At 63.3% G+C, this 111,735-nt stretch carries 103 protein-coding genes, 2 tRNA genes, 1 pseudogene and 1 riboswitch (2 of these 107 only partly in view); of the genes and pseudogenes, 50 read left to right on the top strand and 56 right to left on the bottom strand.

From position 1 onward, the window contains the following. The 4 genes in view from AC1DZ8_RS20230 to AC1DZ8_RS20215 are tightly spaced (at most 10 nt apart) and all read right to left on the bottom strand, a layout consistent with a single transcriptional unit that may run on beyond the window. Positions 1-71, bottom strand: the start of a protein-coding gene (locus AC1DZ8_RS20230; protein ID WP_477307468.1) for a sarcosine oxidase subunit gamma. It extends 547 nt beyond the left edge of the window; only the first 71 of its 618 coding nucleotides appear in the window; the start codon lies at positions 69-71; its stop codon lies beyond the left edge, outside the window. Then, positions 64-3,060: a sarcosine oxidase subunit alpha gene (locus AC1DZ8_RS20225; RefSeq protein WP_477307466.1), complete on the bottom strand. Its 2,997-nt coding sequence runs from the start codon at positions 3,058-3,060 to the stop codon at positions 64-66. Before AC1DZ8_RS20225 ends, AC1DZ8_RS20230 begins: the two co-directional genes overlap by 8 nt. After that, the gene (locus AC1DZ8_RS20220) at positions 3,057-3,353 is read right to left on the bottom strand and encodes a sarcosine oxidase subunit delta (protein ID WP_477307464.1); all 297 of its coding nucleotides are present in this window, start codon (positions 3,351-3,353) and stop codon (positions 3,057-3,059) included. Before AC1DZ8_RS20220 ends, AC1DZ8_RS20225 begins: the two co-directional genes overlap by 4 nt. 10 nt (positions 3,354-3,363) lie before the next feature. Continuing rightward, positions 3,364-4,623 carry a sarcosine oxidase subunit beta gene (locus tag AC1DZ8_RS20215; protein WP_477307462.1) on the bottom strand — a complete coding sequence of 420 codons (1,260 nt, stop codon included), beginning with the start codon at positions 4,621-4,623 and terminating at the stop codon, positions 3,364-3,366. 206 nt (positions 4,624-4,829) lie between these two features. On the opposite strand from AC1DZ8_RS20215, the gene AC1DZ8_RS20210 reads away from it, so the two are divergent. Then, complete coding sequence (locus AC1DZ8_RS20210) at positions 4,830-7,316, top strand: mechanosensitive ion channel family protein (protein ID WP_477307460.1); 2,487 nt, start codon at positions 4,830-4,832, stop codon at positions 7,314-7,316. On the opposite strand, the gene AC1DZ8_RS20205 is transcribed toward AC1DZ8_RS20210, so the two are convergent. Next, complete coding sequence (locus AC1DZ8_RS20205; RefSeq protein ID WP_477307458.1) at positions 7,313-7,765, bottom strand: hypothetical protein; 453 nt, start codon at positions 7,763-7,765, stop codon at positions 7,313-7,315. The genes AC1DZ8_RS20210 and AC1DZ8_RS20205 overlap by 4 nt on opposite strands. A 144-nt stretch (positions 7,766-7,909) precedes the next feature. Between AC1DZ8_RS20205 and AC1DZ8_RS20200 the strand changes: the two genes are divergently transcribed. The 14 genes from AC1DZ8_RS20200 (at position 7,910) to AC1DZ8_RS20135 (ending at position 21,668) form a co-directional block, all read left to right on the top strand. Next, entirely contained in the window at positions 7,910-8,173 is a 264-nt protein-coding gene (locus AC1DZ8_RS20200) for a hypothetical protein (protein WP_112565226.1), read from the top strand. A 207-nt stretch (positions 8,174-8,380) separates the two neighbouring features. Beyond that, positions 8,381-9,814: a UbiA family prenyltransferase gene (locus AC1DZ8_RS20195; RefSeq protein ID WP_477307456.1), complete on the top strand. Its 1,434-nt coding sequence runs from the start codon at positions 8,381-8,383 to the stop codon at positions 9,812-9,814. A gap of 3 nt (positions 9,815-9,817) precedes the next feature. Continuing rightward, positions 9,818-11,170 (top strand): FAD-binding oxidoreductase, encoded by a 1,353-nt coding sequence (locus AC1DZ8_RS20190; protein ID WP_477307454.1) that lies wholly within the window; start codon positions 9,818-9,820, stop codon positions 11,168-11,170. A gap of 122 nt (positions 11,171-11,292) precedes the next feature. Further along, positions 11,293-11,727, top strand: a complete 435-nt coding sequence (locus AC1DZ8_RS20185) for an EamA family transporter (protein WP_477307452.1) — start codon at positions 11,293-11,295, stop codon at positions 11,725-11,727. Next, positions 11,724-12,731 (top strand): NAD-dependent epimerase/dehydratase family protein, encoded by a 1,008-nt coding sequence (locus AC1DZ8_RS20180; protein WP_477307451.1) that lies wholly within the window; start codon positions 11,724-11,726, stop codon positions 12,729-12,731. The genes AC1DZ8_RS20185 and AC1DZ8_RS20180 overlap by 4 nt, the downstream gene beginning before the upstream one ends. Positions 12,732-12,799: 68 nt before the next feature. Beyond that, positions 12,800-14,230 (top strand): aspartate aminotransferase family protein, encoded by a 1,431-nt coding sequence (locus AC1DZ8_RS20175; RefSeq protein WP_477307492.1) that lies wholly within the window; start codon positions 12,800-12,802, stop codon positions 14,228-14,230. Between the two features lie 15 nt (positions 14,231-14,245). After that, positions 14,246-15,481 carry a hypothetical protein gene (locus AC1DZ8_RS20170; RefSeq protein ID WP_477307450.1) on the top strand — a complete coding sequence of 412 codons (1,236 nt, stop codon included), beginning with the start codon at positions 14,246-14,248 and terminating at the stop codon, positions 15,479-15,481. After that, positions 15,478-16,236, top strand: coding sequence for an FkbM family methyltransferase (locus AC1DZ8_RS20165; RefSeq protein WP_477307448.1), 759 nt, complete (start codon positions 15,478-15,480; stop codon positions 16,234-16,236). The genes AC1DZ8_RS20170 and AC1DZ8_RS20165 overlap by 4 nt, the downstream gene beginning before the upstream one ends. A 46-nt stretch (positions 16,237-16,282) precedes the next feature. Then, positions 16,283-16,399: riboswitch (TPP riboswitch) on the top strand. A 104-nt stretch (positions 16,400-16,503) separates the two neighbouring features. After that, positions 16,504-18,339, top strand: coding sequence for a phosphomethylpyrimidine synthase ThiC (gene thiC / locus AC1DZ8_RS20160; RefSeq protein WP_477307446.1), 1,836 nt, complete (start codon positions 16,504-16,506; stop codon positions 18,337-18,339). Next, positions 18,339-19,334 carry a glycine oxidase ThiO gene (gene thiO / locus AC1DZ8_RS20155; RefSeq protein ID WP_477307444.1) on the top strand — a complete coding sequence of 332 codons (996 nt, stop codon included), beginning with the start codon at positions 18,339-18,341 and terminating at the stop codon, positions 19,332-19,334. The genes thiC and thiO overlap by 1 nt, the downstream gene beginning before the upstream one ends. Next, entirely contained in the window at positions 19,303-19,500 is a 198-nt protein-coding gene (gene thiS, locus AC1DZ8_RS20150; RefSeq protein ID WP_477307442.1) for a sulfur carrier protein ThiS, read from the top strand. Before thiO ends, thiS begins: the two co-directional genes overlap by 32 nt. 1 nt (position 19,501) lies before the next feature. Next, the gene (locus AC1DZ8_RS20145; RefSeq protein WP_477307440.1) at positions 19,502-20,275 is read left to right on the top strand and encodes a thiazole synthase; all 774 of its coding nucleotides are present in this window, start codon (positions 19,502-19,504) and stop codon (positions 20,273-20,275) included. After that, positions 20,272-20,877, top strand: coding sequence for a thiamine phosphate synthase (locus AC1DZ8_RS20140; RefSeq protein WP_477307438.1), 606 nt, complete (start codon positions 20,272-20,274; stop codon positions 20,875-20,877). The genes AC1DZ8_RS20145 and AC1DZ8_RS20140 overlap by 4 nt, the downstream gene beginning before the upstream one ends. Next, the gene (locus AC1DZ8_RS20135) at positions 20,868-21,668 is read left to right on the top strand and encodes a hydroxymethylpyrimidine/phosphomethylpyrimidine kinase (protein WP_477307437.1); all 801 of its coding nucleotides are present in this window, start codon (positions 20,868-20,870) and stop codon (positions 21,666-21,668) included. Before AC1DZ8_RS20140 ends, AC1DZ8_RS20135 begins: the two co-directional genes overlap by 10 nt. Here AC1DZ8_RS20135 and AC1DZ8_RS20130 read toward each other — a convergent pair. Then, positions 21,629-21,919, bottom strand: a pseudogene (locus AC1DZ8_RS20130) (helix-turn-helix domain-containing protein); the annotation flags it as partial. The gene AC1DZ8_RS20135 and the pseudogene AC1DZ8_RS20130 overlap by 40 nt on opposite strands. Further along, positions 21,826-22,113, bottom strand: coding sequence for a hypothetical protein (locus AC1DZ8_RS20125; protein ID WP_477307435.1), 288 nt, complete (start codon positions 22,111-22,113; stop codon positions 21,826-21,828). The gene AC1DZ8_RS20125 and the pseudogene AC1DZ8_RS20130, both read right to left, overlap by 94 nt. Before the next feature lie 164 nt (positions 22,114-22,277). On the opposite strand from AC1DZ8_RS20125, the gene AC1DZ8_RS20120 reads away from it, so the two are divergent. The 3 genes from AC1DZ8_RS20120 (at position 22,278) to AC1DZ8_RS20110 (ending at position 27,404) form a co-directional block, all read left to right on the top strand. After that, positions 22,278-24,839 (top strand): GcvT family protein, encoded by a 2,562-nt coding sequence (locus AC1DZ8_RS20120; RefSeq protein WP_477401491.1) that lies wholly within the window; start codon positions 22,278-22,280, stop codon positions 24,837-24,839. 241 nt (positions 24,840-25,080) lie between these two features. Then, a complete protein-coding gene (locus AC1DZ8_RS20115) occupies positions 25,081-26,490 on the top strand; it encodes a hypothetical protein (RefSeq protein ID WP_477307433.1) in 1,410 nt (469 codons plus the stop codon). Between the two features lie 68 nt (positions 26,491-26,558). Continuing rightward, positions 26,559-27,404, top strand: a complete 846-nt coding sequence (locus tag AC1DZ8_RS20110; protein ID WP_477307431.1) for a DUF1194 domain-containing protein — start codon at positions 26,559-26,561, stop codon at positions 27,402-27,404. Positions 27,405-27,550: 146 nt separating this feature from the next. Here the strand turns inward: AC1DZ8_RS20110 and AC1DZ8_RS20105 are convergent, their stop codons facing one another. Beyond that, positions 27,551-28,399 (bottom strand): hypothetical protein, encoded by an 849-nt coding sequence (locus AC1DZ8_RS20105; RefSeq protein WP_477307429.1) that lies wholly within the window; start codon positions 28,397-28,399, stop codon positions 27,551-27,553. An 80-nt stretch (positions 28,400-28,479) separates the two neighbouring features. Here AC1DZ8_RS20105 and AC1DZ8_RS20100 point away from each other — a divergent pair, with 80 nt between their 5' ends. Continuing rightward, positions 28,480-29,274 (top strand): class I SAM-dependent methyltransferase, encoded by a 795-nt coding sequence (locus AC1DZ8_RS20100; protein ID WP_477307427.1) that lies wholly within the window; start codon positions 28,480-28,482, stop codon positions 29,272-29,274. Between the two features lie 49 nt (positions 29,275-29,323). On the opposite strand, the gene AC1DZ8_RS20095 is transcribed toward AC1DZ8_RS20100, so the two are convergent. The 3 genes from AC1DZ8_RS20095 to AC1DZ8_RS20085 form a co-directional block, all read right to left on the bottom strand. Next, positions 29,324-30,262 (bottom strand): GlxA family transcriptional regulator, encoded by a 939-nt coding sequence (locus AC1DZ8_RS20095; protein ID WP_407941710.1) that lies wholly within the window; start codon positions 30,260-30,262, stop codon positions 29,324-29,326. Between the two features lie 349 nt (positions 30,263-30,611). Further along, the gene (locus AC1DZ8_RS20090; protein ID WP_023681787.1) at positions 30,612-30,746 is read right to left on the bottom strand and encodes a hypothetical protein; all 135 of its coding nucleotides are present in this window, start codon (positions 30,744-30,746) and stop codon (positions 30,612-30,614) included. A gap of 341 nt (positions 30,747-31,087) precedes the next feature. Then, entirely contained in the window at positions 31,088-31,273 is a 186-nt protein-coding gene (locus AC1DZ8_RS20085; protein WP_023700331.1) for a hypothetical protein, read from the bottom strand. A gap of 203 nt (positions 31,274-31,476) precedes the next feature. Here AC1DZ8_RS20085 and AC1DZ8_RS20080 point away from each other — a divergent pair, with 203 nt between their 5' ends. Continuing rightward, a complete protein-coding gene (locus AC1DZ8_RS20080) occupies positions 31,477-32,376 on the top strand; it encodes a LysR substrate-binding domain-containing protein (RefSeq protein WP_023670389.1) in 900 nt (299 codons plus the stop codon). 60 nt (positions 32,377-32,436) lie between these two features. On the opposite strand, the gene AC1DZ8_RS20075 is transcribed toward AC1DZ8_RS20080, so the two are convergent. The 9 genes from AC1DZ8_RS20075 to AC1DZ8_RS20035 all read right to left on the bottom strand — a co-directional run bounded on the left by AC1DZ8_RS20075 (position 32,437) and on the right by AC1DZ8_RS20035 (position 40,777). Continuing rightward, positions 32,437-33,402, bottom strand: a complete 966-nt coding sequence (locus AC1DZ8_RS20075; RefSeq protein ID WP_477307424.1) for an alpha/beta hydrolase — start codon at positions 33,400-33,402, stop codon at positions 32,437-32,439. Positions 33,403-33,654: 252 nt separating this feature from the next. Next, the gene (locus AC1DZ8_RS20070) at positions 33,655-33,822 is read right to left on the bottom strand and encodes a hypothetical protein (RefSeq protein ID WP_477307422.1); all 168 of its coding nucleotides are present in this window, start codon (positions 33,820-33,822) and stop codon (positions 33,655-33,657) included. Between the two features lie 186 nt (positions 33,823-34,008). Then, positions 34,009-36,138: an ASKHA domain-containing protein gene (locus tag AC1DZ8_RS20065; RefSeq protein ID WP_477307420.1), complete on the bottom strand. Its 2,130-nt coding sequence runs from the start codon at positions 36,136-36,138 to the stop codon at positions 34,009-34,011. After that, complete coding sequence (locus AC1DZ8_RS20060) at positions 36,089-37,063, bottom strand: methyltetrahydrofolate cobalamin methyltransferase (protein ID WP_477307418.1); 975 nt, start codon at positions 37,061-37,063, stop codon at positions 36,089-36,091. The genes AC1DZ8_RS20065 and AC1DZ8_RS20060 overlap by 50 nt, the downstream gene beginning before the upstream one ends. Positions 37,064-37,139: 76 nt before the next feature. Continuing rightward, positions 37,140-38,231, bottom strand: a complete 1,092-nt coding sequence (locus AC1DZ8_RS20055) for a methylenetetrahydrofolate reductase (protein WP_477307416.1) — start codon at positions 38,229-38,231, stop codon at positions 37,140-37,142. After that, a complete protein-coding gene (locus AC1DZ8_RS20050; protein WP_477307414.1) occupies positions 38,228-38,824 on the bottom strand; it encodes a methylenetetrahydrofolate reductase C-terminal domain-containing protein in 597 nt (198 codons plus the stop codon). The genes AC1DZ8_RS20055 and AC1DZ8_RS20050 overlap by 4 nt, the downstream gene beginning before the upstream one ends. Then, complete coding sequence (locus tag AC1DZ8_RS20045; protein WP_477307412.1) at positions 38,817-39,119, bottom strand: virulence factor; 303 nt, start codon at positions 39,117-39,119, stop codon at positions 38,817-38,819. Before AC1DZ8_RS20045 ends, AC1DZ8_RS20050 begins: the two co-directional genes overlap by 8 nt. Before the next feature lie 192 nt (positions 39,120-39,311). Continuing rightward, positions 39,312-40,094 (bottom strand): formyl transferase, encoded by a 783-nt coding sequence (locus tag AC1DZ8_RS20040; RefSeq protein WP_477307410.1) that lies wholly within the window; start codon positions 40,092-40,094, stop codon positions 39,312-39,314. 107 nt (positions 40,095-40,201) lie between these two features. Then, positions 40,202-40,777: a DUF4893 domain-containing protein gene (locus AC1DZ8_RS20035; RefSeq protein WP_477307409.1), complete on the bottom strand. Its 576-nt coding sequence runs from the start codon at positions 40,775-40,777 to the stop codon at positions 40,202-40,204. 135 nt (positions 40,778-40,912) lie between these two features. Here AC1DZ8_RS20035 and AC1DZ8_RS20030 point away from each other — a divergent pair, with 135 nt between their 5' ends. Then, positions 40,913-41,830 (top strand): NAD-dependent epimerase/dehydratase family protein, encoded by a 918-nt coding sequence (locus tag AC1DZ8_RS20030; protein ID WP_477307407.1) that lies wholly within the window; start codon positions 40,913-40,915, stop codon positions 41,828-41,830. A 3-nt stretch (positions 41,831-41,833) separates the two neighbouring features. On the opposite strand, the gene AC1DZ8_RS20025 is transcribed toward AC1DZ8_RS20030, so the two are convergent. Beyond that, positions 41,834-42,463, bottom strand: a complete 630-nt coding sequence (locus AC1DZ8_RS20025; RefSeq protein ID WP_477307405.1) for a DUF1638 domain-containing protein — start codon at positions 42,461-42,463, stop codon at positions 41,834-41,836. 65 nt (positions 42,464-42,528) lie between these two features. On the opposite strand from AC1DZ8_RS20025, the gene AC1DZ8_RS20020 reads away from it, so the two are divergent. Continuing rightward, the gene (locus AC1DZ8_RS20020; RefSeq protein WP_023670401.1) at positions 42,529-42,669 is read left to right on the top strand and encodes an entericidin A/B family lipoprotein; all 141 of its coding nucleotides are present in this window, start codon (positions 42,529-42,531) and stop codon (positions 42,667-42,669) included. Positions 42,670-42,758: 89 nt separating this feature from the next. On the opposite strand, the gene AC1DZ8_RS20015 is transcribed toward AC1DZ8_RS20020, so the two are convergent. Further along, the gene (locus tag AC1DZ8_RS20015; RefSeq protein ID WP_027029468.1) at positions 42,759-43,457 is read right to left on the bottom strand and encodes a corrinoid protein; all 699 of its coding nucleotides are present in this window, start codon (positions 43,455-43,457) and stop codon (positions 42,759-42,761) included. Positions 43,458-43,718: 261 nt separating this feature from the next. On the opposite strand from AC1DZ8_RS20015, the gene AC1DZ8_RS20010 reads away from it, so the two are divergent. The 7 genes from AC1DZ8_RS20010 (at position 43,719) to AC1DZ8_RS19980 (ending at position 51,680) form a co-directional block, all read left to right on the top strand. Continuing rightward, positions 43,719-45,293 carry a trimethylamine methyltransferase family protein gene (locus AC1DZ8_RS20010; RefSeq protein ID WP_477307402.1) on the top strand — a complete coding sequence of 525 codons (1,575 nt, stop codon included), beginning with the start codon at positions 43,719-43,721 and terminating at the stop codon, positions 45,291-45,293. An 89-nt stretch (positions 45,294-45,382) separates the two neighbouring features. Beyond that, positions 45,383-46,069, top strand: a complete 687-nt coding sequence (locus AC1DZ8_RS20005; RefSeq protein WP_477307400.1) for a hypothetical protein — start codon at positions 45,383-45,385, stop codon at positions 46,067-46,069. A gap of 106 nt (positions 46,070-46,175) precedes the next feature. Continuing rightward, the gene (locus AC1DZ8_RS20000; RefSeq protein ID WP_477307398.1) at positions 46,176-46,913 is read left to right on the top strand and encodes a dienelactone hydrolase family protein; all 738 of its coding nucleotides are present in this window, start codon (positions 46,176-46,178) and stop codon (positions 46,911-46,913) included. 94 nt (positions 46,914-47,007) lie between these two features. Beyond that, positions 47,008-48,186: a BaiN/RdsA family NAD(P)/FAD-dependent oxidoreductase gene (locus tag AC1DZ8_RS19995; RefSeq protein WP_477307396.1), complete on the top strand. Its 1,179-nt coding sequence runs from the start codon at positions 47,008-47,010 to the stop codon at positions 48,184-48,186. A gap of 218 nt (positions 48,187-48,404) precedes the next feature. After that, the gene (locus AC1DZ8_RS19990; RefSeq protein ID WP_112565450.1) at positions 48,405-48,965 is read left to right on the top strand and encodes an RNA polymerase sigma factor; all 561 of its coding nucleotides are present in this window, start codon (positions 48,405-48,407) and stop codon (positions 48,963-48,965) included. A gap of 2 nt (positions 48,966-48,967) precedes the next feature. Continuing rightward, a complete protein-coding gene (locus tag AC1DZ8_RS19985) occupies positions 48,968-51,151 on the top strand; it encodes a vWA domain-containing protein (protein ID WP_477307394.1) in 2,184 nt (727 codons plus the stop codon). Positions 51,152-51,488: 337 nt separating this feature from the next. Continuing rightward, positions 51,489-51,680 (top strand): hypothetical protein, encoded by a 192-nt coding sequence (locus AC1DZ8_RS19980; protein ID WP_477307393.1) that lies wholly within the window; start codon positions 51,489-51,491, stop codon positions 51,678-51,680. A 92-nt stretch (positions 51,681-51,772) separates the two neighbouring features. On the opposite strand, the gene bmt is transcribed toward AC1DZ8_RS19980, so the two are convergent. Together bmt and AC1DZ8_RS19970 are read right to left on the bottom strand one after the other, a co-directional pair. Continuing rightward, positions 51,773-52,795, bottom strand: a complete 1,023-nt coding sequence (bmt, locus tag AC1DZ8_RS19975) for a betaine--homocysteine S-methyltransferase (RefSeq protein ID WP_477307391.1) — start codon at positions 52,793-52,795, stop codon at positions 51,773-51,775. A 116-nt stretch (positions 52,796-52,911) separates the two neighbouring features. Next, on the bottom strand, positions 52,912-53,769 hold the full coding sequence (locus tag AC1DZ8_RS19970; protein WP_477307389.1) for a helix-turn-helix domain-containing protein: 858 nt from the start codon (positions 53,767-53,769) through the stop codon (positions 52,912-52,914). Positions 53,770-53,999: 230 nt separating this feature from the next. On the opposite strand from AC1DZ8_RS19970, the gene AC1DZ8_RS19965 reads away from it, so the two are divergent. Beyond that, a complete protein-coding gene (locus AC1DZ8_RS19965; protein ID WP_477307387.1) occupies positions 54,000-55,010 on the top strand; it encodes a fatty acid desaturase in 1,011 nt (336 codons plus the stop codon). 91 nt (positions 55,011-55,101) lie between these two features. Further along, entirely contained in the window at positions 55,102-55,929 is an 828-nt protein-coding gene (locus AC1DZ8_RS19960) for a PhnD/SsuA/transferrin family substrate-binding protein (protein WP_477307385.1), read from the top strand. Here AC1DZ8_RS19960 and AC1DZ8_RS19955 read toward each other — a convergent pair. The 4 genes from AC1DZ8_RS19955 to AC1DZ8_RS19940 form a co-directional block, all read right to left on the bottom strand. Continuing rightward, the gene (locus tag AC1DZ8_RS19955) at positions 55,894-57,201 is read right to left on the bottom strand and encodes a M24 family metallopeptidase (RefSeq protein ID WP_477307490.1); all 1,308 of its coding nucleotides are present in this window, start codon (positions 57,199-57,201) and stop codon (positions 55,894-55,896) included. The two genes, AC1DZ8_RS19960 and AC1DZ8_RS19955, sit on opposite strands and share 36 nt — an antisense overlap. 57 nt (positions 57,202-57,258) lie before the next feature. Beyond that, positions 57,259-58,794 (bottom strand): ArnT family glycosyltransferase, encoded by a 1,536-nt coding sequence (locus tag AC1DZ8_RS19950; RefSeq protein WP_477307383.1) that lies wholly within the window; start codon positions 58,792-58,794, stop codon positions 57,259-57,261. Positions 58,795-58,874: 80 nt separating this feature from the next. Beyond that, on the bottom strand, positions 58,875-61,445 hold the full coding sequence (locus AC1DZ8_RS19945) for a GcvT family protein (protein ID WP_477307381.1): 2,571 nt from the start codon (positions 61,443-61,445) through the stop codon (positions 58,875-58,877). A 73-nt stretch (positions 61,446-61,518) separates the two neighbouring features. Continuing rightward, complete coding sequence (locus tag AC1DZ8_RS19940; RefSeq protein WP_477307379.1) at positions 61,519-63,096, bottom strand: trimethylamine methyltransferase family protein; 1,578 nt, start codon at positions 63,094-63,096, stop codon at positions 61,519-61,521. 262 nt (positions 63,097-63,358) lie between these two features. Here AC1DZ8_RS19940 and AC1DZ8_RS19935 point away from each other — a divergent pair, with 262 nt between their 5' ends. The 5 genes from AC1DZ8_RS19935 (at position 63,359) to AC1DZ8_RS19915 (ending at position 69,583) form a co-directional block, all read left to right on the top strand. Next, the gene (locus AC1DZ8_RS19935; protein ID WP_477307377.1) at positions 63,359-64,534 is read left to right on the top strand and encodes an MFS transporter; all 1,176 of its coding nucleotides are present in this window, start codon (positions 63,359-63,361) and stop codon (positions 64,532-64,534) included. A gap of 107 nt (positions 64,535-64,641) precedes the next feature. Beyond that, positions 64,642-66,711, top strand: coding sequence for a prolyl oligopeptidase family serine peptidase (locus tag AC1DZ8_RS19930; protein ID WP_477307375.1), 2,070 nt, complete (start codon positions 64,642-64,644; stop codon positions 66,709-66,711). Between the two features lie 253 nt (positions 66,712-66,964). Beyond that, positions 66,965-68,344, top strand: a complete 1,380-nt coding sequence (locus AC1DZ8_RS19925) for an aspartate aminotransferase family protein (protein ID WP_477307373.1) — start codon at positions 66,965-66,967, stop codon at positions 68,342-68,344. Between the two features lie 144 nt (positions 68,345-68,488). After that, the gene (locus AC1DZ8_RS19920; RefSeq protein ID WP_477307371.1) at positions 68,489-68,854 is read left to right on the top strand and encodes a hypothetical protein; all 366 of its coding nucleotides are present in this window, start codon (positions 68,489-68,491) and stop codon (positions 68,852-68,854) included. 87 nt (positions 68,855-68,941) lie between these two features. Beyond that, on the top strand, positions 68,942-69,583 hold the full coding sequence (locus AC1DZ8_RS19915; protein WP_477307369.1) for a cytochrome c oxidase assembly factor Coa1 family protein: 642 nt from the start codon (positions 68,942-68,944) through the stop codon (positions 69,581-69,583). Positions 69,584-69,866: 283 nt separating this feature from the next. Here AC1DZ8_RS19915 and mmsB read toward each other — a convergent pair whose 3' ends face one another. Together mmsB and AC1DZ8_RS19905 are read right to left on the bottom strand one after the other, a co-directional pair. Next, positions 69,867-70,751, bottom strand: coding sequence for a 3-hydroxyisobutyrate dehydrogenase (gene mmsB, locus AC1DZ8_RS19910; RefSeq protein WP_477307367.1), 885 nt, complete (start codon positions 70,749-70,751; stop codon positions 69,867-69,869). Between the two features lie 23 nt (positions 70,752-70,774). Further along, positions 70,775-71,941 carry an isobutyryl-CoA dehydrogenase gene (locus AC1DZ8_RS19905; RefSeq protein ID WP_477307365.1) on the bottom strand — a complete coding sequence of 389 codons (1,167 nt, stop codon included), beginning with the start codon at positions 71,939-71,941 and terminating at the stop codon, positions 70,775-70,777. A 150-nt stretch (positions 71,942-72,091) separates the two neighbouring features. Between AC1DZ8_RS19905 and AC1DZ8_RS19900 the strand changes: the two genes are divergently transcribed. Beyond that, on the top strand, positions 72,092-72,700 hold the full coding sequence (locus tag AC1DZ8_RS19900; RefSeq protein ID WP_477307363.1) for a dimethylsulfonioproprionate lyase family protein: 609 nt from the start codon (positions 72,092-72,094) through the stop codon (positions 72,698-72,700). 3 nt (positions 72,701-72,703) lie between these two features. Further along, a complete protein-coding gene (locus AC1DZ8_RS19895; protein WP_477307361.1) occupies positions 72,704-74,179 on the top strand; it encodes a cobyric acid synthase in 1,476 nt (491 codons plus the stop codon). A gap of 16 nt (positions 74,180-74,195) precedes the next feature. Here the strand turns inward: AC1DZ8_RS19895 and AC1DZ8_RS19890 are convergent, their stop codons facing one another. The 4 genes from AC1DZ8_RS19890 to AC1DZ8_RS19875 all read right to left on the bottom strand — a co-directional run bounded on the left by AC1DZ8_RS19890 (position 74,196) and on the right by AC1DZ8_RS19875 (position 76,637). Then, entirely contained in the window at positions 74,196-74,615 is a 420-nt protein-coding gene (locus AC1DZ8_RS19890) for a VOC family protein (RefSeq protein ID WP_477307359.1), read from the bottom strand. A 72-nt stretch (positions 74,616-74,687) separates the two neighbouring features. After that, positions 74,688-75,512, bottom strand: a complete 825-nt coding sequence (locus AC1DZ8_RS19885) for a helix-turn-helix domain-containing protein (RefSeq protein WP_477307357.1) — start codon at positions 75,510-75,512, stop codon at positions 74,688-74,690. 116 nt (positions 75,513-75,628) lie between these two features. Then, on the bottom strand, positions 75,629-75,799 hold the full coding sequence (locus AC1DZ8_RS19880; protein WP_112565466.1) for a hypothetical protein: 171 nt from the start codon (positions 75,797-75,799) through the stop codon (positions 75,629-75,631). A 52-nt stretch (positions 75,800-75,851) separates the two neighbouring features. After that, on the bottom strand, positions 75,852-76,637 hold the full coding sequence (locus AC1DZ8_RS19875; protein ID WP_477307355.1) for a TSUP family transporter: 786 nt from the start codon (positions 76,635-76,637) through the stop codon (positions 75,852-75,854). 206 nt (positions 76,638-76,843) lie between these two features. Here AC1DZ8_RS19875 and AC1DZ8_RS19870 point away from each other — a divergent pair, with 206 nt between their 5' ends. Next, positions 76,844-77,269: a TerB family tellurite resistance protein gene (locus AC1DZ8_RS19870; protein ID WP_477280825.1), complete on the top strand. Its 426-nt coding sequence runs from the start codon at positions 76,844-76,846 to the stop codon at positions 77,267-77,269. Between the two features lie 18 nt (positions 77,270-77,287). Here the strand turns inward: AC1DZ8_RS19870 and AC1DZ8_RS19865 are convergent, their stop codons facing one another. From AC1DZ8_RS19865 to AC1DZ8_RS19845, 5 genes are all read right to left on the bottom strand, one after another. Continuing rightward, positions 77,288-78,910, bottom strand: coding sequence for an ABC transporter ATP-binding protein (locus tag AC1DZ8_RS19865; RefSeq protein WP_477307353.1), 1,623 nt, complete (start codon positions 78,908-78,910; stop codon positions 77,288-77,290). Then, entirely contained in the window at positions 78,907-79,776 is an 870-nt protein-coding gene (locus AC1DZ8_RS19860) for an ABC transporter permease (RefSeq protein ID WP_477307351.1), read from the bottom strand. Before AC1DZ8_RS19860 ends, AC1DZ8_RS19865 begins: the two co-directional genes overlap by 4 nt. After that, a complete protein-coding gene (locus AC1DZ8_RS19855) occupies positions 79,773-80,720 on the bottom strand; it encodes an ABC transporter permease (RefSeq protein WP_477307349.1) in 948 nt (315 codons plus the stop codon). The genes AC1DZ8_RS19860 and AC1DZ8_RS19855 overlap by 4 nt, the downstream gene beginning before the upstream one ends. After that, positions 80,717-82,195 carry an ABC transporter substrate-binding protein gene (locus AC1DZ8_RS19850; RefSeq protein ID WP_477307347.1) on the bottom strand — a complete coding sequence of 493 codons (1,479 nt, stop codon included), beginning with the start codon at positions 82,193-82,195 and terminating at the stop codon, positions 80,717-80,719. The genes AC1DZ8_RS19855 and AC1DZ8_RS19850 overlap by 4 nt, the downstream gene beginning before the upstream one ends. Positions 82,196-82,316: 121 nt before the next feature. After that, entirely contained in the window at positions 82,317-83,597 is a 1,281-nt protein-coding gene (locus AC1DZ8_RS19845; protein WP_477307345.1) for an acetylornithine deacetylase/succinyl-diaminopimelate desuccinylase family protein, read from the bottom strand. Between the two features lie 223 nt (positions 83,598-83,820). Here AC1DZ8_RS19845 and AC1DZ8_RS19840 point away from each other — a divergent pair, with 223 nt between their 5' ends. Then, on the top strand, positions 83,821-84,252 hold the full coding sequence (locus tag AC1DZ8_RS19840; protein WP_477307343.1) for a L,D-transpeptidase: 432 nt from the start codon (positions 83,821-83,823) through the stop codon (positions 84,250-84,252). A gap of 4 nt (positions 84,253-84,256) precedes the next feature. On the opposite strand, the gene AC1DZ8_RS19835 is transcribed toward AC1DZ8_RS19840, so the two are convergent. From AC1DZ8_RS19835 to AC1DZ8_RS19790, 10 genes are all read right to left on the bottom strand, one after another. Continuing rightward, positions 84,257-85,267 carry a lipid A biosynthesis lauroyl acyltransferase gene (locus AC1DZ8_RS19835; protein ID WP_477307341.1) on the bottom strand — a complete coding sequence of 337 codons (1,011 nt, stop codon included), beginning with the start codon at positions 85,265-85,267 and terminating at the stop codon, positions 84,257-84,259. A gap of 4 nt (positions 85,268-85,271) precedes the next feature. Continuing rightward, positions 85,272-86,300, bottom strand: a complete 1,029-nt coding sequence (locus AC1DZ8_RS19830; protein WP_477307339.1) for a zinc-binding dehydrogenase — start codon at positions 86,298-86,300, stop codon at positions 85,272-85,274. 37 nt (positions 86,301-86,337) lie between these two features. Beyond that, positions 86,338-87,609, bottom strand: a complete 1,272-nt coding sequence (locus AC1DZ8_RS19825; protein ID WP_477307337.1) for a beta-ketoacyl-ACP synthase — start codon at positions 87,607-87,609, stop codon at positions 86,338-86,340. Between the two features lie 42 nt (positions 87,610-87,651). After that, complete coding sequence (locus AC1DZ8_RS19820; RefSeq protein ID WP_477307335.1) at positions 87,652-88,842, bottom strand: beta-ketoacyl-ACP synthase; 1,191 nt, start codon at positions 88,840-88,842, stop codon at positions 87,652-87,654. Between the two features lie 56 nt (positions 88,843-88,898). Beyond that, positions 88,899-89,180, bottom strand: coding sequence for an acyl carrier protein (locus tag AC1DZ8_RS19815; protein WP_040981809.1), 282 nt, complete (start codon positions 89,178-89,180; stop codon positions 88,899-88,901). 177 nt (positions 89,181-89,357) lie between these two features. Beyond that, entirely contained in the window at positions 89,358-90,503 is a 1,146-nt protein-coding gene (locus AC1DZ8_RS19810; protein ID WP_477307331.1) for a slipin family protein, read from the bottom strand. A 363-nt stretch (positions 90,504-90,866) separates the two neighbouring features. Beyond that, positions 90,867-90,933: transfer RNA gene (locus tag AC1DZ8_RS19805), tRNA-Lys, on the bottom strand. A 1-nt stretch (position 90,934) separates the two neighbouring features. Next, positions 90,935-91,007 (bottom strand) — tRNA-OTHER (locus AC1DZ8_RS19800). Between the two features lie 219 nt (positions 91,008-91,226). Then, on the bottom strand, positions 91,227-91,775 hold the full coding sequence (locus tag AC1DZ8_RS19795) for a histidine phosphatase family protein (RefSeq protein WP_477280847.1): 549 nt from the start codon (positions 91,773-91,775) through the stop codon (positions 91,227-91,229). A 102-nt stretch (positions 91,776-91,877) separates the two neighbouring features. Then, entirely contained in the window at positions 91,878-94,907 is a 3,030-nt protein-coding gene (locus AC1DZ8_RS19790; protein ID WP_477307329.1) for a caspase family protein, read from the bottom strand. Between the two features lie 98 nt (positions 94,908-95,005). Between AC1DZ8_RS19790 and AC1DZ8_RS19785 the strand changes: the two genes are divergently transcribed. The 3 genes from AC1DZ8_RS19785 to AC1DZ8_RS19775 all read left to right on the top strand — a co-directional run bounded on the left by AC1DZ8_RS19785 (position 95,006) and on the right by AC1DZ8_RS19775 (position 98,736). Beyond that, entirely contained in the window at positions 95,006-95,956 is a 951-nt protein-coding gene (locus AC1DZ8_RS19785; RefSeq protein WP_477307327.1) for an AEC family transporter, read from the top strand. Positions 95,957-96,160: 204 nt separating this feature from the next. After that, positions 96,161-97,618 (top strand): NAD-dependent succinate-semialdehyde dehydrogenase, encoded by a 1,458-nt coding sequence (locus tag AC1DZ8_RS19780; RefSeq protein WP_477280853.1) that lies wholly within the window; start codon positions 96,161-96,163, stop codon positions 97,616-97,618. A gap of 92 nt (positions 97,619-97,710) precedes the next feature. Further along, positions 97,711-98,736, top strand: a complete 1,026-nt coding sequence (locus tag AC1DZ8_RS19775) for an aldose epimerase family protein (RefSeq protein ID WP_477307488.1) — start codon at positions 97,711-97,713, stop codon at positions 98,734-98,736. A gap of 7 nt (positions 98,737-98,743) precedes the next feature. Here the strand turns inward: AC1DZ8_RS19775 and AC1DZ8_RS19770 are convergent, their stop codons facing one another. Next, on the bottom strand, positions 98,744-99,664 hold the full coding sequence (locus AC1DZ8_RS19770; RefSeq protein ID WP_477307324.1) for a sugar kinase: 921 nt from the start codon (positions 99,662-99,664) through the stop codon (positions 98,744-98,746). 162 nt (positions 99,665-99,826) lie between these two features. Here AC1DZ8_RS19770 and AC1DZ8_RS19765 point away from each other — a divergent pair, with 162 nt between their 5' ends. The 3 genes from AC1DZ8_RS19765 to AC1DZ8_RS19755 are packed head-to-tail and all read left to right on the top strand — an operon-like array spanning position 99,827 to position 101,671. Then, complete coding sequence (locus AC1DZ8_RS19765) at positions 99,827-100,276, top strand: FixH family protein (RefSeq protein WP_477307322.1); 450 nt, start codon at positions 99,827-99,829, stop codon at positions 100,274-100,276. A gap of 7 nt (positions 100,277-100,283) precedes the next feature. After that, the gene (locus tag AC1DZ8_RS19760) at positions 100,284-101,483 is read left to right on the top strand and encodes a cytochrome-c peroxidase (protein WP_477307320.1); all 1,200 of its coding nucleotides are present in this window, start codon (positions 100,284-100,286) and stop codon (positions 101,481-101,483) included. A 17-nt stretch (positions 101,484-101,500) separates the two neighbouring features. Further along, on the top strand, positions 101,501-101,671 hold the full coding sequence (locus AC1DZ8_RS19755) for a hypothetical protein (protein ID WP_477307318.1): 171 nt from the start codon (positions 101,501-101,503) through the stop codon (positions 101,669-101,671). Here AC1DZ8_RS19755 and AC1DZ8_RS19750 read toward each other — a convergent pair. After that, positions 101,658-102,110, bottom strand: a complete 453-nt coding sequence (locus tag AC1DZ8_RS19750; protein ID WP_477307316.1) for an Lrp/AsnC family transcriptional regulator — start codon at positions 102,108-102,110, stop codon at positions 101,658-101,660. The genes AC1DZ8_RS19755 and AC1DZ8_RS19750 overlap by 14 nt on opposite strands. A gap of 164 nt (positions 102,111-102,274) precedes the next feature. On the opposite strand from AC1DZ8_RS19750, the gene putA reads away from it, so the two are divergent. Both putA and AC1DZ8_RS19740 read left to right on the top strand, forming a co-directional pair. Next, positions 102,275-105,883 (top strand): bifunctional proline dehydrogenase/L-glutamate gamma-semialdehyde dehydrogenase PutA, encoded by a 3,609-nt coding sequence (gene putA / locus AC1DZ8_RS19745; RefSeq protein ID WP_477307314.1) that lies wholly within the window; start codon positions 102,275-102,277, stop codon positions 105,881-105,883. Between the two features lie 85 nt (positions 105,884-105,968). Beyond that, a complete protein-coding gene (locus AC1DZ8_RS19740) occupies positions 105,969-107,027 on the top strand; it encodes a glycosyltransferase (RefSeq protein WP_477307312.1) in 1,059 nt (352 codons plus the stop codon). Positions 107,028-107,109: 82 nt separating this feature from the next. Here the strand turns inward: AC1DZ8_RS19740 and hmuQ are convergent, their stop codons facing one another. From hmuQ to AC1DZ8_RS19715, 5 genes are all read right to left on the bottom strand, one after another. After that, positions 107,110-107,424 carry a heme-degrading protein HmuQ gene (gene hmuQ, locus AC1DZ8_RS19735; RefSeq protein ID WP_023706053.1) on the bottom strand — a complete coding sequence of 105 codons (315 nt, stop codon included), beginning with the start codon at positions 107,422-107,424 and terminating at the stop codon, positions 107,110-107,112. Between the two features lie 62 nt (positions 107,425-107,486). Beyond that, positions 107,487-108,557 (bottom strand): energy transducer TonB family protein, encoded by a 1,071-nt coding sequence (locus AC1DZ8_RS19730; RefSeq protein ID WP_477401474.1) that lies wholly within the window; start codon positions 108,555-108,557, stop codon positions 107,487-107,489. Between the two features lies 1 nt (position 108,558). Further along, positions 108,559-108,999: a hypothetical protein gene (locus tag AC1DZ8_RS19725; protein ID WP_477307308.1), complete on the bottom strand. Its 441-nt coding sequence runs from the start codon at positions 108,997-108,999 to the stop codon at positions 108,559-108,561. A gap of 5 nt (positions 109,000-109,004) precedes the next feature. Further along, positions 109,005-111,140, bottom strand: coding sequence for a TonB-dependent hemoglobin/transferrin/lactoferrin family receptor (locus AC1DZ8_RS19720; protein WP_477307306.1), 2,136 nt, complete (start codon positions 111,138-111,140; stop codon positions 109,005-109,007). Further along, positions 111,098-111,421 carry a hypothetical protein gene (locus AC1DZ8_RS19715; protein ID WP_477307304.1) on the bottom strand — a complete coding sequence of 108 codons (324 nt, stop codon included), beginning with the start codon at positions 111,419-111,421 and terminating at the stop codon, positions 111,098-111,100. The genes AC1DZ8_RS19720 and AC1DZ8_RS19715 overlap by 43 nt, the downstream gene beginning before the upstream one ends. On the opposite strand from AC1DZ8_RS19715, the gene hemP reads away from it, so the two are divergent. Both hemP and AC1DZ8_RS19705 read left to right on the top strand, forming a co-directional pair. Further along, a complete protein-coding gene (gene hemP, locus AC1DZ8_RS19710) occupies positions 111,414-111,620 on the top strand; it encodes a hemin uptake protein HemP (protein ID WP_023673860.1) in 207 nt (68 codons plus the stop codon). The genes AC1DZ8_RS19715 and hemP overlap by 8 nt on opposite strands. Before the next feature lie 32 nt (positions 111,621-111,652). Further along, positions 111,653-111,735, top strand: partial view of a hemin-degrading factor gene (locus AC1DZ8_RS19705; RefSeq protein ID WP_477307302.1) — the start only. The gene runs 976 nt beyond the window's last position; only the first 83 of its 1,059 coding nucleotides appear in the window; its start codon is at positions 111,653-111,655; the stop codon falls past the right edge of the window.

Genomic DNA, 111,735 nt, shown 5'->3' with positions numbered 1-111,735 from the left:
GGATGAAACACCGGCTCGAGCGGCGAGAGGCGCTCAGGTCGTTGGCTTTCACGTGATTGGCGCTCAGCCATGCATGCGGCTCCCGTCCGGGTCGTAGAAATGGTTGGAGACGATCTCGACCGGCCCGAACCGCTTGCGCAGCGGATCGGAGACGAACGCCCGGGTCCCATGCCGCGCCTTGCCGCCCTCGACCAAAGCCAGCGCGATATGCTTGCCCAGCGCCGGCGAATAGCAGCAGGCGGTGACGTGACCGAGCGAATCGTGCGGATTGGCCTCGTCAAGCTCCGCCACGATATGGGCGCCGCCGTTGAGCGGAAGGTTGTCGAGTGAGACCAGGCCGACCAGTTGCAGCCGGTCGGGTGCGATCAGGCCTTCGCGGTCCATCATCGCCGAGCCGATGAACGGCTTCTTCTTCGACAGCATCCAGTCGAGATGCAGGTCGCGCGCCGTGGTGCGGCCGTCGATCTCGGCGCCGGTGACATGGCCCTTCTCGATGCGCATCGTGCCGAGCGCCTCCAGCCCGTAGGTGACCAGGCCGAACGGCTTGCCGGCTTCGACCAGCGCTTCCCAGACATGGGTGCCGTAGCCGGCGCCGGAATAGACCTCGAATGCCATCTCGCCGGAGAAAGACAGCCGGCAAATCATCACCGGCACGCCGGCAATCTGGCCATGCACAATGCCCATGAAGGGCAGGGTTGTGTTGTCGACAGCGGTGCCGGTGACGCAGGCCGCAAGGACGGCGCGCGCCTTCGGCCCGCCTATGGCCGCACCCGCCCATTCGTCGGTCACTGATGTGACGTGCACCTTCAGCTCCGGCCAGATGACGTCGAGGAAATATTCCAGATGCTGCATCACCTTGCCGGCATTGGCCGTGGTGGTGGTCATCAGGAAATCCTGTTCGCCGAGCCGCCAGGTGGTGCCGTCGTCGAAGGCCAGACCGTCCTCGCGCAGCATCAGTCCGTAGCGAGCCTTGCCGACGGCAAGCGTGGAAAACATGTTGGTGTAGACACGGTCGAGGAATTCCGCCGCATCCGGCCCCTGCACGGCGATCTTGCCCAGCGTCGAGACGTCGACGATGCCGGCACTTTCGCGCGTCGCCTTGGCCTCGCGGACATAGGCCTGCTCGACCGTCTCGCCTGAAAGCCCGTAGATCATTGGTCGGAACCAGAGGCCGGCCGAATACATGGTCGCGCCATTGGCGAGGTGCCAGTCATGCATCGGCGTCAGCCGCTCGGGCTTCAGATCGCCGAAACGTTCGGCGGCGAGCGAGCCGATCGACACCGCCGAATAGGGCGGGCGGAAACGCGTCGTGCCGACTTCGGGGATCGGCTTGCCCAGCGCCTCGGCCATGATGGCGAGGCCCGGCACGTTGGAATTCTTGCCCTGGTCGGTCGCCATGCCGAGCGTGGTGTAGCGCTTCAGGTGCTCGACCGAGACAAAGCCTTCGCGATGGGCCAGCCGCACGTCTTCGGCCGTCACATCATGCTGGAAGTCGACAAAGCTTTTGCCTTTCGCCTTGATCTCGAACACCGGCGCCGGATCGGGGCTGCCGGGTGCTGCCTCGACGTCCGGCAAGGCTGCAGGCGCAGTCGCTCCTCCGGCCGCGGACAGACCGGCGGCGCGGCCTTCGGCGATGGCTTCAGCGGTCGAAAAGCTGCCGTTGAAGGCGCCCGCACCGATCCAGCGCTGCTGCGCCGGCTTCGGCGGCAGGAAGGCCTGGCGGTCGGCGTTCCATCCTGCCCTGGCACCAGCCTGGCTGGCGAGATGGATGGTCGGCGACCAGCCGCCCGACATCAGCAGGCAATCGGCGTGGATGCTGCGGGCGTCACCGCTGAGCAAGCCGGAGTTCATGTCGAAGCGCTGCACCTTGAGGCCGGAGAGTGCCTTGCCGCCTTCGGTGGCGACCACGGCATGACCGGAGAGGATTTCGGCTTCGGCCTCGGTGGCGAGGCTGCGCATCTCGGCCGACAGTTCGGGGCGCACATCGATGATGGCAACAATGGCCGCGCCGGCCTTCTTCAGCGCCAATGCCGAGCGATAGGCGCTGTCATTGTTGGTGAACAGCGCGATCCTGTCGCCGGGCAGCACGCCATAGTCATTGGCGTAGCGCTCGCCGGCATGCGCCAGCATGACGCCCGGCCGGTCATTGCCGGGGAACACCAGCGGCCGCTCGAAAGAGCCGGTGGCCAGCACCACGGTTTTGGCGCGGATTGCCCAGTAGCGATGGCGCGGTTCGCCCTTGCCAGGCGTTTCCTTGTGATCGGTGACGCGCTCGAGTGCGGCCAGCGTGTTGCCGTCATAATAGCCCCACACCGTGGTGCGCGGCAAAAGGCGCACCGTGTCGTAGCCTTCTAGCTGGCTGACAGTGCGCGCCGCCCAGTCGGCGGCCGGCGCGCCGTCGATGGTCTCGCCGGACCAGTTGGCCGAGCCGCCGAAACGCGGCTCCAACTCGGCCAGGATAACGCGTGCGCCCTGGTCGGCAGCCGTCTTTGCGGCCGACAGGCCGGCCGGGCCGGAGCCGACCACCAGCACGTCGCAAAACGCATTCATGCGCTCGTAGCGCGAGGTGTCGGCGGCAATGCCGGCCTTGCCGAGACCGGCGGCGCGGCGGATGAAATGCTCGCAGAACATCCAGAAGCGGGTGCCTTTCAGCGGACCGAAGACAGGCCCCATGAAGGTCTTGTAGTAGAAGCCGGCGGCCAGGATCTTGCCGCCGAGCTGGTTGACGGCGTTGACGTCCCAGGCGAGCGAGGGAAAGCGGTTCTGGCTGACGGCCACCAGCCCGTCATAGATCTCGACCATGGTCGCAGCGACATTGGGCTCGCGCACGTCGCCGCGCAGCACCGTCACCAGCGCGTTCGGCTCCTCGACGCCGGCCGACAGCAGGCCGCGCGGGCGATGGTACTTGAACGAGCGGCCGAACAGCGTGATGCCATTGGCAAGCAAAGCCGAGGCCAGCGTGTCGCCGGCATGGCCGGTGTAGGGCGTGCCGTCGAAGGTAAAGCGGATGGTGCGCAGCCGGTCGATGCGGCCGCCGGTCTCGATGCGGCGCGGGCTCACGACTTGCCTCCGGCCTTGTGACGGGCGGCGGCATTGTGGTCGCCGTGCGCGAAACCGGTGCTGGAAATCTCATGCGTGACCGTGTTGCGCACCATTCTCAGATGGGTGCGACAACCGCCGGAGTGCTGCCAGATCTCATTGTGGTCGCCGGCCGGGTTCAGCCGGTCGTAGACATAGGCGTTCCAGGCGTCGAGGTCCTGCGAATTGGGCTGCGGGCGCTCGCGGTTGCCGTCGCCCTGATAGGTGAACTCGATGACGTCGCGCGGGCCGCAGTAGGGGCAGGTGATAAGCATTGTTTGAACCCTAATGCAGCCGGGGCGTCGCGCCCTGGCCTTTGTCGTCGATCACCAGGCCGCGATAAAAACGGTCGAGCGTGAACGGCGCGTTGAAGTCGTGCGGCTCGTCCTTGGCGATGGTGTATGCAAAGCACCAGCCCGAGGCCGGCGTCGCCTTGAAGCCGCCATAGCACCAGCCGCAGTTGAGATACATGCCGGGCAGCGGCCCGGTGGTGATGATCGGCGAACCGTCCATCGACATGTCGCAGACGCCGCCCCAGGAGCGCAGCATGCGCACGCGGGCAAGACCGGGAAACAGCGCCAGCATCTCGCTCATCACCTCGTCGACGATCGGCAGGTTGCCGCGCTGGGCGTAGCTGTTGTAGCCGTCAATGTCGCCGCCATAGACAAGGCCGCCCTTGTCGGACTGCGACATGTAGAAATGACCCAAGCCGAAGGTCAGCACCGTGTCGATGAAAGGTTTTAGCGATTCGGTGACGAAGGCCTGCAGCACATGGCTCTCGATCGGCATTCTGTCGACGCCTGCAAGCTGCATCACCCGTCCGGTGCTGCCGGCCACGGCGACCGCGACCTTCTTGCCGCGGATTTCGCCGCGCGTCGTCTGCACGCCGGTGACGCGGTCGCCGTCGCGCAGGAAGCCGGTGACCTCGCAATTCTCGATGATATCGACGCCGCGGCGGTCGGCGCCGCGCGCATAACCCCAGGCGACAGCGTCGTGGCGGGCGGTGCCGGCGCGCGGCTGCATCAGCCCGCCGACGATGGGAAAGCGCGCCGAAGCCGAAACGTCCAGTGCCGGCACCAGCCGCTTGATCTCGGCGGTGCTCATCAGCTCGGCGTCGACGCCGAGATGGCGCATGGCGTTGCCGCGCCGTGCATAGTCGTCGAACTGGGCCGGCGTGTGGGCCAGGTTCAGGCAGCCGCGCTGCGAGAACATGACGTTGTAGTTGAGGTCGTGCGACAGGTTCTCCCACATCTTCATCGAATGTTCGTAGAAGCGGGTGTTGGAGGGCAGCAGGTAGTTGGAGCGCACCGCCGTGGTGTTGCGGCCGACATTGCCGGAGCCCAGCCAGCCCTTCTCCAGCACCGCGACATTGGTGATGCCGTGTTCCTTGGCCAGATAGTAGGCCGTCGACAGGCCATGGCCGCCGCCGCCGATGATGATGACATCATAGGAGGCCTTTGGGTCGGGCTTGCGCCAGGCCGGCTTCCAGTCCTGGTTTCCCTTGAGCGCGTTCGTGAGAAGCGAAAGGGCTGAATATTCCGCCATTCTTCATGCCATCCTTGATGCGATGCGGCAGACTATAGAGCAGGCCGCCGCGGCAAAGCCAAGATTGCGCCATGGCTTTTCGACTGGCCGACTCCCGCAAGGCCGCCAACCGCCATGACCTGGCCATGACTTGCCCCTTGGGATGAGCGTCTTTATCAAGGATCGCTTTAGAAGCGGCCTTGCCGCGCGATTGAGTCGCTAGCATTATGTTTTTTCGCCTGCTCCGCCTGCTCCTGATCCTAGCGCTGGTCGTGTCCGCGCCGTCTGTCGACGCGTTGGCCCAGGCGCTGGGCCAGGGTGCTGCCGGATTGGTCACCGACCAGCAGAAGGTCATCCAGGGCCTGACGGCCAAGACCGACGATCTCGAGAAGAAATTACAGCAGGACGGCCAGGACGATGCCTCCCTCGTCGATATCCGTCTGCAACTGGAGGATCTGTCGCGGGCGGCGCTGACCAGTGCGCTGGCGTTCCGCTCGCGGCTCACCGACATTAACAATCGCATCGAAGTGCTGGGTCCGCCGCCGGCTGCGGGCCAGCCGCAGGAGCCCGACATCGTGACCGGCGAGCGCCAGGCGCTGGCATCGGAAAAGGCCGAGATCAACGCGGTCGTCGCCAGCGCTCAGAACCTGTCGATCCGAATCAGCGGGCTGATCGACAAGATCGGCAATATGCGCAGCGAGCAGTTCCGCAACTTTTTGACCAAGCGCTACGCACTGTCCGAGGCGCTGAGCTCGCAGGTGTTCTCCGACGCAAGGGACGAATACACCAACCTTTTCAGGGCGGTATCGTCGTGGCTGAGCTTTGCCTTCAAGTTCAAGTTCCAGGCGATGCTGGCCGCGACGTTCATGTCGCTGGGGCTGGCGGCGGTGCTTCTCGTGGGGGGACGCCGCCTGTTCGGGCGCATCTTCGAAGCCGATCCTTCGGTCGAGGATCCGACTTATCTCAGCCGCCTGTCGGTGGCTTTCTGGTCGACCTTGCTGCCGACGCTGGCGGTCAGCGCCTTCCTCGCCTCGACGGTCTTTCTCTACAATTATTACAATGTGCTGCGCGGCGACATCGGCGTCTTCCTAAATGCGTTGGCCGCCGTCATCGCCATAGTGTTCTGCGTCAACCGCCTGACCAATGCTGCGCTGGAGCCACGGATGCCGAACTGGCGCCTGATCCAGGTCGAGACCGGCCCGGCGCGCTGGCTGGTGCGGCTGACGACGGCCATGGCGGTCGTCATCGGCGTCAACAACTTCCTGTCGATCGTCAACGACAAGATGGGCTCGCCCTTGTCGCTGACGATCGCCAGAAGTTTTGTCGCCACTGTCATCGTCGGCGTCATCCTGATCCTGATGGCGTTGCTGAGGCCGTACAAGCGAGCCGACGGAAGCTGGCGCCCGTGGCCGGTCTGGCTGCGCTATACCTGTGTCGCGCTCGGTCTGTTCACCATCATGGCGGCCTTGTTCGGCTATATCGGCCTCGCCATCTTCGTCTCGCTGCAGGTCGTGGTCACCGGCACCATCCTGCTCACCGCCTATATCGGCTTCCTGTCGGCGCGCGAGATCGGCGAGGAAGGCGGTTTCGCCGGCACCTCGATCGGGCGCTGGCTAAAGACCAACTCCAGCTATGAGGATACTGCGCTAGACCAACTCGGCCTGGTGGTCAGCGTCGCCATCAATCTGATGATCGTGCTCGTGTTCCTGCCGCTGATCCTGTTGATGTGGGGGTTCCAGCCCGGCGACATCCAGGCCTGGGGCTACAAGCTGGCGACAGGCATCACCATCGGCTCGGTGACGATTTCGGTCACCGGCATCCTCAGCGGCATCGTCGTCTTCATCATAGGCTATTTCCTGACCCGCTGGTTCCAGGGTTGGCTCGACGGCTCGGTGATGGCGCGCGGCAAGGTCGATACCGGCGTGCGCAACTCGATCCGGCTGGCAGTCGGTTACGCCGGCGTCGCCATCGCCGGCCTCGTCGGCATCTCGGCGGCGGGCATAGATCTTTCCAACCTGGCGCTGGTTGCCGGCGCACTTTCGCTGGGTATCGGTTTTGGCCTGCAGAATGTCGTGTCCAATTTCGTGTCCGGCCTGATCCTGCTCGCCGAGCGGCCATTCAAGGTCGGTGACTGGATCGTCGCAGGCGACACCTCAGGCACGGTCAAGAAGATCAGTGTGCGCGCCACAGAGATCGAGACCTTCCAGCGGCAATCGGTGATCCTGCCCAATTCGAACCTGATCAACAACGCCGTCGGCAACTGGACGCACCGCAACAAGCTCGGCCGTGTGGAGATCAAGGTCGGCGTCGCTTATGGCAGCGACGTCAAGCGAGTGCACGCCATCCTCCTGGAGATCGCACGCAGCCATCCGCTGGTGCTGAAGAACCCGGAACCGTTCGTGCTGTTCACCAATTTCGGGCCGGCAGCACTCGAGTTCGAGATCCGCGTGTTCCTGGCCGATGTGCTGAACGGGGCCATCGTGCAGAACGATATCCGCTTTGCCGTGCTCGATGCTTTCGAGAGCGAGCATATCGAGATCCCCTCGACGCCGCGCGCCGAGGTCAAGGTCAAGCAGACCGCGGCATGGCCGCTCGACGACGACAAGATCGAAGTCGAATTCGCCGAGAAGGAGCAGGCGCAGGCCGAAGCGGCGGCCGAGAAGGCGCGCCTGGCCAAATCGGGACGCAAGGCGCGCAAGCCCGATCCCAGCTAGGGCCGGTTCCAGTCAAGGCTGCGGTCCAGCTGATCGAGCCTGTCGGCGGGGTAAGTTCGCGACAGGTGATATCGGTTCTGCTCGTCGCTGTATCCGAGGAGCTTTCCCTGCAGCCATTCCAGCTGCGGGCACCAGGCGCCGCGGTGCAAAAGCTCGATAAGCAGGCAAAACGCCTCTACCCGCCACTCTTCGCCCAGGCAGGCATAGAAATAGTAGTCGATGTCGAGCTCGGTTCCGTTCGGTCCCTTTGCCTGGAAGGTCCTGACGTGTTCGGAGAGCGTTCCATTTGCAACATGTGTTGCGAAATCCTGGTTGGCCAGGACGTCGGACTTTTCATCTCCGTCGACGCGCTCGTGGGCGAACATTGCGAAGGGCTTTTCCCCGGCAAGCATCATCGCCAGCTCACGGTTGGTGTGCAGCGGGTAGGGGTAAGGCTCTTTGCTGTTCATCAGTCCATGCGCTCCCAAACCAATTGCGGCATGAATGCGGCATTCAGTTGCGGTTCAGCTTGCATCTCATATAAGCTCACATGCAAAGGCGATAATGCCTTGCGAAATGCAACAGAGGCGGTGTGGAAACACCGATATTGCAAAATGTGGAAGTCGCTCGTCGTCGCCATCGCTCTTACCGCAGCGAATGGCTCGGCCTTTGCCGCCAGCGCGGTCAACAAGGACGCTGAGACCCGTACGCTGATCGTGACGGAAGGCGGCGGCAAGACGGAGCTGGCGCTGGCCGCCGGCGAGACCGTGGAATTCTGCCCCAACGGCTGTTTCGTCACCTTGCCGAATGGTGACCTCGAGGCCCTGACCGGCTCGGAAACGGTCGAGATTTCGGGCGGCGTCGCCCGCATCAAGTAACATTAGCGGGTAGCTCTTGTAGAGGCCGGGCAATGCCCGGCCTTTTATTGTTGGTGGTAGCAATTGCTTAACAATGACGCGGGAAATATCGTCGCGTCTACCGGCTGCAACCAGGCGTTTTAACGTTCACTACGCCGTTCCGCCGCTATACCCTTGCGAAGACGCCGAAACACGGCGCGACGGGTTTATGAGCAGGACAGGACAGACATGGATGCGCGGTCGGACAAGAACGCAATCCCGCTTGCGGTCGACCTCGACGGCACGCTGATTGCGACCGATCTTCTGTGGGAAGGTCTGTTCATCCTTCTCAAGAAGAATCCGCTCTATATCTTCCTGGTTCCGTTCTGGCTGGCCGCCGGCCCGGCGCGGCTGAAGCAAGCCATTGCCGACCGCATCGACATCGATCCGGCCTCGCTGCCCTATCGCGAAGCGTTGCTGCAACGCCTGCGGGCCGAGCATGCCGATGGCCGCAAGATCGTGCTGGCGACAGGTACGCCACGCAAGTTCGCCGAGACGATCGCCGCCCATCTGGGCATATTCGACTATGTGCTGGCGACCGACGGTCCACACAACATGACCTCGGGCCGCAAGCGCGACGCGCTCATTGCCGCCTATGGCGATGGCGGTTTCGACTATGCCGGCAACAGCCGTCACGATCTCAAGGTTTTCGAAGCCGCGCGCGACGCCATCGTCGTGGCGCCTGACCGCCATGCGAAGCGCTGGCAGGCCGCCAATAGCGCCGAAGTGCTGCCGGCGCCGAAAAGGACATTGAAGACATTCGTCAGGATGCTGCGGTTGCATCAGTGGCTGAAGAATTCGCTGATCGCGGTGCCGATGGTGCTGTCGCACGAATACTTCAACACCAACATGATCTGGCAATGCCTGCTGGCGTTCGTCTCCTTCAGCGCGGTGGCTTCGGCCATCTACATCCTCAACGATTTCTTTGACCTTGCGCTCGACCGCAAGCACCCGACCAAATGTAACCGGCCATTCGCCAGCGGCGCGCTGTCGATCCCCTTCGGCCTCGGCGCAATGGCCGCGCTGTTGGCGATCGGCATCGCCGCCGGACTTCTGCTGCCGATCGAGTTCCTGGGTGTGCTCGCCGGCTACATTGTAGTGACCACGGCCTATTCGCTGTCATTCAAGCGCATGCTTCTGGTCGACGTGCTGACGCTGGCCGGCCTCTACACGGTGCGCGTGCTGGCGGGCGCTGCGGCGACCGGCGTCGAGGTCTCATTCTGGCTGCTCGCCTTCTCGATTTTCTTCTTCCTGTCGCTGGCGCTGGTGAAGCGCTATGTCGAACTGCGCACCACAGCCATTCCGGTGGGCGAGCGCATTGCCGGCCGTGGCTACCGCATCGAAGACCAGGACATCGTCGCCCAGGCGGGAATGGCGTCGGCCTTCTCCTCGGCGCTGGTGCTGGCGCTTTACATGGACAGCGCCGCCGTGCGCGAACTCTATCCGCATCCCTGGCTGGTCTGGCCGCTGGCGCCGATCGTGCTGTATTTGACCATGCGCGTCTGGATCCTGGCGCGTCGCGACGAGATGAACGACGATCCGGTCGTCTTCATCATCCGCGACTGGCGCAGCCAGATCATCGTGGTTATCGGCGCAGCACTGCTGGTCGCCGGAGGCTGGTAGGGCATGGTGGGCGAACGGTTCCAGAGCTTCGGCCGCGCCACGGCTGCCGCAAAGCGGACCGTCGCGGCTGACACGGCTATTGGGTTGATGAAGGGCGGCAAGGCGAAGGCAGACAGCTTGCTCGCCTATGGCAACGGTCGCTCCTACGGTGATTCCTGCCAGAACGAAGCGGGCGCGGTCGTCGACATGCGGCCGCTGAACCGTATCGGCGCCTTCAATGCCGAAACCGGCGTGCTCGAAGCGGAAGCCGGCGTGTTGCTGTGCGACATCATTGCGCACGCCGCACCCTACGGTTTCTTTCCGGCGGTGGTTCCGGGCACCCAGTTCGTCACCCTTGGCGGCGCCATCGCCAACGACGTTCACGGCAAGAACCATCATCGGCGCGGCACCTTTGGCTGCCATGTCGAATCGCTGACGCTGCTGCGTTCGGACGGGCGGACCTACACCTGCTCGGCAGTGGACAATGCCCGGCTGTTTGCGGCGACGATCGGCGGCATGGGGCTCACCGGCCTGATCCTGTCGGCCTCGATCCGGCTGATGCGGGTGCCTTCGCTCGACATGGTCGAGACGGCGACGCGGTTTGCCGATCTCAGTGAATTCTTCGAACTGGCCGAGGCCGCCGACCAGGCCAATGAATATGCCGTCGCCTGGATCGACCAGCTTGCCGGCGGCCATGGCCGCGGGCGCGGCCTGTTGCTGTCGGGCAATCACGCCGAGCATGGCTCGCATGCCGCGTCTCGTGCCGGCTCCCGCCTTTCGGTGCCGGTCCAGCCGCCGTTCAACGTGCTCAACCGGCCGTTCCTGACTGCCTTCAACGCCGCCTACCGGTGGAACAAAGGGCGCTCGGCGGCGCCGCGCCAAACCGGCTATCAGGGCTTCTTCTTTCCGCTAGACGGTGTCAGTGACTGGAACCGGCTCTATGGCCCAAAAGGTCTCTACCAGCACCAGAGCGTGGTGCCGGAAAATGCCGCGCGCCAGGCTGTGCCGGCGCTGCTCGACGCGGCGCGGCGGGCAGGGCAGGGCTCCTTCCTCACCGTGCTGAAGCGCTTCGGTTCGATCCGCTCGCCGGGTCTGCTGTCCTTTCCGCGGCCCGGCTTCACGCTGACGCTCGATTTCCCCAATCGCGGCGGCAAGACACTGGCACTGCTTGGCGAGCTCGACCGCATCACGGTCGCCGCCGGCGGGGCGGTCAATCCCTACAAGGATGCGCGCATGAGCGCCGAGACTTTCGCCGCCTCCTTCCCGGATTGGCAGCGGCTGGAAGCGTTGCGCGACCCGGCGTTCATGTCCAGTTTTTGGCTGCGGACGGCGAAAAAACTGGAGATGCCAAGGGGGCGCGTCGAGGCAGCGGAATAGGTACAATTTGAATAAATCGTGGCAATAGACCGAAAGTTCGATGGTTTACTCAAACATTGTCGTGACTTCACGAAATGTTTGCAGATTAGCGGTAGGACCGTCGCGAGCGGCGGGTGGAAAATATGAAATATATCGTCTTCATTCTGTTCACAGTCATGACCAATGCCGCGGCGCAGCTGATGCTGAAGCAAGGCATGATGTCGCTTGGCCCGATTTCGTTCGAAGGCACCAACCCGCTTCTGAAGCTCCTGCATATCGTCTTCAGCCCATGGGTGTTCCTCGGCCTTTGCACCTTCGTCATTTCGATGGCCTCGCACCTCTATGTGCTGTCCAAGGTCGAGCTCAGCTTTGCCTATCCGTTCCTCAGCCTTGCCTATGTCGCGGTGGCGATCTTCGCCTACTTCATCTTCCGCGAGGACCTCAACGCCTGGCGCATTTCCGGCATCGCCTTCATCTGCGTCGGCACGGTGCTGATCGCGCAAAGCGGGCGCGGGCATGAGGACCAGACGGCTTCCATCAGCTCCGACAAGATCAGCAACAGCGAGACCGTTCGATGAGACATATAATTTTCGGCGGTGACGGCTTCGTCGGCCGTCATCTTGCCCCGAAGCTTGTGGCCGACGGTGAAGAGGTTGTCGTTGCCGACATCGTCAAGAGCGACCTGCCGCACTACCGTTCGGTCCGCTTCGTCACCTGCGATGTGACCGATCCGGCCTCGGTGGCCAAAGTCGGATTGAAGACCGACGACATGGTCTACAATCTGTCGGCCAAGATGCTGTCGCCGATCCAGGTGCGCGCCAAGCGCCACGACTTCTTCTTCCCGGTGAATTTCCACGGCACCGAACACATCATGCAGGCGATGGACAAAGCCGGCACACCCAAGCTCGTCCACTACACCACCGACATGATCTACGGCCACACGGTGACCCAGCCGATGACCGAGGAGCACCCGGTCGCGCCGCTCGGCGAATATGGCTGGTCGAAGCAGAAGACCGAGGAGCTCGCCGCCGAATGGCGCAAGCGCGGCATGTCGATCTCGCTGTTTCGGCCGCGCCTGATCATCGGCCCCGGCCGGCTCGGCATATTGGAAAAACTGTTCAAGCTGATCGACTGGAATTTTCCGGTGCCAATGATCGGCTCGGGCAAGAACCCCTATCAGTTCATCTCGGTGTTCGACTGCGCCGAGGCCGCCCGCGCGGCCTGGAAGGTCGGCGTGCCCAACGAGGCCTATAATCTGGGCTCGCTCAATCCGCCGCCGGTGAAGAAATTGCTCGGCGACCTGATCAAGCATGCCGAGTCGAAGTCGCTCTTGATCCCGACGCCGGGCTGGGCGGTCAAACGCACGCTCGACCTGCTCGATCTCATGAACATGCCGATCATGGATCCGGAACAATATCTGATCGCCGATGAGGAGTGCGTTCTCGACGTGTCGAAGGCCGAGCGCCAGCTCGGCTGGGTGCCGCAATATCGCGACGAGGACATGCTGATCGCCGCCTACAACGAATACCGCGCCAAGAAGGACGGCCTTGCCGTCACCGCCAATCATGTCCCTGCCGAATAAGATGGGACGACCAGGAGAACTCCGAGATGACCGTCATGGCCAAGCCTGAGCAGACGAACGCGCGCACCATGGTCAGTGCGCCGGCGCTATCGCCCGCCACTATTGCCAAGCCCGAACTGATCAGCGTCGAGCAGGCGAAGTCGATGGATGTCGCGCGCATGACCGACCTGTTCAAGGCGCATCTCAACCCGGGCCAGCTGCACTTCATGAAGCTGCTCGGCTTTCACAAGATCAAGATCGAACGCGCCGAAGGCATGTTCTACATCGACCAGAACGGCCGCAAGATCCTCGACTTCTTCGGCGGTTTCGGTTCGCTGGCCTTCGGCCACAACCATCCGCGCATCCTGGAAGCGCGGAAAAAGTTCCAGGAGGAAAAGCGCCAGGAAATCGCCATCGCCTTCATGTCGCAATATGCGGCAGCGCTTGCGCACAACATCGCCAAATGCTCGCCCGGCGATCTCGACATGGTGTTTCTGGGCTCGTCCGGCTCGGAGGCCATGGAGGCGGCGGTGAAGCTCGCCGAGCGCGCCGCCGGCCCGAAGCGCCCGAAAATCGTCTATGCCGAGAATTCCTTTCACGGCAAGACCAAGGGTGTGCTGGGTATCACCGACGGCCAGCTCTACCGCGCCGATTTCAAGATGGCCGACAATACGGTGCGCATTCCGTTCGCCGACATCGAGGCGGTTGAGAGGCTATTCCGCTCCGATCCTGAGGTCGGCGTCATCGTGCTTGAAACCATCCAGGGTGGCGGCGGCATCATCCAAGCGCCCGCCGAATACTGGCAGAAGCTGCGTGCGCTGTGCGACCAGTATGGCGTGCTGTGGGTGGCCGACGAAGTGCAGTGCGGCTACGGCCGTTCGGGCCGCTTCTATGCCTTCGAACACTACGGTGTGGTGCCGGATGTGACGGCGCTGGCCAAGTCGCTTGGCGCCGGCAAGGCGGCGGTCGGCGCGATGATCGCGCGGCGCGAGGTCTATATGAAGGCCTATGGCACGCCGAAGACGGCGATGATCCACGCCATGGCCACCTTCGGCGGCATGGGCGAGGCCTGCGTCACCGCGATCGAAGGCATCAACGTGCTCTATGACGAGGGGCTGATCGACAACGCCGCCTCGACCGGCGAGTACCTGCTGCAGCGGCTGCAGGCGCTGAAGGAAAAATATCCGAAGATCATCAAGGACGCGCGCGGCAAAGGCTTCATGGTCGGGCTCGAGTTCCACGACTTCTCGCAGACCTTGCCGATGGTGCTGCGGCCGATCGTCAGCGTGCTCGACGACAAGCTGAAGGGCTCGTTGTCGGGCTTCGTCGGCGCGCTGTTGTTGCGCGACTATGACGTGCTCGTCGCCTTCACCGAATACAACCGCAACGTCATCCGCCTCGAGCCGCCGCTGATCTGCCAGCGCGAGCATGTCGACCGTTTCGTCGATGCCTTCGACAGCCTGCTGTCGCGCGGCATCGTGTCGATCGTGAAGGATTTCGTCAAAAGCCAAGTCCGCTAAGTCCCGAGCCTGATGATGCTGAGCAAGCCTCCCGCCGCGCAAAACACACTCGACCGGCTGACCGCGGCCGCTCTGGCGTGGGGCGAGGGGACTTATGCGCGATGGGCGGCGCCGATCGGCGCGATCGCGTTTTCGCTCTACATCCTGGTCACGGCCTTTACCGCCTGGACGATGCCCGACGCCAACTGGGACATGCTGCCCTATCTCGCCATTGCCGAGGAGGGCACTTATCCCGATGCGCAGGCGCTGCATGACTATGCCTACAGCACGGTCCAGGCCGGCGTGTCGGCGGCCGACTACAAGGCGCTGACCGACGATGGCGGTGGCTTTCGCAGCCATATGGCTGAAGATGCCGCCGACTTCCATTCGCTGCTCGGCATGTACCGGATCAAGTTCCTCTACGCCGAGATCCTGTCGACGATGGGCGCGGTGATGTCGCCGGTCGAGGCGATGCGGGTGCTGCAGGTGGTCTCGGTGCTGCTGTTCGGTGCGATCGTGCTTTTGTGGCTGCGAACCGAAGGCGCGCTCGCGCTGGCGCCGGTGGTCGGCGCGGTGCTGATCATGGCCGATTTCGGCGATGCGGCACGCGCCTCGACGCCGGATCTGTTGTGTTCCGCGCTGTTCCTCGGCGGGCTGCTTGCCTATGTGCGTGGCCGCGAAGTGGCAACCGCGGTCCTGCTCTTCCTCGCCTTCATGGCGCGGCCGGACAATATTGTTTTCCTTGCCATCTTCGCCGTGCTGCTGGTGGTTTTCCGGCAGCGGGCATGGGGCGCGCTGGCCGGCTTTGCCGCGTCCTTTGTCGCCTATTTCGCCATCTCGCACTGGGCGCAGCATCCCGGCTGGTGGCCGCATCTGTGGTTCTCCAGCATCGAGCAGCACTACAATATGGATGGCTTCGAGCCGCCGTTTTCGGTCGCCGCCTATCTCAAGGCGTTTGCCGCGTCCTTCCTTCGCGCCATTGAGCTCAACAGCTGGGTCGGCGTTTCGGTGCTGGCTCTGGCCGGGTGGTTTGCGCTCAGCCGCGCCGGCTTCCGGCTCGATCGCCGCGCCGGCATCCTGCTGGCAGCACTTGTGCTTGGCGTGCTGGCGAAATTCACCGTCTTTCCGATCCACGACACCCGCATCTATTTCCCCAACCTTTTGCCGCCCTTCCTGCTGCTGGTGGGTCCGGTCATGGCGCTGTGGGCGTCGGCAAACCTGAATGGAAGGCGGCCCATCGCCTTGCACGCCCTTCCCGGAGATAAGCCATGAGTTCTGTATCCGGTCTGGCGCGCATTGCCCTTTCACTCGGTCTGCCCGCCGGCCTACTCGATCGCGGGCCGGCGCTGCATGGCACGAAATTCCTGGCCAAGGCGGCGCTGAAGGCGCGCTTCAGCGGTGGCGGGCAACCGTTCCAGATGGTCAATGTCGGCGCCTGCGACGGCGCGCTGTTCGACGACGTCACGCCGTGGCTGCATCGCATTCCGCGGGCGCGGGCCGTGCTGGTCGAGCCGATCCCGTACAATCAGAAGCGGCTGCGCGCCAACTATCCCGACACGACCCGATTCATCATCGAGCCGGTTGCGGTGACCAAAACCAAGGGCACGATCACCGTCCACACTTTCGATGCAGCAGCGCTCGAGGCCGGCACGCTGCCGATCGAGTTCATCGGCTGCTCGTCGGTCACCGACACCAATTTGATGTCGGGCAAGAACGCCTGGGGCGAGGCAGACGCCAATTTCAACAAGTTCGCGCCGCACCTCAGGGATATCGAGGTGCCGTCGGAAACGTTGCAGACCCTGCTCGACCGCAACGGCGTCACGCATATCGACGCCTTCCTGGTCGATTGCGAGGGTGCGGACTGGATCGTCTTCGAACAGCTCGACCTCAAGCGCTATCGTCCCGGCATGATCAAGGTCGAGGTCGGCGCACTGCCGGCAGCCGAGATCGGCCAGGTCGTGGTCAAGCTGAAGACCGCAGGCTACCAGGTCGGCTTCCAGGCCGAGGATATCTGGGCTTTCGCCTGAGCCGGCAGAGTCGCTTGACAAAACCACGTTAGCCCGTTCAACTTGACGCATTCACCAGGGGGGTCCCGACAAGGGGCTGAGATACTGCTGGCTTTCGCAGCGCAGTGACCCGTTGAACCTGATCCAGTTCATACTGGCGTAGGGACGGTGCAAGCGCTTTGCGGGATTCCATGCCCGAGGTCCTGTTTCGAACAGGGCGGCCAAGGCGTCTTTTCATCCTTCCGGCACAGAACTGGGTCTCCAATGCACGAGCAAAGGAGCCTCACAATGAATGCCTTTACCCCCGCCGTTTCGACGGGACCGCTGCCTGCCTCCCGCAAGATCCACAAGCCCGGTATCCTCCATCCGCACATCGCGGTGCCGATGCGCGAAATCTCTGTTCATCCGACGGCCGGCGAGCCGCCCGTCACCGTCTACGATCCATCCGGGCCCTATACGGATACGGCTGTCGAAACCAGCATCGAAAAGGGCCTTGCCCGACTTCGGCACGAATGGGTCACGGCGCGTGGCGATGTCGAAGCCTATGACGGCCGCCATGTGCGGCCGGAAGACAACGGATTTGCCGCCGGCGAGCGCCTGACGCCGGAATTTCCGGTTCGCAACCGGCCGCTCAAAGCCACGGCAGGCAAGGCGGTGACCCAGCTTGCCTATGCGCGCGCCGGCATCATCACGCCTGAGATGGAATTCGTTGCCATCCGCGAGAATCTCGGCCGCGAGATGCTGCGCGGCCAGTTGCAGCGCGACGGCGAAAGTTTTGGCGCTGATATCCCCGACTTCGTCACCCCGGAGTTCGTGCGCGACGAGGTGGCGCGCGGACGGGCTATCATTCCCGCCAATATCAACCATCCCGAAAGCGAGCCGATGATCATCGGCCGCAATTTCCTGGTGAAGATCAACGCCAATATCGGCAACTCGGCGGTCACCTCCTCGATGGCCGAAGAGGTGGAGAAGATGGTGTGGGCGATCCGCTGGGGCGCCGACACGGTGATGGACCTTTCGACAGGGCGCAACATTCACAACATCCGCGAATGGATCGTTCGCAATGCGCCGGTGCCGATCGGCACGGTGCCGCTCTATCAGGCGCTCGAAAAGGTCGGCGGCATCGCTGAAGACCTGACCTGGGAGGTTTATCGCGACACGCTGATCGAGCAGGCCGAGCAGGGCGTCGACTATTTTACCATCCATGCCGGCGTGCGGTTGCACTACATCCCGCTCACCGTGAACCGGGTCACCGGCATCGTTTCGCGCGGCGGTTCGATCATGGCCAAATGGTGCCTGCACCATCACCGGGAAAGCTTCCTCTATGAGCACTTCGCGGAGATCTGCGACATCTGCCGGGCCTATGATGTGTCCTTCTCGCTCGGCGATGGCCTTCGTCCGGGCTCGATCGCCGACGCCAACGATGCCGCGCAATTCGCCGAACTGGAAACGCTCGGCGAACTGACGCAGATCGCCTGGGCCAAGGACTGCCAGGTGATGATCGAAGGCCCCGGCCACGTGCCGATGCACAAGATCAAGCAGAACATGGACAAGCAGCTCGCCGTCTGCGGCGAGGCGCCGTTCTACACGCTGGGGCCGCTGACGACCGACATCGCGCCGGGCTACGACCACATCACCTCCGGCATCGGCGCGGCGATGATCGGTTGGTTCGGCACCGCCATGCTCTGCTACGTGACGCCGAAGGAACATCTCGGCCTGCCGGACCGCAACGACGTCAAGACGGGGGTGATCACCTACAAGATCGCGGCCCATGCCGCCGATCTGGCCAAGGGCCATCCGGCGGCGAAGCTCAGGGACGATGCCCTTTCCCGGGCCCGGTTCGAGTTCCGCTGGGAGGACCAGTTCAACCTGTCGCTCGATCCCGAAACCGCGCGATCCTTCCACGACGAGACCTTGCCCAAGGAGGCGCACAAGCTGGCGCATTTCTGCTCCATGTGCGGGCCGAAATTCTGCTCCATGCGCATTTCCCATGACATCCGGGCCGAGGCGCAGAAGGAAGGCATGGCCGCCATGGCAGCGAAATATCGCGCCGGAGGCGACCTCTATATGCCTGCCGACGAGATCGGCTCACCGGCAACGCCGGCAGAGGCGCCGGCGCCGTGATGAGGGTGCTGGTCAAAGGGGCCGGCGTCGCCGGCCTCACCGCCGCCTTTGAGTTCGCCAGGCGCGGCGCGAGCGTGGTCGTTGCGGAGGCAAGGCAAAGCCTTGGCAGCAATGCATCGTGGTTTGCCGGCGGCATGCTGGCGCCCTGGTGCGAGCGTGAAAGCGCCGAGCAGCCGGTTTTGGACCTTGGACGCGGCGCGGCCGACTGGTGGGAGGCGGCAACACCTGGCCGGGTAACACGGGCCGGGACTCTGGTCATCGCGTCGCCGCGCGATGCTGGCGAACTCGACCGGTTTGCCAGCCGTACGTCAGGGTACCGGCGTGTCGATGAAGACGAAATAGCACTTCTGGAGCCGGATCTCGCCGGCCGCTTTCGCCGCGGACTTTTCTTCCCCGGCGAGGCCCATCTCGACCCACGCCAGGCCATGGCGGCGCTGTATGAAAAGCTAATAGCCATGGGCTCCGAATTCCGCTTCGGCACCGATGGCGATCTGCTTTCCGGTTTCGATCGCCAGATCGACTGCAAGGGAATGGCGGCGGTCAATGACGGGCTGCGCGGCGTTCGCGGCGAGATGCTGATCCTGCGTACACCGGACGTCTCGCTGTCGCGACCGGTCCGGCTGCTTCATCCTCGCTTTCCGCTCTATCTGGTTCCACGCGGCGACCAGTGTTTCATGGTCGGCGCGACGATGATCGAAAGCCGGTCCGAAGACCCGGTTTCAGTCCGTTCGACGATAGAGTTGCTCGGTGCCGCCTGCGCCCTGCATCCGGCGTTCGGCGAGGCCGGCATCATCGAGACCGGTACCGGTATTCGTCCAGCCTTCTCAGACAATCTTCCGCGTGTCGAGGTTTTTGGAAGCACGGTCGCGATCAATGGACTTTTTCGCCATGGCTTCCTTCTCGCGCCCGCCATGGCGCGGCTGGCGGCCGAACGCGTCTTCAATGACGACAAGGAGCGTGCGCATGAAACTGACCGTCAACGGCGAAGTGCTTGAGTTCGCCACCACAACGCTGGCCGGCCTGCTCGCCGCGCTCGACTATGAAGGCGACTGGCTGGCGACCGCAGTCAACAGCGAAATCGTCCACAAAGCCAATCGGGCAGAGTTCCGGTTGAGCGACGGCGACCGGATCGAAATTCTTTCACCGATGCAAGGAGGCTAGAATGTTCGAGCTTCTCGGAACAACACTATCTTCCCGGCTGCTTCTCGGCACCGCGCAATATCCTTCGCCCGCCATCCTTGCCGAGGCGGTCAAGGCATCGGGCACGTCGGTGGTGACCGTCTCCTTGCGGCGCGAGATGGCAGGCGGCAGGGCTGGTGAGAAATTCTGGTCCCTGATCGGCTCGCTCGGCGTGAAAGTCCTGCCAAATACGGCCGGCTGCCATTCCGTCAAGGAAGCCGTCACAACGGCCAGGATGGCGCGCGAGGTCTTCGGCACCTCCTGGATCAAGCTCGAAGTGATCGGCAACCACGACACGCTGCAGCCTGATGTGTTCGGCCTGGTCGAGGCCGCGCGCATCCTGTGCGACGACGGTTTTGCGGTGTTCCCCTATACGACCGATGACCTTGTGGTCGCCGAGCGTCTGCTCGAGGCGGGCTGCAAGGTGCTGATGCCGTGGTGCGCGCCGATCGGCTCCGCCCTTGGTCCAATCAACATCACGGCGCTGCGCTCGATGCGCGCGCATTTCCCTGATGTTCCGTTGATCGTGGATGCGGGGCTTGGACGGCCGTCGCATGCGGCAACCGTGATGGAGCTCGGTTTTGACGCAGTGCTTTTGAACACGGCGGTTGCCAAGGCAGCCGACCCGGTTGGCATGGCGCGCGCCTTCGGCAAGGCGATCGAAGCCGGCCGCGAAGCTTTCGGTTCGGGACTGCTCGAGCCGCGCAATGTCGCCATGCCATCGACGCCGACCTTCGGCAGGGCGGTTTTCTCATGAAGCTCGATCCCTTCTACCTGATCGTCGACAGCACCGCCTGGATCGAGCGGCTGATACCGCTCGGCGTCAGGTTGGTGCAGCTTCGCATCAAGGACATGGATGAGGGCCTACTGCGCGCGGAAATCCGCAAGGCCAAAGCCTTGTGCGCCCGACACAGCTGCCAACTCATCATCAACGACCACTGGCGCCTGGCAATCGAGGAAGGTTGCGCCTTTGTCCATCTTGGCCAGGAGGATCTGCAGTCCGCCGACCTCGCACAGATACGGGCGGCAGGCACAAGGCTCGGACTGAGCACGCATGATCATGCCGAACTGCAAACGGCGATGGCCGCCAAACCCGATTACATTGCGCTCGGCCCCGTCTATCCAACCATCCTGAAGAAGATGAAATGGGCGCCGCAAGGGCTCGAACGGATCGGCGAATGGAAGAGCCGGGTCGCGCCCACCCCATTGGTCGCCATCGGTGGCCTCAATCCTGACCGGCTCGGCGGCGTTTTCGATGCCGGCGCCGACAGCGCCGCGGTGGTCACGGACATTACGTTCAATCCCGATCCTGAAGCGCGCGCCAGGGAATGGATCGAAAAGACGAACCCATGGCGTTGAGGCAGGATCGGCATGTGCTCGTCGTCGGCGGATCGGATTCCAGCGGCGGCGCCGGACTTGCGCGCGATATAGGGACGGTCTCGTCCGTCGGTCTGCGCAGCTGCCTTGCCGTCACCGCGGTAACGGTGCAGACGCACGACGCAGTCAGCGACATCATTCATCTGCAACCCGGTCTGGTCGCCGATCAAATGCGGGCGGCGTTGCAAGCCAATAAAGTTGCGGCCATCAAGATCGGCATGCTGGCAACCGCGCCGATTGCCGTTGCCGTCGCCGCCGTGCTGCGTGAAAATCCATCGATACCGGCAGTGCTGGATCCGGTGATGGCTTCCACTTCAGGCCGGGCGCTTCTGGCCGCCGATGCCGTCCCTCTCATGAAGCGCGATCTGATGCCGCTTTGTCGCCTGGTCACACCAAATCTGCTCGAACTGGCGCTGCTTGTTGGCGCGGAACCGGCAACCGATGAGGACGGCCTGCTGAGACAGGGCCGGGAATTGCTGGCCGCCACCGGCGTTCAGGCTCTGCTGATCAAGGGCGGGCACGCGAAGGGGGACAGGTCGACTGACATCCTGCTGGTTCCGGGCAGGGAACCGGTCCGCTTCGACACGCCGCGCCTTGCCGTAACGATGCGTGGGACAGGATGCATGCTGGCCAGCGCCATCGCGGCGCATCTGGCGAAGGCGACGGCGCTTGAAGACAGCGTGCGCGACGGCAAGCAGCTGGTCTTCCAAGAGCTTCTCAAGACTGGTGTCGCTCAGGCGTCGCCGGCCGGCCCGCGCCGTTCGGCCATATAGCGGCCGGGCGAGGTGCCGAGCCCCTTCCTGAACATCGTCACGAAACTGCTGGCGCTTTCATAGCCGAGGTCGAGCGCCACGCTCTGGATCGAAGCGCCCGTGGCCATGCGTTGCAGCGCCAGCATGATCGTCAGCTGCTGGCGCCAGCGGCCGAAGCTCATTCCAGTCTCACGCGCAAGAATGCGCGCCAGCGTTCGTTCGCTGAGCCCGGCGTGGCTCGCCCATGTCTCCATCGTGCCGCGATCGGCCGGTTCTGGAGGCGATCGGCCTCGGCGACGCTACCCTGGTCGAGCGTGTCGCTGGCGAAGCACATCTTGGCGCGGTTGCCACCCAAACATCCTCCCTTGCCGCCGGCGGTGCGCATTTCGTGCTGACCGGCAAGGCGCAGTCGATCCAGCATGTGAGCCGCGCTGAAAACAGCTGGCGTCGGCTCGTCGCGGATCAAAGCCAAGGCCTATTGGGCGCCGGGCAAGACCGGGCTGGACTGAGCCGGCCAGGACATTCTGCCCCATGGTCGCACGGCCTTTTGCCAATGTCGCAAACAGGCTTCAATAGCCCTACCGGTCCGCCCTATAGTCCGCCCGCTTTATTCCTTTGGAGTCGCGGGCAATGGCAGAGTTTCCGAAACAGGCGAAGGTCGTTATCGTCGGCCTGGGTGGTATTGTCGGCGCATCGATCGCCCATCATCTGATCGAACGCGGCTGGACCGACATTGTCGGTATCGACAAGTCGGGCATCCCGACCGATATCGGCTCGACCGCGCACGCCTCCGACTTCTGCTACACGACCAGCCATGATTTCCTGTCCTGCTGGACGACACTCTATTCCATCGATTTCTACGAGAAGATGGGCCACTACGCCCGTATCGGCGGCCTTGAAGTGGCGCGCGTCGGCGACGACAGCCGCATGGATGAGATCAAGCGCAAGATCGCCTCGGCCAAGTCCTTCGGTACCCGCGCCCGGCTGATCGAGCCGGCTGAGATCAAGGAAAAGTTCCCGCTGATCGAAGAGTCCATGGTGCAGGGCGGCCTGTGGGATCCGGATGCAGGCCTGGTCATCCCGCGTTCCCAAACGGTCGCCGGTAAGCTGGTCGACCAGGCGGAAGCGTCGGGCAAGTTGAAATCCTTCGCCAATACACCGGCCAAATCCCTCATTGTCGAGGATGGCCGCATCAAGGGTGTCGTCACCGACCGCGGCACCATCATGGCCGACTATGTCATCGTCTGCGCCGGCATCTGGGGCCGGCTGATCGCAGAAATGGTGGGCGAAGACCTGCCCGTGATGCCCATCGACCATCCGCTGACCTTCTTCGGCCCCTACAATGAGTTTGCCGGCACCGGCAAGGAGATCGGCTGGCCGCTGCTGCGCGACCAGGGCAATTCCGCCTATATGCGCGACACCGGCGACCCCAAGACCGCCGAGGGCGGCCAGATCGAATGGGGCTATTACGAGGAAAACAATCCGCGCCTTTGCCATCCGCGCGATTTGCTGGAGAAGGACCAGGCGCGGCTGTCGCCGTCGCAGCGCGATCTCGACATGGAACAAATCCTGGCGCCGCTCGAGCGCGCCATGGAGCTGACGCCGATCCTGGGCGAGCTCGGTTATAACGAAAGCCATTCCTTCAACGGCCTCTTGCAGGTCACCGCCGATGGCGGCCCGTCGATGGGCGAGAGCCAGAAGGTGCGGGGCCTCTGGTATGCCGTCGCCATCTGGGTCAAGGACGGCCCCGGCATGGGCAAGCTGATCGCCGACTGGATGACCGACGGCCGCACGGAGATCGACCACCACGCCATCGACTATGCACGCTTCTATCCGCACCAGACGAAAGAGCAGTTCATCTGGGATCGCTGCACCGAGACGGCGATGAAGGTTTACAATCCCGCGGTGCATCCGCGCGAGCCGTTTTCCAAGGGCCGCAACATAAGGCGCTCGCCGTTCTGGGAGCGCGAGAAAGAACTCGGCGGCTACTTCATGGAACTGGGCGGCTGGGAGCGCGCGCATGGCTATGCCGCCAACGAGCATCTGCTGGAGAAGTATGGCAACCGGGTTCCCGTGCGTGAGAACGAGTGGGACAACCGCCATTTCTGGCGCGTGTCCAATGCCGAGCATCTGGCGATGAGCGAGGATTGCGGCATCGTCAACCTGTCGCATTTCTCCATGTACGACATCGAAGGACCCGATCATGTCGCGCTGCTGGAATGGCTGTGCGCGGCCAAGATCGGCGGCGACAACAACATCGGCAAAGGCATCTACACCCACTTCCTCGACGAGGAAGGCATGGTGCGCGCCGACTTCACCGTCATCCGCATGGCCGATCGCTGCCGTCTGATCGACGGCGCCGATGCCGGCCCGCGCGACTTCCGCTACATGCAGCGCACCGCGCAGGACAAAGGCTTCGATGTCACCGTCACCGACGTGACGGAAAAATACGTCACCATCGGCATCTGGGGTCCGAACGCGCGCGCCACGCTGCAGAAGGTGGTCGAGAATCCTGAGGGGCTTTCGATCGAGAATTTCCCGTTCGCGGCGATCAAGCCGGTCGGGATCGGCGGCAAGGATGTCACCGCCTTCCGCATCTCCTATGTCGGCGAGCAGGGCTGGGAATTGCATATGCGCTACGAGGACGGCCTCGCCGTCTGGGACGCGCTGCGCTCGACCGGCGTCATGCCGTTCGGCGTCGAGACCTATGCCAACACGCGTCGTATGGAAAAGAGCCTGCGGCTGCAGAATGCCGATCTGTTGACCGAGTACAATCTGCTGGAAGCCGATCTTGCCCGTCCGAAGGTCAAAGAGAACGATTTCTGCGGCAAGGCCAAGCATGTCGAATACCGCGCCCGCGAACACCAGCCGGCCATCCTGTGCACGCTGGTGATGACCGAGAACGTCGATAAGAAGGGTGTTGCCCGCTATCCCGTCGGCACGATGCCGGTGATGGATCCGAAGACGGGCGAGACGCTGGTCGACGACCTCGGCCGCCGTTCCTTCACGACGTCGATGGCCTATGGCCCGACCATCGGCAAGAACATCGGCCTTGCCTATCTGCCCTGGGCCTTTGCACAGGAAGGCCGCAAACTCAACGTGGAGTATTTTGGCGAGAGCTATCCGGTCGAAGTGGCGGCCGTGGGCTACAAGCCGCTCTACGATCCGGAGAATCTGAAGCCGAGGAGTTGAGCCCTGATCTGAAGCCACAAACAACCGATATACGCCATATTAAGATTGCAGCGGGTCCGGCGATTGTCGCCGGACCCGCTGCCGTTTTTCTCGGCGACTCCGGTGGTCCGATCAATTTTGGTTGAATTCTCGCGGCGTCTTTCTTGACTTGAAATATGTTGTATTCCTTTAAATAGAGAGTAGGATTTTGTCAAAATCCGCTCGCTTTTGGGCGCGGATATTTGCTCGGGGGATCGCAATCATGCAATGGTTGACCGCGTTGCTGGCTTTTGCCACGACGATGCTGATATTCTCGATCATTGTCTCTACGTTGGTGGAGATGATCCATCGCATCTTTGGTCTGCGGAGTAAGGGTTTGCGGCTGATGCTGCAAAACCTCTACGACCGAGTTATCGAGCCGAGGTTGCAAGTCGCTGACAAGCTCAAGGCGGCAGACGCCAAGCCCGTAGCCGCAGACGAGACCTCAGGTACCACGAAAGACAAGGCAAAAGAGAAGACGGCGGCGAACAAATTCGCCGACATCATCATGGAAAACCGGGCTCTTCCGCCGGAGGGGTCCGATCCGAAGCGCGGGGTGTTCAGCAAGTTTCTGCACTGGCTGGTCGAGTCATCGATGATGACGGATATCCCGGTCGAAGTGTTCACACAAAAACTTGCCGACAATCGTATCGTCGCTGCCGCTGATACCGTGGCTGAAGATGTCGTGAAGGATATCGCCCAGAAGTACGAGGCATTCGGCAATGAGGCGTCAGCCTATTTCGAACGCAGAGCGCGCCTGTTTTCAGTGGTCCTGGCCTTTGTTGTGGCGTGGATGTTCTATGTTCAGCCGTATGAATTGGTGGTCACTTACATCAAGGATCCGGACTTGGCGCAGAATGTCGCCGCCCAAAACGTCAAAACATCCAACGAATATCAGGCTCTGACGGCAAAGCTCGATAGCTTGTCTCCAAATCTCGGCACGAACGATGCGAAGGACACGAAGGATCTGGAGGACGCAATCGGCGGTCTGGAAGCTGCCATTAAAGATGCGAACAAGAAAAATACGGAGCTTGCCAATCTAGGCGCGCCGGTCGGTTGGCCGGGAGCTTCGGACCATTTAGAGACGTGCGGCTGGACATTCTGGATGGGGCCAGCGGCTGTCGATCCGGTTGCTAAGAAAGAGTCAGACGATGCGAACGCCGCCGAGAAAGGTCCGGACGATCCCAACTATGTTCGGGATCTGACAAAGTTCTGTAGAGCAGAGTTGAATTTGGGGTTTGCCAAGCCGTCATTTGTGCTGCCGACGATCGCAAATGCTTTCTGGTTATTGGTGGGCGGTTTGCTTGTTGGACTCGGTGCGCCATTCTGGGCGCAGGCGGTGTCTTCGCTGACGGCAACCCGAGATGTAAGCCGTCGGATCGCCGAAATCGTTACACCTGGAAAATCCGCTGCAGCGGACGGATCTGTTCTTGAAAGCCTTGCATTGGCACCGCCGAAGACTCCGACGTCTGTCGCCACATTCCGGATATCGGGTACCGCAGAGAAAGCAGTAGCCGCAAAGAAGGCCATCGAGGATGCCGCGAACAAGGCCGCCAAGGATGACGCAGGCAAGACCACTGAGGTTGTGGTCGTTCCCGCTGCTAAAAAAGGTCGACGGAGGTTGCAAAAGTGAGCGCATAAGCTCGGCTTCTGGCCCAGCTTTTCCCTTTGTCAGCAACCGATTCTCGCTTACCTTGCGGCATGTCTGCTTTTTCTTGCGCAAGACATTTCCTCTCAGGCAGCGCCGCGCTGGCGCTGGGGCTCTGGCTGGCGTCAGCAGTTGACGCCGCCGAGCCGGTCGATGTCGAGTTGGTGCTGGCCGTCGACGTCTCGCTGTCGATGTCGCCGGCCGAACTCGAGATACAGCGTCACGGCTATGCCGCGGCGTTGACGCACGACAATGTGCTGCAAGCGATTGCCGACGGCGCCTATGGCAAGGTCGCGGTCACCTATGTCGAATGGGCGGGAGCGACCACGCAGGTGGTCGTCGTGCCGTGGACGGTGATCGCCAGCCGGGCCGATGCCGAGCGGGTTGCGGCGCAGCTTTCCGCCCATCCGCCGGCCAGCGCCCGGCGCACCTCGATTTCCGGCGCGCTGGAATTCGGCAGCGATCTTTTTGCTGAGAGCGGCTACCAGGGCACAAAGCGCGTCATCGACATTTCCGGTGACGGGCCCAACAATCAGGGCGCACCCGTCGACATCACCCGCGACGCGGTAGTCAAGCAAGGCATCATCATCAACGGCCTGCCGCTGATGACGCGCGGCGGCGGGTTCGGTGGCTACGACGTCAACAATCTCGACCGCTATTACAGCGATTGCGTTATCGGTGGGCCCGGCGCCTTCATGATCCCGGTCAATGACTGGACGCAGTTTCCCGAAGCCATCCGCCGCAAGCTGGTGCTCGAGCTGGCCGGCCCTGCTTCACCGCAATGGGCGCGGGAAGAGGCCGGGCATCCGCCGGTGGTGCTGGCGCAGGACCGGCCGACCGACTGCCAGGTCGGCGAAAAAATGTGGCGCGACCGCAGCTGGATGTTCGACGCTCACTAGAGCGTTTCACCGTTTCACGGAAACGGCGAAACGTTCTATCTCTTTGTTCTCACGCAATTCCCAAGGGAAAGCGCTTCGCGCTTTTCCCGGGAAAACCGCCCATACTTTTCCTGGAATTGCTTACCTTGGCTGGCAGACGATCGCCTTCAGGACAATGCGTTGCGGATCAGGCGGTCCAATGCGTCCGCCATGCGCGGCGGGGACGCGACTTCCCCAGCGTCGAGCGGAATCCTGCCAGGCGTCTTGTTGGCGTCCATCAGGTAGGTCTTGCCGTCATGTACGGCGAAGTCGAACTTGCCATAGTCGAAGCCCAATTCCTTGCGTCGACGGCGCAGGTCTTCAGGGACTGGGCAAATTTCGCTGCGAAACACCGTCGCGCCCTTGATGATGCGGTCGCGTGAGACGAAGCGACCGCAAAAATCATAGTCGCCGCAGAAGACCCAGTAGCGCAGGGCGAACCCGTCAGGCTCGATTTCAGGCAGGAACCGTTCGACCAGCAGGGCCGGGTCATCGAAAGCCGCTGGCGGCACCAGCGAAGGGCTTTCGAACACCTCATATTCCTTTATCACCAGGGCATCGGGGAACGGCGCGGACCTTCCTGCCCGCGTGGCGCGCGCGTTTATGCGTGCTTCCGGCAGGCCGCTGCAGTTCAGGTTGCCCTTGACGATGACCGGGCCTTTCCAGCCGTCACCTTGGATCACCCTGGCGACGCTGATACGGCGTTTCGAGATATCGCTTACACCGACATTCAGGCAAAGCGGGAAGCGTCGGCCATATTCGCTGTAGGCCGGTTCGACCAGCGTAGCGTCGACGTGAAGAATGGCCGCATCGCCCCTCGCGCGGCTCGATGGCCCTTTGGCGATCTCCCACGAATGACCGTGCCGGCGCAGTTCCTCGAGGATGCCGTGGATCATGTAGCTGCTCTGAGCGCGTCGGAAAATCTTGCGCTCGAGCAAGCGGTCATGCTCGTGCGTGATCACCACGATGTGCGCCATCTGGCCCCCCGGCCGCTTCCGTTTCAGCAAGTGGTAATATAAAGCCCTGTTCCGGGGAACTACAAAAGGGGGTGATCGGCATGTCCGACCTGTGGGCGCAAATCGGCAGAACCTGGGATCTGTTCAAGCCGCCGATGCGGCCGCATGCCGATGTCGTCGGCGTGCTGAGACGCGAGCTCGATACCGATGCGGCCGACCTGGCATTGCTTGGCGTCACGCCGGAATTCGCTCGGCTCGGCAGGAGTCTGGTTGCCGTCGATGCCAACCCGCATATGATCGGCGCGCTGTGGATCGGTGACGACGCCTCCAGAAAGGCGGTTGCCGGGAACTGGCTGGACCTGCCTTTGCCCGACAAGAGCCTCGACGCCATTGTCGGCGACGGTTGCCTTTCGGCGGTGACGACCGAGGCGCAGCGGCTGAAATGCCTTGAAGAAATGGCCCGTGTGCTGCGGCCCGGCGGCCGCGCCGGCATCAGGCTGTTTGCGCGGCCCAAGTCTGCGGAACCCCTCGAAGCCATCAAGGCCGACGCGCTTTCCGGTCGGGTCAGGGCGCTGGCCGAGATCGTTCTTCGCATTGCCTTGTCGCTGCCGGCTGCCGCGCCGGACTACGGCCTGAAGATGTCCGCCGTGTGGGACGCCATCGTCGACATGTTTGGTGACCGAACCGCCTTGATGGCGGCAGGCGGCTGGCAGCCGGACGATTTCGGCTTCATCAACCTCTACAAGGATTCCGACACGATCTGCTGCTGGCTGGGCGAGGACCTGCATGTGGCGGAAGCGTCGCGCTACTTCGAGGATGTCCGCCTCGTTGCCAGCGGCGATTATCCGGTGGCCGAGCGTTGTCCGGTCCTGGTCGTCAGGTCGCCACGCAAGTAGCTCGAACAGATCAAGGCGCGTCCGAGAGGACGCGCCGTACTGAAGAGCTTCAGGCGGCCAGCAGCTGCTTGCGGTCGACGCGCTCCTGCTGCGGCGAGCGGGCGTAGAGCTCGCGGTAGCATTTGGAGAAGTGAGAGGCCGAGACGAAGCCGCAGGCGACCGCCACTTCGACCACCGGCATCGACGACTGGATCAAGAGGTGCCGGGCACGGTCGAGGCGGATTTCGAGATAGTAGCGGGCAGGGGACCTGCCCATCTCGGTGCGGAACAGGCGCTCGATCTGGCGGCGCGACAGGTCGACATGGTCGGCGATCTCGATCAGCGACAGCGGCTCGGAGAGGTTGCCTTCCATCAGTTCGATGATGGTCAGCACCTTGGAGTTCTGCACGCCGAGGCGGGCGCGCAGCGGCAGGCGCTGGCGGTCGGTCGGGCTGCGCACGCGGTCGGTCAGCACCTGTTCGCAGACACGATTGACCAGATTGTCATCGAAATCGTCACCGATCAGCTTCAGCATCATATCGAGCGCTGCAGTGCCGCCGGCACAGGTGTAGATGTTCTGGTCGATTTCGAAGAGGTCGGCGAAGACATTGGCCTTCGGAAAAGCCTCGGAAAAGCCCGGCAGGTTTTCCCAGTGGATGGCGCAGCGCTTGTTGGAGAGCAGGCCGGCGGCGGCAAGGATATGCGCGCCGGTGCACAGGCCGCCGACGGCGACGCCTCTGTTGTATTCCTCGCGCAGCCAGGCGAAGGCCGACCTGTTCTGGTAGCGCTCGACATTCATGCCGCTGCAGACAATGGCCATGTTCGGCCGATCCGGCCCGGCCATCTTCTTGCGCTCTTCCTCGAGCGAGGTGTTGACCGCGCATTCGACGCCATTGGAGGCGCGCACCGGCTTGCCATCGATGCTGGCGAGGCGCCAGCAATAGGCCTCATAGCCGAGCATGCGATTGGCCGAGCGCAGCGGGTCGAGCGCCGTCGCAAAGGCGATCATGGTGAAGTCGGGGACAAGGAAGAATACAAACGATCGCTTGATCGGATGCTTTACGGCGTTCAAGGGAACCTCACGCAGCCATGGCGCGAACAGGATGTCGCGAACAGCATAGCGACATCAGGAAAAACCATTCCTGTCAATCGGCTAGGCGGCCAAGTGGCAACTAAATTTGCGACATGGGTCGCAAATGGGCAATTGTCCGGGATGACGGGCAAAGGCTGCCACCGGAATGAGCATCGCTATCCCGCAACATCGGCTTCAGAACGAAAAACGCCGCCTCGGTCAAACCGAAGCGGCGCTGTAATCGACTGTCGACAGCGGCAGGGAGCGCTGCGCGGTAGTCGTGATCTCAGGCGACGAAGCCGAGGCGCACCGCGTTCATGGCGCCGGTCTGGCCGGGCATGGTGTTGGCAAGGCGCTGGCGCTCGAGAGCGGTCGTCAGGTTCATTTCGCGGCGGGCAAAAAGGCGGGCAAAAAGCTTCATCATCATCTCCTATCGGTTGCTCAGACGGGTCGCCTTCGCTTGATGGAGTGGGGCAGCTCGTTTGCTGGCGCTGATATAGGCGTGTGTGAGCAGAAACTAAATCGCAAATGCGAAGCGCTTGAATGGAAATGCGACATCGATTGCGACATTTCTGGGCATTCTGCCTAAAATTTACGATTACTTACAACGTGTTAAGCGCGACATTAAGGCGTTATGCAACTTGCACATATGCGCCATGCAGTGGCAACATGGCTCTGAAATTCATTTGAGTACGAATAAAATAGAGAAGGCCTGCCGGGCTGGTCCGCGCGGCAGGCCTTCAGCACATGGTACACAATGGTTTACTTTGCTCCAGCCCAGGATCCGACGCCGTGGCGTGCACCGGTCTTGGTGTCGGCAGCTTCAGGCCAGCCGATGTCCTTCTGCAGTTCGATCGGCAGCGAGCGGATCGCACGTTCGGTCTGGAAGCGGGCGCGGGCCGCGCTGAACTCGGTCGCAAGCCGACCGATGGATGACAGGATAGACATTTCATTCTCCTTTGGTTGTGGCACGTCCCGCATGAACGCGTTCTGTTGCCGGGATATTCCGCACCGAATGCAGTTTTGTGTCAGGAGCTTTTCGACCCAGGGCACGTCCTGCCTTCGATGGAGTTGACTATCCTCCCAATCTGATGTTCAATCAAACGAAATGGAATGATGCTTCACATCAGAAAAATTGAAGGTCGATCCCGATGAACGCCCCACTCAATCATCCGCTGCCGCTGCTCGATCTCGACGTTTTGCGCACCTTCGTGGCCATTGCGGAGACCGGCAGCTTCACCACCGCGGCCAATGCGGTGTTCCGTACGCCGTCGGCGGTCTCCATGCAGATCAAGAAGCTCGAGGACATCCTCGGCCGCTCGGTCTTCGCGCGCGATGCGCGCTCGGTGACGTTGACCACCGATGGCGAGATGCTGCTCGGCTATGCCCGCAGGCTGTTGTCGATCAACCGCGAGGTGGTGTCCAAGTTCATCATCCCCGAGATCGTCGGTGTGGTGCGGCTCGGATCGCCGGACGACTACGGCGAGCGCGTGCTGCCACATGTCTTGAAGCGCTTCGCGCAATCGCATCCGTCGATTGCCGTCGACGTCACCATCGACCAAAGCAGCAATCTGCGCCGCCGCATGGACGACCGGGCGCTCGACATCACGCTGTTGACCAATTCCTACAAGACCAGCGCGCTCGGCGCCGAGGTGCTGCTGACGGAGCCGATCGTCTGGGCCGGCGCCAAGGGCGGCAGCGCGCATCTGCGCGAGCCTTTGCCAGTGTCGTTGTGGGAAGAGGGCTGCGCCTGGCGGGCCGGCGCGCTCGATGCGCTGAGCCGTGAGGGCCGCAACTACCGCATCGCCTATATGAGTGCGCATACGGCCGGCCAGCGCGCCGCCATCATGTCGGATCTCGCGGTTGCGCCGCTGCCGAAGTCGTTCCTCGGCAACGACATGGTCGAACTCTGCCCGAAGGACGGCATGCCCGATATCGGCACCTACAATCTGGCGATGGTGGTGTCGCCGGACGCCAGCGCGCCGGTCAAGGCCGTCGCCGACCATATCCGCGCGACCTTCGAGCTGTTCCGGGAAACCGGGAAGTTCTGATCTTCTTTATCTGACGCAATTCCGGACGGAAAACCGCTGCACACTTTTCCTGGAATTGCTCTATTCCGCTGCTTCGGCAGGGCGCGCCGCGAAGGCGGTTCGCGCTCTGCGCCGCGCAGTTGCGCGCCGCCTGGTGGGCTCACCGGCCAAGAAAGTGACGATGCTATCCCTGGCGCGGCGCGCCTCCGGCATCTCGATCAGCGGCCAGACGTGGAACATGCCTTCCTCGTAGACGACGTCGATATCGACGCCGGCAGCGCGCGCCTTTTTGGCGAAGATCAGATTGTCGGGACTGAGCAGGTCGTGCGAGCCGGTCAGAAGCAGGGTCTGCGGCAGCACCGAGAGGTCGCCGTAGAGCGGGCTGATGTGCCAGTCGCTGCGATCGATGCCGGCGCTGTACATGCGGATCGCCTCCAGCCCGCCTGATATACCGAGCCACGGATCGTTGCGTTCCGCCTCGAACACTTCCGGGTTGGACAGCGACATGTCGAGCCCGGGCGAAATCAGCACATGGCGCGAGGGCAAAGGCAGGCCTTCTTCGGCCGCCATCATGGTCAGCACCACGGCCATGTTGCCGCCGGCGGAATCGCCCATGAAGACGATGTCTTCGGCGTCCGTCTCATCCAGCATCTGCCGGTAGACGTCGCCGACCATGCCGAACATGGCGTGGAAATCGTGTTCGGGCGCGATGGGGTAGATCGGCACGGTGATGCCGAAACCCAGCCGTTCGGCCATCTCGGCGATCAGCCCCCAATGATAGGAGGTGATCTGGAAGACAAAGGCGCCGCCATGCATGTAGAGGATGCGCCGGCGCTCGCCGGCCTTCGGCCTGATCTCGTAGACAGGAAAACCATCGACGCTGCGCTCGGTGATATCGAGCCGTTCACGCAGCAATGCCGGCGGATGGTAGTCCTCGGTCTTGCGTGCATAGGCGATCCAGCGCTGCAGATTTTCCGGGCTGGCAAACGCCTTCTTCCGGCTATGCCGGAGTATGAAGGAAACGAGGTGACTTTTGAAACTGGGCATTCGAATACACAAGCTTGGCCGCAGCCGACTAAGAGAATTCCCCCACTATCTCGAACATCGTACCTCCAGCCGAAATGTCAAGAATTTGGCCCAACGCAACACGGTTGTTTGATCAACCGAGTTTGCAGTTTTCCCGCAAATGCGCTCAGCGCCGCGGCAGCAGCGCGGCGCGCAGCTTGATGTCGGTCGTCGCCGGGACCACGCGGCGGCCCCGGCGTTTGGTCAGCAATTTGCACTTGTCGGCGAAGGTCATCAGCGGCCCGAGCCCAGGATCAGGCGCGTCAGGTTGGCCTGGGCGTCGATGCGCGGCGACACGGGCCAGCCAAGGTCCTTCTGCACTTCGGGCGGCAGGCTGTTCATGGCGCGGACGGACTGGGCATGCTTGATGGCCGCACGAAAACGGCCGAGGCTGTTGAACATCGTCATTCTCCTTTGAAGCGTTGTGACGGCGGATTAGTCCGGCGCGCCATTCGATGTCCGTTAAATGCTTCACGTCTGTATCGGATGGATTGCGCCAAAACAGCGCTTCGGTTTCCAGATCGGTGCGATCTGGAAACATTTGCATACAAATGAAATTGAAAGAATTCGCCGGCCTTGGCGGCCGGCCTATTCCCGGCTGCGCCTGGCCGCGTGGCCCTCGCGGGAGCGCCGGCGCGGGGCGGCGTCGCCGGCAACGCCGTCTTCGCTGACCGTCTTGCGCGGCGGCAATTTCACCGCCGCCGACAGTTTCGGGAACGGGTCGACCTTGTTCGGCAGCGCCATGGCGTAGACGAAATGCTCCTGGAATTTCGGCTCAAGCGCTGTCTCGATCTTCTCGATGTGGCTGACCGTATCCTCGATCTCGCGGCGATACCCGCGGTTGAGCAGCGCCATGCGCGCGCCGGCGCCGGCGGCGTTGCCGACGGCTGACACCTTGTCGAGGTCGCAGTCCGGGATCAGGCCGAGCACCATGGCGTATTTCGGATCGATGAAGGAGCCGAAGGCGCCGGCGAAATGGATGCGGTCGACGTGCTCGGTGTTCTGCTTTTCCATCAAAAGCTTGGTGCCGGCATAGAGCGCCGCCTTGGCCAGCTGGATGGCGCGCACGTCGGTCTGGGTGATGGTGATCTTGGGTTCGCCTTCCTTCAACACATAGGAGAAGGTGCGGCCATTGGCGGTGACACGCGGCGAGCGCTTGGCCAGCGACCCGTCGACGACGCCATCCTCGGAGATGATGCCGGCGAGATACATCTCGGCGACGATCTCGATGATGCCGGAACCGCAAATGCCGGTGACACCGGTCGCCTGCACGCTGTCGAGGAAGCCCGGCTCGTCGGACCACAGTTCCGAACCGATGACGCGGTATTTCGGCTCCAGCGTGTCCGGGTCGATGCGCACGCGCTCGATGGCACCTGGGGCGGCGCGCTGGCCGCCGGAGATTTCGGCGCCCTCGAAGGCTGGGCCGGTCGGAGAAGAAGCGGCTACGACCCGCGCGCGGTTGCCGAGAACGATCTCGGCATTGGTGCCGACGTCGACGATCAGCATCATCTCGTCCTGGCGATGCGGGCCTTCCGACAGCGTAACGGCGGCCGCATCGGCGCCGACATGGCCGGCGATGCAGGGCAGCATGTAGAGGCGGGCGCCCTGGTTGAGCTTCAGGCCGATATCGGAGGCCTTGATGCGCACCGCACCCGAGACGGCGAGCGCGAAGGGGGCGCCGCCAAGCTCGGTCGGATCGATGCCGAGGAACAGATGGTGCATGATCGGATTGCCGACGAAGACGGAATCCAGGATGTCGTTGCGCTGGACATTGCCTTCGGCGCAGACCTTGTCGACGAGACCCGAGATCGCCTCGCGCACGGCGACCGTCATGCCTTCACGGCCGTCCGGGTTCATCATCACATAGGAGACGCGGCTCATCAGATCCTCGCCGAAGCGGATCTGGGGGTTAGACGTGCCCGAGGAAGCGGCGACGCGGCCTGACAGCAGCGACACCAGATGCATCGCGATTGTGGTCGAGCCGATGTCGCAGGCCAGTCCATAGGCCTCGTTCTTGAGGCCAGGCCACAGCGCGATGACGCGGGCGATGTCGCTCTCGGCATCCTTGTGGATGGCGGCGGTCGCGGTCCAGTTGCCCTTGCGCAGTATGCCTTGCACCTGCGGCATCAGATAGAAATCGAATTCGAGGTTTTTAAAGCCCCAATCCTTCATCAAGGCGATCTTCAGGCGGTCGAGATCGCCAAGCGGCTTGTGCATGTCGGGTTCTTCGATCTCGACATAGCACATGCGGATCGCCGCATCGCGGGCGATGACGCGGGTGTCGGCATCCTTGCGGATGGTCTGCGCGTTGATGACCGTGTCCTGCGGCACGTCGATGACGAGGTCGCCGAGGATTTGCGCCGAGCACGAGAGGCGGCGCCGTTCGGGCAGGCCGCGGACGCGCTCGTAGCGCTCTTCCTTGGCGCCCTTCTGCGAAATGTGGTCGTTGGACGAGACGATCTTGTGCTTGGCGAAATTGCCTTCCTGCACCTCGATCTGGCAGCGTCCGCAGGTGGCGCGGCCGCCGCAGACGCTTTCGACATAGACGCCGAGCTGGCGCGCGGCATCGAGCACCGATGTGCCAACGGGAAACCGCCCGCGCTTGCCTGACGGCATGAACAGCACGAGCGGATCGGTAATGTTTGCAGGCGAGTTCACGATTGCGCGCTTATCCTCGACCCATCCGGGCTTCGCGACCGCCACGGCGGCGGCCACCATTGGCAGCAGCGTCGCCCGGCGCGTTGACGGCCGTGGGTGCAGCTACCGCCTGGCCACCTTCGGCCGGCTTGTAGTCCTTGTAGGTCCTGATCCAGTTGGTGCAGTTTTCGTCGGTGCCGTTCAGCACATTGGCGCCGCGCACGGCTTCCATTTCCTGCGGGCGCACCGGGTTCATGATGGCGCTCGTCATGCCGGCGCCGATCACCATGGGGATGAAGGCGGCGTTGATGCCGTGGCGGTGCGGCAGGCCGAACGAGATGTTGGAGAGGCCGCAAGTGGTGTTGACCTTGAGCTCTTCGCGCAGACGGCGCAGCAGCGCGAACACCTGGCGGCCGGCATCGCCCAGCGCGCCGATCGGCATCACCAGCGGGTCGACGACGACGTCATGCGCCGGGATGCCGAAATCGGCGCAGCGCTCGACGATCTTCTTGGCGACGGCAAAGCGGACGTCCGGATCCATCGAAATGCCGGTCTCGTCATTGGAGATGGCTACGACCGGGACGTTGTACTTCTTGACCAGCGGCAGGATGGCTTCGAGCTTTTCTTCCTCGCCGGTGACGGAGTTGACCAGCGGGCGGCCCTTGGCGACCTTGAGAGCGGCCTCGATGGCGGCGGTAACGGAGCTATCAATCGACAGCGGCAGATCGACCAGGCCCTGCACGATCTCCAGCGTCTGCACGAGAAGGCCGGGTTCGGTCTCGTTAGGATTGACCGAGGTGACGCCGGCATTGACGTCGAGCATGGTGGCGCCGCAGGCGGCCTGTTCCAGCGCGTCCTTGATGACGGTCTCGAAATTGCCGGCGATCATCTCGGCGGCCAGCTTCTTGCGGCCGGTCGGGTTGATGCGCTCGCCGATGACGCAGAAGGGCTGGTCGAAGCCGATGATGATCTCTCGTGTCGCCGAGGCGACGATGGTCCGGGTCATGAAGTCTCTCCGCCTGATATAAAGTGCTTCTTCATATCGTGTCTGGTTTCGTTCCAGGTCTGGTGCTCGGCCGGGCTTAGTGCGCGGTCTTTACCATGTCCACCTGTGTTTCGGTAATCTCGTCATGCAATATGCGGTCGAGCCGGTCGGCGACCATCTGGTCGTCGTGGCGAATCTCACGTTTCCACGGCTGGCGGCCCTTCAGCACGCCTGATTCATCGACGATCTCGGCGACATACTCCTCCTGGCGGTAGGCCATCACATGGATGCCGGAGACGCCCGGGATTTCCTTCACCTCGTTGATGATGTCGGTGCAGAGCTGCTTGCCTTCCTTCTTCTGGTCCTGCGCGCCTTCCAGCCGCTTGATGATCGCGTCCGGAATATGGATGCCGGGCACGTTAGAGCGGATCCATTTGGCCGTCTTGGCCGAGGCCAACGGGCCGACGCCACACAGGATGAAGACCTTTTCGGTATGGCCGAGATCGCGCGCCTTCTGCATGAAGGTTCTGAACATCGGCACGTCGAAGCAGTACTGCGTCTGCACGAACTGGGCGCCGGCGGCGATCTTCTTGCCGAGATGGATCGGGCGGAAGTCGAAGGGCGGCGCGAACGGATTGACGGCGGCGCCGAGGAAAATCTGCGGCGGCGTCGTCAGCTTGCGGCCGGACAGGAACTTGCCGTTGTCGCGCATGATGCGGCAGGTTTCGAGCAGCGACATCGAATCGAGGTCGAACACCGGCTTGGCGCCGGGCTGGTCGCCGGCCTGCACGCCGTCGCCGGTGAGGCACAGCATGTTGGCGACGCCCATCGCGGCACCACCCAGCACATCGCCCTGGATGGCGATGCGGTTCTTGTCGCGGCAGGCGATCTGCATGATCGGGGCGTAACCCATGCGGGTCAAAAGCGCGCAGATGCCGACGGACGACATGTGGCAGTTGGCGCCGGAGGCATCGACCGCATTGATCGCGTCGACCCAGCCGTCGAAGATCTTCGCCCTGTTGTAGACGTCTTCGGGATCGGCGCTGTCGGGCGGGTTGAGCTCGGTGGTCACGGCGAATTCGCCACGTCGCAACACGCGCTCCAGCCGGCCGCGGGAGGAGTGACCGGGCAAGGGATCGAGCGGCAGATGGATGCCGGCCGGGTTCTCGTCGCGCTGGCGGGCGATCATGCGGCGGCTCCGGGTTTGGCATTGGCCGCGGCTTCGCGGGCTGCTGCCGACTGCGCTGTCACCCGCAGCCAGGCCGATGTTTCGCGCAGCGACTGGTCGACCGGCTTCTGCACGGTCAGGATCTTGTCGCCATGCTCCATGTTTTGCGAGCCTTCCCAGGCCTTGACCCAGACGCACGGCATATCGGGCTCGACCTCGCAATTGCCGTTGGCGCGCACGCCGCCGCAAGGGCCGTTGCGCAGCTGCTTGGGGCAATTCATGGGGCACGACATGCCGGTCGACGACAGGATGCACTGGCCGCACATGCGGCAGTCGAACATGAAGCCTTTGACGCGCTTCTCGACGAACTTGACCGGGGCTTCGACCCGCCCGTAGCCGAGGCCTTTCCACAAAGGATGGAGAAGCAGGAACATGTCGGCGAATCTGGAGTAGAACCATTCGAGCAATCGCGAGTGCCGAATGGACCATAATCTGACTGCAAACGAGCGCTGCACCCGCCGCTGCGGCGACACATCGGCCGGCTTGTAGTCGGATTTCGGCGCTGCCTTCTTGACCAGGGTGGCCTGGGTAACCGCCGGTTGCGTCTCAGACATGTTCTTTCCCGCCCGCCTTGACCAGAGCGACCAGCCGCTCGCGGTCGTATTTCGCATCGAGCTCCTGAAAGGCCTTCTCGACCTCGGCTTCGAGATCGTCGCCGACCGGGACCGGTTCGGCCTTGCGCCATTCGGCGAGGTAATCGTCGGTGCCGCCAGCGCCGGTGCGCATGGCGCACATGTCGATCGCCTCGGTGAAACGCAGCGGCAGTTCGCGCTTGGCGTTCTGCCGGCCTTTCTTGACGATGACCTGGGCTGGGATGTCGCGCCAGTAGACGACGATCAGATCGGCCATGAATTCTCACTCCCTGCCGAGCGCGGTGCGTCCGCTTGGACGCATGAAGGACGCTCGACCACTCTATTCAGCAGGAGCGAGCATTGCCGGATGCGCAGTGGGGCTGCTTGTTATGGGACGACGCGCGCGCATTCAAAAGCGACGCTATTGGGAGTCGCAAAAAGAAAGGCGAGATTCGCGGGCGAAACCCGACTACCAGACCCGCTTCGTGAGGCCGGTCCAGAGATAGAACCAGATCGTCGGGTGGTACCATTGTTTCGACGGCAGGCTGGGGTCGATCGTGACAAGTTTGCCGGCCAGCGCATCGCGGACCGCCTCGACGCAGATGTCGCGCGAGAACGCCGCCTGGCGCAACGCATAGCTCGAAATGGTGTCGCCGGGCTCAGGTTTGCCGCGCGCCTGTTTCAGCACGCCGCCCGTGTCGACGCCGGCATCGACCAGATGAACGGTGGTGCCGAAATTCTGGGAATCGCCGGAAGCCAGCGCCCAGTAGCCGCCATTCATACCGCGGTATTTCGGCGCGATGCCGGCGTGATAGTTGAGCACCGGACTTGATATTTTCGCCAGCGTTTGCCGGGACAAGAGCCGGCAGCCGGCAAGCAGCACAACGCCCGGCCGGATATCGGTGATCGCCCGCAGGCAATCCGGCGCGTTGGCCGAAGAGACGTGGATGATCTTTTGTCCCGGCTTCGGCTCGGTCTCAAGTTTCTGTTCGGCAATCAGCCGCGCCGCATGGCCGGTGAAAAAGCGTTTGCCGAGCCTGGTCAGCACCATCGTGCCGAGCTGGCCAATGGCTAGAAGCCAGCCCTGGCGGCGAGCGCGGCCGAGCAGCAATTGCTTTTTGGATTCAGGGCTTTCGAGGATGACGCTGACAGGGCCGAGGCGGTCGGCGATGGCGTTGACGATGGCCCAGATGTGCGGCCCGCCTTCGGTGACGACGACGATTGCGGCATTGTTCTTGTCAGCTGAAGCCATGGCGCGCCTTCTTGCGGGCGCGCACCCATCTGCCGTGTGTCGCCCGGCTGAACTTTGTGCCGACGCCGGTTAAATCTTGATGACCGTGCCCGTGAGAGGCCCGTGGATCAGCGCTTCAATTCCATGATGTCGAGATGTGATTCGTAGTAGGGCGCCGGGAATTCGATGCGCCATGCATTGGCGCTGTTGCGGAAAGCATAGCCGACCTGGTCGCTTTCCGGGCCGCTGCCATAGCGCTTCGGCTTGTTGTCATTGACATAACCGGAACCGAGATAGATGGAGCGCTTTTCGCTATCATCGAAGAAACGCCCGGTGGTGCGCTGCGAGCCGCTGATCTTTTCCAGCCGCCAGCCTGAGCCGTCGTCGCTCACCTTGCATTTGAACCAGCCATAGATGACCAACGGGCTGATGCCGCCAGCCTTGATGGTGCGGCATTGCCAGTTGCCGGTCAGATCCTTGTCGGAAAAGGCCACCAGCGGCTTCGCCAGCAACGCGTCGAGCTGGCTGACTTCTGCGGGGTCACCCGCTTTCGCCTCGGCCAGGGCCGCCTTGCGGGTCTCGCCATATTTGTCGAGGCGCACCTTGTCGGCCGGCGTGATGACCTTCTGCACCTCGCCGTCGGCGTGAGCGGGCAGAGAGAGGCAGATGAGGCCAAGGACGGCGATCAGAGGACGAAGGATCATGTGGGACTCCCTGGCTATGAAATGGCAGTTGGTGTCTGCAGCGACGATCCGGCCGGCTAATACCGGCTTTATGGTGTCGTCCGCTGCTGTCATCCGTGCTTAACAGCCTCACTGTCAAAAATCATGGTGCGCCGAATGAGAATCTTGCTCACGGGGTCGTCTGGCTGGCTGGGCCTAACGCTGGCGCCACTCTTGCGCAGCCTTGGTCACGATGTCACCGGGCTTGATCCCGTCGCCTCGACCGAGACGCGTGTTGTAGGCTCGATCGCCGATCGTGAGCTGGTTATGCGGACCGTCCAGGACAACCGGATCGAGGCGATCATCCACAGCGGCGCGCTGCACAAGCCCAACATCCAGAGCCGTGCCAACAGCGATTTCGTCGCCACCAACGTGCAGGGTACGCTCAACCTGCTTGATGCCGCCGTTGCCTTCGGTGTTCAGAGCTTCGTCTTCACCTCGACGACATCGCTGATGATCTCGCAAACCATTCGCGACGGTTTCAAAGGCGGCGCCCGCAGGGCTGCCTGGCTGACGGAGGCGATGTCGCCCGAGCCGCGCAACATCTACGGCGTCACCAAGCTTGCGGCCGAACATCTGTGCCGGCTCTATCATATCGAGCACGGCCTGCCGGTGGTGGTGCTGCGCACGGCGCGCTTCTTTCCCGAGGCCGACGACATGGCTGATGCAATCGAGCAATCGGACGCCAACACCAAGGCCAATGAGTTGCTCTTCCGTCGGCTGACGGTGGAGGATACGGCTGAGGCTCATGTTGCGGCGCTGGCAAAGGCACCGCAACTGGGCTTCGACATCTTCATCGTTTCGGCGCCGACGCCGTTCGGGCCCGATGATTGCGAAGCGCTGATTGCCCACGCGCCGTCTGTGGTCGAGCGCTATTTCCCGGACTACCCGGCGCTCTACGCGCGAAAAGGCTGGACGATGTTTTCCTCCATTGACCGCGTCTACGACGCATCGCGGGCGAGGGACAGGCTGGGTTTTGTCTGCAGGACGAGCTTTGCCGACGTACTGACGTCGCTGGCTGTGGAATTGCCTTGACCGTTAGGCGTGTGCGGCGGCCTGCGCCAACCCAGCCGTCAGATCGCCATAGCCGGTCGAGCGGCGCTCATAGGCGAGACCAAGCAGGGCTGCGGCCTTCTCGGCAACCTTGTCGAGCTCCGGATCGTCGGTCTGGGCGATGTAGACCAGCTTCTCGTAGTTGCCGAAATAGTCCTTGATCAGCTCGGGATGCTTGTCGAGGCCAAGCGGCTTCATGAAGAAGGCATCGAACTGGCGGCAGAGGAAATCGGTCATGTAGAACGACATCATGTCGTCGTCGGCGACCTTCGCGTACGCATCCATGCCCTGGTAGAAGGCAAAGCAGTGCGGGCCGGCCATGCGCTCGACGCCGTGCTTCTCCAGCACCCGGTCAAGCATGCCGCCAGTGCCGCAATCGGCATAGCCGACGAAGATGTTGCTATAGCCGTCCGCCTTGGCCTTCTCGATCGCCTTGTCCATGGCCGGCGCGATGCGGTCGGGGTAGAAATGGAACTCCGCCGGCAGGCAGGTCAAGTCGAGATGGTCGAGCTTGAGCTGCTCCTTGACGGCCAAAACTTCGCGCGCGATCATTCCGCAGGCGATGACCAGCAGCCTGTCGTCTTGATTCGGTTTCGTTTTTTGTTTCCTGGCCATGGAACCTGGTCGAAGCGGCCTTCGTTGCTGTGGGGCGAATCTATCGAGAGAGGGATAAACCGTCCATGAAACTGTTACGCGTTGCGCCGATCGCAATCCTTGCTTGCGTCCTGGCTCTTACGGCCTGTGCCAACACCGTTCGCGGTGTCGGCCGGGATATCAAATCGACCGCGAAAGCCGTCGACGACACCGTCACCAAACCCTGACGCCGCTATCCGTTCCAATAGCTGGGAACAAAAAAGCCGCGCTGCAAGGCGCGGCTTTCGATTGTTGGCCAGACGCCTTGCTGAAAAGATCAGGCTGAAGCGCGCACGTTGTGCTTGCGCTTCATGAAGTCCTTGGCGGTCTCGACCGCCACCGCCGCGTCGCGGCAATAAGCGTCGGCGCCGACGGCCTTGCCGAATTCCTCGTTGAGCGGCGCGCCGCCGACCAGCACGACGTAGTCGTCGCGAATGCCCTTTTCCTTCATCGTGTCGATGACGACCTTCATGTAGGGCATGGTCGTGGTCAAAAGCGCCGACATGCCGATAATGTCGGGCTGGTGCTGCTCGATGGCGTCGAGGTATTTCTCGACCGCATTGTTGATGCCGAGGTCGATGACGTCGAAGCCGGCGCCTTCCATCATCATGCCGACGAGGTTCTTGCCGATGTCGTGAATGTCGCCCTTGACGGTGCCGATCACCATCTTGCCCTGCTTGGGCGCGCCGGTGGCGGCGAGCAGCGGGCGCAGGATGAACATGCCGGCCTTCATGGCATTGGCCGACAGCAGCACTTCCGGCACGAACAGGATGCCGTCGCGGAAATCCTCGCCGACGATGCGCATGCCTTCGACCAGCGCCTCGGTCAGCACCTTGTAGGGCACCCAGCCGCGCTCGAGCAGGATGTTGGTGCCTTCCTCGATCTCTTCCTTCAGCCCGTCATAGAGATCGTCGTGCATCTGCTGCACCAACTCGTCGTCGGAAAGCTCGGAGAGGATGATCTCGTCGTCGGACATTTTTCTCAGGCTCCTTGCCGCGCGGGATAAGATCGCGGCGGCTCAAATTTATCGCGTCAATACCTAACCCGGCGGGGGCGTGTATCCATAGCTGATTTGCGACTTCCCGCAAAAGGAAAGCGACCGCAAATCTATTGGAATTCTTGTCGATTTTGCGACAGGCGTTGGCGCTGGCGGGCCGTTTCCAATAGGGTGCATGGCTACGATCCGGGCGAGAAGCCGCGATATGCGGCCGCAAACGGTTTTTTAGGGAAAACGATCATGAGTGAGAACGCGTCAGTCGACCAGGAAGCGTCCAATGCGCGACGCGGGCGTGCGGCCAGCGGCGGCGCGGCGGCAAGGCGCGCGGCGCGCTCGGGCGGCGGACCGGGCACGCAGCTCACCTACATCAAGCGCAAGATCAACATTTATGAGGTCCTCAACGAGGAAGGCCTGGCGATCATCGAAAACAACACCGACACGGTGCTGGAAGAGATCGGTATCATCTTCCGCGACGACGCCGAGGCGCTGCAACTGTGGAAAGAGGCCGGCGCCGACGTCAAGGGCGAGCGCGTGCATTTTCCCAAGGGCCTGTGCCGCTCGTTGCTCAAGACCGCGCCGCCCATCTACACCCAGCATGCGCGCAATGCCGAACGTTCGGTGCAGATCGGCGGCAACGCCACCGTCTTCGCACCGGTCTACGGCCCGCCCTTCGTGCGCGATCTCGACGGGGTCAGGCGCTATGCCACGATCGAGGATTTCCAGAATTTCGTGAAGCTCGCCTATATGGCGCCGTCCATCCACCATTCGGGCGGCACGGTGTGCGAGCCGGTCGACGTGCCGGTCAACAAGCGCCATCTCGACATGGTCTATTCGCACATAAAATATTCCGACAAGCCGTTCATGGGTTCGGTGACCGCGCCGGAGCGGGCCGAAGACACGGTTGCCATGGCCAAGATCGTGTTCGGCGACGATTTCGTTGAAAACAACACCGTGCTGACCAGCCTGATCAACGCCAACTCGCCGATGGTGTTCGACGAAACCATGCTCGGCGCGCTGAAAGTCTATTCGCGCCACAACCAGGCCTGCATCGTCACGCCGTTCATCCTTGCCGGCGCGATGAGCCCGGTGACGGTCGCCGGCACGCTGACGCAGGTGCTGGCCGAAGTGCTGGCCGGCGCCTCGTTCACGCAGCTGATCCGTCCGGGCGCGCCGGTATTGTTCGGCACCTTCGCCTCGTCGATCTCGATGCAGTCGGGCGCGCCGACCTTCGGCACGCCGGAACCGTCGCTGGTATCTTATGGCGCCGCACAGCTGGCGCGCCGGCTCGGCCTGCCGTTCCGCACCGGCGGCTCGCTCTGCGCCTCCAAGGTTCCGGACGCACAGGCAGCCTATGAGAGCGCCAACACGCTGAACTCGACCATTCTGGCCGGTACCAATTTCGTGCTGCATTCGGCCGGCTGGCTCGAAGGCGGGCTCGCCTCCTGCTACGAAAAATTCATGATGGACATCGACCAGCTCGGCATGCAGCAGAAGTTCGCCGAAGGTGTCGACCTGTCGGAAAACGGCCAGGCGATGGACGCCATCCGCCAGGTTGGTCCAGGCAGCCACTATCTTGGCTGCGACCACACGCAGGCGAATTTCCAGACCGCCTTCTACCGCTCCAGCATCGCCGACAACAATTCCTACGAGCAGTGGCTGGCCGAAGGCGAAAAGACCGCACCGCAACGCGCCAACGATCTCGCCCGCCGCTGGCTGGAGAGCTACGAGGCGCCGTATCTCGATCCGGGTATCGACGACGGGTTGAAGGACTACATCGCGACGAAGAAGGCGTCGATGGCTGACGCCTTCACTTGAAAGGAGCCCGAGTCAGGCGGGGCTAAAGTCGCCAACATCATCCACAAGGAAGTCTGGCGGAGCGCTTTCTCCGACCCGGACCAGAAGGGATGATTGCGCGCGGCACCGCTGACGAGATAGCGGCCGCGCTTTCCGCCAACGGCCTCATTCTTCGCGGCGGGTTCAACTTCGCGGCAGGCGAGGAGGTTCCCCTTGCCGTTTCAGGCGCAGCCGCCAAGTCAACCCTTCTGGTCGGACAGGCGGGTGCGGCACCCTGGTTGCATTTCCAGCGCTGGCGCGAACGGCAACCGGAGGTCATCGCCAACCCGCTCGACACATGGTCGCGCGAGGTGATCGGCGCGGTTGCGGAAAAATTTGGCGCGCGCGCGGTTTCGCCATCCGACAAGCCGTATTTGCCGTTCCAGCAATGGGCGATGCGGGCCGAAGGGCTGAAACCGTCGCCGCTCGGTATTCTCATGCATCCGAAATACGGGCTCTGGCACGCCTATCGCGGCGCGCTGCTGTTCGAGGATGCGATCGCGCTTCCGGAACCTCGCGAGGTGATTCACCTTTGCGACGCATGTGTCGAAAAACCTTGCCTGAAATCCTGTCCGGTGGATGCCTATTCCGTGGACGGCTTCGCCTATGAGGCGTGCCTGGCGCATGTGCGGGGAGCGAATGGCGAACCGTGTCGGGGCGGTGGCTGCCTCGACCGCAACGCTTGTCCGTATGGCACGGCCTATCGCTATCCCCCTGAGGTTCAGGCCTTTCACATGGCGAGCTTTGCCGGCCTCTAGCGGGGTGTTAAGCGCCCGCACAGAATGTTGAACGCAATTGTCAGGGAACAGCTTGCCCTGACAATGCCTGCGGATATGTATCGCACGACAGTCAACGGAGCGGGCCATGGCGAAGCAGGACATTGAGATAAAGACCGAGGACGGCGTTGCGACAGCGGGGTTGTTCCGTCCGGCGGCCGCTTCCCCGGCCAAGGCCGGCATCATTCTCTACATGGACGCTTTCGGCCCGCGGCCGGCGCTCGACGCAATGGCGGAGCGGCTTGCAGGCGAGGGCTACGCGGTGCTGATGCCGGATCTTTTCTATCGCAAGGCACCCTACGGGCCGTTCGAGCCCAAGACCGCTTTCGTCGTGGAGGAGACCAAGGTCGCGCTGACGGCGTTGGTCCATGGCACGACACAGGACATGACCATCCGCGATAGCGGGGCGTTTCTCGACACGCTCTCTGCTGAAGGTGTCACCGGACAGGTCGGCACCGTCGGTTACTGCATGGGCGGGGCGCGGGCCTTGAATGCGGCTGCAACCTATCCCGACAGGATCAAGGCCGCCGCCAGCTTCCACGGTGGCAATCTGGCAAGCGATGCCGCCGACAGTCCGCACCGCAAGGCTGCCTCGATCAAGGCGCGCGTCTATGTCGGAACATCGGGAGTCGATCGCAGCTTTCCGCCGGAGCAATCAGCGCGGCTGGCTGAGGCGCTGCGCGTGGCGGAAGTCGACCATGCCATCGAAAACTACGCCGGCATGGCGCATGGCTGGTGCGTTTCGGACCACAGCGTCTTCAACGCCACCGGCGCCGAGCGTCACTGGAAGCGATTGACGACACTGTTCGCCGAGACGCTGATCTAACGAGGCGTTGCCTGCAGTCGCAACGAACGGGTAGAGACTGCACGATTGGCGCGGCCTGCCAAACGCCACCAGTCGAGCGAGAACGAACAGCCTGATGCAATCCTATGATGTCGTGGTGATCGGCGCGGGTGCGGCCGGAATGATGTGCGCCATCGAGGCAGGCAAGCGTGGCCGCTCGGTGCTGGTGCTCGATCACGCGGCAAAGCCCGGCGAGAAGATCCGCATCTCGGGCGGTGGCCGCTGCAATTTCACCAACATCCACACCAGCCCGAAGAATTTTGTCTCCGGCAATCCGTACTTCTGCATCTCGGCGCTCAGCCGCTACACACAGCGCGACTTCATCGCGCTCGTCGAACGCCATGGCATCGCCTATCACGAGAAGACGCTGGGACAGCTGTTTTGCGATGGCTCGGCGCAGCAGATCATCGGCATGCTGGTCGCGGAGATGCGGGACCGGGGTGCGGAATTGGCATTGTCGACCGAGGTCAGGGATGTCACCAGGACCGTGGAAGGGTTTGTGCTTTCGCTCACCAGTGGAACGGTCGCCTGCCAATCGCTGGTCGTTGCTTGCGGCGGCAAGTCGATCCCCAAGATGGGCGCGACGGGTTTCGGCTACGAGCTTGCGGCGCAGTTCAGCCTGGCGGTGGTGGAAACCCGCCCGGCTCTGGTGCCGCTGACCTTCGACGCCAGGACGCTCGAGCGGCTGGCGCCTTTGGCCGGCAACGCCGTCGACGCTGACGTCTCTTGCGGCAAGACCCGGTTTTCGGAGGCGATGCTGTTTACCCATCGCGGCCTGAGCGGGCCGTCCATCCTGCAAATATCGTCCTACTGGCGCGAGGGCGACGAGATCCGCATCGCCATGCTGCCGGGGAGGGATGTGGCAGAGCTGCTGCGCACTGCCCGGCGCGTCAACGGCAGGCAGGCGGTGCAGACTGTGCTGGCAAACCACCTGCCGAAGCGGCTTGCACAAGCGGTTGCGGAGCGCAGCGGGATAGACGGCAATCTTGCCGATCTGACGGACCTGCAGATGAAAACCGTCGAAGCCGCCGTCAATGACTGGCGCATCAAGCCGGCCGGCTCGGAAGGCTATCGCACCGCCGAAGTGACGCTTGGCGGGGTCGATACGAACGCGCTCGACCAAAAGACGATGCAGGCTAAGTCCGTACCGGGGCTGTTTTTCATCGGCGAAGTTGTCGATGTCACGGGTTGGTTGGGTGGCTATAATTTCCAATGGGCTTGGTCGTCCGGCTGGGTCGCAGGCCAGGTGTGTTGATATTCAGGTGAGGCCGGCCTGCAAACGACGGCTTTCTGTGCTTCCGGTGCTCGCGTACCAAAAGTACGCTCCGCTCCGGTTCTCGGTATCAATCGTTTTCGGCTCGGCCTGACCTGAATCTCCACACACCTGTCGCGCATCTGGAATCCGTTGCTCCGGAAAAAAATCTTTCCATAAGCCCAAGGATTGGCCATTAGCCTTCGTCCTACAGGCAAATGATGGCGATGATGCTGGATGAGAGCGAAGCCTCCGACGCCGAATTGATCGGGCGGGCGAAGGGCGGAGACAGGGGTGCCTTCGGCAAATTGCTGGAGCGGCACTACGACTTCGTCTATCGCGCCGCCTATCGCTGGTGCGGGAAAAAGGCCGATGCCGAAGACATCGCCCAGGAAGTCTGCGTCCGTCTCGGCAAGGCGATCCGCGACTATCGCGGCGGCGGTGCGTTCACGACATGGCTTTATTCCGTGACGATGAACGCGGCGCGCGACATGATGCGCAAGACCACGCGCGAAAACGTCAAGACCGAGGCCTACGGCGCCTACAGCATGATTTCGGGTGAGGCGTCGGCCGAGCCCGAAGATCCGACTGAGGCGCTCTGGGCTGCGGTGCGGCAATTGCCGGACAAGCAGCGCGATGCAGTACTTCTGGTCTATGGCGAAGGTTTGAGCCATGCGGCCGCCGCCGAGGCAATGGCAATCTCGGAGACGACGGTTTCCTGGCACATCCATGAAGCGAAGAAACGGCTGAAGACCTTGATGCGTTCAGCCGGGGAAGTGTGACCATGGTCGACGACAACGAACTCAACAGGCTGCGCGACGCAGCAGTACCGGCGCCGGGCGAGAGCGCGAAGGCACGCGCCTTTGAAGCCGCTATGCGCGCCTATGATCAGGAAAATATTTCCGCCGTCACCCAAGGATCGGTTGGCGGGCTTCGTCTCACAGAGCGAGCACAAAAGCTCTGGAGCGAGATCATGCAAAAGAAACTCATTGCCACGCCGGCCATCGCCGGGCTCGTCGCCCTGCCAATCGCCGGATACGCCACCTTCCACATGCTGAGGGAACAGCCGTCGCCGTTCGGCGGCGACGAGAAGATCACCGAAACGCTGGCCGACAAGCCCGCGATCAACGCGCCGGCAAAAGACAAGCAGGCGCCCGAAGGCGACTTGAAGAAGGCCGACGCCGACGCCGAGGTGCGAAGCCGAGACGTCAACGATGCGCTTGTCACGCCGACCGCGCCGAAGTCTGGGTCGGGTCCGACCGCTGATCTGGGAGGCGATGCGTCGCCGAAGACCGAGGCTGCGGCGAAGGTGAACGAAGCCGAGTACGGCACTTTGCAGACAAACCAGCAGGCGCCCGAGCCTGCGCCAAACACCGAGGCCGCGCCATCGGGTGGCCAAGTTATCATGCGACTGACACCGCCTGCGCCAGCGGCCGATGCCACGCGCGCCAGCCGTGTCCAGGGGGCCGCCGAGTCCAAGCTGATGGCGCCACAGCAGCCTTCGACGCTGCCGGCCGACCAGATTGCGCCGCGGGAGCCAAACCGCGACCGCGTCGAGGATTTCAAGACCAATCCGGTGCATGCAGCCCTTCAGGATCCGGTCTCGACCTTCTCGATCGACGTCGACACCGCTTCCTATTCCTTCGTACGGGGCTCGCTGAAGCAGGGCTACCTGCCGCAGGCCGATACGGTGCGCGTCGAGGAGATGGTCAACTACTTCCCCTATGACTGGAAGGGTCCGGACTCCGCGTCGACGCCGTTCAACTCGACCGTCAGCGTCATGCCGACGCCGTGGAACGGGCACACCAAGCTGATGCACGTCGCCATCAAGGGTTTCGACATCAAGCCGGTCGAGCAGCCCAAGGCCAATCTGGTGTTCCTGATCGACGTGTCGGGTTCGATGGACGAGCCGGACAAGCTGCCGCTGCTCAAGTCGGCGTTCCGGCTGCTGGTCAGCAAGCTGAAGGCTGACGACACGATCTCGATCGTCACCTATGCCGGTGATGCCGGCACGGTGCTGATGCCGACCAAGGTCACCGAGAAGGACAAGATCCTCAATGCGATCGACAATCTGTCGCCTGGCGGCTCGACGGCCGGCGAGGCGGGCATCAAGGAAGCCTACAAGCTTGCCCAGCAGTCCTTCGTCAAGGACGGTATCAACCGTGTGATGCTGGCCACAGACGGCGACTTCAATGTCGGCCAGACTGATGACGAGGACCTGAAGCGGTTGATCGAGCAGGAGCGCAAGACGGGCGTCTTCCTGTCGGTGTTCGGCTTCGGCCGCGGCAATCTGAACGACCAGATGATGCAGACCATCGCCCAGAACGGCAACGGCACCGCCGCCTATATCGACACGTTGGCCGAGGCCGAGAAGGTTCTGGTCGAGGATGCCTCCTCGACGCTGTTCACCATCGCCAAGGACGTCAAAATCCAGGTCGAGTTCAACCCGGACAAGGTCTCGGAATACCGGCTGATCGGCTATGAAACCCGCGCCTTGAACCGCGAGGATTTCAACAATGATCGCGTCGATGCCGGCGACATCGGCTCCGGCCATTCGGTCACCGCGATCTACGAGATCACGCCGAAGGGCAGTGGTGGCGAACAGATCGATCCGCTTCGCTACGGCCAGGCAACCGTCAACAATGGCGGCGTCGCCAATGCTGACGAATATGCCTTCGTCAAGATTCGCTACAAGCTGCCGAACGAAGACGTCTCGAAGCTGATCACCACGCCGGTGACCTCGGCCAACGAGGTCGAGTCCTTCGACCAGGCCAGCACCGACCAGCGCTTCTCCGTCGCTGTCGCCGCCTTCGGCCAGAAGCTGCGCGACGAGGATGCGACCGCGAAGTTCGGCTACGACAAGATCATGGAGATTGCCACCGCCGCCCGAGGAGCCGACCCGTTTGGGTACAGGTCCGAGTTCCTTTCGCTTGTGCGCCTTGCCTCGGCGCTGGGCGGTAACCGGTAGTGGCAATACAGCCGGTTCCTTTCAGACGGGGGTCGTTCTGATACGGGGGAACCGGCTCGGGCGGGTGAGGCAGGCCGGCGAGGGATCTTTCCCTTGCCGGCCTTTTTTTCGGGCCTGGTGGTATTTGGGTGAGCGCCTCGAACAAAGGGTGATGTGCCGGATCGTTAAATTGTGCGGCAATTCCGGAACCTGATCGCAATTTCCTCTTGTTACGAAGAGCTAATACAGGGCTTTGGGGGCCGAATTGCAGATCAGATACATTGCGACTTCGATGCCGGCAGCAGGGGACGTTCAGTCGACCGCTTCGCAGGCGCCTTCGGCGGAATCTCGGCGCATCATGAATGATGTGGCCGCGGCCAGGACCACGGCGATGTCGGCGCTGAACAACGACCGCTTCCGCGTCATGCTGGAGCAGATCGGCAATCCGGAGTCATCGGGTGACTTGGTGACGACGATGAGCGGAAACGCCGACAGCACCGTCGTGGATTTCAAGACGGCGCTATCGCGTTACGCTGAAAACAGCGAGTAACGCCTAAAGCGCGCCGGCGCGCTTTAGGCCCCTGTTTCATGCATGTCGTTCTCTCAAAACCGCAGACACTTTTGAGCGACATGCATTGGATATCAGGCCCGGCTGCGACGGCGCTCGCGGCGGGCTTCGCTGGTCTCGGCGGTGTTTTCCGTCGCCACCTTGTTGCGCATCGGACCGATGCGTTCGACGATCGCCGCGACAGTCGGACGATCCGCCTTGGTGTGCGCGTCGAGTGCCTTGCGCATGGCGGCAAGGTGCTGGAACGAGGTGCCGCAGCAGCCGCCGACGATCTTGGCGCCGGCATCGACCGCCAGCCTGACATAGTCGGCCATCAGCTCCGGCGTGCCGGAATAATGGATCTCGGTGCCGCGGAACTCCGGAATGCCGCAATTGCCCTTGACGATCACCGTCGCCTTCGGCCTCGCATCGGTCATGTCGAGCAGCGAGGCCAGGATGTCGGAAGCGCCGACACCGCAATTGGCGCCGACACCGAGCGGGTTTTGCGACAGCCCGTCGACGACGCCATGGATATCCCTGGGCAGCAGCCCCATCATGGTGCGGCCGGCGGTGTCGAAGGAGCCGGTATAGGTGTAGGGCAGGCCGACGCGGATCGCGGCTTCGGCCGCGGCGCGGATTTCGTCCGGGGCCGACATGGTCTCGATCCAGGCGACTTCGGCGCCGCCCTCCTTCAGACCTTCGATCTGTTCGGCGAAGGCCTCGACCGCCTCGTCATAGGTCATGGCGCCGAGCGGCACCAGCAACTCGCCGGTCGGGCCGACCGAGCCGGCGACGATCACTTTCCTGCCGGCCTTGTCGGCAACAGCGCGGGCGATCTCGGCGGCGCGCTTGTTCAGCGCATGCACGCGATCCTGCGCGTGGTGCAGCTTCAGCCGGTGGCGGGTGCCGCCGAAGGAGTTGGTAAGAATGATGTCGGCGCCGGCATCGACGAAATTCTGATGCAGGCTGGTAATGGTGTCAGGCGCTGTCTCGTTGAGCAACTCGGGCGCTTCGCCGGCTTCCAGACCCATGGCAAACAGATTGGTGCCGGTGGCGCCGTCGGCGAGCAGCACACCCTTTTCGGCCAGCAATGCGTCGATGGGATTGGTCGCGGTCATCGGATCGGCTTTCAGATTTTCGAATGGAATAAGGATATAAAGAAGTCTTTATGTCCAGTCAATGTGTTTGCGGCCCGCGGTTGCCGCTCTGCGCGCCTTTCCGGGAGTGTCGGCGATCAGGCAGAACCCGACGGGAATGATGCGCCGGCCAGATTGCGTGCAAAGGCGGCTGCTTCGTGCGGGTTGACGTCGGCGGCGCGGATCAGATTGTCGAAATGCTGGGTCAGCGCCTGCACCGGCTGGGTGGCGTTCAGCACCACATACATGTCGCCGACATAGATGGCGGCGCGGTAGGGGCCGAAGATGGTCAGCGGGATCGAGTAGCGCATGCGGCCGTCATAGAGAAACAGCCGGAAGGTCGGATAAAGATCGTCAAGCAGGGTCGCCATGTGGGCGAGCTGCTGCCGCCGGTCTGCCTCGGGAAAACGGTCCCAGACGCCGAGGCCGCGGGCAAAGATCTCCAGCGTGTGGCGCGGCATGCAGACCTCCATGTCGGTCTCCGGGCGCCGGTTATACTCGATGCGGTACTGCGTCTCGCTGGCTTGCGCTGAACGGCTGCGGTTGGTGATGTTGGCCTCATAGTCGACCAGCTGGTGGGTGCGCAGAAGGTCGGGAATGCCGGCCGGCACATAGCGGATCTTGGTGCCGGCAGCTTCCGCGAACCATTTGGCGAGCAGCGTGCGGTCGAAGCCGTCGGGCGCCTCCTCGATCTCCAGGCTTTCGCGGATTTCACCGGTGACGCCCTCGTCCTGGCTCAAGCCCAGCAGCCAATCCAGCGACACTTTGAATTCAGCGGCAATGTTGAGCAGCGTCTCTGCGCGCGGCAGGCGCGTCGAGGCGCCGGACATCAGTTGCGACAGCGCCGACCGGTCGATGCCGACTGCTGACGCGAAGGCCGACTGGTTGAGGTCGGAGCGTGTCAGGAGCAGCTTCAGACGCTCCCGAAAGATGGCTGACAGATCCCGTTTGTCCACTGTTCGTTCCCTAGGCTATTTGAGGAAAAATTTGCGCCATAGCCGTCGAATCAGCGCTTCAGGCGTAAATGAATCCCTAAGGTTGTTTACAATGTGTAACATGTGCGGTTGAAAATGCGCAAATGCAACATTTTGTACACTTTGTCTCGTTGAGTGGAATCGCTTCTCCTGACATTATGCTGTCAGGAACCAATTGGGGTTCCGGCGACTGAGGGACAGTGGTCGATAGCATGGCAGGCAAGAGCATCAAGCGACGCAACGCAGCGGCCATCGAATGGCCGACCGTGGTTCTCGCTTTCTTCTGTTACGGAACATGGCTTGCTGTCGGGCTCCTGCTTTGGCCCTCGTATCCGATCCCCGCCCTCATTCTCCTCGGTTTCATCCTGGCCTTGCAGTCGTCGATCATGCACGAGGTGCTGCATGGCCATCCGACGCGCAGTGCGCTGATCAATGAAGCCTTCGTCTTCCTGCCGATCGGCCTGGTCTGGCCGTTCCGTCGCTTCAAGACGCTTCATCTGCGCCACCACGCCGACGAGCGGCTGACCGACCCGCTCGACGATCCCGAGAGCTATTACCAGGCGCTGTGGATGCATGACGATCTGCCGCCGACGATGAAGTTCCTGCTCAAGATCAACAACACCATGGCCGGCCGGTTCTTCCTCGGCCCGTTGCTGTCCTGCATCGGTTTCTTCATCGACGACGCCAAGCATGTCATTGCCGGCGACAAGGCGATCCGCAAGGCATGGCTGCTGCATGCGATCGGCCTCGCCATCGTGCTGCCGGTCGTGCAGTTCGGCTTCGGCATCCCCGTATGGCTCTACATTCTGGCGCCGGTCTGGCTCGGCCAGTCGCTGATCGCCGTCCGCACTTTCGCCGAGCATCAGTGGTCCGAGCATCCGGAGGGGCGCACAGTGATCATCGAGCGCTCGCCGCTGTCGTACCTGTTCCTCAACAACAATCTGCACTTCGTCCACCACAAGACCCCGACGGTGGCCTGGTACAGACTGCCAAAACTGTTTCGCGACCGCCGCGACGAGTGGCTTCGGATGAACAACGGCTATGCCTATCCGAACTATTTCGCGCTGATCAAAGCCTACGCCTTCAAGGCAAAGGAGCCGATCGTGCACCCGGTGCTGCGGCGCCAGGCCGAGCCGGGCAGGGCGTTCAAGCCGCGCGTCAGGGCGCGCAGCATCAGCGGGCTTGGCAGCGCGCCGGTTCCCGCCGAGCCACCCAAGGAATAATTTCGGGCATCTGGGGACCTGTGTCGGCCAATTCTGATTGGACGCCGCGTTTTTGCGATCCTTTTTCCAGACATGATGATTGAGTGTCGGCATGAGTGAATTGATAGCGGCTTTGCCGATGTATGACTGGCCCGAAGTGCGCGACGAGGTCGACGCGCAATGGGCCCGGTTGCGGGACGCCTTCCGACAAAATGGCATCGATGCGCCGCAGGCCATCGTGCGCCGTAATGGCGACCTGCCGCCGGTGCCGGGCGGAATCCACGACGCCGAGGGCAGATTGATCGCGCCCGATCCGGCGACATTGCCGCCGGACGAACTCGACTATCACCAACTGTGGCTGCATCCGGCGCTGCTGTTCGCGCAGACCTGCTGGGGGCCGATGGAGCTTGGCCTGTCCAAACAGGTGCAGGTGGCCGGACAGCCGAGCTACGACGCTTATGAGGGCGGCCAGGGCGAACTCTATTCGAGCGCGCTGGTGATGCGGACAGGTGAGGGGCCACAGGTTCGCTCGCCAGCGGATGGCAAAGCCTCGCTGCCGCTCGATCTCATGCGTGGCAAGCGCTTCACCTTCAACAATCTCGATTCGATGTCGGGCGTCATCGGGTTGACGCGCGACCTGCAAGCCGCCGGCGAAAGTCTGGATATCTTTTCGTCGCGCAGCGAAAGCGGCGGCCATCGCGGCTCGATCGTCACAGTGGCCGAGGGCGGGGCGGATATCGCGGCGATCGATTGTGAGAGCTGGGCGCTTGGGCAGCGTTTCGAGCCGGCGGCGCGCAACGTCGCTGTTGTCGGTTGGACCGCACGGCGTAAAGGCCTGCCCTACATCACCGCCAGGACGACGCCGGAAAAGACGCTCAAGGCGCTGCGCGAGGCGCTTGCCGCACTAGCCGAGCAGCCTCGCATCCAACGGGTAGGTTGAAAGCTGCTCGTTGCCCGTCTCGGTGATCAGGATCTGCTCCTCGATCTTGACGCCCTCGTGTCCGCCAAGCCTGCCAATATAGCTTTCCACGCACAGCACCATGCCCGGCTCCAGCACGCCGTCAGGCGTGTCCGGTGTCCAGTCGCTGGCATGCGGCAGCGTCGGATATTCGTCGGCCAGTCCGACGCCGTGGTAGAGCACGCCGTAGCGCGTCGGGAAGCAGTCTCCCGGCGGCACCACGGAGCGTTCGACCAGGTCACGGAAGGAGATGCCGGGCTGCATCAGTTGCGTGTTGTGGGCGATCTGGTCGGCCGCGATGCGGAACAGGTCACGCTGCTCGTTCGACGGCCTTTCGTCACCGCAAAGGAAGGTCCGTGAGAGATCGGCGCAGAAGCCGTAGGGGCCGATCAGGTCGGTGTCGAAGGCGACGAGGTCGCCTTCCTCGATGACGCGCGACGAACATTCCTGGAACCACGGATTGGTGCGCGGCCCTGACGCCAGCAGCCGGGTCTCGATCCATTCGCCGCCGCGCGCAATGTTGCCGCGATGGAGTTCGGCCCACAATTCGTTTTCGGAGATGCCCGGCTTCAACGCCGCTTCCATCTCGCCCATCGCAGCCTCGCAGGCGACGATGGCGCGGCGCATGGCGAGGATCTCGTCGGGTGACTTGATCAGCCGCGCATTTTCCATCACCGCTTCGCCATTGCCGATGGCAATGCCGAGCCGGCCGAGTTCCTCGACGCCTTCGGGATTGATGTGGTCGACGGCGATGCGGCTGTTGCCGCCGCCATGCTCCCTGACCAGATCGGCGATGCCGGCCGCCCAGCGGCGGACCTTCTGTTCGGTCAGTTCGCCGCTATAGAGATACATCCACGACACTGCCGGCCGCACCTCGTCGACGACGCCGGAATGGTCGGAGAGATGCTCGCAGGAGAAATAGTCGAACAGCACCACGGGTCCCTCGGTGGCGACAAAGCAGTGGCGGGTCGGGTTGTGCGCGACCCAGAGCTGCATGTTGGTCGAATCGGTGGCGTAGCGGATGTTGACCGGGTCGTAGAGCAGGGCGCCGGCATAGTTTCGGCGCTTCAGCTCCGCGCGGATGCGCTCGAGCCGGTATTGGCGCATCGCGGCAAGGTCGGGTGCTGCGATGCCTGCCGCTTGCCATTCGGATTCAGCCTGCGCGCCATATCCCAGCACATGCTGGTTCAGCGAAGCCGCCTTCTGGCGCGAGGCGTCGCGCAACGCCTCGAGCGAGCCCGGCTCAAACGGCATGATCTTGCGGTGACGACCGAACGCTTGCTTCTCCACCCCGACGCCTCCCTGTCGCTGCTATTGTGGTGCCGCGCCTGCCGCTGCCGCCACCTTCTTCAGCCGCGTGACAGTCACTATGCGGGTGGGCGGGTCGCTGCCGAACAGCATGGGCACGGCCAGCTGTTGCGGCGGGCCATCCGCTGCGTAGCCCGCCTGATCCAGCAGTTTGAGGATAGTTTCGACCCCCACCCTGTCGTCTGCGGTGACGAACACCGCCGGCTCTTTCAGCAATTGGCCGAAGTCCGGCAATTCTCCATCGAGGACGACGAGATCGGGGTCGACCAGACGCAGATTTCCCAACCAGTGCCAGCTCGATACGGTGGTGCGTATCGGTCCGTTTGCCGTCAACTGGCTGTAGAGCGAATTGTAGTCCACACGCGCGATGCTGCCGCGGCTGTCGCCGCCATAAAGGTGCGTGTACCAGGTCAAGGGCAGCACCAGGATGGCAAGCGTTGCGCCGACAAAGACGATGATCTCCTGCCACTTCCGGCCCCTATCGCCCTTGATGTCCATGCGGAGGGCGAGTGCGACGGGCAGCAACACAAGGATGGGAAGCATCCAGCGATCGCGAAATTGCGTCGCGCCGCTCGCCAGGACGAGCACGACCGTCATACCAAGCGCAAAGCCGATCGTGCGCCACACCAGTTTCTCGGTCCATGGCGCCGGTTGCAGGGCCGGCGCTGGCTTGTTCCTCGCGATGAGAAAAGCTGCCGCGAATATCCCGGCCGGCAACAGTGCGAAATTCAGCATCGCCTTGCCCAGCCCCCACACTCCGGAGGACGCGTTCAGGATCACGCCGCTTTCCCTGGCCATGCCGAAACCGCCGGCGTGCGACAGGACCTGGTCGGTGTGAGTCAGGCTCCAGTAGAATGTCGGCAGGCAAAGCAGCACGGCCAGTGCGAGGCTGAGCAGAAACTGGCGGTTGAGGATCGCGCCGCGTGTTTCACGCAGCGACAGGGTGGACAGCACCAGCGCGCCGAGAAAAATCACATTGTTGTATTTCGACAGGATCGCGGCAGCGATAGCCACACCGAACAACACATAGGCGGTAAGCGATCGCCGCTGCACCAGTTCGACGAGCGCAAGAAACAGCACCACTGAAAAACAGAAGGCGGCAATCGAGTGGGTGAGGGCATGCTGCATCTCCCACACCATCTGCGGAAACAACAGCAGGCCGAACATAGCGGCGGCGCCAGCCCGGCTGGAATAGCCGAGACGGCGGACAGCGATGAAAGCCGACGCCAGCGCCATGCCGATCAGAAGATACTTCACGATCTTGAGCGCGAGTATGTTCGTTCCGACCACGCCGGCGACGAGGCGGGCAAGCCATGTATAGAGAGGCGGCTGCGAGCCGCCATAGCCGGCCCAGAGGTAGTGCATGTACATCAGCTGTTCGGAATCGTCGACGCCGACGCCGGTTCCGACGATATGGGACAGCAGCGCCATCACCACGATCTGGACGAGGCAATAGACCGCGAGACAGACAAGCGCGGCGTTGAAGGGACCGACCTTGCCTTCGCACAGCCAGTCCGTCCATTTCTCTAGATACTGCAAGGGGATCGTCTTCTCATCGAGGAATGCCTGCGGCCAACTGCCGAAGGCCCCTTACACGATCTTGCAAACGCTGTCGCCTTTCAGGTCCGCATCTTCTCGCCGCTGGGGTCGAAGGGCGCCTCGACATTGATGCGGGCGGAGCGCCGATGGCCGAGGATCTCGATCTCGAACAGGCCGGCACTTTCGTCCTCGGCAAGCGCTGCGGGCACATAGCCTTGCGCCATCGATTTCTGCACGGAGTGCGCATAGCCGCCCGAGGTCACCCAGCCGACCACGCGCCAATCGCCGTCGACGATACCGCGTACGGCCGAAGCCCCTTCAGCCGCCTTCGAGCCGCGCACTTCCTTGCCCGCCGTGTCGAAGCGCGGCGCGCCGTAACCATGCGGCTTTTCCACCGTCCCATAGTCCTTGCTGACCTTGGCCCAGATCGGCTCGTCGCCCATCACGTCGGCATCGGCCGCATCGACGATGAAGGAGACACGGCGCAGCTTCGGTCCTTCCGCCTGTTCCTTGGCGGCGGCGTCGCGGCCAATGAAGTCGTTCTTCTCGAGCTTGATGAAGCGGTCCATCGAGCCTTCGAACGGCCCGTAGATCGGTCGCAGTTCGCGGAACCAGGTTGGGAAGTTCTTTTCCAGGCGCATCGACAGCAGCGCGCGCATGCCGAAATCGACCAGGCCGAACTCCTCGCCGGCATCCTTGATGGCCTTATAGACCAGACGCTGGTAGGCGGGCGCCATCCAGATCTCGTAGCCGAGATCGCCGGTATAGGTGATGCGGTTGACCATGCAGGGTGCGCCGCCGACCGCCATTTCGCGGAAGTCCATGAAGCGGAACGCCTTGGTCGAGATGTCGACATCGACCAGCTTCTGCAGGAGGTCGCGCGATTTCGGCCCGGCGATCGAAAGACCGACCAGCGTCTGGTCGAAGCGATGGATGCGTACCGAACCATCCTTCGGCAGATGCTTTTCGAACCAGCGCATGTGGTATTTCTGCGCGGCCGACGAACCCCAGATCATGAAGCGGTCTTCGCCGGCCTTGGCGATGGTGAAGTCGCCGATCAGCTTGCCGAATTCGTTGATCATCGGCGTCAGCACGATGCGGCCGATCTTCGGCATGCGGTTGGTCATCAGGCGGTTGAGGAAATCCTCCGCGCCTGATCCCGACACTTCGTATTTGGCGAAGTTGGCAATCTCGGTGACGCCGACTTTTTCGCGCGTGGCGCGGACTTCCTCGCCGATCGGCCCGAAATCGTTGGAGCGGTGGAACGAGACGATGTCCTTCGGCTCCTTGCCCTTCGGCGCGAACCACAGCGGCGTTTCCAGGCCCCAGCTGTCGCCCATGACGGCGTTGTTGGCGAGCATGGTGTCGTAGAGCGGCGTCGTCTGCGCCGGGCGCGCGGCCGGCAGTTCTTCGTTGGGGAAGCGGATGGAGAAGCGGCGCGAATAGTTTTCGCGCACCTTGGCGTTGGTGTAGCGCAGGCCGGCCCACTCGCCGAAGCGGGCGACATCCATGCCCCAGACGTCGAAACCGGGATCGCCATGCACCATCCAGTTGGACAGTGCGAGGCCGACGCCGCCGCCCTGGCTGAAGCCGGCCATGACGGCGCAGGCGCACCAGAAATTGGTCAGGCCCTGCACCGGGCCGACCAGCGGGTTGCCGTCGAGCGCGAAGGTGAAGGGGCCGTTGATGATCTGCTTGATGCCGGCCTTTTCGATGCCGGGGAAATGCTTGAAGCCGATTTCCAGCGACGGCGCGATACGGTCGAGGTCCGGCGGCAGCAGTTCGTGGCCGAAATCCCACGGCGTGTTGACCGGCGACCACGGCTTGCAGGCCTTTTCATAGGTACCGAGCAGGATGCCGTTGCGCTCCTGGCGGGTGTAGATCTCGCCCTTGAAGTCGAGCACGCCGATCATTTCGCGGCCGGTCGACTTGTTGAACTCCTCGACCTCCGGCATCGGCTCGGTGAGCAGGTACATGTGCTCCATCGCCAGCACCGGCAGTTCGACGCCGACCATCCGGCCGATCTCGCGCGCCCACAGGCCGCCGCAATTGACAACATGCTCGGCGTGGACCGTGCCTCGTTCGGTAACGACATTCCAGGTGCCGTCGGGCTGCTGCGTGAGATCAACAACGCGGTTGCGCAGCACGATTTCGGCGCCGAGTTTCTTGGCTGCCTTGGAGTAGGCAATGGTGGTGCCGGAGGGGTCGAGATGGCCTTCGACCGGGTCCCACATGGCGCCGACGAAATTGGTCTCGTCCATCAGCGGGAACATCGCCTTGGCTTCCGACGGCGTGATCAGCTCGGTGTCCATGCCGAGATAGCGGCCCTTGGCATGGGCAAGGCGCAGGAAGTCCATGCGTTCGGGCGTATCGGCCATCATCACGCCGCCGGTCAGATGCAGCGAGCAGGACTGGCCGGAGATCTCCTCGATCTCCTTGTAGAGCTGCACAGTGTAGGCCTGCAGCTTGGCGACGTTGGGGTCGCCGTTCAGTGTGTGGAAGCCGCCCGCGGCGTGCCAGGACGAGCCGGAGGTCAGCTCCGAGCGCTCGATCAGCATGATGTCGGTCCAGCCGGCCTTGGCCAGATGGTAGAGAACCGAGCAGCCGACGACGCCGCCGCCAATGACAACCGCTTTGACGTGAGATTTCATAAAGATGGGTCCGTTTTTGCGTAAATTAAATCAGGTGTTGGTCAGCGGCGAGACAGACGCTGCGCGATGTTGATCAGAAATCGGTCGGCGCGCCGCCTTCGGACGTGCGCTTTTCGACAAAGTCGTTGAGCTCTTCGCGGATCGCCGGGTCCATATAGGGTTCCTCGTAGGACGCCAGCCGTTCCTTCCAGACCTTATTGGCCTTTTCCAGCGCGGTCGGCGATCCGGCTTCTGCCCAGGTCTCGAAATTGCGCCAGTCGGAAAGGATGGGCGAATAGAAGGCGTTCTTGTAGCGGTCCTGCGTGTGCTGGGTGCCGAAGAAATGGCCGCCTGGGCCGACAGACTGGATGGCGTCGAAGCCGAGCGCCTCGTCGGACAGGTCGAGCGGGGTCAGGAACTCGGCCACCATCTGCAACAGGTCGATGTCCAGGATGGTCTTCTCGTAGGAGCAGCGCAGGCCGCCTTCGAGCCAGCCGGCGCCGTGCATCATCAGATTGCCGCCGCCCTGGATGGCGCCCCACAGCGAAAACACGCTTTCATAGGCGGCTTGGGCGTCGACGGTGTTGGCGGCGCAGGTGTTGGAGGTGCGGTAGGGGATCTTGTAACGGCGGGCAAGCTGGCCGCCGACAAGCTGCGCCTTCATGTATTCGGGCGTGCCGAATGCCGGCGAACCAGACTTCATGTCGACATTGGAGGTGAAGCCGCCATAGCCAACCGGAGCGCCCTTGCGCACCATCTGGGCGAAAGCGATGCCGGACAGCGCCTCGGCATTCTGCTGCACCAACGCGCCGGCGATGGTGACGGGCGCCATCGCGCCCGACAGGGTGAAGGGCGTGACGACGACGACCTGGCCCTTGCTCGACATCTGGATGATGCCTTCCATCATCGGCACGTCGAGTTTCAGCGGCGAATTGGTGTTGATGATGGTGAAGACGGACGGCTCTTCGAGCATCTGCTCATGGCTGATGCCGCGCGCGATGCGGGTGATCTCGATGCCGTCGACATTGCGTTCCTTGCCGAGCGAATAGATGTGGAACACCTTGTCGGTCAGCGTGGCGAGGTCGCGAATACATTCGAGGTGGCGCACCGACGGATGGATATCGGTCGGTTCGACTGGATAGCCGCCGGTGCAGTTCAGGATGTTGTGCATCTGCGCCAGGCGCAGGAAGTTGCGATAATCGGCCTGGTTGCCGGGGCGGCGGCCGCGGTCGAGGTCGGAGCAGTTGGGCGCCGACGCCATCATCGACAGGATCACATTGTTACCGCCGAAGCGCACATTGTGCGCGGGGTTGCGGGCATGCAGCGTGAACTCCGACGGGCAGTTCGAGACCAGCTCGAGGATCATGTCGCTGTCGAAGCGGACGCGCTCGCTGCCCGCGGTCACGTCGGCGCCATGTTCCTTCATGATGCGGCGGGCATCGTCATGCAGCACGTCGACGCCGATTTCCCTGAGCACGCGCAACGAGGCGAGATGGATCGATTCCAGCTCGTCGTCTGAGACCAGCTTGGTCGGCGTCAGCGGGTTTCTCAGCTGCCGGAAAGCCGGCTGTTCGAAGGCGGCCGAGCCGCCGGCGCGCTTGCCCGCACGGCCGCCGCGACGGGCGCGGTCGGTGGCCAAAGGCGGTTCGGCTGGTTGCAGGGCAGCGGTCATGATGGTCCTCGTACAATGCGGATCGCGGCGGCATAATGGACCGGCTGACATCCGGCCATTGCGGAGGCGGCGACCACTAGGACGAGGGAAGCGACATGCCGGAACGGCATGGTGACAACCTTTGGAATTGACGGACAGGACGCGCCCACTAGGCCCCTTGGCGCAAGGGGATTTCGGCGGCGGCCCTTCCTTTCGCTGAAACGAATCGCTAGCTCGGTGGTTTGCCGGTCGGGATAGCCGGCAACTCATTGGAAAAGACAGCATGGCCACGACCGGTTCGAGCGACAGCGAAGCGGCGACGCGATGGGCGGCGCTTGCCGGCGTTACCGCGGCCCTTGCGATGTTCGGCGCGGCGCAAGGGCTGAGTTCGCCGCTGTTTACGCTGCTGATGCAGAAGCAAGGCATGTCGCCGGCACTGATCGGCCTGTCGGCTGCGATGATGCCGCTTGGCCTGATCCTTTCGGCATCGTTCGTGCCGGCAGCCGTTCGGATGGTTGGCGCACGCACGCTGGCTGTCGGTTGCTCCTTGATCGGGGCGCTGTGCTTCCTCGGCATCGGCTATCTGCAGGACTGGGTGGGCTGGTTCGTCCTGCGTTTCATCATCGGCATCGTTATCAACCCGCTCTATATACTGGGCGAAGTATGGGCGCTGTCGCTGGCGCCGCCGTCGCGCCGCGGCAGGGTGATGGGCGCGTTCAACACCGTGCTGGGCGCGGGCTACGCCGCCGGGCCTTTGGTGCTGACCGCGGTTGGCATATCGGGTTGGGTTCCTTTCCTGGTCGGGATGGCCGGCTTCGTGCTGTGCGCCGCGATCCTGCGTGCAGTCTCTTCGAGCCTTGCCGGCTTCGAGGACGACGGCCAGTCGTCCGGCGGATTTTTCGGTTTCGCCAGGCTGGCGCCGGCGCTGCTGTTTGCCGTGCTGGTTTCGGCGGCGGTCCAGCAGGGCACCTATGCCTTGATGCCGGTCTTCGGTGCCGCCTATGGCCTCCCCGAAAGGACACTGGCGGCTCTGGTGATGGCGCTGTCGCTGGGAAACATCTTCCTGCAAATCCCGCTCGGCCTGCTGGCCGAGCGTTTTGGCGGGCGCGCAATGATCATCTTCTGTGCCCTGGCGACAACGACCTGTGCGGTGTTGCTGCCGTTGCTGATCACGACGCCGGCGATCTGGCTCGTCCTTCTCGTCATGGGCGCGGTCGGCTACGGCGTCTACACGATGGCGCTGGTCGAACTTGGCAGCCGCTTCAAGGGAACGGTGCTGGTCGCCGGCAACGCCGCTTTCGCGCTGATGTGGGGCGCGGGCGGCATTGTTGGCCCGCCCGGCGCCGGAGCCTTGATGCAGGCCATCGGTCCGCTCGGCCTGCCCGTTGTGATCGCCGGCCTCGACGCGCTGCTGGTCGGTTTCGCGCTCTACCGCTCCGCCAGCCGTAAAAACGCATGACGGGTTGAGCAGGCGCGGGAAGGCATACCCCGACGTCACCATCTTGAATAAAACCGCCTGCGACGCGATGTAGGCAGGGCCGCCAGACAAAAGCTTGGAGACCACGCGTGACCCAATCGACGACAAAACGCCAGACCGAAGCAGCCGCCGAGGACAAGTTCCTTTGGCTCGAAGATCGGACCAGCAAGGAATCGCTCGACTGGGTGCATGGCCAGAACGAGATCACGGTCGGCGAACTGCAAGGCGACCCGTCCTACCGGGCGGCGTTCGAGACCGCGCTCGACCTGATGACGGCCGAAGACAACATCGCGGTCGGCGCGGCGCTCAACGGTCACGTCTATAATTTCTGGCAGGACAAGACCAATGTGCTCGGCCTCTGGCGCCGCACGACGGTCGCCTCCTACAAGACCGAGAAGCCGGATTGGGAGACGATCATCGACTTCGACGTGCTGTCGGCCAAGGAGGGCGTGAAGTGGGTGTTCAGCGGCGCCAGCCGCCTCTACCCCGATTTCAACCTCTGCCTGGTCGCGATGTCGCCGGATGGTGGCGATGCCAGCGAGATGCGCGAATTCGACATCGGAACCAAATCCTTCGTCGAGGGCGGTTTCCGCGCTCCAGCCTCGAAATCCGGCTTTTCCTGGCTGGACCAGGACACGGTCCTTGTCTCGGCCGCCTTCGAGGAAGACGACAAGACCCAGTCCGGCTATCCGCGCGTCGTCAAGCTGTGGAAGCGCGGCACGCGATTGGAGGATGCGACGCCGATCTTCGAGGCGGAGAAGCAGGATCTCGCGGCCGGTGCAGGCGTCGAGCATGATAGCGGCAAGCAGTATCTGTTTCTGGCCCGCACGCTTGCTTTCTTTTCCTCGCACAGTTTTCTGCGCCTGCCATCGGGCGAAAACCGGCGCATCCCGCTGCCAGATGATGTCGCCGATACCGCACTCTTCAAGGGGCGGCTGGTGTTCGGCGTGCGTAGCCCGTGGACGGCGCCTGACGGCACCGAGTGCCAGCCCGACGGCCTCTATTCCATGGATTTCGAGCGCTGGATTGACAGCGGCGAACTAGGCCCCGTCGAGACCATGCTCGAGCCGGCGCATCGCGTGTCCATCGCCAGCATTGCCCGCACGCAGGAGCGGCTGTTCATCAACCTGATGGACAATGTGCGCGGCAAGGTCATCGTCGCCGAACGCACCGGCGAACGTTGGTTGCTGAAGCCGGTGGCGCTGCCCGAGAACGGCAATGTCGGCATTGCGCATGCCGAGCATTTCGGGTCCAGCGTCTCCTTCTCCTTCACCGATTTCCTGACGCCGAGCTCGATCATCTGGTCGGACGACGATGGCGACACGCTGGCCACGGTGAAGTCGCAGCCGGCGCATTTCGATGCCGCGCCGCTGGTCTCCGAACAGTTCGAGGCGCGCTCGAAGGACGGCACGATGATCCCGTATTTCGTCGTCAGGCGGCGCGACCAGAAAGGTCCGGTGCCGACGCTGCTCTACGGTTATGGCGGCTTCGAAATACCATTGCTGCCCGGCTATGCCGGCGTGCGCGGCAGGTTGTGGCTGGAGAAGGGCAATGCCTATGTCCAGGCCTGCATCCGCGGCGGCGGCGAGTTCGGGCCGGCCTGGCATCAGGCGGCACTGAAGGGCAATCGCCAGACTGCCTTCGACGATTTCGCCGCGGTGGCCGAAGACGTCGTCCGTCGCGGCATCGCAACGGCCGGCTCGCTTGGCATCCAGGGCGGTTCGAATGGCGGCTTGCTGACCGGCGTTTCGCTGACGCAGCATCCCGAGCTGTTCGGCGCCGTCATCATCGAAGTGCCGTTGCTCGACATGCTGCGCTACACCGAATTGCCGCCAGGCGCCTCGTGGATGGCCGAATATGGCGATCCGTCAAAGCCGGAAGACGCCAAATGGCTGGGGGCTTACTCGCCGTATCAGCACGTCTCGGCCGATGCAGCCTATCCGCCGGTGCTGCTGACGACGTCGACCGCCGACGACCGCGTCCATCCCGGCCATGCCCGTAAGATGGCGGCGCGGCTGCAGGAAGCCGGGCACGACAGGACCTTGTTCTTCGAGGAAACCGAGGGCGGCCATGGTGGGCGCGGCGACCGCCGGCCACAGGCCGCGCAAACCGCAATGAAGTATGTCTTCCTGCAGCGGGCGTTGTCCGCCAAGGCCTAGGCCGCCTCGTGGGCCAAGCAAAGGGTGGTTCACCTCGACCAGCCTTTGCTCTAAGGTGCGGCCATGGCTCTCGTCAGGATCTTGGTCAGCGCCTTTGGGGCTCGCGTATTTCGGGTCGCGGTGACACCGTCGCCGCGCACGCTGCGTGCTGAGCTTTTGCGGCTGTGCGCCCGCATCGGTTATTCACCACCTGCCGTCCTCTGACGAATTCGCCCCGGCATCGCCGGAATGATTTCAGAGGAAAGATCCAGACATGACCTATCAGAATTATTCGCTGAAGCAGCTTCAGCAGATCGACTCCGCGCATCATCTGCATCCCTTCACCGACCACAAGGAATTGCGCGAGGCCGGCTCGCGCATCATCACCCACGCCAACGGCCCGTTCATCTACGATGCCGACGGCACCGAGATCCTCGACGGCATGGCCGGGCTGTGGTGCGTCAATGTCGGCTATGGCCGTGACGAACTGGCCGACGCGGCCTACGCGCAGATGAAGGAATTGCCCTACTACAACTCCTTCTTCAAATGCTCGACCCCGACGCCGGTGCTGTTGTCGAAGAAGCTGGCGGAGCTGGCGCCCAAGCATGTCAGCCAGGTCTTCTACGGCTCCTCCGGTTCGGAGGCGAACGATACGGCACTCAGGCTTGTCCGCCATTTCTGGGCGCTGGAAGGCAAGCCGGAGAAGAACCGCATCATCTCGCGCAAGTCGGCCTATCATGGCTCGACCGTCGCCGGCACGTCGCTCGGCGGCATGGATCTGATGCACAAGCAGCTCGGCGGCGCGGTGCCCAACATCGTCCATGTGATGATGCCCTATGCCTATGAGCTGGCGCTGCCCGGCGAAAGCGACCATGAATTCGGCCTGCGCGCGGCCAAGGCGGTCGAGGACGCCATCCTCGAAGCCGGCGTCGACAAGGTCGCGGCCTTCATCGGCGAGCCGGTGATGGGCGCGGGCGGGGTAAAAATCCCGCCGATGAGCTACTGGCCGGAAGTGCAGCGCATCTGCCGCAAATACGATGTGCTCTTGATGCTGGACGAGGTCATCACCGGCTATGGCCGTACTGGCGAATGGTTCGCCGCGCAGACCTTCGGCATCGAGCCTGACACCATCACCACCGCCAAGGCGCTGACGTCGGGCTACCAGCCGCTTTCGGCGCTGCTGGTCGGCGACCGCATCGCGGCGACGCTGGTCGAGAAGGGCGGCGAGTTCTATCACGGCTATACCTATTCCGGGCATCCGGTGGCCTGCGCGGTGGCGCTGAAGAACATCGAGATCATGGAGCGCGAAGGCCTTGTCGACCGGGTCAAGAACGACACCGGACCTTACTTCGCCCAGGCGCTGCAGGAGCGCATCGCCGGCCACGAGCTGGTCGGCGAGGTGCGTTCGATCGGGCTGATGGGGGCGATCGAGATCGTCAAGGACAAGGCGACCAAGGAGCGTTTCCTGCCGGCCGGTAGCGCCGCCGTTACCGTTCGCGACCATGCGATCGCCCAAGGCATGATGCTGCGCGCCACCGGCGACACGATGATCCTGTCGCCGCCGCTGATCTGGACCCGCGAGACGATCGACATGGCTTGCGAGCGCATCGCCAGGGCGCTGGATCTGGCACTGGCGGATTTGCGCAAGAAGTAGGCGAAAACAATCGCCGGGCGCCTGCGATCAGGGCGTCCGGCCACAAATGCAACTTGCGTGGTGAATAAGAGGGAACGAATAGCCCTCGTCGCGCGTAGTGTTGCGGGACCGGCCAAGACCGGCTGCATTGGGGTTGGCATTTTCATGACAAAGACAGGCAAGAGCCGGCGGGTGCTGGAAGCGGCAGCGATCGGCCAGGATTTGATGCTGGCGCCGCTGGTGGCGATGATGCGCCTGCCGCTGATGGCAGCAGACGCACAAAGCGGCCGGGGCTGGAGCCCTGAAACCGCACGCGCGGTGCATGAAAAGGCAACGGCGGTGGCCGAAGGCGCGTTTGCCGCGCAAATGGCGCTGCTGCAATCGACGGCGCGCTTCTGGCCGGAGGTTTTTTCCGGCCGCACGCCGTCGCTGTTCAACGGCATAGCCGTGGAACGGTCGATCAGTGCGGCGCTGAAGCCCGCCAGCCGCGCGGTGAAAGCGAATTTTCGCCGGCTGTCGTCAAAGGGCTGATGACGGCTTTAGGGTGAAGCGAAAACCGATTCCGGTTTTCGGGGCCATAGGCTAAAACCCGCTGAGGCATATTTGCCGATGGGGGACATGATGGCCGTACAACCGCTCAACCAGCCCGCTGAAATTCCGCCCGAACTCGACCGTTGGAACTGGGGCGCGTTTTTCCTCAACTGGATTTGGGGCATCGCCAACAACACGTTCATCGCGCTGCTGATGTTCGTGCCGTTGGTAAACATCGTCATGCTCTTCGTGCTGGGCGCCAAGGGCAGCCGCTGGGCGTGGCAGAATGTGTCCTGGCGCGATGCCGAGCATTTTCGAAGGGTGCAACGCAACTGGGCGATCGCCGGGTTCAGCCTGTTCGTGGTCTCGCTTCTCAGTATCGCCGCCGTGATCGTCGTCGTCCCTCGCATGATGAAGAACAGCGACGCCTACCGGCTAACCATGGAGACGGTGCGCGCCGATGACCGCGTCAAGGCCGCACTGGGTGAAGATATTGACGCCGGCTATTGGGTGGTCGGCAGCGTCCAGGTCGTCGGCGGCGGCTCGGGCGACGCCCAGCTCAGCATTCCCGTCCATGGCAGCCATGGATGGGGCTGGGTGATGTCGCATGCCGTGCGCAGCGCGGGAAAATGGAACCTGCGCCTGCTTGTCGTCATGGCTGGAGGGGCGCCGATCGTGCTGATTGACGAGGATCACATCGGCAGTCCAGGTGCGGCAACCAAAATATAATCGGACGACGCAGCAATAGTTCCTAGAAACGCAAAAACCGCGCCCCATCGGGAACGCGGCTTTGCCAGATACGCATGGCGTTTCGCCAACAAAACACTTGCGAAACTTACGGGCTCCGGTACGCGAGACCTGATCCGGAGCGCCGGGCGGATGCGATATGTCCGCCTCGCTGTCCGTTGTATAGGCACATCGTTACCGCCGGGTTATCGAGAGCTTAAGCAAATCTAAATTTGCAATTTTTCCGCGCGATAAAAATCGAGAAAACCACTGCAAAATTCGAAACTTATAGAGAATTGCCGCGAAGGAAATTTATGATGCCGGAGAAATCGGCGCCGCCATTTCCCTGGGCGTTGAACAGCGCATAGAGCTGGGCTGCTTCGGCCCCCATCGGCGTCACCGCGCCGGCGCTTTGCGCAGCCTCCTGCGACAGTTTCAGATCCTTCAGCATCAGTGCCGCGGCAAAGCCAGGCTTGTAATCCCTGTTGGCCGGCGATGCCGGCACCGGGCCGGGCACCGGGCAGTAGGTTGTCAGCGACCAGCACTGGCCCGACGAGGTCGAAGCGACGTCGAACAGCGCCTGATGCGAGAGGCCGAGCTTTTCCGCCAGCACGAAAGCCTCGGCGACGCCGATCATCGAAATGCCGAGCATCATGTTGTTGCAGATTTTTGCCGCCTGGCCGGCGCCGTCATCACCGCAATGGACGATGCGGCCTGCCATCGGCTTCAGGATCGGTTCGGCTGCTGCGAAGGCGTCCTTCGTGCCGCCGGCCATGAAGGTCAGCGTGCCGGCGGCAGCGCCGCCGGTGCCGCCGGAGACAGGGGCGTCGATCGAATGCAGGCCGTGTTTCCTGGCGACGGCATGAGCCTTGCGGGCTGATTCGACGTCGATGGTCGAGGAATCGATGAACAGAGCGCCCGGCTTGGCCTTGGGCGCGATGTCCTCATAGACGGAGAGCACATGTTTGCCGGCGGGCAGCATGGTGATGACGACATCGGCGTCTTTCACCGCGGCCGGCGCGTTGGCCATGACAACAACGCCGTGCTCGCGCGCTACCGCAAGATTCTCCGGCATCAGGTCGAAGCCGTTCACAATATGCCCCGCCTTGGCCAGATTGGCGGCCATCGGATTGCCCATGTTACCCAAGCCGATGAAGGCGACAGTGCTCATTGATTTCTCCTGAAGTGTTGCCGTCAGCGACCGATCAAGGCCCGCGCGATGATCACGCGCATGATCTCGTTGGTGCCTTCGAGGATCTGGTGGACGCGCAGGTCGCGCACCAGTTTTTCGATACCGTAATCGTGCAGATAACCGTAGCCGCCATGCAGCTGCAGCGCCTCGTTGGCGACGTTGAAGCCGATATCGGTGACGAAGCGCTTGGCCATCGCCGACCATTTGCCGGCGTCCGGCGCCTTGCGGTCGAGTTTGGAGGCGGCGGCGTAGAGGAAGATGCGCGCCGCCTGCAGCTCGGTCTCCATGTCGGCCAGCCTGAACTGCAGCGCCTGGAACTGGTTGATCTTCGAGCCGAAGGCCTTGCGCTCGCCGGTATAGGCCAGCGCCTTGTCGAGCGCCGATTGCGCGCCGCCGAGCGAGCAGGCGGCGATGTTGAGGCGACCGCCATCGAGCCCGGCCATGGCGATGCCGAAACCGGCGCCTTCGCCAGAGAGCAGATTTGCCGCCGGCACCTTGCAATCCTCGAAAATGACCTGGCGGGTCGACTGCATATGCCAGCCCATCTTGTGCTCGTTGGCGCCGAAGGAGAGCCCGGGCGCGTCCTTGGGCACGACGAAGGTGGAAATACCTTTGGGCCCATCGGCGCCGGTGCGCGCCATGACGACATAGAGGTCGCTGTCGCCGGCGCCGGAGATGAACTGCTTGGCGCCGTTCAGCACATAGTCGTCGCCGCTCTTCACCGCGCGCGTCTTCAGCGCTGCGGCGTCGGAGCCCGAGCCCGGCTCGGTCAGGCAATAGCTTGCCAACCATTCCATCGAGGTCAGCTTCGGCAGGAAGCGCTGGCGCTGCTCGCCGCTGCCGAAGCGGTCGATCATCGAGGCCACCATGTTGTGGATCGAGATGAAGGAGGAGAATGCCGGATCGGCATGCGCCAGCGCCTCGAAGATCAGCACGGCATCGAGCCGGCCGAGTGCCGAACCGCCGACATCCTCCCGGACATAGATGCCGCCGAGGCCGAGCGGCCCGGTCTCGCGGATCACATCGGCGGGAAAGTGCTTTGCCCGGTCCCATTCGAGTGCATTGGGCGCGACGCGATCGGCGGCGAAGGCCTGCGCCATCTCCTGGATGGCGCGCTGTTCCTCGTTGAGTTCGAACTGGCTGGTGCTCGCATCGACCGCGGCGTCCATGGCGTGCTCCCTGTGTTTCCCCCGCTGGGGGTTGGCTTGCTGGCCTGTTGTTTTTGGCTTTGCGCGCCGCCCAATCTAGACCAATGATGCCGCCGCGCAACCCGGCCTGCTGCGCAGCGGCTGTGCATGAATGGATCAACGGAGCATTGCGTGCCGACATATTTCGATGAGCTGCTTGACCGCTTCCATGCCTATCTCCGGGGCATGGACGACGCGCTGGTACGGGAAGCTGTCGCCCGGATTGACTGGAATATGCCGGCGCGTGCGCTCGAACCGCATCCGCTGCCTTGCGTTGATCAGCTCGACCGCATTGGCGAACTGGCGCCACTGGATGCACAGCCTCTGGTGCGGCTATTGGCGCAGCGCCGCAACGATCTGCGCTGGGGGCAGACCTACAACGCGGTGGATTTCGGCGCCGCGTTCCTGCAGAAGTATGGCTGGCTGGAGGTCTTTGGGCTGCGCGGTCATTTCACCAATGACGAGGTCGCGGCCGGCCTGCTGATCCTCGGACCCGATATCACCTATCCCGACCATCATCACATTGCCGAGGAGATCTACATTCCGCTGACCGGCGGCACCGAGTGGCGCATGGGTGACAGCGGCTTCGACGTCCGCCAGGCGGGCGAGGTGATCCACCATGCCTCCAATGTGAGCCATGCCATGCGCACCGGCAGCGAGCCGCTGCTGGCGCTCTACATCTGGCGCGGCGGCCCACTGGCTCAGAAATCGACCATTCCCGGCGCGCAGGGTAGGGGCTGAGCCATGGCCAAGGCGATCATGCTGCAAGGCACCGGCTCGGATGTCGGCAAGACCGTGCTGGTGGCGGGGCTCTGCCGCGCGGCCAGGAAACGCGGGCTGAAAGTCAGGCCGTTCAAGCCGCAGAACATGTCGAACAATGCCGCCGTCGCCGACATTCCCGGTGATGTCAGCGCCGGCGGCGGCGAGATTGGCCGTGGGCAATGGCTGCAAGCGCTGGCCTGTGGTGTTCAGCCGACCGTGCATATGAATCCGGTGCTACTCAAACCCCAGAGCGACATTGGTTCGCAGGTGATCGTGCAGGGCAAGGTGTTCGGCGAGGCGCGAGCGCGCGACTACCAGACAATGAAAGCAGGGCTGATGGACGCCGTGCTGGACTCCTGGGCAAAGGTCGGCGAGGGCGCCGATCTGATCATCGTCGAGGGCGCCGGCTCGCCGGCGGAGATCAATCTGAGAAGCCGTGACATCGCCAATATGGGCTTTGCCACGCGCGCCAATGTGCCGGTGATCCTGGTCGGCGACATCGACCGCGGCGGCGTCATCGCTTCGGTCGCCGGCACGCATCTGATCTTGCCGGAAGAGGACCGGCGCATGATCGTCGGCTACCTCATCAACAAGTTTCGCGGCGACGTCTCGCTGTTCGACGACGGCATCAAAGCGATCGATAAATTCACGGGCTGGCGATGCTTTGGTGTCGTGCCGTGGCTGAAGGCGGCGGCGCGGCTGCCGTCGGAGGATTCCGTCGTACTCGAACGCCTGGCATCGGGCGAAAAGCGGGCGCTGAAAGTCGCTGTGCCGATGCTTGGCCGTATCGCCAATTTCGACGATCTCGACCCGCTCAAGGCCGAGCCGCAGGTCGAAGTGGTGTTCGTGCCGGCGGGAAAGCGCCTGCCCGAGGATGCCGGGCTGGTGGTCATTCCCGGCTCGAAATCGACGATCGGCGATCTCATAAAGTTTCGCGAGAATGGCTGGGATCGGGATCTCCTGGCGCATCGCAAACGCGGCGGCCACGTCGTCGGCATTTGCGGTGGTTTCCAGATGCTCGGCCGCATGGTGCGCGACCCCGATGGCATCGAAGGCAGCGTCACCGAGGCGGAGGGCCTCGGCCTGCTCGACATCGAGACGGTGATGGAACCGGAAAAGATGGTGCGCAATGTCAGCGCGTGCTCGGTGCCGTTCAGCCTGCCGCTCGAGGGCTACGAAATCCATCTCGGCCGCACCACCGGGCCGGACATGGCGCGGCCGTCCGCCGTCATCAACGGTGCGGATGACGGCGCCATTTCAGCCGATGGCAAGGTCTTTGGCACCTATCTGCACGGGCTGTTTTCCGCCGACGCTTTCCGGGCGCGATTCCTGGAAAGCCTCGGCGTTCGGGGCGGCGGTATCGACTATCGCGCCGAGGTCGAAAGGGCGCTGGACGAGATCGCAGCCGAGCTGGAGACCCATCTCGACTGCGACGCGATTTTCGGGCTGGCGCGCTAACACGCCACAGGCTGGTTCACGCCTTCTCGCCCGCCTTCGGCCAGTACGTCCCGAACGACCAGACATTGCCTTCCGGGTCGCGGCAGATGAATTCGCGGCTGCCGTAGTCGCGGTCGATCAGGTCCTGAATGATCGTGGCACCGGCCTTTTTGGCCTTGGCATGGGCGGCGTCGGCATCGTCGACGGCGACATAGATCGACTTGCCGCCGCCGGAGCCGGGCCCGCCGACCATCTTGCCGTAGTCGTCGCTGCGCGCGGTGCCGAGCATGATCATCGAGGAGCCGAACACCAGCTCGGCATGATGCACGATGTCGCCTTCGCCATAGCGGGCGCGAACCTCGAAGCCGAAGGCCTCGCACAGCCAGTCGATCATTTTTCCTGCATTCTTGTAGCGCAGCGCGGAGTAGAGCCGGGGTGCTTCATTGGTGGCTGGCATGAAAATCTCCTTCAATCGGATTGGTCGATAACCCACTCTGTTCGAAGGCCGCTTGCCCGTCTTGAAGAAATGTTACCTCAGCGCTGTCGGCGGATCGCCGGCGAGTTGGCGAAAGTCGCGCACCAGATGCGCCTGGTCGGCATAGCCGCAATCGGCGGCGATATCGGCCCAGTCGCTTTGGTCCTGCCGAGACAGGCCGAGCGCCCGGTTGAAACGCACGATGCGCGACAGCGTCTTCGGCCCGATGCCGGTCGCATCGGAGAATTTGCCGGCAAGATGTTTGCGGCTCCAGCCCAGTTTGGCGGCAATCGAGGAAATACGGGTTCGGCCGCCGGACGCGATGATGCGGTCGTAGGCCCAGGCAATTTCAGGCGGCGTGTCAGCCGCATGCCCGAGACGGGTGGCGATGAAGGCCTCGGCAAGGTCGAAACGTGCCGCCCAATCCGGCGCGTTGCCAAGCCTCTCGCGCAGCGCCATGCCCTCGGCGCCAAGCACATCGTCGAGCACGACCATGCTGTCGGTCAGTTCGCTCATTGGCAGGCCGAAGAAGCGGCGGGCGCCGAGCGGGGTGAAGTTGATCTGCACGCAGCAGCTGGCGCCGAAGGATTCGATCATCACCGGACCGGCAAACAGGCCGGCGGCGAAGCTGGCGAAACGGTCATTGTCGCCGGGAGCCTTGCCGAGTCCGATGGCGAACGGCTCGGCGAAGCTGATCACCAGCGGCACGGTCAGCGAGGCATATTCGATGTTGCGGAAATGGCCGACTGCTGTTTCGCGATAGCCGCAAATGTCGGACACGATGCCCGCGAGCGCGGGCGGTGGAGACCGCCGGCGCATCTCGAACCGCCCGGCGATGGAGCGGTCCTGTTCCTTGCGGCGCTGCATCTCGATCGGCATCGGCGATCCCTTTGGAGATCAAATCTAGCAGACGCCCAATCCCGAATCAAAACGGGGCCGAAAGCAAAAGCGCCCGGCTTTTGGCCGGGCGCTTCGGTTACCTGAGAGCTGGATGCTCAGGCGCCGCGCATCATGCAGCCGGCGGCAAGCACGATGTAGGCGATGAGCATGATCCAGACCGATGCCAAGGGAATAAACGCAAGAACCCCAAGCGCGGCGAGAACGCCGATGATGGCGATGACAAGGGAAATAATGAAAATAAGCTGAGTGGGTGCACTAAGATTCATGTGTGGCTCCTCCAACATGATTCGTACGACCGCATTCTATCAGGCGTGGGGCTCATACACCAATTAGCTGGCGCAACGGGTTGGCCGGGTCGGCCAGCAGCTTGATCGCCAGCGCCAGGCAGATGATCACCAGCAGCGGCTTGATCAGCCGGGCGCCGATGCGGATGGCAAGGCTGGCGCCGAGACGCGCGCCGAGGAACTGAGCGACGCCCATCATCAGGCCGATCTTCCAGTAGACGACGCCGGCGATGGCAAAGACGATGAAGCCGCCGATGTTGGAGGCGAAGTTGAGCAGCTTGGTGTGTGCGGTTGCCTTCAGCACGCCGAAGCCGGCGAGGCTGACGAAGGCCAGCATGTAGAAGGAACCGGCGCCGGGTCCGAACAGGCCGTCATAGAAGCCGACCAAGGGGGCGACGGTCAGTCCGAACAGGAAGGGCGACAGGCGCTCGGCGCGGTCGACATCGTTCATGTTGGGCTTCACGGCGAAGTAGATCGCGATGGCGATCAACAGCAGCGGCAACAGCGCCCGCAGGAGATCGCCGGGCACGAAGGCGGCCAGCAAGGCGCCGACGGCACTGCCGGCAAGGGCGAGAAGCGCGGACGGCAACTGACGGCGCAGATCGACATGGCCATTCATGGCGTAGTGGATGGTCGCCGACGCGGTGCCGAAAATGCCCTGCAGCTTGTTGGTTCCGAGTGCTGCGACCGGGGGGAAACCGGCAAGCAGCAGAGCCGGGATGGTGATCAGGCCGCCGCCGCCGGCTATCGAATCGACAAAGCCGGCTGCAAAGGCGGCGAAGGCGAGCATGACAACGGTCTGGGCAGCGAGGTCGATCATCGGGATTTTCTGAGCATTCCGGCGGGGAAGGTGGCGCCGCGCCTTCGACCACGGCAACCCGGTTTGCGCAAGGCCGATTTCGCGCTACCTCTATCCAGGCGTGTTGCGCTTGGATTTCCTGTGGTGCATGTCATTATCCCATAGCCGCTGCGCAGTTTTGGGTCATATGCACTGGGGCGGGCTCGGGAAAAGGGACGTTTGTAGCGATGGCATTGCTCGACCAGATACGTTCGATCTTCGATGGCGACCCCGGCGTGCGCAAGGTGGCCGACGACCCGGTGCTGTCGGCGGAGCTCTTGATGCTGTTTCGCATGATCCTGGCCGACGGTTCGGTTTCGGAGAGCGAGATGGTCGCCTTCCGGCGCATCTGCAAGGACGCTTTCGGCATCCCGGAAACCAGCATCGACGCGGTCATCGAATATCTCAACGAGTTCGGCTACGAGACCAACGGCTCGCAGGCTATCGCGCTGTTTCGCGATCTTGATGTCGAGCGGCGCAAGCTCTTGGCACGCCATATGGCGGAGATCGCCAAGGCCGATTCGAAACTGGCCGAGAGCGAGGTGCGGCTGCTGCGCCGCACGCTCGACCTGCTCGACATCAGCCCGGTCGATGTGGTGAAGCCAGAGGAGTGAGCCGGCAGAGCCGCCTGCTCACCCCTGTTCCTGCATGCGCCGTGCGATCGCCCGGTGCAGATCTGGCGCAGCCGCCACAAGCGCCTTGGCCGCTTCCGATTGCGGATGATCGAGCACGTCGCTCGTCTTGCCGCGCTCGACAATCCTGCCGTCATGCATGACCAGCACCTCGTCGGTGATGGCGCGGGCGACGGTCAGATCGTGGGTGATGAAGAGATAGGCGATGCCGAGCTTCTGGTTGAGCTCGGCAAACAGATCGAGGATCTGGGCGCGGATCGAGACGTCGAGTGCCGAGACTGGTTCGTCGGCGACAACCAGCTTCGGCCTGGTGATGATGGCCCGGGCGATCGACAGGCGCTGGCGCTGGCCGCCGGAAAATTCATGCGGATATTTGTCCATGTCGGTGACGCCGAGGCCGACTTCGTGCAGCGCATGCGCCACCATCTCGCGGCGCTCGGCCGGCGTCGGTTTCCTCTCCAGCACATGCAACGGTTCGGCGACCAGTTTCTCGACTTTCTGGCGCGGATCGAAAGAGCCGTAAGGATCCTGGAACACGACCTGCATGTCGCGCCGCGCGGGCTTGAGCTCCGCCTCGCTCCTGCCGGTGATGGTCTCGCCGCGAAAGCGGATCGTCCCAGAGGTGGATTTGTCGAGCGCCAAGATCATGCGGGCAAGCGTGGACTTGCCGCAGCCGGAGCGGCCGACCAGCGCCACAGACTGACCAGGCGCCAGCGACAGGGACACATCGTCGACGGCGCGGATCGGCGCCGCTGACTTGAACAGGGAGGTGCGTCGGCCGGGATAGTCGCGCGTCACGCCTTCAACCTGGAGCAGCGGTTTGCCCTGGCCGGTGGCATGCGTCCTCGGGCGTGCCGGCACATGCATCGAGGCCAGTGCCAGCTGGCGCGTGTAGGGGTGAAGCTGTTCCGACAGGGTGCGTGCGGTGTCGCCGGCTTCCATCACCTCGCCATGGCGCAGGATGGTGATGCGGTCCGCCATCTCGGTCACGACAGCGAGGTCGTGCGAGATCAACAGCAGGCCCATGCGGTTTTCGCTGACAAGGCCGCGCAACAGGTCGAGGATCTGCGCCTGCAGCACCACGTCGAGCGCCGTGGTCGGCTCGTCGGCGATCAACAGCTTTGGTTTCAGCGCGCAGGCGATGGCGATGACGACGCGCTGGCGCTGGCCGCCTGATAGCTCATGCGGATAGCGCGACAGCGGGAATTTCGCTTCGGGCAGGCCGACACGATCGAGCATCTTGCGCGCCCGGTCCTCGGCTTCGGCGCGGCTTGCCTTGGTGTGCCAGCGTATGCCTTCGGCGACCTGCTCACCGATGGTTTTCACCGGATTGAGCGCCGTCATCGGTTCTTGGAACACCATACCGATGTCATCGCCGCGCAGCGCGCACATCTGGTCCTCGGTGGCCGCAAGAATGTCGATGCCATCGAAGGTGACGCGGCCGCTGGCGCGCGCCGCGTGCGGAAGAAGCTGCATGATGGTCAGTGCCGTCATCGACTTTCCGGAGCCGGATTCGCCGACCAGGCCCATCACCTCGCCCGGCGCGACGGAGAGTTCGACCCCCTTCAGGATCGGCGTGTCGCCGATCGCCAGCGACAAGTTCTCGATCTCCAGCAGGCTCATCGCTGCCGCCGCGATTTCGGGTCGAGTATATCGGCGATGCCGTCACCGAGCAGGTTGAGGCCGAGCACGGTGACAACGATGGCCATGCCGGGGAAGATCGCCATCCACGGCGCCACCACCATGCGTGTCTGGGCGTCGAACAGCATGCGGCCCCAGCTCGGCATTGGCGGCTGGGCGCCGAGGCCGACATAGGAGAGGCCGGCTTCGGCGAGGATGCCAAGCGCGAACTGGATGGTGCCTTGCACCAGAAGCAGCGTGGCGATGTTGGGCAGCACGTGCTCGATGCTGATCTGCGTCTTGCTTTTGCCTGCAGCGCGGGCGGCGAGGATGAATTCGCGCGGCCAGATCGCCAGCGCGCCGGCGCGGGCGACGCGCGCAAACACCGGAATGTTGAAGATCCCGATGGCGATGATGGCGTTGATCGCGCTTGGGCCGAAGATGGCGGTGATCATGATCGCCGACAGCAGCGCCGGGAAGGCGAAGACGAGGTCGTTCAGCCGCATCAGCGCCTCGTCGACCAAGCCGCCACGCGCCGCCGCAAAGGCGCCGAGCGGCACGCCGACGCCCATGCCGATACCGACAGCGACCAGCGCCACGGCGATCGAATTGCGGGCGCCGACCATGATCATCGACAGGATGTCGCGACCGAAATGATCCGTGCCGAACCAGTGCGCCGAAGAGGGGGCGAGCGTCTTGTCCGAGATCACCAGCCTGGTCACGTCGTAAGGCGTCCAGACATAGGAGATGAGCGCCATCGCAGCCACCAGCACAGTGATGGCGAAGCCGATGAGGAAGGAGCGGTTGCGAAACGCCTTGGCCAGGATGCTGCCCAACGTCTCCTCTGGGATGTCGATGTGCAGCGTCATTGCCGGCCTCGCAGGCGCGGGTCGACGATCGCATAGGAAACATCGACGACGAGATTGACGGCAATGACAGCGACGACCAGCAGCATGACGATGCTTTCGACGACGATCAGGTCGCGCTGCGTGATTGCCTGGAAAACCAGCCGTCCGAGACCCGGCAGATAAAAGACGTTTTCGATGATGATGGTGCCGGCGAGCAGGAAGGCGAATTGCAGGCCCAGAATGGTCAGCACCGGGATCATCGCATTGCGCAGCGCGTGCCGCCACAGCACGGCGCGGTAGGGCAGGCCCTTGGCGCGGGCGGTGCGGATATAGTCCTCGTTCAGCACCTCGATCAGCCCCGAGCGGGCAACACGGGCCAGGATCGCCGCCTGTGGCAGAGCGAGCGCTACGGCCGGCAGCAGCAGCGATTTCAGCGCCGGCCAGACACCGGCGCTCCAGCCTGGAAAGCCGCCGGCCGGCACCAGCCGCAGCCAGACGGCGAAGAGATAGATCAGCATCAGCGCGAACCAGAAATTCGGGATGGCGACGCCGAGCTGGGCCGCGCCCATGGCGATGGTGTCGCCGGCCCGGCCGCGTCGGCTGGCGGAATAGAGCCCGACCGGAATGGCAATGATGGTCGACAGCGCCAGCGCGATCAGCGCCAGCGGCAGTGAAACCGCCATGCGTTCGCGCACAAGGTCGATGACCGGCACCGAATAGGTGTAGGAGCGGCCGAAATCGAGGCTGAGCAGGCCGCCGACCCAGTGAAGGTAGCGATAGGCCAGCGGCGCGTCGAGGCCCATCTGGTTGCGCAGCAGTTCGACCTGGTCGGCGCTGGCGTTGAGGCCAAGCATCAGCCGCGCCGGGTCGCCGGGCAGGATCTCCAGCACGGCGAACACCACCATCGAGGCCAGGATCAAGGTCGCGATGGCGATGGCGAGGCGTTTGAGGAGGTAGGCGGTCAATCCGTCCACTTCACCTTGGTCAGGTCATTCGCCTGGATCGGCGCGTTCTCCCACAAGCCTTGCAGCTTGGCGTCCCAGACCCCAACCTTCGGCAGTTCGTATAGGAAGCCGACCACGGCATCGTCGGCCAGGATCTTCTGCGCTTCGCCGAGTAGCGTGTTGCGCTTGGCGTCGTCGGAGGTGAGGTTCAGCTCGGCGATGATCTTGTCGAAGGCCGGATTGTCGTAGTTGAAGTAGTAATCCTTGCGCGAATAGATATCGATGTCGTTGGGCTCGGTGTGGGAGACGATGGTCAGGTCGTAATCCTTCTTGGTGAACACCTGATCCAGCCACTGCGCCCATTCGACCGGAATGATTTCGAGGTCGATGCCAACATCGCGAAGCTCCGAAGCGATGATCTCGCCGCCGAGCCGCGCATAGGAGGGCGGTGGCAGTTTCAGCGTCGCTTTGAAGCCGTTCTCCAGGCCGGCCTGTTTCAGCAGTTCCTTGGCCTTGTCGACATTGTGCGGATAGAGGCCGGTGAGGTCGACATAAGCCTTGCTGGCGGGCGACATGTGCGAGCCGATCGGGACGCCAAGCCCGGCCGAGGCACCGTCGATGATCGCCTTGCGGTCGAGCGCAAAGGCAATCGCCTGCCGCACCTCGAGCTTGTCGAAAGGCGGCTTCTTGTTGTTGATTGCCAGAATGGTTTCACCTTCGGTCGAGCCGATCACCACCTTGAAGCGCGGGTCATCCTTGACCTGCGCGACGCTGTCGGGATCGAAGAAGGGGAAGGCCTGGATGTCGCCGGAGAGCAGCGCCGGCACGGCCGCCGCGGCGTCGGGAACAATGCGGAACTCAGCCTTGTCGAGGAACACCGGCGCGCCCCAGTAATTGTCCGATTTGACCAGGGTGATCGATGAGCCCTTGGCCCAGCTCTGGAATTTGAACGGCCCGGTGCCGATGGGCTTTTCCTTGTTGGTCTCGGCGCTTTCCGGCGCCACGATCACCGCGTCGCCCCAGCCCATATTGTAGAGGAACGAGCCTTGCGGGTTCTTCAGCGTGACCTTGACCGTCGCCGGATCGACGACTTCGACGGTGTCGATGGCGGCGAACAGGCCCTTTTGCGCGTTGACGGAATTGTCGGCGCGGGCGCGGTCGAGCGAGAATTTCACGTCACTGGCGTCGAAATCGGTGCCGTCATGGAATTTGACGCCGGTGTGCAGCTTGAAGGTGTAGACCTTGCCGTCGTCGGAAATGGCCCAGCTCTCGGCGAGATCGGGCAGCACTTCGCCATTCGGGCCGATGCGGGTCAGGCCTTCGAAGACGTTGGCGTAGAGCACTTCGTCGATTGCCGCGGCGGCACCAGCGGTCGGATCGAGATGTGGCGGCTCGAGCGTAATGCCGATCACCAGGTCAGTGCGCGCGGCAAATGCCTGGCTGCCGGCGGCCAGCGCCAACACCGCCGCGGCAAGAATGGTTTTCCACAATTTCATCGTGCAACTCCCAAATGCTCGAACCCTGGTGCGATAGAAGCGTGATTTCGAGGTGGAGTAAATTGCGTTTCGTGCTCTGCAGCGACGCCGGGAGGAATGTTTTTCCGGCGAAGCCGATGGTTCAGCCCGCGGCCGTGCCTCTCAGCAGCACATTCAGCCCGATCGCCATCACCTTGGCCGATTCCACCATGTCCGAGATGCCGACCCATTCGTCGGGCCGGTGGGCGAGGTCCAAAATGCCCGGGCCGTAGGCGATGCAATCGTAGAGGTGGCCGATGCGGGCAATGTGCTTCTGGTCGTAAGTGCCTGGCGAAATGACATAATCCGGCTCGCGGTCGAAGATCGCCATGATGCCTTGCGCCACCGCCTTGACCACCGGTGCATCGCGTTCGGTCATCAGCGGCAGCACCTCCATCAGGTCGCGGATTTCGTAGTCGAACTTTTTGCGCTCGCGCTTCAGCCGATCGAGGATGTCGGTGACCTCGCTTTTGACCGTGGCCAGGTCTTCCTCAAGCAGGAAGCGGCGGTCGATGGTCAGCCGGCAGGCATCCGGCACATTGGGCGAGGGCAGGCCCGGGCGGAAATCCTCGGTCTGGCCGCCATGAATCGAGTTGATGTTCATGGTCGAGCGCTTTGCCCCTTCGGGCACGACAGGCATGCGCGTCACCTTGCGGTCGAGCGCCGGAAACAGTTCGTCCTCGAAGGCCTGCAGCACGGCGCCCATGTGGCGCACCGCATTGTCGCCGAGGAACGGCATCGAACCGTGCGCGATCTCGCCCTTGGTCTCGATCTCCGCCCACCAGACGCCGCGATGGCCAAGGCAGATGCGGTCCTTGTTCAGCGGTTCCGGGATGATGACGTGATCAACCTTGGGTTTCGAGAAATAGCCGAGCTTCGCCAGATGGGCGACGCCGCCGAAGCCGCCGGACTCCTCGTCGACGGTGCCCGAGATTTCGATGGCGCCGGGAAAATCGGGGAAAACCTCCATAAAGGCTTCGGCGGCGATGATCGAGGCGGCCAGCCCGCCCTTCATGTCGCAGGCGCCGCGGCCATAGACCCTGCCATCCCTGACGATGCCGGCAAAGGGATCGACACTCCAGCCTTCGCCGGCTTCGACGACATCGATATGCGAGTTGAAATGGACGCAGGCGCCGGGCACGCGGCCGTCGAAGCGGGCGACGACATTGACGCGCGGGTAGCGGTCGGTGTCGCCAGGCGTGCCTTCGGCGCGGATGAATTCGGTTTCGAAACCAAGCTTGCTTAGCCGCGCACCGATGTATTCGGCGCAGGGACGATAGGCTTCACCCGGGGGGTTGATGGTCGGGAAGCGGATCAGGTCGGCGGTAAGCTGGACCAGTTCATCGGAACGGTCGTCGATTGCTTTGAAGAGTCGTTCGTTCATCCCCGGATTTGAGCAGGCAAGGGGATGGTTTTGCAAGTGTCACGCCGCTGGCGAGGAAACTACGTGTTGCGGCGGCAACTATGGCGGGAAAATCGTTCAAATTCGCTGCTTTAGATTGGCGATTTCCTCAAGGAGTGTGTGTTACTTCATTCACCTGCCGTTAAAAAGGTGAAAAACCGCGTGATAACAGAGCAGGCAAGGGGCATCAAAGGGGTTTGATCTCATGACTAAAATCGTTCTCATGGCGGCAGCTTTTGCTGCGATGCTGTTCGGTACGTCCATCGAAAGCCGGGCGGCTTCGCTGGTGGCCAACATCGACGTCTCGTCGCAGACAATGACCGTCAGCCAATATGGCCAGGTGCTTTACCGGTGGAACGTCTCCACCGCGCGCAGCGGCTATTTCACGCCGCGGGGCACCTATCGGCCGCAACGGACGGCGCGGATGTGGTATTCGAAAAAATACCACATGTCGCCAATGCCTTATTCGGTGTTCTTCCACGGCGGCTACGCCATCCACGGCACCAATGCGGTAAGGCAGCTCGGGCGTCCGGCCTCGCATGGCTGCGTCCGGCTGCACACGGCCAATGCCGCTGCCTTCTATTCGATGGTGCGGGAAGTCGGCTTCGGCAACACCCGGATCGTGGTGACGAACTGACGACCTAAGATTGACGCTGCCGCTGGCCGGCAGCGTCCTTGGACTGTCCGCGCCGGCGGCGACGCCGCCCACTGATTTCCCATCTTTTGTGGAACCACATCCACTGTCCCGGGTCCTCGCGAACCCAGCGCTCGACGACGTCGGCGAGCAGTTGCGTGGTGGCTGGAACATCGACGCTGCCGCTCTCATTGCGCGGTAGAGTGAGCTTGTCTTCGATCTCGAGGCGGAAGCGATTGCCGGGCAGCCTGACGCAGCGGGCCGGATAGACGTCGCAATCATAGTGGCGGGCGAGCATGCCCAACACCGGGTTGCTCTGGCACGGGCGGCCAAAGAAGGTCGTCTCCAGTCCGCTGGAGAATTTCTGGTCAACCAAAACGCCGATATTGCCGCCATTCTCGAGAATGGACGCCAGCGCGAAGGAGGCGCCTGTGGAGGAGGGCAACAGGGCGCCCATGCTCGAACGGCGGGTCGAGTGGATGTAGTCGGCCAGGTACGGGTTGTTCGGCGGGCGAAACAACGCCGTGATCTGCATGCCGAAGGTGGCGGCCGCGACCGGCAAAAGCTCGAAATTGCCGAGATGGCCGGTGAACAGGATATGCGGCTTCTGCTCGGTGGCGATGTGCTTGAAGTGATCAGCGCCACCGACTTCGACGCGCCCGGGCGTGGTCGCGTTCGGGTCATAGTCGAACAGCGCATCGAGGAAGATGTATTCGGCGGCAAGCCGGGCCATGTTGCCCCACATGTCGGAGGCGATGGCCTCGATCTCGACATCGCTCTTTTCGGGGTAGGCCAGACGCAGATTGTTGATTGCGACGCGGTGGCGGCCGACTCGCGGACCGATCCACCGGGCGGAGCGGTCGGCGAAATTGAGCGCGCTGTCGGCGGGCAAAAGGCGCAGCATGGAGATGATTGTCATCGCCACACGCGCGGTCACCCAGTGGTCCAGCTGGCGCAGTCTGCGGCCGTAGCGGAACATGAAGTCCCGGCGGGCTTTCTTGAACACCTTGCCGACCATTGGCCTAGGAAACGCGCAGGATGATCTTGCCGAACACGTCGCGGCCTTCCATGCGCTTCAGCGCGGCGTCGATACCGTCGAAGTCGACTTCCGTGTCGATGACGGGTGCAACCTGTCCGGCCGCCATCTTCTGCATGGCATTGGCCATGTTATCCATGCGGCAGCCGAAGGACCCGAGCAGCTTCAGCTGCTGCTGGAACAGCTGCATCAGATTGATCTGCGTCGACACGCCCGAAGTCGAGCCGCAGGTGACCAGGCGGCCACCGCGCTTCAGGCACAGCATCGAGGCGGCAAAAGTATCGGCGCCGACATGTTCGAACACGACATCGACGCCCTTCTTCTTGGTCAGCTTGCGCACCACGCCTTCGAAACGGTCGTCACGGTAGTTGATGACGTGGTCGGCGCCGAGCGCCTTGGCCTTGTCGATCTTGTCGTTGGAGCCGACCGTGGTGATGATGGTGCAGCCCATCCGTTTGGCCAACTGAATGGCCGCCGAGCCGATGCCGGAGCCACCGGCATGGATCAGGATCGTCTCGCCGGGTTGCAGCTTCGCGTTGTCGAACAGCATGTGCTCGACCGTGCCGAAGGTGACGGGCGCGACAGCCGCGCCGACATCGGTCACGCCGGGCGGGGCGGGGACCAGCAGGCGCGCCGGCAGGTTGATCTTCTCCTGGGCGAAACCGTCGAGATGGAAGCCATGCACGCCCGAGACATGTTCGCAGAGATTGTCGCGGCCTTCGCGGCAGGCGCGGCAGAGGCCGCAGGTGCGGGCGCCGTAGATCGACACCAATTGCCCGGGCAGCAGGCTGGATACGCCTGGACCGACGGCCTCGACCTCGCCGGAAGCTTCGGCGCCGACGACCAGCGGCAGCTTGCGCTTGGCGAAGGCCATGCCGCGCCAGCCCCAGACGTCGATATGGTTCAGCGCCACAGCCTTGATGCGCAGCGTCACTTCGCCCAGTGCAGGGGGCGGCGGGGGCGGCAGGTCCACCGTTTCAAGACGGCGGTCCTCGATAAGTTGCAGTGCGCGCATGGGGCCTGTCGGTTCAGTTCGAGCGGAAAGCGCTCGCTTAGACCGGTTCCCGCGCCATGACAAGGCAGGTGTTCTGGCCGCCGAAGCCGAAGGAGTTCGACAAAACGCTGCGAACCTCGGCATTGCGCTTCTTGTTCGGCACCACGTCGAGCACGATTGCCGGGTCGGGATTGTCGTAGTTGATGGTCGGCGGAATGACGCTTTCGCGCATGGTCATCAGCGAAAATGCCGCCTCGACGGCACCGGCGGCCGACAGCGTGTGGCCGATCATCGACTTGTTGGACGAGATCGGCATCGAGCCGATCCGTTCGCCGAAGACGGTCGACAGCGACAGATGCTCCATCTTGTCGTTTTCCGGCGTCGAGGTGCCGTGGGCGTTGACATAGTCGATCTCGTCCTCGCTCAAACCGGCGTCAGCAAGGGCGGCGCGAACGGCTGCGATCGCCGGCGAACCGTCGGGCTTGGAGCGGGTGCGGTGGAAATCATCGGCCTTTTCGCCGCAGCCGCGCAGGATGCCAAGAACGCTGGCGCCACGGGCAAGGGCAGCCTCCAACGATTCCAGCACCAGCGCGCCGGAGCCTTCGGCCAGCACAAAGCCGTCGCGGTCCTTGGAAAAGGGCTTTGAGGCTTTTTCCGGAATGTCGTTGTGGGTCGAAAGGGCCGACAGCAGCGAGAAGCGGATCAGCGCCTCGGCGGTTGCCGAACCGTCGGCGCCGATCGACAGCGCCCGGTCGCATTCGCCGCGGCGGATCGCCTCGACGCCGAGCTGGATGGCGGTGGCGCCCGAGGCACAGGCGGTCGATAGCGTGATCGGCAGGCCGCGCGTGCCAAACCGGTCGGCCAGCCGGTCGGCGATCGAGCCGAACTGCGTGGTCTCGAATACATCCAGTTCCTTCAGCCCGCGCGCCACCCTGAGCAGCCTTTCGGCGCCTGCGCCCTGGCCATCGGAATTGTAGAGCGAGAAGCGATCGTGCCAGTCGAGTTCGACCGGCGGCGAGGCGAGGAAGAGCGGCCCACCGAAGTCAGAGGAATCGAGGCCGGATTCGGCCACGGCCTCATTCGCTGCGGTTTCAGCCAGCTCGTAGGTCAGCAGGCTGGCGCCCTTCGAGCTTGAATCGAGGAAATCGACCATGCCGGAGATGCGGGTGTTGAGGTGATCGACAGGAAAGCGGGTGATCGGGTGGATGCCCGATTTGCCGGAGGTCAACGCTGCCCAATTGTCTGCCTTGCCGACACCGAGCGAGGTCACCACGCCGATTCCGGTGACGGCGACGATCGGCCTGCCCATGTGATCTCTGAGATTGGCCATAAGAGCCCTCTTGTCCCTATTGCACGACCGCGCAGAACCGCCTCAGGCGGCGTTGACCAGCGCCATGCCCTCGAATTGGTGATAGCCGATCGCCGTTGCAAGCACGGTTTGCGGAATGCCTTCGAACGCCTTCTCGGCCGCGGCGTCGAAAACCGGGTAGGCGGCCTTGCGGTCGACGGCCAGAGCGGCGAGCGCCACGGCGAAGGGAAACTGGGCTTCCTTCATATGGCCGGTCAGCGTTGCGAAGCCGCGCGCCGAAATCGCCGGATTGGCATCGAGCGCTGCCTTTTCGGATGACGTTGCCGTATGCGCGCCGGATGCACCAGACAGGGCAAGCAGCTTGCCGTCGGGAAGCGCCGCCTGTTTGAGCAAGGCTGCGATCTCGGCGTCGAGTTCGCCGCGCGAGCGCCGCGCGCGGCCGGAGATGACCGGTCCGAGCTCGGCATAGATCTTGCGGCCACGGCTTTGCGCATGCTCGCGCTGCTCCAGCACCAGGAAGGCGCCGCCGGAGCCGGAGACCAGGCCGCCGCCCTCGGCGCCCTGTCTTTGCCAGACCGGCTTCCACGGGCCGCGATGCAGATAGCCGGCCAGCTCATAGCCGAGCAGCATGTCGGAATGTTCGGTCTGGAAGGCGCCGCCGACCAGAATGTGCGTCGACTGGCCGGAGCGGATGCGCGCGGCGGCCGTCTCGACGGCGGCGACGCCAGCCCCTTCCTCGCCCATGAAGGTCCTGGACGATCCGGTGACCTTATGGACGATGGAGATGTTGCCGGCGAGCAGATTGGAGAGCTGGGCCAGGAACAAGGTCGGCCGCAGTTCGGTGGTCAGCTTTTCGTTCAGCAGCACGTCGCGGTCGTTGCGGCTTTCCGAAGCGGCGAGGATGGCGGCATCGACCGCCTCGTCGCGCTCGCCGCCACCGGCAGCCACCACCATGTCCATGGTGGTGCAGAGCTCGTCATTGCCTTTGATGCCGGCATCGTCCAGCGCAAGGCCGGCGGCATAGGTGCCGAGCCGCTGCCAGGTTTCCATCTGCCGCTGGTCGCCGCGCTTGGCGATCTGCAGGTTCCAGTCGATCTCGGGCAGCGGATGCACGGTGTAGGGCGCAAAGCGCGCGGTCTCGAGCACCGGCTGCAGGCCAGGCTGCGCCAGCTTCTGCCAGTGGGCGTCAGGGCCTTCTCCAAGCGAGGAGACAAGGCCAATGCCAGTGATGACGACGTCGCGGGGGCTGCTCATGAGCGGCTTTGTGGGTCAGGCGGCGCAGCCCGTCAAGGCCGCGCGCTTGCCCGATGTCAGGCGTTCTTGGCGGCGACCAGCGCGTCGATCTTGGCGCACAGGTTCTTCATGACGAAGTAATCGTCGGTCGAGGCCTTGCCGTCATTGACTTCCTGCGTCCACTTTTCCAGCGGCACCTTGATGCCGAATTCCTTGTCGATGGCAAAGACGATGTCGAGGAAATCGAGGCTGTCGATGCCGAGATCGTCGATCGTGTGGCTCTCGGGGGTGATGGTGTCGATATCGATCTCGCTGGTGTCGGCAATGATCTTGGCGACTTTCTCGAACGTGGTGGACAAGGGCTCTTCCTTCGGTTGCGGGCGGAATCTGTCCGCATCTGGTTTGGGCGCTGTCTAATTGGTTTTTCCCGGCAGGAAAAGGCCTGATGCGCCGGGCGCAGATGGGGAGGGGTCTCAGGAAACGCAAGAAGGGCCGCCGGCAGACCCGGCGGCCCCTCCATTTGACGTTGCGTCAGCTCAGCTCTCGCGGAGCTTGACGATGTCGTTGAGCAGTCCGCCCGTCCCGTTGTGGACGGTCAGCCGCTCGACCTTGCCGGCGATGGTTTCCAGAGCCTCGAGCTCCTTCAACCGCAGCATCACCGGGTTTTCGGCCATCACCCGGGCCGTGTTGAGCAGCGAACGCGTGGCGTTCGTCTCCTCGCGACGGCGGATGACGTTGGCCTCGGCCTGCTTTTCGGCCGAAACCACCTGGTTGAGGATTTCGCGCATCTCGCCCGGCAGGATCACATCCTTGAGGGCGATATCGCTGACCTCGACCCCGATCGCGGCCATGTCGGCACGGACCTTGGCAGCCGCTTCCTCATCGACCGTCACCTTCTTTTCAAGGATCTGGTCGAGCGTCAGCGCGCCAAGCGTCTTGCGGAAGGCGTACTGCAGGGCGCGGTAGAGGGCTTCGGAGAAGTCCTTCACCGTGCTCACCGCCTTGACCGGGTCGACGACCTGGTATTCGGCGGCGATGTTGACGCGGATCGTCACGCGATCCTTGGTCAGCACTTCCTGCCCGGCGACATCGAGCGACTGGCGCTTGAGGTCGACCACCTTCACCTGCACCATGCGCCCGACGTTCCAGAACGCATGCACCCCCGCAGCCAGCGTGCGCACCAGCACACCGTCGACGAACAGCAATCCGGCCTGACCGTCGACGACCGGGTGGACGGACATCAATTCCGTCTTCCGGGCCTGACCGAGCCGGCGCATGACCGCCGGATCGATGGCGAGATCGACTGCGGTGTCGACCGACGTCACCTTCCACGGTCCGGCATCCGTCCACAGCACCAGCTTGCGGTCCGGCGCCAGCACGGCATGCAGGTTGCCGTCACGCTCGATGACGGCGACATCCGTGCGCCCGGTGCGAACGACGGTGAGATGACGCGCGGCCACATCCGGGAGCTTGTCGAACAACGCCTTCTCGTAGGCCGAAACGAATTCCGGGTTCCTCAGATCGTGCCGCGACACTTCGAGGTTGCCGCGCCGATTGACGAGCGAATGCTCACCCGGCAGCAGGACAGCCTTGATCTCCCCCTTGTAGAGGGTGAGGGCACGTTCGTTTTCCTTTACGAGGACGCGCTCGCGTCCAAGAACCTTGTCGAGAATAGTCGTCATTGTCTTGCTCCTGTCGGGCATGGCCCCATGCGAGGCGTCACGTCATGCGTCGATCTTCCTTTTCGTTTCTCGTTTCACTTCGTCGTTCCCGGCACGAATGATCCGGGGACCGCTGGCATCAAATCGCGGCGGGCCTTCGGGAGCGGATCGCGGGGCAGCGAAGCGGGCGCCGGAGGCCGAAGCCTCCCTTGCCGGCGACACTGCGCCTTGATCGTCACCGCGGGCCTGGCCGCGAACCGATGGCGTCGGACCTCCGGTACAGCCTCTGCCCGTGGGCTTTGGCCGTCCGTCCAGTCCTCAGCATTCCGGTCCCCGGACCGTTTTCAGATAACACCACCCAAAGGTGTCGGCTTATCAGGCCGCTTGGAGAAGGATTCGAACCTTCGACAATCAGATTAAGGGTCTGATGCTCTACCAAACTGAGCTATCCGTGGCTGAATGAAGGGACTCGAACCCTTGACCTCCGGACCCAAATCCGGCGCTCTAACCTCTGAGCTACACCCAAAACCCCTACACCCCGAAGCGGCGCCGTATACAGGGCGGCAGAGCCGTCTGCACGAGCGGAGACGAAAGCTCCAACCGTTGTGCTCGCTTCGGTTTTCGTGACCGGGAGCGCGCCTATAGACCCTGCGACGGGTTGTCGCAAGCGGCATTGTGGCGGCGAATTTGCGGCTTCTTTCGGCGGTGGTATTTCGGCAACAGTGCGCGGGGCTGACTGGCTGCTCAGAAGGTGACGCGGCCGAGCACGCGCAGGCCGTCACCTTGCGGTTCCACCACCACCGCTTCGCCTTCGCGCGGCGATACGCCGGTCAGCGCTTGGATGTTTTCCAGATGGGTGACCATGACCAGATTGTCCGAGCCGGTATAGGCGCGGATTTCCTTCATCACCGCGTCGAGCTGCGCCGCCTTTTCGGTGGGATCGCTCTTCAGGAGGTCGAGGGGTGCAAAAAGCTCCGGTTCCGCTTCGAAGGCGATGCGGGCGGTGTCGAGGCAGCGGCAATAGCGGCTGGACAGCACGCGCTCCACGGGAGCGGAACGAGCGCCGAACAAGGCGCCAATCTTGTTTGCTTGCTGCTTGCCGCGTGCCGACAGATTGACCTGGGTGGCACAGTTACCGATGTCGAAATTGGCGGGGTCGGTGGTGCCGGTGACCAGCGCATGGCGAAGCAGCACAACACGGCCACCGTCGCGCAGCAACGCCCAGCCGGCGTCCGTCGCATGGGCAACGGCCGGAACGGCAAGCAGGAACAGCGCCAGCACAAATCGAATCATCTGTTTCCTCTAGGGAGCCAGAAATCGGCGCCCGCTATTCGCATATAGGGATCGGAAAGCCGGCACAAAGACAAGCGACAGGCTGACGGTAGGCCCGCAGCCTTACATTTTCGCCATCTGCTTCTTCACCAGATCGATCTTCTTGTCGGTCAGCGGGATGGCCATCGTGACGCCGCCTTCGGTATAGCCCTGCTTGGCATTTTCAAAGAAGGCGATTGCCTTTTGAAAATCGGCCTTGCCGCCGCCGCCATAGGTGCCGCGGTTCCAGTAGACGTCGCCGAGATTGTTCTGCTGGCCGGCCCATTGCAGCGGAAGGCTTTCGCGGGTGAACACTTTCAGCGTCGCCGTGAAGGCAGCCTCGGCCTCGTCGAGATATTTGCCGGTTCGTTCGAGATTGCCGAGATTGAGCAGGGTCGTACCGATGCCACTCTCGGCGTTCGCCCAGTCGACGGGGGCTGTTTCGGCGGTCAGCACTTCGAGCGCAGACCTGCGTGCGGCGATCGAATCGGCCAGGTCTTTGGCATCGCCGTTGTTGAGCCCGTGCCAGCTCAGCGCCGAGCCGAGGCCGGCCTGGCTTAGCGCCCATAGCCGCGGCACCGTCTCGCGCTTGTGCTCGCGCAAGGCGTCGCGAAAGGCCCCGACCGCCTGGTCGTAATAGTCCGGTTTATCGGAGAGCACGCCGAGCAGCATCAGCGTGTTGCCGAGATTGTAGTAGCAGTTTGCCCAGTCGAGGGGGAATTTCCGCCTGACATAGACCTGCCGCGCCGCCTGAAACGCGGCGACCGATTGTTCGAGCCTGGCCACATCCTGGGTGCGCTGGCCAAGCGTCTGGTAGATCGAGCCGAGATTGTTCTGCGCCGAGGCCCAGTCCATCGGAAAGCGCCGGCGGGTGAACACCGTCAGCGCATCGTCATAGGCGGCTGCCGCCTCTTCCAGCGCGCCGGTGCCGATCTCAAAGCGGGCGACGCCGCTCAGCGCATTGCCGAGGTTGAGCCGGGTGGTTGCCCAGGAGATCGGGAAGGTTTCGCGGGTTCGCACCTCGAGCGCGGCGCGAAAAGCAGCTGCGGCCGCGTCGATCTTGGCCTTGTCGTTCAGCTGGGTGCCTTGAGTGACCAACGTGTTGCCGAGATTGTTCTGGACCATTGCCCACTGCACCGGGGTCTTTTCGCGCGTGTATTCCTCCAGCGCCAGCCGGTAGGCGGCCTCGGCTTCCGCAAGACGCTCGCCGCCCGGTTCGCGCTCGGACAACGCGTAGAGCACGATGCCGAGATTCATCTGCGCCGAGGCCCAGTCCAATGGCAGCTTGTCGCGCGGGCGCTTCTCCAGCGTGGCGCGCATCGCCGCCACGGCCTCGTTCAAACGCTTCGGGTCGCTCTCGCGCTCGCCGATCTTCAACAGGACACTGCCGAGATTGCCTTGCGCGGCAGCCCAGTTGGTATCGTCCTTCTCGCGTTCGAACACGGCGAGCGAATCGCGAAAGATCTGTGCGGCTTCCTCGAGATGCGCGATGTCGGTCTCGCGCTCTCCAATGGTCCACAGCACGGCCGCCTTGTTGTTGCGGGTGATCGCCCAGTCGCGATTGTGTTCGCCATTGGGGATATAGCCGAGGATCACATCATAGGCCTTGAGGGAACGCTGCAGCGCATCGAGATCGCCGGTCGCGTCGCCATGGGCGCCAAGCGCCTCGGCCTCCTGGTTCTTGTAGTTCCAGCGCAGCTTCTCGTCCCATTTCTCGACCAGCGAGAATGCCTTGGCGTAGTCGGTGGCGGCGGATTTGTAGTCGAAGACCAGTGCCGAGGCATCGGCGCGTTTGGCATAGACGGCGGCGTCGGCGATGCGCCTCTTCCGCAGCAGATCCTCGGCCTCGTCAACCGCACTGCTGTTTTCCTCGACCCGGCCGACCGCGTCATCGAGGAATTTGCGCGCCGTCATCATGGCGCCCTGGCTGATGGCCTTGTCGGCCGATGCGACGAGGCGCGAGATTTCGGGGTCGTCGGTGCGCAGCGCCGCACGTTCGGCCAGCATCTTCTTCAGGCGCTCGGCCTGGCCGTCGAGCACCTTTTGCAGGTCGGTCGGGTCTTCGGGGATCTTTTCCGTGCCGAGCGCCTTGAGCACGCCGTAGAGTGCATCGAGCGGCACGCCGTCCCGCAGCGAGGCCAGTTCCACCTGCGCCCGCTTGGGGTCGGGCAGGTCGGAAATGGTCAACAGCAATTGCCGCCGCTCGCCGGTGATCAGCCCGTCATCGCCGGTCGGCTCCGGCGGCGCGACGCCGAAATAGAGCAGCCGGCGCAGGCTCTCATTGACCCAGGGGCGCTGCTTTGCCTTGGTGTCGAGATAGACCTCTTCGGTCACCATGCGCATGACCGAGCCGAATTCCGTACCCTTCATCGCGGTGAGATGGCGCAGCAGGGCGGCGGCGTAAGGGCTGTTTTCGCCGGCGGCGCCATCGAGCGCCGGGCGGCCCGGCTCCGCGGCAAAGCCGACGACCGTGCCGAGGCTGGCATCGTCCACCGAGGCGTTGCCGATCGCCTTGGCGCCACGCACCGGTTCCAGCCCGCCAGCGCCGATGGGCTCGGCGGATGCCGTCGGCGCACGGCGCACGACCGCGTCGGCCGGAAACGGATTGGTGCGGCAGGCGTCGAGCAGCACGATCGTCACCGGCACGGTCTTCTTCAATTCGTCCATGACGGCCGAAATCGGCACCAGCGCCTCACCGGCATTTTTCAGCGAGGAGACGTCGGCGTCGACCGGCACCAGATAGTTCTCGCCGCCGGCTTCGATGCCGTGGCCGGAATAATAGATGAAGGCGACGTCGGCGCCTTCGGCGTCCTCGGTGAACCGCTCCAGGTCGCGCTTCAGCTTGGCGGCATCGCGATCGGTGACGTTGCGGGCGTCGAAGCCGAGGTCGGTCAGCATCTTGGCCATGTCGCGGGCGTCATTGGCCGGATTGGCAAGGGCCGCGATATGGTCGTATTTCGACTGGCCGATGATCAGCGCCACGCCCTTGAGGCTTTTGGTCTCGGCGGCCTGAGCCGTAGATACGGCAAGGCAAAGTAGCACGGCGACGAAAGCCGTCAGCCGTCGGACAAGATTGCCTATCGAGATGCCGACAAAGGCCATTTGTCGTTTCATCCGCCCAATGATCCAAACCCTCTATAAGCCTGCCGGCCGACGATGATCAAATTCAGGCGCGATTGCGCCGCGAGCATGGCTCGCTTATCCCTCGGGAAATGTCCGCGCTTATCGAAACCGTCCTCTTTGTCTTCAGCCTTGTCGCGCTCGGCTACATCGCCGGGTGGACCGGCTATCTCCGGCCGGCGAGCGGCGAGGGCATATCGGAATTCGCCGTCAACGTGGCGATGCCGCTGCTGCTGTTCCAGACGATGGTGAAGTCCGATTTTCATGGCGTTGCGCCATGGTCGCTGTGGGGCGCTTACTTCGCGGCCGTCGCCATCACCTGGGCCGCCGGCCATCTGGTCACCACCCGTGTCTTCGGCAGGGATTCTCGTGCCGGCGTCGTCGGTGGGGTGTCGTCGGCGTTTTCAAATGTCGTGCTGCTCGGCATTCCCTTCATCCTCGGCATATTCGGAACGGAAGGCTTCGAGGTGCTGTCCCTGCTGGTCTCGGTGCATCTGCCGACCATGCTGATGGCCTCGATCGTGCTGTTCGAAGTGTTCGGCCGCGGCAGCGGCGAACCCGTGCATCCCTGGCGCGTTGTCCGTAGATTTCTCAGGCGGGTGTTCACAAATCCGCTGATCATCGGCATTCTGGCCGGGCTTGCATGGCGCATAACCGGTGCGCCGCTGCCTGACGTCGCCATGCGCCTGGTGGATGCGCTGGCCGCTACGGCGGGGCCGGTGGCGTTGTTCGCCATGGGGCTCAGCCTGCGCCGCTTCGGCATATCGGGCAATGTCAGGCCGGCGCTCGTGCTTTCGGCGCTGAAACTGTTCCTGATGCCGGCGCTGGTGCTGGTCTTCGTCTGGTTGCTCGGCCTGCCGCCCCTGACGGCTAAAGTAGCGGTGATGGTTGCTGCCATGCCATCCGGGGTCAATTCCTATCTGATCGCCGTGCAGTTCAACACGGGCCAGGCGCTGGCGTCGAACCAGATGACCATCGCCACGGCTTTGGCCGCTCTCACCACGACGTTCTGGCTGACGGTGGTGGTTCACGTCTTTGGATAGGCTAGGACTCGAAACTAGTTTACATGTGAATTTTCTCTGGTGTTTGGCTGGCCCAAAGCCTATATGCCATCTTGCAATTGCTTGCGGGGCTTGCCCTAGGTAAAGAGCAGTGGCTTTCAGCGTGCCGGGCATACACGCCATCGCGTACGCTCATCGAAGACATTCACAGACCGGCCCGTCAGTGCGCCGAACGGAGGCTAGACCATGCTTCAGAAAACCAGCCATTTCATGCGCCAGGCCAATCTCATCAATGGCGAATGGGTGCAGGCCGACAGCGGCCAGACCGTCGACGTCAACAACCCGGCCACGGGCTTGAAGATCGGCACCGTGCCGAAGTCGGGCAAGGCGGAAACCCGCCGTGCCATCGAAGCCGCCAGCGAAGCCTTCAAGAGCTGGCGCAAGACGACCGCGCTGGAGCGCTCGAAGCTCCTGCGCAAGCTGCATGACGCGATGATGGACAACCAGGACGTGCTGGCCGAACTGCTCACCATCGAGCAGGGCAAGTCGCTGGCCGAATCCAAGGGCGAGATCGGCTCGGCCGCAGCCTATATCATGTGGTTCGCCGAGGAAGGGCGCCGCACCTATGGCGATGTCGTGCCGTCGCCGTGGGGCGACCGCCGCATCCTGGTGACCAAGGAACCTGTCGGCGTCATCGCTGCGATTACGCCGTGGAATTTCCCGTCGTCGATGCTTGCCCGCAAGCTCGGCCCGGCGCTCGCCGCCGGCTGCACTGCGGTGGTCAAGCCGGCCTCACAGACGCCTTACTCCGGCCTTGCCTGGGGCGCGCTTGCCGAGGAAGTCGGCTTCCCCAAGGGCGTCGTCAACATCCTGACCGGCTCGGCCGCCGAAATCGGCGATGAGATCTGCGCCAACCCGCTGATATCGAAAATCACCTTCACCGGCTCGACCGAGATCGGCAAGCTTCTGATCCAGAAGTCGTCGGTCACCGTCAAGAAAGTGTCGATGGAACTCGGCGGCAACGCGCCGTTCCTGGTCTTCGACGACGCCGACCTCGATCGCGCCGTCGCCGGCGCCATCACGGCGAAGTACCGCAATTCCGGTCAGACCTGCGTTTGCACCAACCGCTTCCTGGTTCAGGCCGGCATTTACGACAAGTTTGTCGAGAAGCTGGTCGTCGCCAGCAATGGGCTGAAGGTCGGCTCCGGCCTCGAAGAGGGCGTGCAGCAGGGGCCGCTGATCGATGTGAAGGCGGTGGAGAAGGTCGAGGAATTCATCGCCGACGCCACGTCCAAGGGCGGCAAGGTCGTTGCCGGCGGCAAGCGCCACGCGCTTGGCGGCTCGTTCTTCCAGCCGACCGTCATCGCCAACGCCAAGCCTGACATGCGCTTCATGAAGGAAGAGATCTTTGGCCCGATCGCACCGGTGTTCAAGTTCGAGACCGAGGAAGAGGCCATCGCGCTCGCCAACGACACCGAGTTCGGCCTTGCCGCCTATTTCTACACGGGCGATCTCGGCCGCGCCTTCCGCGTCATGGAAGGCCTGAAATACGGCATGGTCGGCGTCAATGAAGGCCTGATCACCACGCCGGAAGCGCCGTTCGGCGGCGTCAAGGAATCGGGCCTCGGCAAGGAAGGCGGACATCAGGGCATCGAGGACTATCTCGACACCAAATATGTCTGCATCGGCGGCCTCGGCCTCTGAAGCATTGACGGACAGGGCAGGCCTCGAGCCTGCCCTTGCCAGACCACCGCCAGCCAGCCTAAGTCCATGGATCAACGAACCAACGTTTGGGCATAGCGATGAAGGACGGCGAGGTCTTCGGCACGACGCAGGCGGGCGAACCGGTGCGCCGTTTCACCATCCGCGGCGGCGGCATCAGCGCCAACATCATCGGGCTTGGCGCCATCATCCAGGATCTGCGGCTCGCCGGCCACGATGCGCCGCTGGTGCTGGGCTATGACCGCTTCGAGCCTTACGAGACAGACCGGGCCTTCTTCGGCGCGGTCGTCGGCCGCTACGCCAACCGCATCCGCGACGGCCGCTTCACCATTGCTGGCCAGCGCTACCAGACCGAGCGCAACTTCCTCGGCAAGCACACGCTGCATGGCGGTTCGCAGGGGTTTTTCCACCGGCCATGGGCGGTTTCGCTGCACGGCCGGGATTTTGTCACGCTGACGCTGCACGATCCCGACGGCACGATGGGCTTTCCCGGCGCGCTGGACGTCACCTGCACCTACCGGCTGAAGATCCCCGGCACGCTCTCCATGGAACTGACCGCCACTTGCGAGGAGCCGACGCTGTGCAATCTGGCGCAGCATTCCTATTTCAATCTCGACGATGGCGGCAGCAGTGACATCCTCGACCATCGGCTGATGCTGAATGCCGGCGCCTATACGCCGGTCGATGGCGAGATGATCCCGACCGGCGTGATCAAGCCTGTCGACGGCACACCTTTCGACTTCCGCCAGGCGCGGCCGCTGCGCATGGAAACGGAAGGCGAGCAACTCCCCTACGATGTCAATTTCTGCCTGGCGTCAGACCGTGGACCGCTTCACCAGGTGGCGTGGGCTCAAGGTGCCAATTCAGGCGTCGAGATGGAAGTCTGGACCACCGAGCCCGGCCTGCAGCTTTACACCGGCCAGTATGTCACCCCGACTTCGGGCGGGCTGGACGGGCGGCGCTACAAGGCGTTTTCCGGATTTTGTCTGGAAGCGCAGGCCTGGCCCGACGCGCCGAACCGGCCCTACTTCCCGCAGGCGACGCTGTGGCCGGGCCAGATCTATCACCAGGTCACGGAATATCGCTTCCGACTACCCTGAGGTTTCCTCAGCTGTTGAAAGCTGCCTTCAGAACTTCGAAAGGCGCCAGCGCGCCGCGCACCTGCACGACGGCGGCGGCAACGCGATGCGCGCGGTGCACGGCGTCCGCCGGCGCATGGCCGGCAAGCCGGGCGGCGAGATAGCCACCATTGAAGGAATCGCCGGCGCCGGTGGTGTCGACGGGGATAGCGACATGCTGGGCCGGAACCGGCTGCAGCGTCCCGCCAGTGGCGATCAGCGCCGGCTCCTCGCCATTCTTGACGACGACCTCGCCAACCAGCTTACCCAATCGCTCGGCGGTCACGCGCGGCGCCGTATCGCCAAACAGCATCTGCTCGTCGGGAAAGGTCGGCAGCGCGATGTCGGTGACGGCAAGCGCGCCGAGGATCGCGGCTTGCGCCTCCTCGCGGTTTTGCCACAGGCGCGGCCGGTAATTGGGGTCGAAGGCGACGAGCGAACCGGCGGCGCGCGCCTTGGCGATGGCTGCCAGCAGCGTCTTGCGCGCTGCGCCGTCCAGAATTGCCAAGGTGATTCCGGAAAAATACACAAGCGCTTGGTTTTCAAGGCTTTTTGCCAGGGCGAGCGGGTCCGAGGCAAGCCGCCTGGCCGCCGCATCGCTGCGCCAGTAGGTGAAGGCGCGTTCGGCGCCGGTCAAGGTGATAGCGTAGAGGCCGGGCCGCGCGCCGGGAATGACCGGGCTGGCGCCGATGCCGATGCCGTTTTCGGCGAAGAAGGAAATCTGGTTCTGCGAGAATGGATCGTCGCCGAAGGCAGAGACGTAAGTGGCGGGCCTCTCGCCGCTCAGCGCGTGCAGGGCCCACAGCGTGTTGAACGTGTCGCCGGCAAAGCCCATGCGCCAGTTCGGCCCGGCCTGGCCGGACAGTTCGAGCATGCATTCACCGATCGAAGCGACGCCGTCTGCTGCCATGGCTCTCCCTCATGCATAACCCGAAGACCCGGTGCTGTAGCTTTTTGCAATCGCCAACGCCATGCTTGGCGGCGGCGGATTTTTGCGCCAGAAGCGTTTTCCCACAGAAGCGGCGGGACGCGAATTGCTCCCTGAGACGTTATGGTTGGAAGAGGAACCGGTTTGGCATCGATATGGCGTTATCTTCTTGCGGGCCTTGGTCTGGCCGCCTTGCTGGCCGGCATACTGGCGATCGTCTATCTGACCGCGCCGCAGTCGGGGCAACCGCTCGGCCCGGACGTCTCGCAGACGAAGAAAACCGACAATGGGCTGTATGTGGCAAGCTTCGTGCCGGAACGGGGCGTGGTGCGGCAGGGCGAACTGGAATCCTGGCTGCTGACGCTGAAGACAAAGACAGGAGCTTCGGTGGAGCGGGCCGCGATCGCTATCTCGGGCGGCATGCCGCAACACAGTCACGGCCTGCCGACCAGCCCGCAGGTGACCGACTATCTGGGCGAGGGCCGTTACCGCATCGAGGGGCTGAAATTCACCATGAGTGGCTGGTGGCAATTTCGTTTCGCCATTTCGTCCGGCGCCGGCTCAGACACGGTTCTTTTCAACGTGGTGCTGTGAGCGGCCGATGAGACGGGTTGTACGCTTTCTGGCACTGGCGGCCGTTCTGCTCATCGCCGGTTGCGGCAAGCCGCAATTCTCCGACGCCGAGAAGAAGACCATCGCTTCGCTGGCCCTGAACGCCTTGCCGGCGCTGAAGCCCGACACCACCAACCGTTTCGCCGACGTGCCGGCCGCGGCAGCCCTGGGCTCCACTCTGTTCTTCGACCAGGGCATGAGCCATGACGGCACCGTGTCGTGCTCGACCTGCCATAAGATCGACCGGCAGTTCCAGGACGACCTGCCGCAGGCCGTCGGCGTCGGCCGCACCAACAGGCGCTCGATGCCGCTGGCCGGCGTGGCGCGCAATCCCTGGTTCTTCTGGGACGGACGGCGCGACAGCCTGTGGGCGCAGGCGCTGACGCCGCTGGAAAACCCGCTCGAACAGGCGGGAAACCGCGCCGCCTTCGCGCATTACATCCAGAAGCGGTTCGGCGCGCGCTACGAGCGCATCTTCGGGCCGCTGCCCGACCTTTCCGCCGTGCCGGCCAATGCCAGCCCGCTCGGCAACGAAGCCGAGCAGGCGGCGTGGAAGGCGATGAGCGCGGCCCAGATGAACGACGTCAACCGCGTTTTTTCCAACATCGGCAAGGCGATCGCGGCCTTCGAACGGTCGATCGAACCGGCGCAGACGCGCTTCGACCGCTTTGCCATCGACCTGGCGTCGGGCGCCAAGCCGAAAGCCGACGATGCGTTTTCGCCGGAGGAAATCCTTGGGTTGAAACTGTTCATCGGCAAGGCCAATTGCGTGACCTGCCATAACGGTCCGCGCTTCACCGACAACTCTTTCCACAATACTGGCGTGCCGCCGGTCAAGGATCTGCCGCTGGATCGCGGCCGCTTCGATGCGGTGGCTCAAGTCCAGGCCGATCCGTTCAATTGCTTCGGCGCCTTTCGCGATGGCGATACTAGTGCCTGCGGCGAACTGCGCTTCATGGTCAAGGACGCGCCCGAACTGATGCGCGCCTACAAGACACCGTCGCTGCGGGGCGCGGCGACGCGGCCGCCCTACATGCATGCCGGACAGTTCTCCTCGCTGGAGGAGGTGGTGGCGCATTATGCGAAGGCGGAGGCGGCCGTTGAAGGCACCTCCGAGGTGCACCCGCTGCAGCTGTCGGATCGCGAACGCGCTGCGCTGGTGGCGTTTTTGAAGACGCTGTCGGAGTGATAGGGTAAAAGACATCCATGAATCGAAAGACAATTCCCGTCGAAGATGCTGCCAGGGACTGGTTCAAGGACCCGGAATTTGCCGCTGAATTTGAGGCCCTGGAGTCTGAGTTTGCGACTGCCGAGGCGCTAATTGTTGCCGGCGATGAAATCGATCAGACCAGAAAGCCCTCCGCTACCGATCTTTAACCGTCTCCATCGCCACGAAGGTCGAGGTCTGGGCGACGTGGGGCAGGGCCGAGATGTGTTCGCCGAGCACGCGGCGGTAGGCGGCGATGTCGGTGGTGCGGACCTTCAGGAGATAGTCGAAGCTCGACGCCATCATATGGCACTGCTCGATCTCCGGCACCGCCTGCACCGCGCGGTTGAAGGCGTCGAGGGCGGCCGAGCGCGTGTCCGAAAGTTTGACCTGAACGAAGGCGACATGGCCTTCGCCCATGCGCTCGCGGTCGATGATCGCCTGGTAGCCCCTGATATAGCCGTCTTTCTCCAGGCGCTTCACCCGCGCCTGCACCGGCGTCTTCGACAGGCCGACCTTGCCCGCCAGTTCCGACATGGACAACCGCCCGTCGCGCGCCAGCGCCGAGAGGATGTTTTTGTCGATGCGGTCCAATTGGTCTTCAGTCACCGGTATTGCAGTCCATCTGACAAGAATTCGACCGCAAGCATAGATCAGTCGACCTGCCATGTCGATTTCTTTGGACCGGCTGAAAATACGGCTCTGTGCTAGCTTGCGCCATTCGGTCCGGCGACCGCCGGCCCGTTCCCTGATGCTCGCTCCGCAGGACCGCCATGCCGCTCGACACCATCCGCCAGCAGATCCGCGCCAACTACCTGCCCGACGAAGACGCGGCGGTGAAGAGGCTTGCCGAAGCAACCGGGCTTTCCACCAAAGACCGCGATGCGATCTCGGCTCGTGCCGCCGATCTGGTGCGGGCGGTGCGCGGCTCGTCCGACCCCCGGCTGATGGAGGTGTTTCTCTCGGCCTACGGCCTCTCCACCAAGGAAGGCGTGGCACTGATGTGCCTGGCCGAGGCGCTGCTGCGCGTGCCCGACACCGAGACCATGGACGACCTCATCGCCGACAAGATCGCGCCGCATGACTGGTCAGCGCATTCGGGCGGTTCGAGCTCGATCTTCGTCAACGCCTCGACCTGGGCGCTGATGCTGACCGGCCGCGTGCTCGACGAGGGCGAGGGCGGCATCGAAGGCACGCTGCGTTCGATGGTTCGGCGGCTCGGCGAGCCCGTCATCCGCAAGGCGGTCGCGGCCGCCATGCGCGAAATGGGCGAACAGTTCGTGCTCGGCCGCACCATTGCGGAGGCCGTCAAGCGCGGCAAGGCGATGATCCAGAAAGGCTATCTCTACTCCTTCGACATGCTGGGCGAAGCGGCCCGCACCGAGGCCGATGCGCTGCGCTATCTCAAGGCCTATGCCGACGCGATTTCCTCGCTCGATTCCGGTTCCAACGGCCCGGATATCCGGCAGAACCACGGCATCTCGGTCAAGCTGTCGGCGCTGCATCCGCGCTATGAAGAGGCGCAGAAGGAAAAGATGCTGCCCGTCATGGCTGAGCGGCTGCTGTCGCTGGCGCTGGCCGCACGCCATTCGCGCATGGGCCTCAACATCGACGCCGAGGAAGCCGACCGGCTGGATCTGTCGCTGGATGTCATCGAGCGCGTGCTGGCCGAGCCGGAGCTTGCCGGCTGGAACGGCTTTGGCGTCGTCGTCCAGGCCTATGGGCCACGCGCGGCCTTCACCATCGACTGGCTCTATGCGCTGGCGAAAAAGTACGACCGCAACATAATGGTGCGGCTGGTCAAGGGCGCTTATTGGGACACCGAGATCAAGCGGGCCCAGACGCTCGGGCTTTCCGGCTACCCCGTCTTCACCCGCAAGGCCAACACCGACGTTTCCTACATGGCGTGCGCCAAGAAGCTGCTGTCGATGACCGACCGCATCTACCCGCAATTCGCCACCCACAATGCCCACACCGTCGCCGCCATCCTGTCGATGGCTGATAACAGGGACGCCTTCGAGTTCCAGCGCCTGCACGGCATGGGCGAGGCGCTGCATGAGACGGTGCGCCAGAGCGAAGGCACGCGCTGCCGCATCTATGCGCCGGTCGGAGCGCACTCCGATCTGCTCGCCTATCTGGTCCGCCGCTTGCTGGAGAATGGCGCCAACTCCTCCTTCGTCCATCAACTCACCGACGAGGACGTCGAGCCGGAGGATATTGCGCGCGATCCGCTTGAGACCGTGGAAAGCCAAGGCCCCGCTGCCAATCCGGCAATCGCTCGCCCGGCGACAATCTTCGGCGTCGGTCGGCGTAATTCGAAGGGTTTCGACATCACCGATCCGGTGACGCTGGTGGCGATCGACAAGGCCAAGGCGGCCTTCGCCGGGCCCGAGCGCTGGCATGCCAAGCCCATCACGCGCGCTGCCGGCTACGGCAAGCAGCGCCCGGTGGTCAATCCGGCGAAGCCTGCCGAGATCGTCGGCACGGTCAGCGAAGCCGCGGCCAAGCAGGTCGCGACGGCCGTGCGTTTCGCGGTCGAAGCGCAGCCGGCCTGGGCAAAGCGCCCGGTCGCCGAGCGCGCCGCCATTCTCAACCGCGCTGCCGATCTCTATGAGGCCAATGCCGTCGAGTTCTTTGCGCTGGCAACCCGCGAGGCCGGCAAGTCGCTGGCCGACGGCGTGGCCGAAGTGCGCGAAGCCGTCGACTTTCTGCGCTATTACGCGGCCGAGGCCGCCAACAACGAAGCGGGCACCGAGGCGCGCGGCGCCATCGTCTGCATTTCGCCGTGGAATTTCCCGCTCGCCATCTTCACCGGCCAGATCGCGGCAGCACTGGTCACCGGCAATTCGGTCATCGCCAAGCCGGCCGAGCAGACGCCGCTGATCGCCTTCCGCGCCGTCGAACTGCTGCGCGAGGCCGGCGTGCCGGAAGATGTCATCCAGCTGCTGCCCGGCGACGGTCCGTCGGTCGGCGGACCGCTGACCGCCGATCCACGCATCGCCGGCGTCTGCTTCACCGGTTCGACCGAGGTCGCCAAGCTGATCGAGAAGCAGTTGGCCGAGACCGCGGCACCGGACGCGATGCTGATCGCCGAGACCGGTGGTCTCAACGCCATGATCGTCGATTCCACAGCACTCCCTGAACAGGCGGTGCGCGACATACTGGCGTCTGCCTTCCAGAGTGCCGGCCAGCGCTGCTCGGCGTTGCGCGTGCTCTATGTGCAGAAGGACGTCGAGAAGAAGATGCTGGAGATGCTGAAAGGCGCCATGGAGGCGCTCACCATCGGCGATCCCTGGCAGATTTCGACCGATGTCGGCCCGGTCATCGACGACGAGGCGCAAAGCTCGATCCGCGACTATTGCACCACGATGGGCCTGCAGGGCCGGCTGGTCGCCAAGCTCGAGGCGCCTGGGGATGGCCGCTTCGTTGCGCCACATGTGTTCCGCGTCAAAGGCATCGAGGAGATGGAGCGCGAGGTGTTCGGCCCGGTGCTGCATGTCGCCAGCTTCGATGCCGACGGGATCGACGCCGTCATCGCCGCCATCAACCGCAAGGGTTATGGTCTGACCTTCGGCCTGCACACCCGCATCGAAGGTCGTGTCCAGCATTTCGTCGACGGCATCCATGCCGGCAACATCTACGTCAACCGCAACCAGATCGGCGCCGTCGTCGGCTCGCAGCCCTTCGGCGGCGAGGGGCTTTCCGGCACCGGGCCGAAGGCCGGCGGGCCGCATTATCTCCGCCGGTTCCGCAAAGGACCGGAAGCCGGCACGGACGTCGGCGAGGGCCACGAGGTGACGGCGACCGAGCTTGCCGACAATCTGCCCGATCCGACGCTTGGCGGCTGGTCGACGCGTCCTGATCGTATTGCCATCCTGCGCAAGCATCTGCGCGGCAAGGGCGCGGCAGCCATCGGCGCTGCCGCCGCCATCGACTTCGGCCAGGTCGACCTGCCGGGACCGACCGGCGAAGCCAATACGCTGTCGCTGTCGCCGCGCGGCCGGGTGCTGTGCCTCGGGCCGGACGGCGACACGCTGCTGGCGCAGACGATCCAGGCGCTGGCGGCGGGCAACGCGGTGCTGGCGGTGGCGCCGGGGGCGCCGGCAGCCCTGTCGGCGCTGACCGGCAAGGGGCTGCCGCTGGCCGCCATCGACGGGCGGCCCGATCCGGTCGAGGCGCGCTCGCTGCGCGTCGACGTCGTCGCCTTTTCGGGCAAGCCGGACGCGGCGCGCATCGTGCGCAAGGTGATCGCCAACCGGACCGGGCCGATCGTGCCGCTGGTCAGCGAGGTGCTCAACCCGGCGGCCTATGCGCATGAACGCGCCGTCTGTGTCGACACCACGGCTGCCGGCGGCAATGCCAGCCTGCTCGCCGCAGCGTAGGGGACTTTTCGCGGCTCGCTTGCCTGCCTCGGATAGTAAGGGTATGCGCTACCAGGCAGCAACGTGAGCGGGCGCAGCCGAACAGATGGAAGACATTTTCCGACCGTTTGAGCTGCCGCGCGTGTCGGTGGTCATCACCAGCCATAACTACCGCCCCTATGTCGAGGACGCCATTCGCTCGGTCCTGGCGCAAACCTATCAGAGATGGGACTGCGTCATCGTCGACGATGCGTCGACCGATGGCTCGGCCGAACATATCCGGCAACTCCTCCAGACAATAGACGATCCGCGCTTTCGGCTGCTGGCGCGCGCGGAGAATGGCGGACAACTCGCGGGATTTCGCGACGGCTTCGCCGCGACCGATGCGCCGTTCGTGGCGTTTCTCGATTCCGACGATGTGTGGCTGCCGGATTTTCTCAAGGCGCATCTGTCGGCCCATTTGAACGCGACACGCACGGCGGCCTTGTCGAGTTGCGATCTTTTTCTGATCGACCGCGATCGCCAGCTTTTGAGTGGCACCTATCTTGTCCTGCGCAAGCCGCGTTTCAAACCGGACGCGCGGGGCCTGGCCGTCACGCCCGGCAAGCAGCTTGGCGACCTTGCGCCCGACATCGCCTATTCGTCGGAGTATCCGATCACCTATTTTGGCCCCGATGCCTATGGCTGGATATGGGCGCCGACGTCATCGCTGGTTTTTCGGCGTGGCGCGCTGGAACCGGTTCTGGGTTTTCCATTCAAGGCCGAGATGGGGACCGATTATCTTGCGGCGACATGTGCGCATCTGGCGGCAGGCAGCCTGATCCTGTCCGAATGCCTCGGCCTCTATCGCCTGCATGGCGCCAATGAATCGACCAATGTTTCCTTTGCCGGCGGCCACGTGCAACTGTCGCCGGGTTATCAGGCGCGCGAGACCGTCAGGGCTTTGGATGTCCTTGATTATGTCCTGGCCAACGCGGCTTTGCTGAGAGCCGCCAATGGCAAGGCCTTCTTGCCCGAATTCCTGTCGCAGCATGTCAGACGTTTTGGCGTTTTGGCAGATGACCCACGCCTGTTGCCTTTTCTGGATCGGCGCGGCCGGATCCGGCTGCGGCGCAAGCGCTTCGTCCGGTCGTTGCGGCGGCTGTTCGGCATGGAAACCGCCTGAGGGTCGGCACGCCGCAAAGGCATTTCCTTTGGGGCGAGGATCGGGATGGTGCGGCCCCGGACCGTCCTCAGGTGAAGCCGTCTCAGGCGCCTTCGACGACCGAAAAGCCTTCGAACTGCGGATGGCCGAGATAGTGCACCTTGGAGGTGCCGGCGTTGCGGTGGGCGGCGCGGAAATTCTCGGATTTGGTCCAGGCGACAAAATCCTCGTGGCTTGCCCACACCGTGTGCGAAGCAAACAGCGTATAGCCCTCGGCCTCGTTGACCGGGCCGCGCAGCAAATGAAATTCCCTGAAGCCTTTCATCTCCGAGAGGCTGGAATCACGGTTCTTCCAGACATCCTCGAAGGCGGTCTCCGAGCCGTTCTGGACCTTGAAGCGGTTCATGGCGATGTACATTGGCGTCCTCTTCTGAATTGACGACGGTGACGTTTGATAGACATCCTGTAATTGCAAGGCGCTTAAAACAGACCGATCCGCGCCCTGAACACCCAGCTTGATTTGCCGGTCTCGGGTGGAATGGGCGGGAACGGCGCCTGTTGGCGCACCAGATTCAGCGCGAACTGGTCAAGCTCGGCCGATCCTGAACTTTCGGCGAGCTGCAGGTTGCCGATGCTGCCATCGGCCATGACGGTGAAAACAACCCTTGCATTGTTGAGAGCCTTTTCTTGAATCTCTTTCGAAACACGGCCGTTGGCGCGGGTAAGCTTGTTCTGAACTTCAGCCCTGTAACCGGATTCCATCGCATTGCCGGCCGCGCCCTGTTTTTCGCCTTTGCTGGCAACCGCAGATGCCTCACGTTCCTCGCCATCTGCCGTGCCCCCGGCTTCTCCCGATATGGATGCGCTCCGGCTCGGGACCGGGGCCTTGGCAGCAGGCGAGTCAACAGGAGGCTCGTCGGCGGGCGACGCTTCTGAACTTTGCGGTTGAACCGCTGCCGGTGCCGGCGTCTCAGCCGTTGGGGCGACACTTTGACCATTCGGGATGGCGGCCGTCAGTGTGTCCGGCGCAGCCTGTTCGACGACTTCCGGGGAAGGCTCGGGCGTTGCCTCCTGCCTTGCGGGTAGGGCCGCCTCGGTCGGCGGCGCTGGTTGAACGGCTTCGGGCTTGGCCGGCTGCGGATCGGCCACCAAGGTAACATCGATCGCGTCAGGCAGGTTTTTCAAAGCGGTGCCGACGACGTCAGCGCCCGATTGTTGGGAGCCTTCGGCTTGTATCGCATCCTCGGTATCGAATGTTCCAGTCGGTGCGATGAAAAACGCCGCCATGGCGGCCGCATGCAACAGGCAGGAAGCAACGATCGCTATCGTCCATTTGCGATCGGCCGCCGGCCGCGCAAGCGGTTCGGCCGGCGCAATCGCCGGTTCGTTGCCGGCGTCGTCGGGAAGGGGGCTGATGTCCTGCATGTCTTGCGGCGAGACCTGCCCCGAGCGAGGCGGGATTGTCAAATCAAGATCGGTTGCCAGCCATGACGGTGGGCTGGGGACGGGCCAAACCGCGCTGTCTTGCTTGAAGGCGGGATGCGCGCCCACCTCAGACGCCGAAGGCGATGCCGGTCTTGGTCTCAGTCTTCAGGCCGCGCATGCAGGCAGCCGGCTCGACGCCGGCACCGGCGCAGTCGGTGGCACTGTTGATCAGCACGCGGCTGAGTTTGGTGCAGTCGGTGCCGGCGAGATCGAAGCGGGTCACCTTGGTCTTGCCGGCCGGCAGGTCCTTGAAATCGAGCACGCTGAGACGGTCGACGACACCGGCCTGGTTGAACAGCGCGATCTCGAAGGCCGCCTTGGACAGATCGGCGCCGAGGCCATTGTTGACGACGAAGGTCAGCCGGCAGCCCTTGTCCGATGGCTGCACGGCATTGAGTTCGAGGCTGAGTTGCGGCGCCGGCGCGGACTGAGCCCACGCCGGCACCGAGCCGAGCGAGATCGCCAGCGTCGAGGTCAACAGACGAAGCGATGTCGTCAAGCTTGTCATTGACGTCAGCCTCCAAAGCGCATGGTTGCGGCCAGCTTCAGCGTGATGCCGGGCTCGTAGATGACGGCGGTGGTGCCGCCGTTCAGCGGGTTGGTGTATTTGACATCGAACAAATTGTCGGTGCGGAAGTCCACCTTCAAACTGTCGGTTGCCTGGTAGCTGGCGAAGGCGTTGACCAGCGTATAGTCCTTCGCCACGGGGTTGCCCTTGGGCTTGCCGTTGTACTGTACCTCGCCGCCAACGGTCAGCTTGTCCTGAAGGAAGCGGAAGCCGAGCTGCCCGGTGACCTGCGAGGACGGGATGGTGGCAAGGTCGGCCCGCTCGCCTTCATAGGAGATGGTGTGGCCGTTGATGATCGAGGCCGAGAGCCCGGCATAGCCCCAGGCGGCATCGTAGATGCTTTCCAGTTCGACGCCGTTGATCTTGGCCTGGGCGAAGTTCTGATACTGGAAGCAGATCGGGATGCCGGGGCCGAACGGGCAGCCGCTGGTCGGGTCGAACGGCGACAGCGTCACGCCCTCGATGTAGTCGTCGACGTCGTTGTGGAAGTAGGCGGCCTTGAGCCGGAACGCGTCGCCGGCTTCCATGATGTCGTTCAGCTTGTAGTTGACGCCGAATTCGGTGGTCTTGCCGGTTTCGGGCCGCAGGTTCGGGTTGGGCAGGAACGGGAAGGTGACGCCGGCCGGATGGTTGCCGCTGATCAGTGTTTCGGTCAGCGACGGCGAGCGGTAGCCTTCCGCATAGGTGCCATAGAATTGCAGGCCAGCCAGGCTGGCACTTTCGAAGGGCGTGACACCGACCGTGATACGCGGCGACAGCCTGTCGCCTGAGGTTTCGTTGTCCGAATCCTTCAGGCTGTAATTGTCGTAACGCAGGCCGGTGATGACTTCGAGCCAGTCCCAGGTCAGCTTGTCCTGGATGTAGGCGCCCGAAACGTTGCGCTTGCCTGACGGCGTATAGAAGCTGTCGCCGCCCGACGTGCCGCCGGTCTCGACATCGTCGCCCACCCAGTCGCCGCCATAGGTCAGCTCATGCGCGTTGCCGGCGGTCTCGAAGCGGGACGTGTTCCAGATGTCGATGCCGGTGGTGCCGACATCGAAGGTCGATGTCGAGCCTGCCGGCAGCACGACAGGAAGACCGGTGACCGGATCGAACCGGTTTTGCGGCACGAGCGTGGTCAGGTCGAGATTGGTCTTGTTGTAGGAGGCGTTGATGTGGAGATCGAGCCAGCTCCTGGCATCGTCGGTGATGTTGTAGCGGGCGGTAAAAGTGTTCGACTTCAGGTCGACGTCGTTGGCCGGCACGCCGCCGCTGGTTTCCGTCCAGCCGTCGCTCGAACCGACCCAGCCGAGCTTCAATTCGCTGTTTTCACTCGGGCGGATGGTGGTCTTGAGCAGGCCGCTCAGCACGTCGAAGCCGGTGCCGGCGACGGTGTCGCCGCTGCCGTTCTTGTAGTCGTCGTAGTCGCGGTAGACGATGTTGCCCAGCACATCCCAGTTTTCGTTGAATTTGTAAGCGCCGCTGGCGCTGGTGGTCCAGCCCTTGCCGTTGCTCTCATAGCGCCCGGTGACGGAGCCGGCCCAGGTCTCACCCGGCCTCAGGAAGTCCTCGGCATCCTTGGTGTCAAAGAAGACGACGCCGCCGATGGCGCCGGAGCCATAGGTATTGGCGGTGGGACCGCGAATGACGTCGACGGACTTGATGAGTTCGGGATCGACATAGAAGGTCGACTGCGTGCCGTGGTCTGAACGCTGGAAATTCTGCCTGGCGCCGTCGACGATCACCGCGACGCGACCGAAATCCTGCAGGCCGCGAATGTTGATGCTGGAGCTGACGCGCCGTGCGTCGGCCTGCACGGTGACACCCGGCACACCCAGCAGCATTTCATTGGGTGTCGTCGCCATGCGGCGGTCGAGCTGTTCCTGGTCGACATGGCTGGCCGAGGCAAGCGATTCGATTGCCGTTTCGCCGGTGCGGCTGATGACGAGGATCTTGTCGAGCAGCGTCACGCCGGCGGGCGCCGGCTTGGTGTCCTCGGTTTTCTTGCTCGGATCAGTCTGCTGCTGGTCGGTAGCTTGTTGCGCGCTGGCCGGCGGCGTCAACAACGCGATCGCTGCTGCCCCCGCAAGCAAGGCTGCCATTGTCTTTGCCATAGGCCGATGCGCCGGATCGGCGTGTGCCAGATCCAGTCGTCCACGATTTGCCAACCCCATTGCCCCAACTCCAAATCCAGGTTCGATGCTGGCTGGCGGCGGCGCTCGCTGGCATTTTTCATTTCGTCCGGCGTCTTAAATGTTGACTCATTTGGTCCGGTAATGCACTGACTAATAAACATGATTATTCGAGTCAAGAAATGAATCGGCATTTTTGCAACGCCTAGCCAGACGCCCGGCACAGGAAAGGGATAGACAGAAATGAACACCCACAATCCCAACGACTTCCGTTACCGCGTCCGCCGTTCCGAGGAGACGCCGACCCGCTTCGATCGGGTGCCGCTGGCGGTGAGGACCTTGTCGTCCAACACGCTGTTCCAGGGCGAGCACGAGATCGGCATCGAGCACCATGGCGCGCTCTATCGGCTCAAGATCACCCGTCAGGGCAAGCTCATACTCAACAAGTAACAAACCAGACAGGGCAGACAGGTAAGCAGGACATGGACCAGCGCGTAAAACCCGCCCCGCATGAAATCCGGCGGGCGCGGGCAGACAATCCGAAAGCGCGCGAGCGCGATCTCGC

It is taken from the genome of Mesorhizobium sp. P2_F7, from assembly GCF_056403695.1.
This window is presented reverse-complemented; position numbering and strand designations above follow the sequence as displayed.

What these genes read in the sequence shown, in the direction of transcription:
- AC1DZ8_RS20175 (WP_477307492.1), top strand. Translation starts at nt 12,800, where the DNA reads ATGGTCAGTGCGCCGGCGCTATCGCCCGCCACTATTGCCAAGCCCGAA.
- hemP (WP_023673860.1), top strand. Translation starts at nt 111,414, where the DNA reads ATGAACACCCACAATCCCAACGACTTCCGTTACCGCGTCCGCCGTTCC.
- AC1DZ8_RS20065 (WP_477307420.1), bottom strand. Translation starts at nt 36,138, where the DNA reads ATGGTGGCCGCCGCCGTGGCGGTCGCGAAGCCCGGATGGGTCGAGGAT.
- AC1DZ8_RS19830 (WP_477307339.1), bottom strand. Translation starts at nt 86,300, where the DNA reads ATGCGCGCACTGCAACTTATCGAGGACCGCCGTCTTGAAACGGTGGAC.
- AC1DZ8_RS20000 (WP_477307398.1), top strand. Translation starts at nt 46,176, where the DNA reads ATGGCGAAGCAGGACATTGAGATAAAGACCGAGGACGGCGTTGCGACA.
- AC1DZ8_RS19880 (WP_112565466.1), bottom strand. Translation starts at nt 75,799, where the DNA reads ATGAATCTTAGTGCACCCACTCAGCTTATTTTCATTATTTCCCTTGTC.
- AC1DZ8_RS20075 (WP_477307424.1), bottom strand. Translation starts at nt 33,402, where the DNA reads ATGCCCAGTTTCAAAAGTCACCTCGTTTCCTTCATACTCCGGCATAGC.
- AC1DZ8_RS20050 (WP_477307414.1), bottom strand. Translation starts at nt 38,824, where the DNA reads ATGTCTGAGACGCAACCGGCGGTTACCCAGGCCACCCTGGTCAAGAAG.
- AC1DZ8_RS20080 (WP_023670389.1), top strand. Translation starts at nt 31,477, where the DNA reads ATGAACGCCCCACTCAATCATCCGCTGCCGCTGCTCGATCTCGACGTT.
- AC1DZ8_RS20120 (WP_477401491.1), top strand. Translation starts at nt 22,278, where the DNA reads ATGGCAGAGTTTCCGAAACAGGCGAAGGTCGTTATCGTCGGCCTGGGT.
- hmuQ (WP_023706053.1), bottom strand. Translation starts at nt 107,424, where the DNA reads ATGTACATCGCCATGAACCGCTTCAAGGTCCAGAACGGCTCGGAGACC.
- AC1DZ8_RS20035 (WP_477307409.1), bottom strand. Translation starts at nt 40,777, where the DNA reads ATGATCCTTCGTCCTCTGATCGCCGTCCTTGGCCTCATCTGCCTCTCT.
- AC1DZ8_RS20135 (WP_477307437.1), top strand. Translation starts at nt 20,868, where the DNA reads ATGGCGTTGAGGCAGGATCGGCATGTGCTCGTCGTCGGCGGATCGGAT.
- AC1DZ8_RS19835 (WP_477307341.1), bottom strand. Translation starts at nt 85,267, where the DNA reads ATGGTCGGCAAGGTGTTCAAGAAAGCCCGCCGGGACTTCATGTTCCGC.
- AC1DZ8_RS19925 (WP_477307373.1), top strand. Translation starts at nt 66,965, where the DNA reads ATGACCTATCAGAATTATTCGCTGAAGCAGCTTCAGCAGATCGACTCC.
- AC1DZ8_RS19860 (WP_477307351.1), bottom strand. Translation starts at nt 79,776, where the DNA reads ATGACGCTGCACATCGACATCCCAGAGGAGACGTTGGGCAGCATCCTG.
- AC1DZ8_RS20040 (WP_477307410.1), bottom strand. Translation starts at nt 40,094, where the DNA reads ATGGCTTCAGCTGACAAGAACAATGCCGCAATCGTCGTCGTCACCGAA.
- AC1DZ8_RS19940 (WP_477307379.1), bottom strand. Translation starts at nt 63,096, where the DNA reads ATGACCGCTGCCCTGCAACCAGCCGAACCGCCTTTGGCCACCGACCGC.
- AC1DZ8_RS19825 (WP_477307337.1), bottom strand. Translation starts at nt 87,609, where the DNA reads ATGGCCAATCTCAGAGATCACATGGGCAGGCCGATCGTCGCCGTCACC.
- putA (WP_477307314.1), top strand. Translation starts at nt 102,275, where the DNA reads ATGCCGCTCGACACCATCCGCCAGCAGATCCGCGCCAACTACCTGCCC.
- thiS (WP_477307442.1), top strand. Translation starts at nt 19,303, where the DNA reads ATGAAACTGACCGTCAACGGCGAAGTGCTTGAGTTCGCCACCACAACG.
- AC1DZ8_RS19785 (WP_477307327.1), top strand. Translation starts at nt 95,006, where the DNA reads ATGTCCGCGCTTATCGAAACCGTCCTCTTTGTCTTCAGCCTTGTCGCG.
- AC1DZ8_RS20095 (WP_407941710.1), bottom strand. Translation starts at nt 30,262, where the DNA reads ATGATCGCCTTTGCGACGGCGCTCGACCCGCTGCGCTCGGCCAATCGC.
- AC1DZ8_RS19810 (WP_477307331.1), bottom strand. Translation starts at nt 90,503, where the DNA reads ATGACGACTATTCTCGACAAGGTTCTTGGACGCGAGCGCGTCCTCGTA.
- AC1DZ8_RS20205 (WP_477307458.1), bottom strand. Translation starts at nt 7,765, where the DNA reads ATGAACAGCAAAGAGCCTTACCCCTACCCGCTGCACACCAACCGTGAG.
- AC1DZ8_RS20055 (WP_477307416.1), bottom strand. Translation starts at nt 38,231, where the DNA reads ATGATCGCCCGCCAGCGCGACGAGAACCCGGCCGGCATCCATCTGCCG.
- AC1DZ8_RS19760 (WP_477307320.1), top strand. Translation starts at nt 100,284, where the DNA reads ATGAGACGGGTTGTACGCTTTCTGGCACTGGCGGCCGTTCTGCTCATC.
- AC1DZ8_RS20030 (WP_477307407.1), top strand. Translation starts at nt 40,913, where the DNA reads ATGAGAATCTTGCTCACGGGGTCGTCTGGCTGGCTGGGCCTAACGCTG.
- AC1DZ8_RS20060 (WP_477307418.1), bottom strand. Translation starts at nt 37,063, where the DNA reads ATGACCCGGACCATCGTCGCCTCGGCGACACGAGAGATCATCATCGGC.
- AC1DZ8_RS19990 (WP_112565450.1), top strand. Translation starts at nt 48,405, where the DNA reads ATGGCGATGATGCTGGATGAGAGCGAAGCCTCCGACGCCGAATTGATC.
- AC1DZ8_RS19740 (WP_477307312.1), top strand. Translation starts at nt 105,969, where the DNA reads ATGGAAGACATTTTCCGACCGTTTGAGCTGCCGCGCGTGTCGGTGGTC.
- AC1DZ8_RS19725 (WP_477307308.1), bottom strand. Translation starts at nt 108,999, where the DNA reads ATGACAAGCTTGACGACATCGCTTCGTCTGTTGACCTCGACGCTGGCG.
- AC1DZ8_RS20185 (WP_477307452.1), top strand. Translation starts at nt 11,293, where the DNA reads ATGAAATATATCGTCTTCATTCTGTTCACAGTCATGACCAATGCCGCG.
- AC1DZ8_RS19755 (WP_477307318.1), top strand. Translation starts at nt 101,501, where the DNA reads ATGAATCGAAAGACAATTCCCGTCGAAGATGCTGCCAGGGACTGGTTC.
- AC1DZ8_RS19845 (WP_477307345.1), bottom strand. Translation starts at nt 83,597, where the DNA reads ATGAACGAACGACTCTTCAAAGCAATCGACGACCGTTCCGATGAACTG.
- AC1DZ8_RS20010 (WP_477307402.1), top strand. Translation starts at nt 43,719, where the DNA reads ATGAGTGAGAACGCGTCAGTCGACCAGGAAGCGTCCAATGCGCGACGC.
- AC1DZ8_RS20100 (WP_477307427.1), top strand. Translation starts at nt 28,480, where the DNA reads ATGTCCGACCTGTGGGCGCAAATCGGCAGAACCTGGGATCTGTTCAAG.
- AC1DZ8_RS19945 (WP_477307381.1), bottom strand. Translation starts at nt 61,445, where the DNA reads ATGAAATCTCACGTCAAAGCGGTTGTCATTGGCGGCGGCGTCGTCGGC.
- AC1DZ8_RS19890 (WP_477307359.1), bottom strand. Translation starts at nt 74,615, where the DNA reads ATGCCAGCCACCAATGAAGCACCCCGGCTCTACTCCGCGCTGCGCTAC.
- AC1DZ8_RS20200 (WP_112565226.1), top strand. Translation starts at nt 7,910, where the DNA reads ATGTGGAAGTCGCTCGTCGTCGCCATCGCTCTTACCGCAGCGAATGGC.
- AC1DZ8_RS20195 (WP_477307456.1), top strand. Translation starts at nt 8,381, where the DNA reads ATGGATGCGCGGTCGGACAAGAACGCAATCCCGCTTGCGGTCGACCTC.
- AC1DZ8_RS20165 (WP_477307448.1), top strand. Translation starts at nt 15,478, where the DNA reads ATGAGTTCTGTATCCGGTCTGGCGCGCATTGCCCTTTCACTCGGTCTG.
- AC1DZ8_RS19920 (WP_477307371.1), top strand. Translation starts at nt 68,489, where the DNA reads ATGACAAAGACAGGCAAGAGCCGGCGGGTGCTGGAAGCGGCAGCGATC.
- AC1DZ8_RS19865 (WP_477307353.1), bottom strand. Translation starts at nt 78,910, where the DNA reads ATGAGCCTGCTGGAGATCGAGAACTTGTCGCTGGCGATCGGCGACACG.
- AC1DZ8_RS19885 (WP_477307357.1), bottom strand. Translation starts at nt 75,512, where the DNA reads ATGCCGATCGAGATGCAGCGCCGCAAGGAACAGGACCGCTCCATCGCC.
- AC1DZ8_RS19870 (WP_477280825.1), top strand. Translation starts at nt 76,844, where the DNA reads ATGGCATTGCTCGACCAGATACGTTCGATCTTCGATGGCGACCCCGGC.
- bmt (WP_477307391.1), bottom strand. Translation starts at nt 52,795, where the DNA reads ATGACCGCGACCAATCCCATCGACGCATTGCTGGCCGAAAAGGGTGTG.
- AC1DZ8_RS19720 (WP_477307306.1), bottom strand. Translation starts at nt 111,140, where the DNA reads ATGGCAGCCTTGCTTGCGGGGGCAGCAGCGATCGCGTTGTTGACGCCG.
- AC1DZ8_RS20045 (WP_477307412.1), bottom strand. Translation starts at nt 39,119, where the DNA reads ATGGCCGATCTGATCGTCGTCTACTGGCGCGACATCCCAGCCCAGGTC.
- thiC (WP_477307446.1), top strand. Translation starts at nt 16,504, where the DNA reads ATGAATGCCTTTACCCCCGCCGTTTCGACGGGACCGCTGCCTGCCTCC.
- AC1DZ8_RS20210 (WP_477307460.1), top strand. Translation starts at nt 4,830, where the DNA reads ATGTTTTTTCGCCTGCTCCGCCTGCTCCTGATCCTAGCGCTGGTCGTG.
- AC1DZ8_RS20025 (WP_477307405.1), bottom strand. Translation starts at nt 42,463, where the DNA reads ATGGCCAGGAAACAAAAAACGAAACCGAATCAAGACGACAGGCTGCTG.
- AC1DZ8_RS19790 (WP_477307329.1), bottom strand. Translation starts at nt 94,907, where the DNA reads ATGAAACGACAAATGGCCTTTGTCGGCATCTCGATAGGCAATCTTGTC.
- AC1DZ8_RS20170 (WP_477307450.1), top strand. Translation starts at nt 14,246, where the DNA reads ATGCTGAGCAAGCCTCCCGCCGCGCAAAACACACTCGACCGGCTGACC.
- AC1DZ8_RS19850 (WP_477307347.1), bottom strand. Translation starts at nt 82,195, where the DNA reads ATGAAATTGTGGAAAACCATTCTTGCCGCGGCGGTGTTGGCGCTGGCC.
- AC1DZ8_RS20215 (WP_477307462.1), bottom strand. Translation starts at nt 4,623, where the DNA reads ATGGCGGAATATTCAGCCCTTTCGCTTCTCACGAACGCGCTCAAGGGA.
- AC1DZ8_RS20085 (WP_023700331.1), bottom strand. Translation starts at nt 31,273, where the DNA reads ATGTCTATCCTGTCATCCATCGGTCGGCTTGCGACCGAGTTCAGCGCG.
- AC1DZ8_RS19985 (WP_477307394.1), top strand. Translation starts at nt 48,968, where the DNA reads ATGGTCGACGACAACGAACTCAACAGGCTGCGCGACGCAGCAGTACCG.
- AC1DZ8_RS19840 (WP_477307343.1), top strand. Translation starts at nt 83,821, where the DNA reads ATGACTAAAATCGTTCTCATGGCGGCAGCTTTTGCTGCGATGCTGTTC.
- AC1DZ8_RS19915 (WP_477307369.1), top strand. Translation starts at nt 68,942, where the DNA reads ATGATGGCCGTACAACCGCTCAACCAGCCCGCTGAAATTCCGCCCGAA.
- AC1DZ8_RS20110 (WP_477307431.1), top strand. Translation starts at nt 26,559, where the DNA reads ATGTCTGCTTTTTCTTGCGCAAGACATTTCCTCTCAGGCAGCGCCGCG.
- AC1DZ8_RS20015 (WP_027029468.1), bottom strand. Translation starts at nt 43,457, where the DNA reads ATGTCCGACGACGAGATCATCCTCTCCGAGCTTTCCGACGACGAGTTG.
- thiO (WP_477307444.1), top strand. Translation starts at nt 18,339, where the DNA reads ATGAGGGTGCTGGTCAAAGGGGCCGGCGTCGCCGGCCTCACCGCCGCC.
- AC1DZ8_RS20105 (WP_477307429.1), bottom strand. Translation starts at nt 28,399, where the DNA reads ATGGCGCACATCGTGGTGATCACGCACGAGCATGACCGCTTGCTCGAG.
- AC1DZ8_RS19905 (WP_477307365.1), bottom strand. Translation starts at nt 71,941, where the DNA reads ATGGACGCCGCGGTCGATGCGAGCACCAGCCAGTTCGAACTCAACGAG.
- AC1DZ8_RS19795 (WP_477280847.1), bottom strand. Translation starts at nt 91,775, where the DNA reads ATGATTCGATTTGTGCTGGCGCTGTTCCTGCTTGCCGTTCCGGCCGTT.
- AC1DZ8_RS19935 (WP_477307377.1), top strand. Translation starts at nt 63,359, where the DNA reads ATGGCCACGACCGGTTCGAGCGACAGCGAAGCGGCGACGCGATGGGCG.
- AC1DZ8_RS20220 (WP_477307464.1), bottom strand. Translation starts at nt 3,353, where the DNA reads ATGCTTATCACCTGCCCCTACTGCGGCCCGCGCGACGTCATCGAGTTC.
- AC1DZ8_RS19895 (WP_477307361.1), top strand. Translation starts at nt 72,704, where the DNA reads ATGGCCAAGGCGATCATGCTGCAAGGCACCGGCTCGGATGTCGGCAAG.
- AC1DZ8_RS20145 (WP_477307440.1), top strand. Translation starts at nt 19,502, where the DNA reads ATGTTCGAGCTTCTCGGAACAACACTATCTTCCCGGCTGCTTCTCGGC.
- AC1DZ8_RS20020 (WP_023670401.1), top strand. Translation starts at nt 42,529, where the DNA reads ATGAAACTGTTACGCGTTGCGCCGATCGCAATCCTTGCTTGCGTCCTG.
- AC1DZ8_RS19960 (WP_477307385.1), top strand. Translation starts at nt 55,102, where the DNA reads ATGAGTGAATTGATAGCGGCTTTGCCGATGTATGACTGGCCCGAAGTG.
- AC1DZ8_RS19820 (WP_477307335.1), bottom strand. Translation starts at nt 88,842, where the DNA reads ATGAGCAGCCCCCGCGACGTCGTCATCACTGGCATTGGCCTTGTCTCC.
- AC1DZ8_RS19780 (WP_477280853.1), top strand. Translation starts at nt 96,161, where the DNA reads ATGCTTCAGAAAACCAGCCATTTCATGCGCCAGGCCAATCTCATCAAT.
- AC1DZ8_RS19955 (WP_477307490.1), bottom strand. Translation starts at nt 57,201, where the DNA reads ATGCCGTTTGAGCCGGGCTCGCTCGAGGCGTTGCGCGACGCCTCGCGC.
- AC1DZ8_RS19875 (WP_477307355.1), bottom strand. Translation starts at nt 76,637, where the DNA reads ATGATCGACCTCGCTGCCCAGACCGTTGTCATGCTCGCCTTCGCCGCC.
- AC1DZ8_RS20090 (WP_023681787.1), bottom strand. Translation starts at nt 30,746, where the DNA reads ATGAAGCTTTTTGCCCGCCTTTTTGCCCGCCGCGAAATGAACCTGACG.
- AC1DZ8_RS19965 (WP_477307387.1), top strand. Translation starts at nt 54,000, where the DNA reads ATGGCAGGCAAGAGCATCAAGCGACGCAACGCAGCGGCCATCGAATGG.
- AC1DZ8_RS19980 (WP_477307393.1), top strand. Translation starts at nt 51,489, where the DNA reads ATGAATGATGTGGCCGCGGCCAGGACCACGGCGATGTCGGCGCTGAAC.
- mmsB (WP_477307367.1), bottom strand. Translation starts at nt 70,751, where the DNA reads ATGAGCACTGTCGCCTTCATCGGCTTGGGTAACATGGGCAATCCGATG.
- AC1DZ8_RS19770 (WP_477307324.1), bottom strand. Translation starts at nt 99,664, where the DNA reads ATGGCAGCAGACGGCGTCGCTTCGATCGGTGAATGCATGCTCGAACTG.
- AC1DZ8_RS20190 (WP_477307454.1), top strand. Translation starts at nt 9,818, where the DNA reads ATGGTGGGCGAACGGTTCCAGAGCTTCGGCCGCGCCACGGCTGCCGCA.
- AC1DZ8_RS20070 (WP_477307422.1), bottom strand. Translation starts at nt 33,822, where the DNA reads ATGTTCAACAGCCTCGGCCGTTTTCGTGCGGCCATCAAGCATGCCCAG.
- AC1DZ8_RS20180 (WP_477307451.1), top strand. Translation starts at nt 11,724, where the DNA reads ATGAGACATATAATTTTCGGCGGTGACGGCTTCGTCGGCCGTCATCTT.
- AC1DZ8_RS20005 (WP_477307400.1), top strand. Translation starts at nt 45,383, where the DNA reads ATGATTGCGCGCGGCACCGCTGACGAGATAGCGGCCGCGCTTTCCGCC.
- AC1DZ8_RS19995 (WP_477307396.1), top strand. Translation starts at nt 47,008, where the DNA reads ATGCAATCCTATGATGTCGTGGTGATCGGCGCGGGTGCGGCCGGAATG.
- AC1DZ8_RS20140 (WP_477307438.1), top strand. Translation starts at nt 20,272, where the DNA reads ATGAAGCTCGATCCCTTCTACCTGATCGTCGACAGCACCGCCTGGATC.
- AC1DZ8_RS20115 (WP_477307433.1), top strand. Translation starts at nt 25,081, where the DNA reads ATGCAATGGTTGACCGCGTTGCTGGCTTTTGCCACGACGATGCTGATA.